This window comes from Caldicellulosiruptor naganoensis, from assembly GCF_026914285.1.
Taxonomy (GTDB): domain Bacteria; phylum Bacillota; class Thermoanaerobacteria; order Caldicellulosiruptorales; family Caldicellulosiruptoraceae; genus Caldicellulosiruptor; species Caldicellulosiruptor naganoensis.
The window spans coordinates 808,871-924,213 of the sequence record NZ_CP113864.1 but is presented as its reverse complement, the minus strand read 5'-3'; the positions used below and the strand labels follow the sequence as shown (position 1 = coordinate 924,213).

The 115,343-nt window shown below is 36.2% G+C and carries 75 protein-coding genes, 1 tRNA gene, 9 pseudogenes and 3 riboswitches (2 of these 88 running past the window's edge); of the genes and pseudogenes, 9 read left to right on the top strand and 76 right to left on the bottom strand.

Annotated elements, in window-relative coordinates; all coding sequences use genetic code 11:
• The 31 genes and pseudogenes from OTJ99_RS04280 to OTJ99_RS04125 form a co-directional block, all read right to left on the bottom strand.
• Positions 1-1,194: the 5' end (the start) of a glycoside hydrolase family 48 protein gene (locus tag OTJ99_RS04280; protein WP_045165093.1), read on the bottom strand. 4,431 nt of this gene lie to the left of the window's left edge; 1,194 of the gene's 5,625 nt are visible here — the first part of the coding sequence; the start codon lies at positions 1,192-1,194; the stop codon falls past the left edge of the window.
• A gap of 273 nt (positions 1,195-1,467) precedes the next feature.
• The gene (locus OTJ99_RS04275) at positions 1,468-2,490 is read right to left on the bottom strand and encodes a peptidylprolyl isomerase (protein WP_045165094.1); all 1,023 of its coding nucleotides are present in this window, start codon (positions 2,488-2,490) and stop codon (positions 1,468-1,470) included.
• Positions 2,491-2,561: 71 nt separating this feature from the next.
• The gene (locus tag OTJ99_RS04270) at positions 2,562-4,016 is read right to left on the bottom strand and encodes a WG repeat-containing protein (protein ID WP_235374632.1); all 1,455 of its coding nucleotides are present in this window, start codon (positions 4,014-4,016) and stop codon (positions 2,562-2,564) included.
• Positions 4,017-4,150: 134 nt separating this feature from the next.
• A complete protein-coding gene (locus OTJ99_RS04265; RefSeq protein WP_045165096.1) occupies positions 4,151-5,611 on the bottom strand; it encodes a hypothetical protein in 1,461 nt (486 codons plus the stop codon).
• A 28-nt stretch (positions 5,612-5,639) separates the two neighbouring features.
• Positions 5,640-7,340 (bottom strand): glycosyltransferase family 39 protein, encoded by a 1,701-nt coding sequence (locus OTJ99_RS04260; protein WP_045165097.1) that lies wholly within the window; start codon positions 7,338-7,340, stop codon positions 5,640-5,642.
• A gap of 421 nt (positions 7,341-7,761) precedes the next feature.
• Positions 7,762-11,835 carry a glycoside hydrolase family 9 protein gene (locus OTJ99_RS04255; RefSeq protein WP_083943508.1) on the bottom strand — a complete coding sequence of 1,358 codons (4,074 nt, stop codon included), beginning with the start codon at positions 11,833-11,835 and terminating at the stop codon, positions 7,762-7,764.
• Between the two features lie 248 nt (positions 11,836-12,083).
• Positions 12,084-16,808 carry an endo-1,4-beta-xylanase gene (locus tag OTJ99_RS04250; RefSeq protein WP_045165098.1) on the bottom strand — a complete coding sequence of 1,575 codons (4,725 nt, stop codon included), beginning with the start codon at positions 16,806-16,808 and terminating at the stop codon, positions 12,084-12,086.
• A 178-nt stretch (positions 16,809-16,986) separates the two neighbouring features.
• Complete coding sequence (locus OTJ99_RS04245; RefSeq protein ID WP_083943509.1) at positions 16,987-22,143, bottom strand: glycoside hydrolase family 48 protein; 5,157 nt, start codon at positions 22,141-22,143, stop codon at positions 16,987-16,989.
• A gap of 618 nt (positions 22,144-22,761) precedes the next feature.
• A complete protein-coding gene (locus OTJ99_RS04240; RefSeq protein WP_045165560.1) occupies positions 22,762-26,577 on the bottom strand; it encodes a glycoside hydrolase family 44 protein in 3,816 nt (1,271 codons plus the stop codon).
• Between the two features lie 154 nt (positions 26,578-26,731).
• Positions 26,732-31,981: a glycoside hydrolase family 48 protein gene (locus OTJ99_RS04235; RefSeq protein WP_045165099.1), complete on the bottom strand. Its 5,250-nt coding sequence runs from the start codon at positions 31,979-31,981 to the stop codon at positions 26,732-26,734.
• Between the two features lie 608 nt (positions 31,982-32,589).
• Positions 32,590-32,679: riboswitch (cyclic di-GMP riboswitch) on the bottom strand.
• A gap of 1,042 nt (positions 32,680-33,721) precedes the next feature.
• Positions 33,722-34,645: an NHL repeat-containing protein gene (locus OTJ99_RS04230; RefSeq protein WP_045165100.1), complete on the bottom strand. Its 924-nt coding sequence runs from the start codon at positions 34,643-34,645 to the stop codon at positions 33,722-33,724.
• Positions 34,646-35,912: 1,267 nt separating this feature from the next.
• Positions 35,913-37,626: pseudogene (locus OTJ99_RS13130) on the bottom strand (tapirin); the annotation flags it as partial.
• A 55-nt stretch (positions 37,627-37,681) separates the two neighbouring features.
• Positions 37,682-38,448, bottom strand: a pseudogene (gene istB, locus OTJ99_RS04215) (IS21-like element ISCbe3 family helper ATPase IstB).
• 20 nt (positions 38,449-38,468) lie between these two features.
• Positions 38,469-39,672 (bottom strand): annotated as a pseudogene (istA, locus tag OTJ99_RS04210) (IS21-like element ISCbe3 family transposase).
• A gap of 104 nt (positions 39,673-39,776) precedes the next feature.
• Positions 39,777-40,016, bottom strand: a pseudogene (locus OTJ99_RS04205) (taperin); the annotation flags it as partial.
• Between the two features lie 205 nt (positions 40,017-40,221).
• A riboswitch (cyclic di-GMP riboswitch) is annotated at positions 40,222-40,311 on the bottom strand.
• A 212-nt stretch (positions 40,312-40,523) separates the two neighbouring features.
• Positions 40,524-42,452 (bottom strand): tapirin, encoded by a 1,929-nt coding sequence (locus OTJ99_RS04200; protein ID WP_045165102.1) that lies wholly within the window; start codon positions 42,450-42,452, stop codon positions 40,524-40,526.
• Between the two features lie 7 nt (positions 42,453-42,459).
• Complete coding sequence (locus tag OTJ99_RS04195; RefSeq protein WP_045165103.1) at positions 42,460-43,308, bottom strand: type II secretion system protein; 849 nt, start codon at positions 43,306-43,308, stop codon at positions 42,460-42,462.
• An 11-nt stretch (positions 43,309-43,319) separates the two neighbouring features.
• Positions 43,320-43,964 (bottom strand): type II secretion system protein GspM, encoded by a 645-nt coding sequence (gene gspM, locus OTJ99_RS04190; RefSeq protein ID WP_045165104.1) that lies wholly within the window; start codon positions 43,962-43,964, stop codon positions 43,320-43,322.
• A 51-nt stretch (positions 43,965-44,015) separates the two neighbouring features.
• On the bottom strand, positions 44,016-44,549 hold the full coding sequence (locus OTJ99_RS04185) for a PilN domain-containing protein (RefSeq protein ID WP_045165561.1): 534 nt from the start codon (positions 44,547-44,549) through the stop codon (positions 44,016-44,018).
• Between the two features lie 45 nt (positions 44,550-44,594).
• Positions 44,595-45,557 (bottom strand): type IV pilus biogenesis protein PilM, encoded by a 963-nt coding sequence (gene pilM, locus OTJ99_RS04180; protein ID WP_045165105.1) that lies wholly within the window; start codon positions 45,555-45,557, stop codon positions 44,595-44,597.
• Between the two features lie 58 nt (positions 45,558-45,615).
• Positions 45,616-46,188 (bottom strand): prepilin-type N-terminal cleavage/methylation domain-containing protein, encoded by a 573-nt coding sequence (locus OTJ99_RS04175; RefSeq protein ID WP_045165106.1) that lies wholly within the window; start codon positions 46,186-46,188, stop codon positions 45,616-45,618.
• Positions 46,185-46,739, bottom strand: coding sequence for a prepilin-type N-terminal cleavage/methylation domain-containing protein (locus OTJ99_RS04170; protein ID WP_045165107.1), 555 nt, complete (start codon positions 46,737-46,739; stop codon positions 46,185-46,187). Before OTJ99_RS04170 ends, OTJ99_RS04175 begins: the two co-directional genes overlap by 4 nt.
• Positions 46,729-47,019 carry a late competence development ComFB family protein gene (locus tag OTJ99_RS04165; RefSeq protein WP_045165108.1) on the bottom strand — a complete coding sequence of 97 codons (291 nt, stop codon included), beginning with the start codon at positions 47,017-47,019 and terminating at the stop codon, positions 46,729-46,731. The genes OTJ99_RS04170 and OTJ99_RS04165 overlap by 11 nt, the downstream gene beginning before the upstream one ends.
• A gap of 7 nt (positions 47,020-47,026) precedes the next feature.
• Complete coding sequence (locus tag OTJ99_RS04160; RefSeq protein ID WP_045165109.1) at positions 47,027-47,803, bottom strand: prepilin peptidase; 777 nt, start codon at positions 47,801-47,803, stop codon at positions 47,027-47,029.
• A 46-nt stretch (positions 47,804-47,849) separates the two neighbouring features.
• Positions 47,850-48,287 carry a prepilin-type N-terminal cleavage/methylation domain-containing protein gene (locus tag OTJ99_RS04155; protein WP_045165110.1) on the bottom strand — a complete coding sequence of 146 codons (438 nt, stop codon included), beginning with the start codon at positions 48,285-48,287 and terminating at the stop codon, positions 47,850-47,852.
• 33 nt (positions 48,288-48,320) lie between these two features.
• Entirely contained in the window at positions 48,321-48,737 is a 417-nt protein-coding gene (locus OTJ99_RS04150) for a type II secretion system protein (protein ID WP_045165111.1), read from the bottom strand.
• 39 nt (positions 48,738-48,776) lie between these two features.
• Positions 48,777-49,988 carry a type II secretion system F family protein gene (locus tag OTJ99_RS04145; protein WP_045165112.1) on the bottom strand — a complete coding sequence of 404 codons (1,212 nt, stop codon included), beginning with the start codon at positions 49,986-49,988 and terminating at the stop codon, positions 48,777-48,779.
• A gap of 70 nt (positions 49,989-50,058) precedes the next feature.
• Positions 50,059-51,114 (bottom strand): type IV pilus twitching motility protein PilT, encoded by a 1,056-nt coding sequence (locus OTJ99_RS04140; RefSeq protein ID WP_045165113.1) that lies wholly within the window; start codon positions 51,112-51,114, stop codon positions 50,059-50,061.
• 53 nt (positions 51,115-51,167) lie between these two features.
• Positions 51,168-52,880, bottom strand: coding sequence for a GspE/PulE family protein (locus OTJ99_RS04135; protein WP_083943510.1), 1,713 nt, complete (start codon positions 52,878-52,880; stop codon positions 51,168-51,170).
• Between the two features lie 27 nt (positions 52,881-52,907).
• Positions 52,908-56,099, bottom strand: coding sequence for a response regulator (locus OTJ99_RS04130; RefSeq protein WP_045165115.1), 3,192 nt, complete (start codon positions 56,097-56,099; stop codon positions 52,908-52,910).
• A gap of 39 nt (positions 56,100-56,138) precedes the next feature.
• A complete protein-coding gene (locus OTJ99_RS04125) occupies positions 56,139-56,342 on the bottom strand; it encodes a DUF2273 domain-containing protein (RefSeq protein ID WP_045165116.1) in 204 nt (67 codons plus the stop codon).
• Between the two features lie 724 nt (positions 56,343-57,066).
• Here OTJ99_RS04125 and OTJ99_RS04120 point away from each other — a divergent pair.
• Both OTJ99_RS04120 and OTJ99_RS12465 read left to right on the top strand, forming a co-directional pair.
• On the top strand, positions 57,067-58,020 hold the full coding sequence (locus OTJ99_RS04120) for a glycosyltransferase family 2 protein (protein WP_045165117.1): 954 nt from the start codon (positions 57,067-57,069) through the stop codon (positions 58,018-58,020).
• A pseudogene (locus OTJ99_RS12465) lies at positions 58,007-58,435 on the top strand (GtrA family protein). Before OTJ99_RS04120 ends, OTJ99_RS12465 begins: the two are co-directional and overlap by 14 nt.
• A gap of 374 nt (positions 58,436-58,809) precedes the next feature.
• Here OTJ99_RS12465 and aroE read toward each other — a convergent pair.
• The gene (gene aroE, locus OTJ99_RS04110) at positions 58,810-59,649 is read right to left on the bottom strand and encodes a shikimate dehydrogenase (protein ID WP_045165118.1); all 840 of its coding nucleotides are present in this window, start codon (positions 59,647-59,649) and stop codon (positions 58,810-58,812) included.
• A complete protein-coding gene (locus OTJ99_RS04105; protein WP_045165119.1) occupies positions 59,646-60,155 on the bottom strand; it encodes a YqeG family HAD IIIA-type phosphatase in 510 nt (169 codons plus the stop codon). Before OTJ99_RS04105 ends, aroE begins: the two co-directional genes overlap by 4 nt.
• Positions 60,156-60,317: 162 nt before the next feature.
• Here OTJ99_RS04105 and OTJ99_RS04100 point away from each other — a divergent pair, with 162 nt between their 5' ends.
• Positions 60,318-61,259, top strand: a complete 942-nt coding sequence (locus OTJ99_RS04100) for a hypothetical protein (RefSeq protein ID WP_045165120.1) — start codon at positions 60,318-60,320, stop codon at positions 61,257-61,259.
• A gap of 52 nt (positions 61,260-61,311) precedes the next feature.
• Here OTJ99_RS04100 and OTJ99_RS04095 read toward each other — a convergent pair whose 3' ends face one another.
• The 18 genes from OTJ99_RS04095 to pdxS all read right to left on the bottom strand — a co-directional run bounded on the left by OTJ99_RS04095 (position 61,312) and on the right by pdxS (position 74,764).
• Positions 61,312-62,268: a C40 family peptidase gene (locus OTJ99_RS04095; protein ID WP_045165121.1), complete on the bottom strand. Its 957-nt coding sequence runs from the start codon at positions 62,266-62,268 to the stop codon at positions 61,312-61,314.
• A 5-nt stretch (positions 62,269-62,273) separates the two neighbouring features.
• Positions 62,274-62,437, bottom strand: a riboswitch (cyclic di-AMP (ydaO/yuaA leader).
• A gap of 90 nt (positions 62,438-62,527) precedes the next feature.
• Positions 62,528-63,169 (bottom strand): lactate utilization protein, encoded by a 642-nt coding sequence (locus OTJ99_RS04090; protein ID WP_045165122.1) that lies wholly within the window; start codon positions 63,167-63,169, stop codon positions 62,528-62,530.
• Positions 63,170-63,174: 5 nt separating this feature from the next.
• Positions 63,175-64,413, bottom strand: coding sequence for an ABC transporter ATP-binding protein (locus OTJ99_RS04085; RefSeq protein ID WP_045165123.1), 1,239 nt, complete (start codon positions 64,411-64,413; stop codon positions 63,175-63,177).
• A 5-nt stretch (positions 64,414-64,418) separates the two neighbouring features.
• On the bottom strand, positions 64,419-65,429 hold the full coding sequence (locus OTJ99_RS04080; protein WP_045165124.1) for a FecCD family ABC transporter permease: 1,011 nt from the start codon (positions 65,427-65,429) through the stop codon (positions 64,419-64,421).
• Positions 65,430-65,458: 29 nt separating this feature from the next.
• Entirely contained in the window at positions 65,459-66,403 is a 945-nt protein-coding gene (locus OTJ99_RS04075) for an ABC transporter substrate-binding protein (protein WP_235374636.1), read from the bottom strand.
• 48 nt (positions 66,404-66,451) lie between these two features.
• Positions 66,452-66,772: a glycine cleavage system protein H gene (locus OTJ99_RS04070; protein WP_045165125.1), complete on the bottom strand. Its 321-nt coding sequence runs from the start codon at positions 66,770-66,772 to the stop codon at positions 66,452-66,454.
• Positions 66,773-66,786: 14 nt separating this feature from the next.
• On the bottom strand, positions 66,787-67,290 hold the full coding sequence (locus OTJ99_RS04065; protein WP_045165126.1) for a TlpA family protein disulfide reductase: 504 nt from the start codon (positions 67,288-67,290) through the stop codon (positions 66,787-66,789).
• A 27-nt stretch (positions 67,291-67,317) separates the two neighbouring features.
• Positions 67,318-67,965, bottom strand: a complete 648-nt coding sequence (locus OTJ99_RS04060; protein WP_045165127.1) for a cytochrome c biogenesis CcdA family protein — start codon at positions 67,963-67,965, stop codon at positions 67,318-67,320.
• Between the two features lie 17 nt (positions 67,966-67,982).
• Positions 67,983-68,630, bottom strand: a complete 648-nt coding sequence (locus OTJ99_RS04055) for a coiled-coil domain-containing protein (protein ID WP_045165128.1) — start codon at positions 68,628-68,630, stop codon at positions 67,983-67,985.
• On the bottom strand, positions 68,591-68,989 hold the full coding sequence (locus OTJ99_RS04050; RefSeq protein ID WP_235374709.1) for a type II toxin-antitoxin system PemK/MazF family toxin: 399 nt from the start codon (positions 68,987-68,989) through the stop codon (positions 68,591-68,593). The genes OTJ99_RS04055 and OTJ99_RS04050 overlap by 40 nt, the downstream gene beginning before the upstream one ends.
• A gap of 1 nt (position 68,990) precedes the next feature.
• Entirely contained in the window at positions 68,991-69,311 is a 321-nt protein-coding gene (locus OTJ99_RS04045) for a hypothetical protein (protein ID WP_045165130.1), read from the bottom strand.
• Between the two features lie 110 nt (positions 69,312-69,421).
• Positions 69,422-70,585: an alanine racemase gene (gene alr / locus OTJ99_RS04040; protein ID WP_045165131.1), complete on the bottom strand. Its 1,164-nt coding sequence runs from the start codon at positions 70,583-70,585 to the stop codon at positions 69,422-69,424.
• A 118-nt stretch (positions 70,586-70,703) separates the two neighbouring features.
• Positions 70,704-70,826, bottom strand: a complete 123-nt coding sequence (locus OTJ99_RS04035; RefSeq protein WP_269015422.1) for a hypothetical protein — start codon at positions 70,824-70,826, stop codon at positions 70,704-70,706.
• On the bottom strand, positions 70,807-71,139 hold the full coding sequence (locus OTJ99_RS04030; protein ID WP_235374637.1) for a hypothetical protein: 333 nt from the start codon (positions 71,137-71,139) through the stop codon (positions 70,807-70,809). Before OTJ99_RS04030 ends, OTJ99_RS04035 begins: the two co-directional genes overlap by 20 nt.
• Positions 71,129-72,664, bottom strand: coding sequence for a bifunctional ADP-dependent NAD(P)H-hydrate dehydratase/NAD(P)H-hydrate epimerase (locus tag OTJ99_RS04025; RefSeq protein ID WP_045165132.1), 1,536 nt, complete (start codon positions 72,662-72,664; stop codon positions 71,129-71,131). The genes OTJ99_RS04030 and OTJ99_RS04025 overlap by 11 nt, the downstream gene beginning before the upstream one ends.
• A 6-nt stretch (positions 72,665-72,670) precedes the next feature.
• Positions 72,671-73,042, bottom strand: coding sequence for a holo-ACP synthase (gene acpS / locus OTJ99_RS04020; protein ID WP_045165133.1), 372 nt, complete (start codon positions 73,040-73,042; stop codon positions 72,671-72,673).
• Positions 73,043-73,297: 255 nt separating this feature from the next.
• A complete protein-coding gene (pdxT, locus tag OTJ99_RS04015) occupies positions 73,298-73,864 on the bottom strand; it encodes a pyridoxal 5'-phosphate synthase glutaminase subunit PdxT (protein ID WP_045165134.1) in 567 nt (188 codons plus the stop codon).
• A 3-nt stretch (positions 73,865-73,867) separates the two neighbouring features.
• Positions 73,868-74,764: a pyridoxal 5'-phosphate synthase lyase subunit PdxS gene (gene pdxS / locus OTJ99_RS04010; protein ID WP_045165135.1), complete on the bottom strand. Its 897-nt coding sequence runs from the start codon at positions 74,762-74,764 to the stop codon at positions 73,868-73,870.
• 91 nt (positions 74,765-74,855) lie between these two features.
• Between pdxS and OTJ99_RS04005 the strand changes: the two genes are divergently transcribed.
• Positions 74,856-76,247, top strand: a complete 1,392-nt coding sequence (locus tag OTJ99_RS04005; RefSeq protein ID WP_045165136.1) for an aminotransferase-like domain-containing protein — start codon at positions 74,856-74,858, stop codon at positions 76,245-76,247.
• Between the two features lie 3 nt (positions 76,248-76,250).
• Positions 76,251-77,378 (top strand): M20 family metallopeptidase, encoded by a 1,128-nt coding sequence (locus OTJ99_RS04000; protein WP_045165137.1) that lies wholly within the window; start codon positions 76,251-76,253, stop codon positions 77,376-77,378.
• Here the strand turns inward: OTJ99_RS04000 and OTJ99_RS03995 are convergent.
• The 6 genes and pseudogenes from OTJ99_RS03995 to OTJ99_RS03970 all read right to left on the bottom strand — a co-directional run bounded on the left by OTJ99_RS03995 (position 77,364) and on the right by OTJ99_RS03970 (position 83,708).
• Positions 77,364-77,954: a type 2 periplasmic-binding domain-containing protein gene (locus OTJ99_RS03995; RefSeq protein ID WP_045165138.1), complete on the bottom strand. Its 591-nt coding sequence runs from the start codon at positions 77,952-77,954 to the stop codon at positions 77,364-77,366. The genes OTJ99_RS04000 and OTJ99_RS03995 overlap by 15 nt on opposite strands.
• A gap of 123 nt (positions 77,955-78,077) precedes the next feature.
• Positions 78,078-79,685, bottom strand: a pseudogene (locus tag OTJ99_RS03990) (peptide ABC transporter substrate-binding protein).
• Positions 79,686-79,740: 55 nt separating this feature from the next.
• Positions 79,741-80,709 (bottom strand): annotated as a pseudogene (locus OTJ99_RS03985) (ABC transporter ATP-binding protein).
• A gap of 23 nt (positions 80,710-80,732) precedes the next feature.
• On the bottom strand, positions 80,733-81,749 hold the full coding sequence (locus OTJ99_RS03980) for an ABC transporter ATP-binding protein (protein WP_045165139.1): 1,017 nt from the start codon (positions 81,747-81,749) through the stop codon (positions 80,733-80,735).
• A gap of 37 nt (positions 81,750-81,786) precedes the next feature.
• A complete protein-coding gene (locus OTJ99_RS03975) occupies positions 81,787-82,764 on the bottom strand; it encodes an ABC transporter permease (protein ID WP_045165140.1) in 978 nt (325 codons plus the stop codon).
• Between the two features lie 22 nt (positions 82,765-82,786).
• Positions 82,787-83,708, bottom strand: a pseudogene (locus OTJ99_RS03970) (ABC transporter permease).
• Between the two features lie 413 nt (positions 83,709-84,121).
• Between OTJ99_RS03970 and OTJ99_RS03965 the strand changes: the two are divergent.
• Together OTJ99_RS03965 and rpsT are read left to right on the top strand one after the other, a co-directional pair.
• Entirely contained in the window at positions 84,122-85,066 is a 945-nt protein-coding gene (locus OTJ99_RS03965; RefSeq protein WP_045165563.1) for an L-lactate dehydrogenase, read from the top strand.
• A gap of 149 nt (positions 85,067-85,215) precedes the next feature.
• Positions 85,216-85,515, top strand: a complete 300-nt coding sequence (gene rpsT / locus OTJ99_RS03960; protein WP_045165141.1) for a 30S ribosomal protein S20 — start codon at positions 85,216-85,218, stop codon at positions 85,513-85,515.
• A 58-nt stretch (positions 85,516-85,573) separates the two neighbouring features.
• On the opposite strand, the gene holA is transcribed toward rpsT, so the two are convergent.
• The 4 genes from holA to OTJ99_RS03940 all read right to left on the bottom strand — a co-directional run bounded on the left by holA (position 85,574) and on the right by OTJ99_RS03940 (position 91,155).
• Positions 85,574-86,578 (bottom strand): DNA polymerase III subunit delta, encoded by a 1,005-nt coding sequence (gene holA / locus OTJ99_RS03955; RefSeq protein WP_045165142.1) that lies wholly within the window; start codon positions 86,576-86,578, stop codon positions 85,574-85,576.
• Between the two features lie 6 nt (positions 86,579-86,584).
• A complete protein-coding gene (locus OTJ99_RS03950) occupies positions 86,585-88,837 on the bottom strand; it encodes a DNA internalization-related competence protein ComEC/Rec2 (RefSeq protein ID WP_045165143.1) in 2,253 nt (750 codons plus the stop codon).
• Positions 88,834-89,673: a PHP domain-containing protein gene (locus OTJ99_RS03945; RefSeq protein WP_045165564.1), complete on the bottom strand. Its 840-nt coding sequence runs from the start codon at positions 89,671-89,673 to the stop codon at positions 88,834-88,836. Before OTJ99_RS03945 ends, OTJ99_RS03950 begins: the two co-directional genes overlap by 4 nt.
• Positions 89,674-89,772: 99 nt before the next feature.
• The gene (locus OTJ99_RS03940; RefSeq protein ID WP_045165144.1) at positions 89,773-91,155 is read right to left on the bottom strand and encodes an NAD(P)/FAD-dependent oxidoreductase; all 1,383 of its coding nucleotides are present in this window, start codon (positions 91,153-91,155) and stop codon (positions 89,773-89,775) included.
• A 178-nt stretch (positions 91,156-91,333) separates the two neighbouring features.
• Between OTJ99_RS03940 and OTJ99_RS03935 the strand changes: the two genes are divergently transcribed.
• Entirely contained in the window at positions 91,334-92,365 is a 1,032-nt protein-coding gene (locus OTJ99_RS03935; RefSeq protein ID WP_045165145.1) for a hypothetical protein, read from the top strand.
• Positions 92,366-92,570: 205 nt separating this feature from the next.
• On the opposite strand, the gene OTJ99_RS03930 is transcribed toward OTJ99_RS03935, so the two are convergent.
• The 3 genes from OTJ99_RS03930 to OTJ99_RS03920 all read right to left on the bottom strand — a co-directional run bounded on the left by OTJ99_RS03930 (position 92,571) and on the right by OTJ99_RS03920 (position 96,753).
• The gene (locus OTJ99_RS03930) at positions 92,571-93,314 is read right to left on the bottom strand and encodes a TIGR03915 family putative DNA repair protein (RefSeq protein ID WP_045165146.1); all 744 of its coding nucleotides are present in this window, start codon (positions 93,312-93,314) and stop codon (positions 92,571-92,573) included.
• A 1-nt stretch (position 93,315) separates the two neighbouring features.
• Positions 93,316-94,563 (bottom strand): putative DNA modification/repair radical SAM protein, encoded by a 1,248-nt coding sequence (locus tag OTJ99_RS03925; RefSeq protein WP_045165147.1) that lies wholly within the window; start codon positions 94,561-94,563, stop codon positions 93,316-93,318.
• A gap of 159 nt (positions 94,564-94,722) precedes the next feature.
• A complete protein-coding gene (locus OTJ99_RS03920) occupies positions 94,723-96,753 on the bottom strand; it encodes a beta-galactosidase (RefSeq protein ID WP_045165148.1) in 2,031 nt (676 codons plus the stop codon).
• Positions 96,754-97,007: 254 nt separating this feature from the next.
• On the opposite strand from OTJ99_RS03920, the gene OTJ99_RS03915 reads away from it, so the two are divergent.
• Positions 97,008-97,083 (top strand) — tRNA-Arg (locus tag OTJ99_RS03915).
• Between the two features lie 380 nt (positions 97,084-97,463).
• Here OTJ99_RS03915 and OTJ99_RS03910 read toward each other — a convergent pair.
• The 12 genes and pseudogenes from OTJ99_RS03910 to OTJ99_RS03855 all read right to left on the bottom strand — a co-directional run.
• A pseudogene (locus OTJ99_RS03910) lies at positions 97,464-97,610 on the bottom strand (Uma2 family endonuclease); the annotation flags it as partial.
• 76 nt (positions 97,611-97,686) lie between these two features.
• A complete protein-coding gene (locus tag OTJ99_RS03905; RefSeq protein ID WP_045165150.1) occupies positions 97,687-100,152 on the bottom strand; it encodes an MBL fold metallo-hydrolase in 2,466 nt (821 codons plus the stop codon).
• Positions 100,153-100,319: 167 nt separating this feature from the next.
• Positions 100,320-101,069, bottom strand: a complete 750-nt coding sequence (locus OTJ99_RS03900) for a DMT family transporter (RefSeq protein WP_235374638.1) — start codon at positions 101,067-101,069, stop codon at positions 100,320-100,322.
• A 115-nt stretch (positions 101,070-101,184) separates the two neighbouring features.
• On the bottom strand, positions 101,185-101,967 hold the full coding sequence (locus OTJ99_RS03895; RefSeq protein ID WP_083943513.1) for an amino acid ABC transporter ATP-binding protein: 783 nt from the start codon (positions 101,965-101,967) through the stop codon (positions 101,185-101,187).
• On the bottom strand, positions 101,954-102,616 hold the full coding sequence (locus tag OTJ99_RS03890; RefSeq protein ID WP_045165151.1) for an amino acid ABC transporter permease: 663 nt from the start codon (positions 102,614-102,616) through the stop codon (positions 101,954-101,956). Before OTJ99_RS03890 ends, OTJ99_RS03895 begins: the two co-directional genes overlap by 14 nt.
• A 16-nt stretch (positions 102,617-102,632) precedes the next feature.
• On the bottom strand, positions 102,633-103,436 hold the full coding sequence (locus tag OTJ99_RS03885) for an ABC transporter substrate-binding protein (RefSeq protein ID WP_045165152.1): 804 nt from the start codon (positions 103,434-103,436) through the stop codon (positions 102,633-102,635).
• Between the two features lie 98 nt (positions 103,437-103,534).
• The gene (locus OTJ99_RS03880; RefSeq protein WP_083943514.1) at positions 103,535-104,362 is read right to left on the bottom strand and encodes an S-layer homology domain-containing protein; all 828 of its coding nucleotides are present in this window, start codon (positions 104,360-104,362) and stop codon (positions 103,535-103,537) included.
• A 16-nt stretch (positions 104,363-104,378) separates the two neighbouring features.
• Positions 104,379-107,999 carry a fibronectin type III domain-containing protein gene (locus OTJ99_RS03875; RefSeq protein ID WP_045165153.1) on the bottom strand — a complete coding sequence of 1,207 codons (3,621 nt, stop codon included), beginning with the start codon at positions 107,997-107,999 and terminating at the stop codon, positions 104,379-104,381.
• Between the two features lie 22 nt (positions 108,000-108,021).
• Positions 108,022-111,843 carry a fibronectin type III domain-containing protein gene (locus tag OTJ99_RS03870; RefSeq protein ID WP_235374639.1) on the bottom strand — a complete coding sequence of 1,274 codons (3,822 nt, stop codon included), beginning with the start codon at positions 111,841-111,843 and terminating at the stop codon, positions 108,022-108,024.
• Positions 111,844-111,926: 83 nt separating this feature from the next.
• Complete coding sequence (wecB, locus tag OTJ99_RS03865; RefSeq protein WP_045165154.1) at positions 111,927-113,084, bottom strand: non-hydrolyzing UDP-N-acetylglucosamine 2-epimerase; 1,158 nt, start codon at positions 113,082-113,084, stop codon at positions 111,927-111,929.
• 70 nt (positions 113,085-113,154) lie between these two features.
• Positions 113,155-114,006 (bottom strand): radical SAM protein, encoded by an 852-nt coding sequence (locus OTJ99_RS03860; protein WP_045165155.1) that lies wholly within the window; start codon positions 114,004-114,006, stop codon positions 113,155-113,157.
• A gap of 26 nt (positions 114,007-114,032) precedes the next feature.
• On the bottom strand, positions 114,033-115,343 hold the 3' portion of the coding sequence (locus OTJ99_RS03855) for a coproporphyrinogen III oxidase (RefSeq protein WP_083943515.1). 144 nt of this gene lie beyond the right edge of the window; only the last 1,311 of its 1,455 coding nucleotides appear in the window; the start codon falls outside the window, past its right edge; its stop codon occupies positions 114,033-114,035.

The window sequence follows — 115,343 nt, the reverse complement described above, 5'->3', positions numbered from 1 at the left end:
AATTGGATTCGTAATACCAAAATTCAACCATGGAGCTGCAGAAATATCCATAGTGTAGTGAAGCGTTCTGTTAGGATATCCAGCCCATTCCCATATACACTTCCATGTTTCACCACCATCTGTACTACGCCAAATATAAGTATCGGGCCACCATGAACTCAAAGCTGCTACCATTACCACCTTTGGATTTTGAGCGTCAACAGCTAATCCTCCATATCCAAAATAAGTATCTTTTGCTGGCATTGGACTTATGTTTTTCCATTCGCCAGTTTTAGTATTATATCTCCATACTTCTCCATAGTCACCGTTGTAAGGGCCCTGAGTATTGCTATATGTTATATACAGCATCCCATCTGAACTTAACTTTGCACGTTGTGGAAGTAAACCTGTAGGTTGTCCTGGCAGTGCCTCCCATGTTTGCCCACCATCTTTTGTATAGTATATGCTTGTATTTTTATCGGCTACCCCTACATAAATCACTTTGCTTCCTTCTCCGGGTTTACCGCTCGTTGGATCAAATACAACCCATACTACACCTGTGATATGATTCAAATAATCATAAGGGCAATTCGGGTCTTCAACATATGTTCCTGGGTTCGGGAAGTTCTCTACTTTTTTCCATGTTACGCCATAATCTGTACTTTTCCATAGTCCATTTCCTTCGCGTGTACCTAAATATAAGATACTATTGTTATTCGGATCAATAGCTAATCTCTCTCCCATATTTCGACCAGGCATATTACCGCCCAATTTGAATGGTAAAGGAGTACGTTCAAATGTATTACCTTTATCTTTTGAACGTAAAAGGACCCCATTCATATTTGTCCAACTATTAGTGTAAGTACCAGCAGCAATGTAGAGTCGATTTGGATCAACAGGATCTGTTGCTATACTTTCTACGCCTAATAAATTCCACTCATCAAAACTAACCCAATTCATAAGCTGTGTCCACGTATTGCCACCATCTGTACTTCTGTAAGCACCGCCAATATCTGTTCTTACATAAACTAAGTTTTTTTCTTTAGGATTAAAAACTATTCCCGTAATAAAACCGCCGCCACCTTCAATTTTTACATTTTTCCAAATGTATTTTTGAGTGGTGACTATACTCTCTGCCTTCACTGGAAAAGTTAAGCTATACATCACTGTACATAAAAAGATAATTGCAATAAATAACGCTATACCCCTTCGCATCTTAATCCCCCTCCTTTCAATTATGGATTTAATAGTCTGAGTTGGGTAATTGAAAATTATACTTTATCTTTAGTTTCTATCCCCTCACTTCTGTCTTTCGTATTGTATTAAATTTTTTACACGCTTCCTACCATATATTATTTTATATTTTTAAGGCAAATTAATTCTATCATTATTTTGCAAATAATTATTACAATATTGCTCTTTTTTATATTAACAATTGTTGCATTTTTTCTAAACTTCTATGCAAGTAGAATCAATTTAAATTTTTGTTTAAAGATCTTTTATTCTATCCTTATAAACATTGATTTTAGATGATTTTTTTAAATTTTCAATGTATAACCTAAAAACTTCGTCTTTCTTTTGTTTCATCAACTTTGATTGAATTTCTTCCTTCACTTCATCAAGAGGCATATATTTTTCATCAAGTACTTTTACTATATGATAACCTTTAACTGTCTTTATTACATTACTGATTTGTCCAACAGCTAATTTAAACACCTCTTCTTCAAAAACACTACCATACTCTGCTTCTTTTTCGCCTTTTCTAAAGTAATCAATTATTCCTTTTGTTATACTTGCACTATCATCCTCTGAGTACTTTTTGACCAATTTTTCAAAATTCTCTCCTTTTTTTAATTCAGACACTATTTTATTTGCAATTTCTCTTTTTCGAGCATCCTCCTCTTCATTCTCCACCTTTAGAAAAATGTCCATGATTTTTCTCTTTTTAAACTGATTCTTATTGGTATTATAGTAATTAACTATCTCTGAGTCACTAACAGTTGTTTTGCTTGTAATAGAACTATATAACTTATTAATGATTCTAGTTTTATACAGATCTCTATAAAAATGATTTTCATCAGAACCTATTTTTCGGAGATATTGGTTAAAATAACCTCTCATTTCCTCATTTGCCTTAAGCTCTTGAATATATTTTTTTATTTCTTCTTCTTCTTGCTTTGTGAGATTAATATTTCTTCTCCTAGCTTCTTGTAGGCACAACAATTCTTCTGTTAAAATCGTGAACAATTCATCTTTCAATAACTCTCTATATGTTTTTCCGTTAAACACCTGATCCAAGATGTCTGTACGTGATGAAAATTGAATTGCATTCTCTTTCAGGGTATTAAACCTTATTTTGTACTCTCTTTTGGTAACTTGTTCTCCATTTACCTCTAACACTACCTTATGATCATCAATTATCCTCGCAATTTTACCCTTTAAAATAAACAACGACAAGATGATTGAAATAAGCAATATACCCATTACCAAAAATAGATTCTTTTTATTCATAATAAACCTCCTCAATTTAAAATTTTTGCTTACTCATTTTTTGTGGGTTAATCATTATAACTATTTCATAATTATTTTTTTAGAATAATAACTTTCATGCCTTTCTTTGTAGTATATGCCCAAATATTGTTATTAACTCTCATCACAGAGAACGTTTTGAATCTGTAGAAATATTTTTTATTATTCTTAATTACTATGAGAAACCAAGTATCATTTTGTCTAGCAAATATATAGTTCCTTGTATGAAGTGTAATTTGATCAAATTTCGGTTTCAGCAGTATTTTGCCTGTCTTTAGCATCACGCCCCATTTGCCATTTTTTAGAAATGCTACGTACCCATCTTTTACTTCGCCTATTAAATCATAGTTCAGTGGTGTTAAAGTTTCCCCGTTCATTTTCGCTAACCCCCACTTTCCATTGAGATAAACTACAATTATGTCTTTGTCTGCTATCCAGATAGAATCATACTTTGGCTTAATAACAAACTTCCCATTTTCTGCAATCAACCCCCACTTGCCTTTAACCTTGACTGCCGCGAAACCATTGTTAAATACTGTTATATCATGCGCTTTTATATCTACTGTCTTTCGTGAATCAAGATTTACTAAGGTTATGACTCCATTATTTTGTTTTATTGAAATCATTTTGTTTGAAGAAACAACTACTGAATCCCTTTGAAAAGTTTTAGATAATATTTTACCGTCAGAAAACATAATGTACAACTTTTTATCTTTTTTAAGCTCTAGCCAGCCTTCATTGTGGACCCATATTTCATCATAAATCGTCGGAAAAACTTCTGATAACGTTTCAAGATTTAAAATGCCCCACTTATTGTTTCTCATAACAGGTAACATTTTCCCAATGTTTAATGAAAAGTTGCTATAGTTTTCTTTACTTTCCTTTTTGTTTTTGATCGATATTACTTTGTAACTATCTTTTTCTTTAGCAACAATGACACCCTTGTAATTCAAAATTTGTATCTCTTTGTATTTAAACGGTATAATTTGATTTCCTTTTTCATCAATAATTCCCCATTTATTATACTTTTTAGTTTGAATCATTTTGCTTGGATGTATAATTATGTCTTGATACTGAGGTTTTAAAGTATATTTGCCTGACTTATCTATAATTCCCCACCTGTTGTTCACACACACAGCTGCAAGCTGGTTTGTGAATGCAGTTACATTGTCAAATTGGGGTTTTATCTTAACTTTTCCATAGATATCAATAAAGCCCCATTTATTTTTAAGCTTAACTGGAATCATTCCTTCACTTTCTAATAGTATCCTTTCATATGTAGGCTTTACTATTATTTTTCCCTTTGTATCCATTATCCCCCATTTACCATTCTTTTCAAACATAACCAATTTATTATTGAGATATGCTACATTTTGATAATTTTCATCTGAGATTGTGAAAAAATGTTTGGCAATATTTTTTCTGATTACAATTGTTGTTGTGCTATATATTGTTGTTATCAATAAGGACAAAATTAATATGATTATAAAACTTTTTACAATAGGCAACCTCAAAAGTTCTTTGAACTGAATTTTCGTTTGCTGTTTTTTTTGCTTGTCTTTTTGTCTTTTGTTTCTCTTTTTACTCTTCATTTTTGCCACCCTCCTAAAGTCTCTTCTTTTATTTTCGAATATTCATGCTGTCATACTTTTGCATTATTTTTGTGCTTTAATAGGCTGTTAGTAATAATATAAAGTGATGCAAAAAGAATGACAATATTCGCTATTGCCACTATAAAGTTCGAAAGATCTCTTTGAACAAAATAAATGTTTGACAGAGATAGATCCAAAACCTTCGATATATTCAGAAAGGTTAGCAAGGAAATAATCATTGATATCCTTAACCATCTTATGTCATTAATCAGTACATATACCATTAGACAAAATAACCATGCAAATATTGAATATCTTTCATGCATACCTGTCATAAGGTTATAAGAAAGTAATCCAACTATAAAACCACCTTGCAGGAGATACCTCAGTTGGATTAAATGATCACTTGGTTTTTCCAACCTAACACCAATCTGCGCCAAAACCAAAATGTAGGCAATTGCTAAAACAATCATATTTATGCAATTGTACATACCTCCTGTTTTGACCCAATTTAAGCCTCCAGCGTAATAGATATTAAATGCATTTACTGTGTAATAAGGATATTCTCCTGCTATTTTTATAAAGAACTTTGGAAGCCATAAAATTTCCTTATGAGGCATGAAAAGAAAATACAATCCGCCGCTTACAATGCTAAAAGAAATTATTTGTTTTATTATGTCCACTGTTCTATTTCTAAGCCAAAGATTGTATACCCAGTATAGTGCTATTAGCGGAAAATATAAGATAAATTGAGGTTTTGTGAACAATAAATAGGCTGCTAAACATCCAGCTAAAATATGGGCATTGTAAACTAAGCTAACAAATAGCATAACCAACAACATGGATACAAAGCTGTCACTCTGTCCCCACAGTGATGAGAGCAAAATTAGTGCGGGATTAAACAAAATTATTGTACTTTCCTCACGAGTTGGTCGACTTCCACACTTTTGCTTAAGGCCTAACACCATTACTCCAATGGCAATGTCAGCTAAGATGTTCGGTAATTTAATAAGTAGGTCCTCTGAAATGGTACTGTGGACTATCGAAGCAATGTTTTTAAATAATGCTAAGATGATTAAATATCCTGGCAGGTAGTCAATAAAAATGTTCTTCTCGTAAATGTTGAACATATCTGTTGAAGCAATGTTCATCCATGCCTTGAAACAGTTTACATCTATCGGATGTCCCGATATTGCACCACCTAAAGCCAATCTTACAAAAAATGCGGTGAATAGCATCCATATGAATTCTATTCTTGAAATCTGCGATTTGTTGTTGCAAAAGTTTAAATAGTAGCTGTAAAAAATAATTCCAATTATTGTTATAATACTCACTATTATTCTATTCGGCTGCCTGCTTTTAAACATCACTTCACCGAAATTAGCCATCCACCAGCCTAACGGCAATATTGTAATTAGTATACTGTATGTTATTATTGCTACAACTTTTTTATTTGCAACGTCAAGCTTGATTACTGCTTCATACTTTCTATTTGACATCTTGTTTTTCATTCTCCCCTTCTCTATTTACACAACTTTGTTAGAATATCCAACTCTTCATTATCTTTAGCATATTAATGTATTTTGCTGACACAGTCAAACCGCTCACAGCAGGATAGTATATGATAAGCATAATCAGAGCTAAACTACTTACTGTCATTGCGACTTTTTCTTTTAATCCTTGCTTTAGACTTAGATTATCAATTGCCATAGCTATCGCTATGTAAAGCCAAGGTAATGCAAGGTAATAATGATATATGAACTTGATTCTACCTATGAACATCCATGGAACAATTGAAGACATATAGCTTGCAATTACTATAAAAGAACTCAAATTGTTTTTGGGATTTTTCAGAGCCACTATCAATAAATATGCCAGCGCTAACAACCCCAGACCCCACATAACTGGATTCCCTAAATATGCAATAGTCGAACGTAAATTACTTGGCAACGAATTGTCATAATAAGCCCATAGTGGTTTCGTTGCCAATAACCATTGATACCACTCAGAAGAAAATGGATGCGTTGCCACTAACGTCGAATGGTATTTCCAAATATGGTTTTGCAACATTACAAAATCACTTATGACTGCCCCTGGTAAATTATGATATGGGTATTTTATTGTTATTGGCAGGTATGTAAGATAATAAGGTATTAAAAAAGCTATGATGGATAATAATCCATTCTTGATCGCCTTTATAACCCAATTTTTGTCATTACTTTTTATAAGATTATACACTCTATATGCGAATGAAATTGTCAAAATAGGTATAATTGAATACAAAGCATTCCATTTACATGCAAATGCTAATCCTCCAGTTGAAAATGACAAAAAGTACGCTAAATTCGTTTTGGATAATTTTTCTTTCCTTTTTAGTATACTACTTATGTACGACATTCCAAAAATTGAACATAAAAGAATAAAAAATAAACTGAATGTATCGAGGTTCGCTGTTCTCGACAAGCTATTATGCAAAAAGTCACTCGCCATCAATATTATAACTGCTATTCCGCACCAAAATGAGGGTTTGTGTAGCTTAGTGAATAAAATTAGTATAAGAACCAATGCAATTGAACCAAAAATTAAATTAACAATTCTCCATCCAAATGGGTTCACTCCCCATATTGCCATTCCAACTGATATTAACCATTTACCTAAGGGTGGATGAACTAAGTCATAAGGTGGCAGCCCTTTTAACAGTTCGTAGGCTGTTCTTGCATGATATATCTCATCAAAATAAGAACTGTAACGGTAACTTACTATACTTTTCATTTTGGTTTGCTCATCAACTAAATTATAAGGATTTCCTGAATAGTTGAAGCCTTTTAAAATACCAATTGCTGCGTTTGAAAAATCTATAAACTGTTTGTCATCTTTTTTTGCTGCAATTTCTCTAATCTCAAGACCATTTCCATGTGTCACGATAAGCACTTTGTCAACGACGTTATTAACTGATATTACCTTACCTTGAAAAAAGGCTGATTGGACAGATTGTTGGAATATTACAGAGTTATCGTTCAAAAATTGTATATCAACTTTCCCATCTCCGTAACCAAAATAGATAAAGAAGTCCTTTATAAACATCTTGGGTGAAATTCTCACTTCAATTGTACTGCCCTCTTCTTTGGATGCCCAATATGTCGTTGGTATTTCTCTTGAGCCAATAGAAATAACCTGGAGAATAAAGTATCCGGTGGCAATCAGAATTGAGAGTAATAATAATACATTTTTGTTTTTCATTAATTTTTCACTCCTTTGCTTTTACTGTATATGTTGACAGTCAAACACTGCTTAGAAATTTTTTTAATTGTTTTTTTTATTGTTTTAGCAATTAAAAAAGCATAACATTGGTTGCACAGAGTTCTTATGATGACTTTCTAATAATTATACACTTAGCACTCTGCAATGCAACATTTTTAACAATCGATAATGCATAGAACTTTTATGGGATGGGTATTCTGGACAAATACGAATATAAAAGCATTCTATTCAGTTGTGGTTAAGTTAATGGTTCAAATTTTTGATGTTTTTTTGCATAATGTGTGTTTCATAAAATCAACAGGGCAGGCGTATAGAAAACCCACCCTGTCATTTGACTAATAATTCATACATTAGTGCCTATTGAACTATCATACCTTTCAAATAATTTTCGCACTTCACTTTATTTAGTACCAATCGCATTAGTTTTATACCATTGTCCCCATGGAGTTGGATTATTGGGGTCCCAATTGTTTACCATGTCCAAGTACCCTACATAGCTTGAATTGCCACACCAAGACCAGCTAAAAAGTCCTATCTTGTATTGTTTTGCATACCTGACAATAGCTTCCTCGTCAGGATCACCATCTGTATGCTGATGCCCAAACTCCCCAATAACTAATGGCAGCCCTTTCTCCACAAATGACTTGATATATTCTTCTACCTTGCTTGCTGTATTGTATACACCGTACATATGAATCGAAAATACCAAATTGCGCAGCGGATCTGCTTCCATTATGCTCTGAGCATTGTCTCTCATAGTATTAGACCAATCCTGACCCCAGTTCGGCGCATCCACCATTATCATGTGCTTGAATCCCGCATCCCTCAGCGCTTTTATAGCATTCTTCGTGTCATTAACCCAGTTTTGATAGTTATTGTTCCCATACGGCTCATTACCAATGTTTATAATTACAAAATCTTCGTTACCGTCTAATACACTCTTTATCTCCTTCCAATATTCCACTGCTTGCGCCAATGAACATGCTGCCCCGTCCTCACCATATCCTGTCGTGTCGTGAACTTCTAATACTATAGCTCTGAACCCAAGACTTCTTGATAATGATATAATATTTGCTACTTCACTTGCTGGTATCTTCGTCCATCGGTAACCATTACTTAGCACTACCCTCACAGAGTTCATACCCCATGACCTTATTCCTCGCAATGCCGTCTCCAGTTTATCTCTGTACCAGCAATGTGCGTGATTGGTTCCTATTAATGTGCTAGTATCTATTCTCACTATCCCACTGCTCGGAGTTGGTGTTGGCGTTGGTGTTGGTACTGTTGTCACTGTTGGTGTTGGCGTCGGTGTCGATGTTGGAGTTGGGGTTGCTGTAGGTGCTGGAGTAGGTGTTGGTGTCGCTATTGGTGCTGCAGTCGCTCCCGTCGGCTCCTGACCCCATACCAGCACCCCATCTATATACGCCGTTACCTTCATATTCTCTCCATAACTCGTCATGCTCTGTATCCATGACCAGTCATTCCCCTGATTGTAATTGCTCCAGTCACTCTTGTTAAACCTTATCTGTATCTCTCCCGTGTCTTTACCAGGCTGCAACTGCCCCGCTCCACTCTTAAATCCTATCTCCAAGTAATAGTCCGCTCCACTTACGCTACTGCTCAGCTTCACAAACTTGAATGTTACATTGCTTGCTCCTATCTGTGCCCAATCTGATACCGCACTCTGTGCCTTGTCTCCATCTACCGTGTACCAGTACCTTATCGTTACCCTGCTCAAATCTATGCTACTGCTTCCCGTGTTCACTACCTTCAACCATGGCCTTATCGTGTTTGTCGTGCTGTTTGTCTCCTTGTTAGCATACAGTACCTTTATCTGCCCGCTTGTCGCAGGTGTGCTAACAGGTGTCGGTGTCGGGGTTGCTGTTACTGTCGGTGTCGGTGTTGGTGTCACTGTCGGTGTTGGTGTCGGTGCAACCGTCACTGTCGGTGCAGGTGTCGCTCCACTCGGCTCCTGACCCCATACCAGCACCCCATCTATATACGCCGTTACCTTCATATTCTCTCCATAACTCGTCATGCTCTGTATCCATGACCAGTCATTCCCCTGATTGTAATTGCTCCAGTCACTCTTGTTAAACCTTATCTGTATCTCCCCTGTGTCCTTCCCAGGCTGCAACTGCCCCGCTCCACTCTTAAATCCTATCTCCAAGTAATAGTCCGCTCCACTTACGCTACTGCTCAGCTTCACAAACTTGAATGTTACATTGCTTGCTCCTATCTGTGCCCAATCTGATACCGCACTCTGTGCCTTGTCTCCATCTACCGTGTACCAGTACCTTATCGTTACCCTGCTCAAATCTATGCTACTGCTTCCCGTGTTCACTACCTTCAACCATGGCCTTATCGTGTTTGTCGTGCTGTTTGTCTCCTTGTTAGCATACAGTACCTTTATCTGCCCGCTTGTCGCAGGTGTGCTAACAGGTGTCGGTGTCGGGGTTGCTGTTACTGTCGGTGTCGGTGTTGGTGTCACTGTCGGTGTTGGTGTCGGTGCAACCGTCACTGTCGGTGCAGGTGTTGGTGTTGGCGTTGAACTTGAGGATCCCTCTGGTTCTTGCCCCCATACCAGCACGTTACCTTCATAAGCTGCTATGAATTTATTTTTACTAAGTTCTTTTGTTAATCCTGCATACGATGGGTCATTAGTTGGATCCCATGGAACGCCTTGTGGTACAGAGATCTTAAATTGAGCTTGTTTTTTGTGTTCTACTTCCCCACCTGGATATATTTTTGTTCCTGTAAAATCAACTAATATATAGTAAAGGTTCTTTGACGCATTCCATACGTATGGTCCAGATATTTTTCCACCTTCTGAATAATATGTCTCTACTTTAACAACATCAGGACCATACCCAGCCTTGATTAACTCACTTAGGTCAATAAAATACTTAAAGTTTAGAGTATCTGTGACTCGAGGTGGCCATCCTGTTCTGTTATAAATGTATGAAATTATTTCAGTATAGTTTGCACCCTGTGAATTACCAAACTTGGATTCAACAAAAATTTCATCATTAGTTGGCTTTTCGATAGCCTTGAAATTAGGTATTGGGTCTCCCCCATACATAAGGTACATTTTTGCTAAAGCACCCACAATACCTGCATTGTAGTCACAAGCCACCTCGTTTTGTACATAGTCAGTAATATCATCATTGTAACTATCATCAGGGCCTGGTCCGCCTACTAATGCACCATAAAGTATGTGTCGATGATATTCGGGTATTCGCATACTGTTCGCCCATGAACTATGTGCATTTCTGTGATGTGGATGTTGAGGATAATTTTGTCCAAATCCTACCAAAAAGCTTCTTCCTGTTGAACCTAATGCATAGTTAATCTGACTCTCACCAAATTTTAGATAAGCTGTTCGCTTGTTTTCTGGACATCCCGACCAATCTGCATAAACAAACGCTAAGAAAGCTGCAGTTGTAGCATACCTAAGTGAGCCCCACCCTGTTAGCCATGCAAGACCCTTAGGTGTATATGTTATGTTATATGTCCAATGATCAAGATTTCTTTCAACAGCACCTTTATATATGTCTTTATTAGTAATCTTTGCCAAAAGCAAAATTGCTCCGTATCTTACATCGTCCCAGCACTGTGTCCATGTATTTGTACCACCAGCATATTCTGCCATAAGTGCCTCAGCTTTATCCAAATATGATTTGTCATTTGTCGCAAGATATAACCACACTGCCGCCCAGCCAAGATCATCAATAAAGCCACCTGATGTGTAAAAGCCGGTTGCTGCCGTATACCCTGCATCGCTACGAGTTCTATCAGCAAAATCAAAGAGTTCTATCGCATGCTGCAAATATGTGTCTGCCTTTTGACTGTTTCTTTCACGTATAACGATTGAAGCTGCAGCTAAGGATGCTGCTGTTTCTGCAACAACTGAACTTGCTGGATTATTTAAATCACACTTGTATGCTGGTCGTTTCATTTGCATAACTTCAGCTGGTCCCCAGAAGTTATGATCTTCAATTGGATCACCAACTTGATAGTAGTATACATACTTTGATGGATGGCATTTTACAAAGTAGTCGTTTACCCATTCTATCTGGTTAAGTATATGTTCAAGCTGGCCACTTTTCTCAAATGCTGCTTTATACTCATAAACTGCCCACGAAAGCATTGAAGCACTGTATGACATTGGTAGATTAAACTTTACATGATCGCCTGCATCATGCCAGCCACCAGTAAGATCTAAACCTACATCTTTACCATCATTTAGACCAGAATCTCCTCGCCAGTTGTTACGGATCCATGATGGCAGTTTACCTGACATCTGGAATTCATAAAACATAATCGCTTTTTGAAGAGCTTCACCATAGTTAAAGGTTGTTGCTGCTTTTACATCGCTGTTATTGTATCCTGAAAATAGAAAGAAAATCTGCAATAGAAATACCACAGCAACACACAATGTTATCCTTTTTATTGCTTTTTTTAGTTTAAGCATTTTTAACCCTAACCCCCTTTTTTTGATTGATTTGATAATTAATCTTAATTAATCGCATTGGATGGCATAATTTCGAAACTTATATTTAGTTCCTTCAATAAATGTTTAATAATTACTTAGTTTTTAGCCGTTTTCTATCACCCCCTTCTTCCCTTTAATTCGCTTGCTTAATGACTTTAACTATACAAGTCCCCTACTGACCTTAAATTTTTCTCATATATCCATAAATTCCTATTTAATGTATATTATCATTTTGTAGCTGGAACTGGCTCTGGTTCATTATTGTTGTAATATGTTGTAATATTAATGTTTTTCCCATTTGTACCTAAGGGTCGCTTGTGATCTAATCCAACAAACCTACCTTGACTGTCTTGCCAAAGAGCCGGTTTCAAAAATGAGTACTTTTTCTCATCCCATGTCGTAAAATCGTATCCAACCAATCCTCCAGTGTCACCTGAGTTAGCATTAAAGCACCAAAATGTGTGATGAATATGATTTTCTATGATATAATCTCGTAGATACTTCATCCACTTTTCGTTATCGGCTCCATCCAGATGACCACCCCACTCACCTATCAGAAGAGGCGCAATGTTTTCTTCCATAATGTACGCCCAATTCGGACGCCAACAATCTTGTAGTAAAGACTCTTTTGTGAACCCTGGATAAAACCACGGCTGCTGGTAAACAGATGGCCCGTAATCATGTGGTGAATATACTACTTTATTTTGATATTTACCCAGATTAATAGGATATTTTCTAACACCTCGCAAGTTACCGCCCCACCATGTTGAATAGTAGTCGCTGGAGGATTTTGATGTCCATGTAACGTCGTCCTTTGGATAGGCTTCGATTCCTTCAATTACAATTAGAAGGTTTGGATTTATATTCAGTATACGTTTTGCACATGTTTCAGCTGCATATTTCCAATTATTTATATCTGTTGAATTATCCCATTTCGCAAATGTTGTATCTTGCCATGGCTTTCCATGTGGCTCATTTTTTAAGTCAAAAGCTATAATAGTGTCATCATTTTTATATCTATTTGTAATCCACTCGCACGCCTTATAAAAATCCTCTGGAGTAAATTTTTCATCATACCATACTGGATATATATGTCCCATTGCGTCTGTTTTTATGCTGTGAATATCCAACATAATTTTTAAACCAACTTCTTTACATGTTTGTACTACTATGTCAAATACTTCCAGACTGTTTTTGCCTTCAAGCTCTGGATTTACGTAGTAGTTTATGTTGGGCTTTGGATAAATACCTTGTGACCAGTTCAGAATCAACTCTGCAGAGATTGGTACTCTCAACAAGTTAAAGCCTCTATTTGCTATTTCTGCAAGAGTACTTTTGAGATTACAACTCCAAACACCATCGAATACATTCGTTCCTGTATTGTAACCGAACCAGTTCACGCCTGTTAGCCAAACAGGTCTGCCGTCTTTATCAACAATCTTGTTTCCGCTTACATAGAGCCAGTCATCGTTCGTATCGTCCAAATATGCCGGTGTTGATGTTGGTGCGGGAGTTGGAGCCGGGGTAGCTGTGATTGTTGGAGTTGGCGTGATTGTTGGAGCAGCTGTTGGTGTTGGCGTCGGTGTCGATGTTGGGGTTGGGGTTGCTGTAGGTGCTGGAGTAGGTGTTGGTGTCGCTATTGGTGCTGCAGTCGCTCCCGTCGGCTCCTGACCCCATACCAGCACCCCATCTATATACGCCGTTACCTTCACATTCTCTCCATAACTCGTCATGCTCTGCAACCATGACCAGTCATTCCCCTGATTGTAATTGCTCCAGTCACTCTTGTTAAACCTTATCTGTATCTCTCCCGTGTCTTTACCAGGCTGCAACTGCCCCGCTCCACTCTTAAATCCTATCTCCAAGTAATAGTCCGCTCCATTTACGCTACTGCTCAGCTTCACAAACTTGAATGTTACATTGCTTGCTCCTATCTGTGCCCAATCTGATACCGCACTCTGTGCCTTGTCTCCATCCACCGTGTACCAGTACCTTATCGTTACCCTGCTCAAATCTATGCTACTGCTTCCCGTGTTCACTACCTTCAACCATGGCCTTATCGTGTTTGTCGTGCTGTTTGTCTCCTTGTTAGCATACAGTACCTTTATCTGTCCGCTTGTCGCAGGTGTGCTAACAGGTGTCGGTGTCGGTGTTGGCGTTGGAGTTGGTGTTACTGTCGGTGTCGGTGTTGGTGTCACTGTCGGTGTTGGTGTCGGTGCAACCGTCACTGTCGGTGCAGGTGTCGCTCCACTCGGCTCCTGACCCCATACCAGCACCCCATCTATATACGCCGTTACCTTCATATTCTCTCCATAACTCGTCATGCTCTGTATCCATGACCAGTCATTCCCCTGATTGTAATTGCTCCAGTCACTCTTGTTAAACCTTATCTGTATCTCTCCTGTGTCCTTCCCAGGCTGCAACTGCCCCGCTCCACTCTTAAATCCTATCTCCAAGTAATAGTCCGCTCCACTTACGCTACTGCTCAGCTTCACAAACTTGAATGTTACATTGCTTGCTCCTATCTGTGCCCAATCTGATACCGCACTCTGTGCCTTGTCTCCATCTACCGTGTACCAGTACCTTATCGTTACCCTGCTCAAATCTATGCTGCTGCTTCCCGTGTTCACTACCTTCAACCATGGCCTTATCGTGTTTGTCGTGCTGTTTGTCTCCTTGTTAGCATACAGTACCTTTATCTGTCCGCTTGTCGCAGGTGTGCTAACAGGTGTCGGTGTCGGTGTTGGTGTTGCTGTTACTGTCGGTGTCGGTGTTGGCGTTGGAGTTGGTGTTACTGTTACTGTCGGCGTAGGTGTCACTGTCGGGGTCGGAGTCACGCTTGCAGTTGGCGTTGGGGTTAATGTTGGAAGTTGAATCTCTGGCGGAGTTGGTAAAGTTGTGGTTGTAGGAACTATAGATGGATCTATCAAACTCCAAAAAGCATATTTGGACATATAGTTTTCATCAAATAGCAACGGATAATCTTTCTTTCCGTAGTTTTTGCTTAGCCATGAATAATCATCCTTTAATCCCCAAAACGTAACATTTGTGACTACATTCTTATATTTTTTGAATAAATCAAACAATTCTTTATATCTCTGGGCTTGCTTAATAAGCAACTCTCTTGGAGGGACAGCATAATTAGTGCTTGACCCCCACTGATAAAAACTCATATCAAGCTCTGTAATGTGAATCTCTATGCCAGGTATTGAGCTAAACAACTTTATTGTATTCTCTATCTCACTAATTGACGGCCAATCTAAATTTATGTGACACTGTAAACCCACTCCATGAATTGGAACTCCTTTTTCTTTCAAACTCTTGATCAGGTTGTATATAAACTGTCTCTTTTGGCTATTTTCTGTATTGTAATCGTTGTAAAACAATTTTGCATTAGGATCTGCTTCATGTGCCCATATAAATGCCTTCTCAATATATTCAGGTCCACATATGTTATACCAATTAGATCTTCTGTATCCATCACTTTGACCCTCATCTATAGCTTCATTCACCACATCCCAAGCATAAACCTTGCCTTTGTACCTTCCAACCACATCGTAAATATACTGTTTTAATCTGCTAAGCAATGCGTCTTTACTCAATGTATTTCCATTAGAGTCTTTAAAAAACCAATCGGGTGTCTGCTGATGCCATACAAGTGTATGACCTCTTATTGTCATGTTATTGCTTATCGCAAAATTCACAAATGAATCTGCTTTGCTAAAATTGTACGTATTTTCATTTATTAACAACTCAGAAGGTTTCATTTCATTCTCTGGTGTAATGCTGTTGAAATGTTTTAAAATAAGCTTCTTTTCCATCTCCGAAGCAAGGCTTGTATTTCCAAAAGCAACTCCAATTCTAAAATCATCTCTGTATTTCTCAACTAAGTTAGGTATCTCCCATTCAGGTTCAGCTAACTTAGATGAATCATATATTTTTAATTCATCAACCCAGAATGATAAACTTGCATTTTGAGCTTCTACATACAGTATTAACTCATTTACAGTAACACCTTCTGGAACTGAATAACTTCCACTGAGTTCAACCCAAGTATTATTTGGTACATCCTTGTTATATATCAAGTTTTCATAACTTGTTGTAGAATCAGTTGCAAATCTCCTTTGCATAGTCAATGACATCTTTTGTGTAGAACCGCTGTTCTGATATACCCAAACGCTTATCTTATATACTTTCCCTTGCTTCAAAATAGTGTCAACAGGAATTTGTGCTCCATGCCAATTAGATGTACGCCCACTTACGTACAGACTGTACTTACCAGAATACGCAACTGAACTGTCAGCCTTTATTGTTACACCACTTCCCCTTGCCTGCCATCCCTCAGTTGTACCGCTTTCAAATCCAGTGGAATGTATTACTCCACCTGACAAATAGCTGTTCTCGTCCATTATACGAATACAGTCAACATTGAAATCTATTCTACTTTCCACAATAGTGTGTATCACAATTACCAATTTTTTTACATTATTTAAATTTGGATTCCACCTGCCAACAATCTTTTTCCAATAATTTGGTACCGCTACAACCTCGCCTAATAGAGCATTTTTTACTCCACTTCCATCATCATAAACTGCAGAAATGCCGAAAGCGACTGGTTTTTGATTGTTGTGCTTTACATATCCTGATATCACCCATGTGGTTCCATTTTTAATAATGTTCTTAACATCAACAGCCACACCGCTCCATATTGAATTCCTGTTTGTAACTTTAATACTTTTCTTTCCATTATATGCGTCGTTTTCGTCAATCGTAATATTTGAACCACCGTACGCAAAATATGAAATTGTTTCATTTTCTTCTTCAAAGTCCAATGCATATGTTTCTGCATTTACATTCTCTTGAAATAGGCTAATACCTATTAATATATTAAATAAAAACGTTAGTATTATTAATACCGACGTAATTCTATTAGTTGCCTTTTTCGTTTTCATTAACAACCTAACCCCCTCTCTTAAATTCAACGCTAATAAGACACATAATATTACCTAATTCTTTCTTCTTTGAAATACCATGTCAGTTTATAACTATGAGGAGGAGGTGGTTTTCTATACCACCCCTCCTCATAAGCATATCCATAAATTTTTTTATTCATCTTCTTTTTACAGATTCTTACTGATTGCCGAATAGAATTTCATATGTTGCATTAGCTATTGCTATGTCGCACTGTGCCCAGAACCTGTGATATCTGAACTCCGGTGCCTGCCCTGACTTGTATGCCGCCTCTAACTTCGGCCAATCAGGATCTTGTTTGTACTTGCTCCTTATGTCTATAAACTTAACTCCACTCTTTATTACATCTCCATTCGGCATCTTCCCTGTCCATCCTGCCGGAATGTATACCTCTTGCTCAAAAAATCTCTTGTAGTCCGCTCTCTTCTCTGGCGCTGACAATCCCTTGTCATCCCTGTACAACTTCCACATCCTGTCCAGCAATTCCTTCGCTAAATTCTTCGCTTCCTCATCAAATACCCCATACTTCTTCGTCCCTGCACTGTAATAAAGTAGTGCATTCGCAAGTGATGCCGTTATTCCTAAATCCGTACCATAATCTACTACCTTCACATGCAAGTTCGGATTACCTGTATATGTCCCATTCCATGTGTCTGGCTGCCCACTCCAATCAAGCGTCGATGGTATCGCAAATGTACCATCACTGTTCAACTTCACTACACTCTTTATCCAGCTTACCCACTTCTCAAGCAGTGCACCTGCCTCCTTATCTCCTGTCACATAGTAATACTCCGCTACCCTCTGCATCGACCATGCCTGGAATCCAAACCATGTGTTGCTGCCAGGATCTCGATATACCGGGTTCGGGTCATACGCCATTCCATAAAATGTCGCTGTACCTGCCGGATATTTCTCGTACCTGCCATTCCATGAATTTGTCGCGCCTCCTGCTATCGCTCCCTCCGCTGACTGCAACCACCTGTAAAATTCTATCTGCCTCTTCAAACTCTTCGCCCAGTCACTCGCTCCGTTCGGTGACTTCGGCTTCATATCACTATCATTCGCTAATGCCCATGCAGCCATCGGATTCTGATATCCAAAGTGCACATGGCTGCAACCTATCTTCCATGACCATGCTCCATCCAATGCTCCGCCCCATGCATAATACCATGATAACAGATAATGTGCACTGTCATACCCTGTTCCTCCAGCCGCATTCTTGTCCTGACATCCTAATGGCTTGAAATACTTGTCAAACATCGCATACCTCAAATAGTCACCCATCTTCGCTGCCTTCGCTACATAGCTGCTTATCTCATTAAACTTACCTTGCTCCTTCGCCCATACCTTCGCCCAGTAAGTAGCCTGAATAGCTCTCGCATCCGCATCAGGTGCATTCGTGTATCTCCACTGCTTCGAATAGTTCTGATCCTTAATAAACAGATCTAAAAATCCATTCGGTCCGCCCCACTTGAAGTCCTCCCAGCTCGGATGCGGTACAGTCTCCCATACAGACTCCTCAGGCCCTCTCTGGAACGTGTTGATAAATGATGCACGGCTCACTCCGTCCCCTCTCTTGCCATATCCATACCAGTTGTCTACGTCCATCAACCAGTGCATACCATACATCAATGTGCTACCATATGTGCTCACAAGCTCATTATGCAATGGGTCTTTGCCAACAGGTACATTAAACTCAAGCGGCGATGGATACTTGTCCGGTGTCTCCCACTCACCTGCATACGTCGCTGGCTTGTTAGGATCATATGTCCTCATCGGCTGATCTTCAGCCGACGGTATCATATACTTCTCTAATGTGTCCCATGCCGTCTTAAATTTGCTCCAATCACCTGTTAACTTCCCATACACTGCCTCAAGCCATACATAGTACGAAAATGCTTCACTCGTGGTCAAATGACCATAATCAGGTGCTTCGCATATCAATGTCTCTACCGAATGATATGGTATCCCATCCTGGTTAAAATACCCGTTCGAAGGATCATGTATCTTGTTCCATAACCACATAAACCTCTGCCCATACTCGCCAAGCCCGCTCGGTGTGCTGCTCGGCGTCGGTGTAGGCGCAACTGTCTGCGTCGGGGTCGGCGTCGGTGTTACCGTCGGTGTTGGTGTTGGTGTCGGCGTCGCTGTCGGAGTCGGTGCTGGTGTCGGTGTTGAATAAATTGGAGTTCCCACATTTACAGCATAATTTGTGATCTTAACCGTCGCCTGCCCATAAAATACCTCAGTTCCAACTTCAACGCTAATTATATACTTTGATGGATTCAAACCTCTCTGATTCACCAGCCAATTTACAAAATCCATTATATTGAAATTTGCAGTTGTAGTGCCTGTTGTTCTAACAAATGAGTATACATTCCAGCCAATATTGCCTTCATACACATCCCACGTTGCTCCAGCTATATTAACTGTCGCAACCTTATTCCCCAACGGTCCTGCACCATTCCATCTATTTAGCCATATCATTATCTCATCAGTTGGAGTTGTACTCCAAGTCGGTTGATTCGTATTAGCCAACCAAATATCATATGCAAAATTCATACAGCTATTCTCAACACCTGTTATGCTGTAGCTAACAGTTGTATAGATACCTGTATTTGATGAAACCTGAACAGGCAACCCTGTTCCAACGCCACAACCATCAGTCCAATGCCATCCACATACTATCGACTGATACGCTTTAACATCATAAGGATTAACATTCGGGAAATAAAAGCTCCATCCCATATCCGATTGATAAGTATTCATATCATAAGAATTAAAATATATTTTAGACCACCAACCACTTCCAGCAGAGTTTTTTCCCCATGTATTATTGAACAAGTAGTATTTATTGTTTGCAAAATATATTTTTGCATTTTCAGCTGACGATTCAATATTAGCCGGTGTAGAAGTCGGAGAAGGTGTTGGGGTTGGTGTTGGTGTCACTGTCGGGGTCGGCGTTGGTGTAGGTGTAGGTGTCACTGTCGGTGTTGGTGTCGGTGCAACCGTCACTGTCGGTGCAGGTGTCGCTCCACTCGGCTCCTGACCCCATACCAGCACCCCATCTATATACGCCGTTACCTTCATATTCTCTCCATAACTCGTCATGCTCTGCAACCATGACCAGTCATTCCCCTGATTGTAATTGCTCCAGTCACTCTTGTTAAACCTTATCTGTATCTCTCCTGTGTCTTTACCAGGCTGCAACTGCCCCGCTCCACTCTTAAATCCTATCTCCAAGTAATAGTCCGCTCCACTTACGCTACTGCTCAGCTTCACAAACTTGAATGTTACATTGCTTGCTCCTATCTGTGCCCAGTCTGATATCGCACTCTGTGCCTTGTCTCCATCTACCGTGTACCAGTACCTTATCGTTACCCTGCTCAAATCTATGCTACTGCTTCCCGTGTTCACTACCTTCAACCATGGCCTTATCGTGTTTGTCGTGCTGTTTGTCTCCTTGTTAGCATACAGTACCTTTATCTGTCCGCTTGTCGCAGGTGTGCTAACAGGTGTCGGTGTCGGGGTCGGCGTTGGTGTAGGTGTAGGTGTCACTGTCGGTGTTGGTGTCGGTGCAACCGTCACTGTCGGTGCAGGTGTCGCTCCACTCGGCTCCTGACCCCATACCAGCACCCCATCTATATACGCCGTTACCTTCATATTCTCTCCATAACTCGTCATGCTCTGCAACCATGACCAGTCATTCCCCTGATTGTAATTGCTCCAGTCACTCTTGTTAAACCTTATCTGTATCTCCCCTGTGTCCTTCCCAGGCTGCAACTGCCCCGCTCCACTCTTAAATCCTATCTCCAAGTAATAGTCCGCTCCACTTACGCTACTGCTCAGCTTCACAAACTTGAATGTTACATTGCTTGCTCCTATCTGTGCCCAGTCTGATATCGCACTCTGTGCCTTGTCTCCATCTACCGTGTACCAGTACCTTATCGTTACCCTGCTCAAATCTATGCTACTGCTTCCCGTGTTCACTACCTTCAACCATGGCCTTATCGTGTTTGTCGTGCTGTTTGTCTCCTTGTTAGCATACAGTACCTTTATCTGTCCGCTTGTCGCAGGTGTGCTAACAGGTGTCGGTGTCGGGGTCGGGGTTGCTGTTACTGTTACTGTCGGGGTCGGGGTCGGGGTTGGAGTTACTGTCGGCGTAGGTGTTGTTGTCGGAGATGATGTTGTTACCCCAGAAGCTTCAATTACTGCCCAGTAGGCTGGCTTCGCACTATAATCTTCAAAAAACAACAACGGCCAATCATTCTTACCGTAGAATGATCTTAACCACGAATAATCATCTTTCAATCCCCAAAAAGTAACACTTTTCACTACATTTTTGTATTTTTTCAGCATTGTAAATATCTCTTTGTATTTCTGAGCCTGCTTTTGAAGTAAATCCTGTGGTGGTGTAGAATAATTTTCACTGGAGCCGTAGTTGTATAAGCTCATATCAAGTTCTGTAATGTGAATCTCAATACCTGGTATCGAACTAAATAACTTAATGCTGTTTTCTATTTCGCTAACAGATGGCCAGTTAACATTTATATGACATTGCATGCCAATACCATGAATAGGTATACCTTTGGATTTAAGATTTTTTACCATGTTGTATATAAAATCTCTTTTCTTGGAAATCTCGGTATTGTAGTCATTATAGAATAGCTTTGCGTTCGGGTCTGCTTCATGAGCCCATATAAATGCTTTTTCAATGTACTCAGGACCACAAATTTCATACCATGTCGAACGTCTATAACCATCTGACTGATTCTCATCGATAGCTTCATTGACAACGTCCCATGCATACACTTTCCCTTTATATCTTCCAACAACATCATAAATATATTGCTTTAGTCTTGCTAATAATGCATCTTTGGATAATCTTTGTCCATTACTATCTTTAAAGAACCAATCAGGTGTCTGATTATGCCAAACTAATGTATGACCTCTTATACCTATCTTGTTTGTCCACGCAAAGTCAACAAAAGCATCAGCAGTACTAAATCTGTAACTTAACCCACTACTTGTCAAACCAGCTAATAAGCTTTCCGGCTTCATTTCATTCTCTGCCGTTATACTGTTAAAATGTTTCAATACCATTCGTTTGTCAGTATCATTGCTCAAACATCTTGCAGGTATTGCCACGCCTATCATAAAATCGTTTTTATAACTCTCACATAAACTTGGAATACTCCAGTCCGGCGCAGCTTGAGTTTCCACTGGAAAATAACTCATTGCACCAACCAGAGAAATACTAGCAATAAACGCTATTAATACAACTCGAGAAACAATTCTAAATAGATTTCTTTTCATTTTATCCACTAACCTCCTCTTCTTATTTTTAAATTTTTAATTTTACATTCTGTCGAAAACAAATTGGCGACACTATTTAGTTGTTCAATTTTGACACTTTATGTTACCATTTTTTGAAAGCTTATTTGTAATTACGAAATTCTTAATATGAGCAAAACTTTAAACAAAGGCTCTGGTGCTGCCGAAAGTCTTACATCACATCGAGCAGCGTAAACCTAAATATTTTCCGACTTTTATTTAAACCTCTTTTCTTATGTTAATCTTACATATACCATATGTGGTACATTGACTTTATAGAAATTGTTCATCATTAAAAACTCAGTTAAAGCTTTTTCTTCCACAGTATCTAATTTTAAAAACCTTACTTTGAAGTTATCACTCTTTTTCCCAAATTTTAAAGCTTCACATTTATACTCTCAGTCTATTTAAAATGTCAATACTCATTTAAAATATTTCAACCTCTGTACAAAAATACTATCAACATATTTGACACAATTCTTAAACACAAAGTTACAACATCAATTGCCACTTTGGCATTACACCAGAGCCCTCATAAAAACCAAATTCCCTATGAATTTTTAGCATAATTTCGTATCCTTATTATGCTTACATTGAAATCTAACGTAATACTATGTGATACACCGTTAAATTTGGAACTTCAAGTGTAAATATATTGTTCTCAATATTATCTATATTCCCCATCTTCCTTACAGCAGGGCTGTAACTGTCAAACCCATATATTTCTGCTTTTGTATATTTCGTTGTGCTTGTTATGCTTATTTTGACTTGTAATTTTTGATCATAGTTTCTGTTTATTAGTATAATATGAAGCTCAGAATCATCCTGTCCATTTATTGAGGCATAAACTGGCACATTTTCAACATCACTCGTATTTGCACTTACATTTGTATTGCCATATTTTGAACCTTTTCCATCATAATTAAGATAAATGTTATATGCAGCTGCTGCATAACTACCAGAATCGCCCCATCTTGCCGCAAAGTACACCCCATACTTACCAAATATACCAAGTACATCTGCTAAGGCTATGCCACCAGAAATATGATTTCGCCCGCCATAGTCAAACTCGCTTATAGCCAATTTAGTACCAGGAAAATATTTTTCAATGTCCGCTTTTATGTTTGGTATAATTGGCAGATAATCTGAAAACCACTGGTTTATCCAGCTGTTCTCGCCAGCCGTAATTTGTCCTTTCACTGATGTTTTATATGTCGGGTCCCATAGTGTTCTCGGTGCTTGCATCCTAGCTATAGCAACTTCTTTTGAAGTGTCATTTTCACCATCAAAGCATATGCGAATGTTATTGCCTCGTGCTTCTGGATACCAATGTAAATCAAGCACATCCAATAGTCTTTTGCCAAAACTGTCTGATGCCTTTTTCATCTGTTCAAGATACCAGCTAATAAACCATCTGTGTTCTCCTTTAACCTGATTCCAATCAGGGGCATCCTGTAAACTATAATAACCCATAAACCCATATGATGCATATCCAAAAACTTCAGCTGAAGGATCAAGGGTTTTTATAACTTTTGCAAGTTCAACAGATTTATCAATCAGCTCTTTGCATAATACTTTATTAGGATGTATGCGTGGATGTGTTGATGCCCACAAATCAGGCTCATTATCAAGTATATATCCTTTTATCCCGGTAGGTGAAGAAGCCGTTCCGTATTTGTTGATCAAATAATTTATGAACTCATCCATATAAACAAAGTTATCATTCAAGTCTGGATTTAAAGATAGTGGAGCATCTTTTTTAAATTTCACTTCTGCCCACCTATTAGATGGAGCTGTTTCATTTTCACTAACTGTCCCATAATTATCTTTTGACACATATCCTGCCATTTGCAAAGTTACAGCAGAATAAGCATTGTTTTTAAGGGAATACTCATGAAATTTAGATACCACTGCTGCTGGAACCTTTGCATCTTCACCTGAAATTCCCATACTCCAGCATAAATAGTCATCACTTGAATGATACCAATCATTCCCTGCATTTGAGAAATTGTTTTCCCAATTATATCCTGTTAGTCTATTTCCACCTAATCTTCTTGCTGGGTGCACAACCCCCTCAATATCTTGGTTTGCACCATATATATACGGGCTAATTTGCGTTCTTCCTGCATTTGTATTTATTGTAATTTCAACAACAGATGGAGATGGCGATATTGTCGGTAATGGTGTTACTGTTGGTGTCGGTGTAGGGGTCAGTGTTGGCGTTGGAGTTGGTGTTACTGTTACTGTCGGCGCAGGTGTCACTGTCGGTGTTGGTGTCGGTGCAACCGTCACTGTCGGCGCAGGTGTCGCTCCACTCGGCTCCTGACCCCATACCAGCACCCCATCTATATACGCCGTTACCTTCATATTCTCTCCATAACTCGTCATGCTCTGCAACCATGACCAGTCATTCCCCTGATTGTAATTGCTCCAGTCACTCTTGTTAAACCTTATCTGTATCTCCCCTGTGTCCTTCCCAGGCTGCAACTGCCCCGCTCCACTCTTAAATCCTATCTCCAAGTAATAGTCCGCTCCACTTACGCTACTGCTCAGCTTCACAAACTTGAATGTTACATTGCTTGCCCCTATCTGTGCCCAATCTGATACCGCACTCTGTGCCTTGTCTCCATCTACCGTGTACCAGTACCTTATCGTTACCCTGCTCAAATCTATGCTACTGCTTCCCGTGTTCACTACCTTCAACCATGGCCTTATCGTGTTTGTCGTGCTGTTTGTCTCCTTGTTAGCATACAGTACCTTTATCTGTCCGCTTGTCGCAGGTGTGCTAACAGGTGTCGGTGTCGGGGTCGGGGTTGCTGTTACTGTCGGTGTCGGTGTTGGTGTCGGTGCAACCGTCACTGTCGGTGCAGGTGTCGCTCCACTCGGCTCCTGACCCCATACCAGCACCCCATCTATATACGCCGTTACCTTCATATTCTCTCCATAACTCGTCATGCTCTGCAACCATGACCAGTCATTCCCCTGATTGTAATTGCTCCAGTCACTCTTGTTAAACCTTATCTGTATCTCCCCTGTGTCCTTCCCAGGCTGCAACTGCCCCGCTCCACTCTTAAATCCTATCTCCAAGTAATAGTCCGCTCCATTTACGCTACTGCTCAGCTTCACAAACTTGAATGTTACATTGCTTGCTCCTATCTGTGCCCAATCTGATACCGCACTCTGTGCCTTGTCTCCATCCACCGTGTACCAGTACCTTATCGTTACCCTGCTCAAATCTATCGCACTGCTACCACTATTTACTACCTTCAACCATGGCCTTATCGTGTTTGTCGTGCTGTTTGTCTCCTTGTTAGCATACAGTACCTTTATCTGTCCGCTTGTCGCAGGTGTGCTAACAGGTGTCGGTGTCGGGGTCGGGGTTGCTGTTACTGTTACTGTCGGGGTCGGGGTCGGAGTTACTGTCGGCGTAGGTGTTGGTGTAGAAGATGTACCAATTGCATTGGTTTTATACCATTGTCCCCATGGAGTTGGATTATTGGGGTCCCAATTGTTTACCATGTCCAAGTACCCTACATAGCTTGAATTGCCACACCAAGACCAGCTAAAAAGTCCTATCTTGTATTGTTTTGCATACCTGACAATAGCTTCCTCGTCAGGATCACCATCTGTATGCTGATGCCCAAATTCCCCAATAACCAATGGCAGCCCTTTCTCCACAAATGACTTGATATATTCTTCTACCTTGCTTGCTGTATTGTATACACCGTACATATGAATCGAAAATACCAAATTGCGCAGCGGATCTGCTTCCATTATGCTCTGAGCATTGTCTCTCATAGTATTAGACCAATCCTGACCCCAGTTCGGCGCATCCACCATTATCATGTGCTTGAATCCCGCATCCCTCAGCGCTTTTATAGCATTCTTTGTGTCATTAACCCAGTTTTGATAGTTATTGTTCCCATACGGCTCATTACCAATGTTTATAATTACAAAATCTTCGTTACCGTCTAATACACTCTTTATCTCCTTCCAATATTCCACTGCTTGCGCCAATGAACATGCTGCCCCGTCCTCACCATATCCTGTCGTGTCGTGAACTTCTAATACTATAGCTCTGAACCCAAGACTTCTTGATAATGATATAATATTTGCTACTTCACTTGCTGGTATCTTCGTCCATCGGTAACCATTACTTAGCACTACCCTCACAGAGTTCATACCCCATGACCTTATTCCTCGCAATGCCGTCTCCAGTTTATCTCTGTACCAGCAATGTGCGTGATTGGTTCCTATTAACGTGCTTGTGTCTATCTTCACTACTCCATCATTAGATGTAGCCGCATTAACTTTGGGTAAATTCGTTACATTTGCTATAAACAAAATGTTCAATAAAAAAACAACTGTACATAGTATGCTCAACCATTTCTTTCCTATTTTTGTTTTTACTCTTATCATAAAACCTAACTCCCTCTTTTTTATGCATTTATGCCATTATACTTCTTTATTTTTTGTACTATTTTTTGAACACCTCTATACAGGATTTTAGCGAGGCAGCACACTATACCTATAGATGTGCTACCCCGCTAAATTTTCATTTACCTACTTATTATTGATTGCCGAACAGAATTTCATATGTTGCATTAGCAATTGCTATGTCGCACTGTGCCCAGAACCTGTGATATCTGAACTCCGGTACCTGCCCTGACTTGTATGCCGCCTCTAACTTCGGCCAATCAGGATCTTGTTTGTACTTGCTCCTTATGTCTATAAACTTAACTCCACTCTTTATTACATCTCCATTCGGCATCTTCCCTGTCCATCCTGCCGGAATGTATACCTCTTGCTCAAAAAATCTCTTGTAGTCCGCTCTCTTCTCTGGCGCTGACAATCCCTTGTCATCCCTGTACAACTTCCACATCCTGTCCAGCAATTCCTTCGCTAAATTCTTCGCTTCCTCATCAAATACCCCATACTTCTTCGTCCCTGCACTGTAATAAAGTAGTGCATTCGCAAGTGATGCCGTTATTCCTAAATCCGTACCATAATCTACTACCTTCACATGCAAGTTCGGATTACCTGTATATGTCCCATTCCATGTGTCTGGCTGCCCACTCCAATCAAGCGTCGATGGTATCGCAAATGTACCATCACTGTTCAACTTCACTACACTCTTTATCCAGCTTACCCACTTCTCAAGCAGTGCACCTGCCTCCTTATCTCCTGTCACATAGTAATACTCCGCTACCCTCTGCATCGACCATGCCTGGAATCCAAACCATGTGTTGCTGCCAGGATCTCGATATACCGGGTTCGGGTCATACGCCATTCCATAAAATGTCGCTGTACCTGCCGGATATTTCTCGTACCTGCCATTCCATGAATTTGTCGCGCCTCCTGCTATCGCTCCCTCCGCTGACTGCAACCACCTGTAAAATTCTATCTGCCTCTTCAAACTCTTCGCCCAGTCACTCGCTCCGTTCGGTGACTTCGGCTTCATATCACTATCATTCGCTAATGCCCATGCAGCCATCGGATTCTGATATCCAAAGTGCACATGGCTGCAACCTATCTTCCATGACCATGCTCCATCCAATGCTCCGCCCCATGCATAATACCATGATAACAGATAATGTGCACTGTCATACCCTGTTCCTCCAGCCGCATTCTTGTCCTGACATCCTAATGGCTTGAAATACTTGTCAAACATCGCATACCTCAAATAGTCACCCATCTTCGCTGCCTTCGCTACATAGCTGCTTATCTCATTAAACTTACCTTGCTCCTTCGCCCATACCTTCGCCCAGTAAGTAGCCTGAATAGCTCTCGCATCCGCATCAGGTGCATTCGTGTATCTCCACTGCTTCGAATAGTTCTGATCCTTAATAAACAGATCTAAAAATCCATTCGGTCCGCCCCACTTGAAGTCCTCCCAGCTCGGATGCGGTACAGTCTCCCATACAGACTCCTCAGGCCCTCTCTGGAACGTGTTGATAAATGATGCACGGCTCACTCCGTCCCCTCTCTTGCCATATCCATACCAGTTGTCTACGTCCATCAACCAGTGCATACCATACATCAATGTGCTACCATATGTGCTCACAAGCTCATTATGCAACGGGTCTTTGCCAACAGGTACATTAAACTCAAGCGGCGATGGATACTTGTCCGGTGTCTCCCACTCACCTGCATACGTCGCTGGCTTGTTAGGATCATATGTCCTCATCGGCTGATCTTCCGCTGACGGTATCATATACTTCTCTAATGTGTCCCATGCCGTCTTAAACTTGCTCCAATCACCTGTTAACTTCCCATACACTGCCTCAAGCCATACATAGTACGAAAATGCTTCACTCGTGGTCAAATGACCATAATCAGGTGCTTCGCATATCAATGTCTCTACCGAATGATATGGTATCCCATCCTGGTTAAAATACCCGTTCGCAGGATCATGTATCTTGTTCCATAACCACATAAACCTCTGCCCATATTCGCCAAGCCCGCTCGGTGTGCTGCTCGGCGTCGGTGTAGGCGCAACTGTCTGCGTCGGGGTCGGCGTCGGTGTTACCGTCGGTGTTGGTGTTGGTGTTGGTGTTGGTGTCGGTGTCGGTGTCGGTGTCGGTGCTGGTGTCGGTGTCGGTGTTGGGGTTGCTGTTACTGTCGGTGTCGGTGTTGGGGTCGGTGCAGGTGTCGCTCCACTCGGCTCCTGACCCCATACCAGCACTCCATCTATATACGCCGTTACCTTCATATTCTCTCCATAACTCGTCATGCTCTGCAACCATGACCAGTCATTCCCCTGATTGTAATTGCTCCAGTCACTCTTGTTAAACCTTATCTGTATCTCCCCTGTGTCTTTACCAGGCTGCAACTGCCCCGCTCCGCTCTTAAATCCTATCTCCAAGTAATAGTCCGCTCCACTTACGCTACTGCTCAGCTTCACAAACTTGAATGTTACATTGCTTGCTCCTATCTGTGCCCAATCTGATATCGCACTCTGTGCCTTGTCTCCATCTACCGTGTACCAGTACCTTATCGTTACCCTGCTCAAATCTATGCTACTGCTTCCCGTGTTCACTACCTTCAACCATGGCCTTATCGTGTTTGTCGTGCTGTTTGTCTCCTTGTTAGCATACAGTACCTTTATCTGCCCGCTTGTCGCAGGTGTGCTAACAGGTGTCGGTGTCGGTGTTGGGGTTGCTGTTACTGTCGGTGTCGGTGTTGGGGTCGGTGCAGGTGTCGCTCCACTCGGCTCCTGACCCCATACCAGCACTCCATCTATATACGCCGTTACCTTCATATTCTCTCCATAACTCGTCATGCTCTGCAACCATGACCAGTCATTCCCCTGATTGTAATTGCTCCAGTCACTCTTGTTAAACCTTATCTGTATCTCCCCTGTGTCCTTCCCAGGCTGCAACTGCCCCGCTCCGCTCTTAAATCCTATCTCCAAGTAATAGTCCGCTCCACTTACGCTACTGCTCAGCTTCACAAACTTGAATGTTACATTGCTTGCTCCTATCTGTGCCCAGTCTGATATCGCACTCTGTGCCTTGTCTCCATCTACCGTGTACCAGTACCTTATCGTTACCCTGCTCAAATCTATGCTACTGCTTCCCGTGTTCACTACCTTCAACCATGGCCTTATCGTGTTTGTCGTGCTGTTTGTCTCCTTGTTAGCATACAGTACCTTTATCTGCCCGCTTGTCGCAGGTGTGCTAACAGGTGTCGGTGTCGGTGTTGGGGTTGCTGTTACTGTCGGTGTCGGGGTCGGTGTTGGAGTTGTTGTTACTGTTGGTGTTGGTGTAGGTGTAGGTGTAGGCGTTGGTGTAGGTGTAGGTGTAGGTCTTGATGTTGCTGTTGGTGTTGGGGTTGGTGTAGCAGTTACTGTAGGTGTTGGAGTTGGAGTTGTTCCAGAAGTTCCTGGTTCCTCACCCCATACTTTTACATCTCCATCATAAAGTGGAATATATTTAGTTTTAACAACTGAACCACTTGTAACTCCTTTTATATCCTGGAATGAATAGTCGTTAGAATTATCCCACTGTACATTCTGTGGTGCTGCAATTCTGAATTGAACTTCTTTCTTATATTTGTCTTGACCACCTGGATAAATCAATGTGCCAGTAAAGTCTACTAAAATGTAGTATATATTTTTGCTAGCATCCCATACATAAGGTCCACTTACTTTTGCACCTTGATTATAATTGGTGCTCAAGGTTAATTGATTTGGTGAATATCCTGCTTTAATTAATTCGCTCAGGTCAACAAAATATCTAAATTTAAGCTTATCTGTTGCTCTTGCGGGCCAACCACTCTGGTTATTAACAATCGCCTTAATTTCAATAAAGTTTGTTCCAGAAGCATTTATACCAGCTTCAACAAAGAACTCGTCATTTGTTGGTGTTTCAATGGCTTTGAAGTCAGGTATTGGATTTCCACCATACAATAAGTACATCTTTGCCAATGCACCAACAAATCCTGCGTTGTAATCACATGCTACCTCATTATTCACATAGTTGCTAATGTCATCTGTATAGCTATCATCAGAGCCTGGACCACCAACAAGCGCTCCATATAATGTATGTCTATGATATGAAGGTATACTCTGACTGTCTGCCCATGAGCTATGAGCAGTTCTGTGATGAGGTCTCTTTGGTGGATTTGTGCCAAATCCAACAACAAAGCTTCTTCCAGTTGAGCCTAATGCATAATCAATTTGGCTTTCTCCAAATTTTCTATATGTTTCTTTTTTACCACTTGGACAACCAGACCAATCGCTATAAACAAATGCTATAAACGCTGTAGTTGTTGCATATCTTAAAGAACCCCATTGATCAAGCCATGCTAATCCTTTTGGAGTATACCTAATTCTTTCCCCATTGTAACCTGTTGTCCAATAATCTAAGTGCCTCTCCATAATTTGTTTGTAAGTATCTTTTCCAGTAATTTTCGCTAACAACAATGCCGCACCAATATGAACGTCATCCCAGCAATGAGCCCACTTGTAGTCGATTATATTGCTGCCTGAAATTTTGGGCCAGTTTTGAACATATGATTCTGCCTTTGTTAAATACGTTGAATCATTTGTTGCCAAATACAACCATACCGCTGCCCATGACAGTTCATCATAGAAACCGCTCCATGAATTATAATATCCATTTGCAGCTGTGTAACCCGAATCGCTTTTTGTAACTTCTGCAAACTCGTATAAATCTTTTGCATGCTGCAAGTATGTTGCTGCTTTTGTTGGATTTCTATCCTTTAATACAATTGATGCTGCTGCTAAAGACGCTGCTGTCTCAGCTACTACTGCAGAACCTGGACTACTTTGTGTAACTTTAAATGAAGGCCTTTCCATTTGCATAACCTCAGCAGGACCCCACCATGCATGGTCCTTGCTGCCATCTCCAACCTGGTAGTAATATACATATTTGCTTGGATGGCATTTTACAAAATAGTCATTAACCCATTCGATTTGGTTTAAGATATGTTCCAATTGACCACTCTTGACAAATGCATCTTTGTACTCATACACTGCCCATGACAACATTGTACCAGTGTATGACATTGGAAGGTTAAACTTGACGTGATCACCTGCGTCAAACCAACCACCAGTTAAATCAAGCCCATTGTCTTGACCATCCTTTAATGCTGAATCGCCACGCCAATTGTTGCGTACCCAATTAGGAAGTTTACCAGACATTTGAAATTCGTAAAACATGATAGCTTTTTGTAAAGCTTCACCATAGTTAAACGAACCAGCCCGTGCTTCTTGCCATGGTTTAACCCCATATACCATTCCTAAAATAAATATAAAAGTTACAACCATGGCAATAATTCTTCTGTAACGCTTCATAAACCTCTAACCTCCTTTATTCAGTTTATTGTAATTTTCGATTTTATTATACACCCAAAATATGTGCATGCCAATTGATTTTTTTTGTCTAATTTGTTTGTTTAATTGTCAAAAACGCAATACGCTATTTCTATTTTTCATTCCATATACACACTTTTATTTCTTATACTCTTTTTATTACAAAATTATAACACATATGTTTCTAATATTTTGCATTATTTTGCTCTATGGAGGTCAAAAAAATGCAACAAAATAATTTGATATTAAACGGAATTCATATGGATATGATCGGTTAAGAAAAGATAGTTATATTTTTTTGAATAGCTTTATGATGTGGTAGAAACTTTTTTCAGTAGCTAAACAAAGTTAATATTGGCTGCCTTTGCACGGCAGCCAATATATAAGTATATATAATATTGTAAAGAGGGGGTTAGGGGATAGCTTCTTTCAGCGTTACAGAAGAATCTATATAAATTTTAGATTACTATCTTCTTTATACTTTAACATATACCTATGAACCATTTTTTAATTTCATTCCAAAAATAAAACGGCGTCAAGCCAGACGCCGTTTTAACCTTTTCTCAACCCTCTATTAAGCCCGAGTAGGTTTCGGCAGCCTGGCAACCATAGGAAGTTTTACTCCCGACAGGCCCATGGCTTTGCGCCCCTGCCTTTCGACAGGTTTGCCCTTTCGACCACTCACTTCATATTTAATTTTTTAATTTCTTTATTTCACATTGCAATAATATTGTAACGCTAACACCAATGATTTGTCAACTACTTTTTCATTTTATGACTCGAATAGGTGTAAAGATACTTACCACAGCGAAAGAATGTGCGAAAACACTAAGGAGAAGGTTATAAAAATAATTGAGGCTGCCTCCATCCTGTCATGAATATAATTAAAAAGTATAATCTCCCATTCAAAAGAAACATTCAAAAACTACCAGGACGGGAGGAAAGTTGCCTGTGTATGTTATACCAAATCCATGAACTCAAGAATTTTTGAAAAAGCAAGAGAAGTATTTCGAAAGGTGACAGATTAGAAAATAACAAAAGCATATTTAAAACCTCTAAAAATATTAGGTATATTAAAAACACTCTGTAAGAAAAGCTATATATTGTATTTCTGAGGATAAGTCCAAAAAAACTTTCGTCTTACCTCGAAAATCTCATTATTGAAAAACCAATAAGAGCTTTCATGAGAATATAGGCGCTTATCTTTGTCTATCTTTTAAGAAAATGTAGTATCAAAATAACCAAAAATTCAATAAAATCTATTCTCAAACGAAATGGTGTTCACTAAAAAACATGATTGTGTAAAAGTAGGTCTATGTAATAATCTTAATCTTTATTCTATTTTTTAAGTCAAACTTTGGTGCATAATAATTAAACAATGATAACTTCAAATGATGTATACGAACATATAAAAATATAATTTTGCTTGCAAAGAATAAAGAACAAATATAGCAACAAGCGTTAATATTTGTAGTTAACCTTCTTAATGCCACTAACTGCTTTTAGTTTATGTTTATATTTTTATGTTTTTTGAATATTGTCGCCGTAATTTCAGCAAATGCAAAAAATAAACGGGAGGACACCATATGCAAAGTTTTTTAACTAAAAACTCTGGTCTCCTCCCCTTAATTCAATTTCCTATTTCAGTATTCATAGTAAACAAATCTTCAATATATAATTATTCCTAATCATTTTTGAGAGAAAACCGGTACATGCTTTTCGTTATTTTTTAATCACAATTTTTACTATTCTGCTGTTATACGTATCTGCAACAATAATATTCCCTTCTAAGTCAAAACACACATCAGTCGGATAATTCAAATTGAATTTGTTTTTCTCATTTTTTCCCCAGGTATAAGCTTTTCTTATCTTAGTAGAATATAAAATAACTCGATGGTAATCAGTATCCGTGATAGCGATATTCACACCACTTTGATCTATTGCAATACCTAAGGGGTGATGAAGTTTGAAATAATTGCTTATTTTGTTATATATAGATACAACATTACCTTTTTGGTTTATAACAACAATCCTATTGTTTCCACTATCAGCTACATATAGATTTCCAGCTGGATCCACAGCAATACCGCGAGGGAAATTCAATTTATCTCCTTTTGTATTTAATTTTGTTATTTCAGACACAAATTGTCCTATACTGTTATATTTAACAATTTTATTTAGTGAATAATCACTAACGTATATATAACCTTTACGATCTACAGCAATTCCCATAGGTGTCTGTAATTTACCGCGCTTTACTTTAACCTTTTCCCATGAAGCAAGCCACTTACCATCTGGTGATAACTTTACTAATCTTGAATTTCCGGTATCCGCTACGTATATATTGCCATTCTTATCGCAGGTAACTGCTGCAGGGTACAAAAACTGATTCTTTTGATTACCCTTCATTCCAATTGAAAAAACTTTTTTACCAGTAGGATCAAATTTCACTATCCTGCAATTGTCTGTATCAGCTACAATTATAAACCCCTTAGAATCAACTGCCACGCTGTTTGGCAAACGCAAAACCTCACTTCTACCCTTAGTTGGTATAATTTGGTATACACTTGCAGATACAACAACTGTCGTTAGCAAAATAGCTACGCATACAAATAAAGTCACAGCGACAAAAATGAGTCTCTTCATGTTATATATACCCCCTCTCTCAATATATAATATAATTTAGCCACTTGCAAAAACGCTCAAAATGAGCGTTTCCACACTCTTTTAAAATTATCCAAAAAATTTCCCCTTCTTCTTGCAGGCAGTTAAAATATAAACTCTTTATAAGAATGAGTATAATAAAACACTCAAAAATCAAACCAAAAAGCTCTCTTTCTAAAGACTTTATGAGCTCGTTAAAAATATTAATTTAAACAGTCCTCATTCCCTACTTGGCTACATCAGCAACTTTTTTGACATTCTTAAACTGATTCTCTAATTTTTTTTCGAAGTTTTCTACAGATGCTCTGATAGCCGTTAAGAATTCTCATAAGAGCTTATCCTTTGCGTTTCCTTTGCACAATAAGTACTATACTTGGTTTATTTTGAATATATTTTGCAACTTTCTTCATGATGTATTTTTAATAACTGAAATTCACATTTTACGAATAATTTTATCTCGAACAACTGCATGAGTAAAGCTTACACGTCAAAATATGAATATACTCTCGCAATTGTTGGATAAGCGGAAATAGGTAAAATTTAATGTGACAAAAATAAAGTTTGTATGGTAAAATCTTTAATATAGTTTGAATTTAGTATCAATTAAAGGTCTTCAATTCCTTGAAACTCCTATGAGTAAAGGTAATAATCAATTTCCTTGTATTACTATCTTTTTACAATCAAAACATAGAATTAATAATTCTTCCCAAAAAAATTTCCCACTAACAACCCAATAGTCAAATCCACGTCTGAGTAGCTCAATATTTTATTACTTTTTAGTTCTGACTATCTAAACAAAATTTTTTTAAATTTTTTTTCACATTGTGTTGTATGACTAGCTATATGTACTTAATCAAATTTTTTAAAATTTTGCTACAGTGTCAACAGACTCAAGAAAAAGGATATACTTATTTGTCACAAACAAAATTCAGTATGCCAAAAAATATTGTGTTCATGACTTATAATAATAATACCACAAAGATATAAAATTTAAACACTAAAATGAAATAAAAAGTGGCATTATAAAAATCTGCATGAATTAGGCAGGGGCAAGTGTAATTTTATATGAAGTAATACAAAAGGAAAATCCTTGGTTAAAAACTGATTTAAATACACTCGAAAATAGTCTTTATAAAGTTGGATAAAGCCATGTATAAAAAACTAAAACAACCTGTGTTGGATTATAGTAAATTTTTGATTTTAGATAATTTTCATAAAATAAGATATATCTTATATTAATCCTTTTGTATTATTTAACAATAATATTTCTTCTTACTACCCTATACAAAGTACCGCTTTGAATTGAATCCCTTCGGCTGGACATTGTTACAGGCGGAACATATCCAGTACTATCTGTTACCTGATTCTGAATGAGTGAACTTGGCGAACCATATATTAATTTTACACCATCAAATGGACTCCCGCCTGAACTATTTATGTTAAGAGTATTACCTAACGCAATCAATTGACCATTTAATATTCTCGTTCCCACTGAAACAGTAATGTTATTTCTTGCAAAAACATGTAATTGAAGTGGACTTGGAACTGGTGAAACACTCATAAATCTGTTTTGAACCTCAACTTCAATTTCACCAGCATTACAATTTTCACCAATAACCACAACCTGCGAAGGTGATTTGGAAATATCTGCAGCACTGTCAATTAAGGCTGGTGGAACTGGATCATGGGGTGTTATCGATGATATACTTGTACTATTAGGAAAACTAAAATTTCTTATCTCATTTAAAATTTGTGGCAAGGGCGGATACGGAACTGAGGACACTACATTTATAACCCCACCGGAATTAACAATCCGACTATAGTCAGGCGGCATTCTCGTCACAATGGTTGCGCCATTTTCTATTACTAACGTTGTTGGATTGTTCAAAAACTAAATCGAATCGCAATATACTACTGCACCAGATTTTATTGTAACTGTCCCCTGATCCTGTATTCTTAACGCACCCCTGATTACTCCTATTTTCTTTATTACAACATCTACCGCATTTGCTGTACTACCTTTAACTATGACATTCCCATCGCAGTATAACTCATCAAACTCATATCTACCTCTACCATATAATTCCGCATTTCCCCCGCCCCCCCACGTACGTTATACCCATTTGCAAGTTAATATTTCTATCTCCAACACCCGTTCTTCTCAAATTTGACCTAATATAAGTTACATTGTTCACTTTTACATTGTCTTCGCAAACTTGTGGATTACTGTTCACACCCAGTGATAACTCACCCATTACCACCAAATTATTAATGCCAGTTTGTAAACCGCCGTGTGATTGTATGTCACAGCCTGTATGTACATTCCCGCCTAATATGGTAAAATTAACATTTGCCACAAAACTTCCATTTGTGTATAATGCATAATCAAACAAGTTAAATATTGAGGATGCAGTAGTAGTTGCACTCGATACGCTAATTTCCAGCCCATTAGGCTTGGTTGCAAGTATTTCAACATCTAACCGCAATGTTCTCTTTATCTTTTTAACTGACGAAGTTCCTGCTCTCTTTTTAGATACATCAATGTAAATTGTATATCCATCAGGAAGAGACCCACTTGTCGTACCTGACCATGCATTAACTGTAATATCATCAAGTTCATACCCAGTCAGGCTCTCATAATGTGGCTTTATATACAACTCTACTAAGTCAGATAACTTCTTAAACTCCGGCAGCGACAGAAATTCAACCTTTATGGAAGCATCACTACCCACGTCATTCATAAACTGGCTTACCTCATCCCTTATAATCGCTTTCATACCCTCATACACTTTGTCTTCAGCTACATCTCGACTTATCCTCCCATGTCGCAAATCATCCAATATCTTCCCCGGCTCATAGCTCTCATCCCCCAATAACCATCTCACTCGACCAGGACTTATATCTTTTAGTGTCCCATCTCCCTTGTAATAATAAGCATACGCTATGTTCTTTGCATCCTGTAAATGTCAATATCAAAATGAACAAAAAATCGAAAATAAAAATGTACAAAAAATAAACTTAGTTTTGCTGGTTTTATATTGCTAAAATATGCTGTTTTTGACTGTAATCTGTATGAAGGTCCTTTTATGAAAATCACGTAAGAATGATGGAGTAGCCTATCTAAAATTGCATTTGCTATTGTCGCTCCACCAAATATCTCTCCCCATTCTGAAAATACAACATTAGTTGTTATTATTGTACTGCTCTTCTCATATCTGCTCGATATCAGCTGGAAAAATAAATTTGCTCCATCATTGTCTATTGGCAAATAACCTATCTCATCTATTATTAAAACTTTGTATTTCGAAAAATGCTTAAGTCTGTACTCTAATCTGTTCTCTAACAGTGCTTTTTTTAGCTGAGCTATTAACTCTTGAAAATGTATAAAATATGTTGAATAACCTTCGTTTTGCGCACTCTATTCCTATTGCCGTGGCTAAATGAGTTTTGCCTACCCCTGGTGTCCCTACAAACAGTATATTTTCATTACCCTCTAAAAATCTTAAACTCATCAAATCCATTATCTGCTTTTTGTTTATACTTGGCTGAAATGAAAAATCAAAATCTTCTATACCTTTTATAAATGGGAAATTTGCAACCCTCACACATCCTAATATCGTCCTTTCTTCTTTGGCTTTTATCTCTAAATTGCTAAGTTCATACAATGCATCTGTCATACTCTTTTCTCCGCTTGCCACTAAATCTAAGTATTTGTCAAGATTATTCTTTATGTTGTGAAGACCTAACTCTTCTAAGTTGTTAAGTAGTTTCACATAGTTGTTCATTTTTAGATTTTCTCCTTTCTTTAGTTTTTCAACAGATTATCAAATTTCTTTAAGTTTTCCTCACATATCTTGTTAAGCTCTTCTCTTTGACCAACTCTCATTTGCATTAGCTGTTTGTAATCTTCATCGTGATAATTAATATTTTTTTCATCAATAACATGTATCCTTAACAGGTTTGTGTTATAATAAATATAAATTTTGTTTTCCACCTCCTTTATTTGGACTGTCTTTCCTATGTATTCGGGTGGAACAGAGTATTTACTTCCCTTATAGTAAATCAGCGAGTCCTTTTGGACTTTAACTGACTTGTAGGAATTTAGGTAACTGTCTATTAACCTTTTGTCTGGCAAGGGTTGTAAATACTCTTTTTCTTTTTGAAACTTAAAGAGCAGGTGGAACTTGAGTTGTTTGATTTGGCTGGGTATTTACCTTTGCGTTTATCTCTTTTATTATCCTTACTAAGTCCTCTTCTGTTTCAAATTCACCCTGATATGGCAGTATCCAATCTATGAACTTGTTTGCTGCTTCAACTTTTCCTTTTGTGTACGAATGTCTTGGTTTGCACAGTTTCACTTCAAACCCAAAGTCTTTTGCAAAACTTTTAAATCTTGAATTTACTTTAATTTTCTCACCTGTTATATCAACAACTGCTGCTGTATTGTCAAATAAAATCTCTCTCGGTACTCCGCCTATATCTTTGAATATTCTTATTAGAGTTTCTATTAATTCTTCTTGAGTTTTTGTCCTGTTTATCGCAAAGCAGCAATATCTTGAATAACCTAATTTAAAATCAAAAACATTAATGATAAACTCCTCTCCATTTCTTGAGACAAGCTTTATATTCTCTTTCCAATCAACTTGCGCTTGCTCACCTGGATCTGTCTCAAATCTTGGGTGACCTTTTATTTTCTTCTCTGGCTTTAATCCTTTTTTCTTAACATACTTATTGAAGTTTGAGTATGTTCCAATTGTCTCATCTTTTGATTTTAAATACTCATAAACACCCTTGACTGTAACTCCTTTAATAGCAAGCTTTGATTTTATCTCATCATAGTATTTGTCCAATTTACTTGGTTTATTTCTATTCTTAGGTTTTCCTTCATAACCCTCATAATATTTTTTAACTGTTCTTCTATCCATCCCATATATTCTTGCAAGTTCTGAAAAGTTAGGTTTCATTTTCATCGCCCTTATCATGTTTAAATGTGCTGTTAAGTTCTGCATTTGATATCCCTCCTCACTATGAGAAAGGATATCATATCAATGTACAATTTTGTACATCCTTATATTCCACTTTCAGTACATTTTTATTTTATCATTAACACATCCTCTAACAGTTGATTAAAATAATACAAAAACTCCTCGGCTGCACTTTCAGCTCCATAGCCTGTTGCAGATTTCTGATATATAGATGTGCTCTGGTTCAGCGATGCCAACACAGCCGACATCGCCCCCAGTAAGACTGTGCTTAAAATAGCAATTATTATTATCACAATAATTAAAGCACTTCCATTCAAATTTATTTTGAATACTTTTTTACTAAAGGTCTCCCAATTTGTTCTCAACATTTCACACACTTCCTTAAACTCTTAACTATAGTTAAATACAACGCTAACAATAATTTTCTATTTCCTTTTAACTCTCTCCGTACTTCCCACTTGTTCATTAATTCTTTGCTACTAAAACAACAATGGATATAAAAATAAAAGCATCTGGCGGTCGCCAGATGCCATTTGCCAATAATTAAATATCTCACTCATCTCTTGGCATATTTTCGGCAGCCTGGCAACCATAGGAAGTTTTACTTCCGACAGGCCCATGGCTTTGCGCCCCTGCCTTTCGACAGGTTTGCCCTTTCGATATATGCCTTTACTTTTTTGGCAATCACAATCCTCTGTATATTATTATCTCACAAAACTTAGAGTTTTTCAAGCACATTTTTCAACTCCTGTATTCAAGTGTAATTAAATTTATTAATTTAAAGCTGCAAAGACTACCTCCACAACCATCTGAATGAGCATTACAATTAACCACGCTCGTCATTGTTTTAAATAAACTTATTATCCTCACATCTACTACTTTATAACAATGTTTCGTCTTAAAATGTTATATAAAGTTTTTCTTCCGACTGCATCAGCTTCCGTATATATTGTTTGAGATGGTTGAATACCTGTATTACTCTCAATGTCTTGCTGAATGGGTGGGCTTGGCATTTGATACTTCAACGTTAGTCCTGCATATGGATTTCCCATAGTGTTAATATTGAAAGTATTACCAAGGGAAATAATTGAACCATTCAGAATGGTTAAGCCGCCACCCACAAATGTAATGTTTCCTCTTGAAATTAAATGCAGCTGAAGTGTTGAGAAATCAACAATTGATAATCCCAATCTGTCTGATATCTCTATCCTTGCTTCATTATCGTTAATAAAAGATTCACCATATATTACTATCTGCGGTGGGGCTTGAGATGTATCTGCAGTACTTCCAAGTTGGTTACTGCCTACACTATCAGCTGGCAATGGTGTTGTTAGCAAACCACTGGTATAATCCCGATTTCTTATCTCGTCAATTTCAGCTGGTGGAGAGGGATATGAAAAAGAAGAAGAAAATGAAATTGTCCCTCCATAATTCTGTATGGACATTATCGTTAGCGGATCAGGACTTGTTGCTACATATAATCTGGCTCCACTTTCAAGAATCAAGCGGGAACCATTGCGTACTACCAATGAATTGCAGTAAAGTGCACTGTTATTTTGCAAGGTAACCGTTGCCCCATTAGTAATCTCAAGTCTTCCTGTTATACTTGCTAATCCAGAAATTTTCATATTCACTCCCGCTCCAGCTAAAACGACATTATTATCTGTAAACAATTGATTAAATTCATAACTCCCTGCACCATATAGTTGTATATCTTGAACAACATAAATTATTCTTGCTCGAATATTTGTCAAGCGCGGATATGCTCTGTTTGTTTTTAAGTTTTTTTCTACATAAATTATGTTTCGCACATTTATATTATTGTCTCTACAGCGCGTGTCAGTATCTTGATTTATTACTAAATCACCCTTTGAGATCAAATTGTCAATATCAAATACTGCACCACCGTCAATCGTCATGTCACCGCCTGAATAAACACTGCCATTTTCCACAGTCAGGTTTTTGTTAGTAATAAGAGCACCTTTCGAAAATATTGCATAATCAATCGGTGATGAAGGCACTGTGGTTGGTGAAGGATTCAAGATTATGTTCTGTGAACTTCCACTGTTACCAAGTATTTTAAAGTCTAATCGCAATGTTCTTTTTACTTCTTTATCCGACGAAGTTACAGCTCTTGTTTTGGAAACATCAATGTAAATGGTATAACCGTCAGGTAGAGAACTTCCTGTCGCACCTGACCATGCATTAACTGTAATACCATCAAATTTATATCCAGTCAAACCCTCATAATGGGGTCTTATCCATAACTGCACCAAGTCAGATAACTTCTTAAACTCCATCAACGGTAAAGATTCTACCTTTACAGAAGCATCACTGCCCACATCATTCATAAATCGGCTTACCTCATCCTTTATTATCGCTTCAATACCTTTATACACCTTGTCCTTTGCTACATCTTGAGTTATCCTCCCGTGTCGCAAATCATCCAATATCTTCCCCGGTTCGTAACTTTCGTCTCCCAATAACAATCTTACTCTGCCAGGACTTGTATTTTCCAGTGTCCCATCCGCTTTGTAATAATAATCATATGCTATATCCTTTGCAGCCTCCAATAATTGATTAAAATAATACAAAAACTCCTCTGCTACACTTTCAGCTCCATAGCCTGTTGCAGATTTCTGATATATAGATGTGCTCTGGTTCAGTGATGCCAACACAGCAGACATCGTCCCCAGCAATATTGTGCTCAGAACAGCAATAACTATTATCACCACAATCAAAACAGATCCGTCAACCTTTTTAATAAACATCTTGTCTTTTAAACAACTAATTTTTTCCGGCATCCCCTTTTTACCCCCTCACAATAAATTTGTACTCCCTCACTTTTCTATTCTTTTGTTCGTTCCAAATTTCCATGGTTACCTCAAAAAGCTGATGGTAAAATTTTGAATTGGTGTACGAAATAAATTTCACTGTGGACCTTTGTGTGGTAAAATTACCAGCTGGACTTGCTGTCGGACTTGGTGTAGGAGATGCCGCAGAACCTACTGTAAAGCTTTTAGACCATACTTCTAATAGTTGAGTAGTGTAATTTGATGTTCGAATTCCCCCGTTCATTTCAAAGACACCATCAATATTACAATTTACAGTAGAAGTATTGTCAATAAAGTAAATTTTAAAATTGGGATTATTAACTATTAATGGTATATTATTAAATCTATACTCAGCTCGGTCTATTCCGCTTATTTCCTTATAAACTTCTATATTTACAACTCCACTTAAACTTGGAGGAATAGATAAACTAAGGTCATATTTCACACCACCATAAGTTGCATCGTACACTTTTTGGTATACTGACATTGTATTTGAAGCATCAGCTACAAGTATTAAATCGAAATCACAATCAATCCTTTTTACAGTATATTTTACTTTATATTTGTCATTGCCAAATTCAAGTTCACTACCACTATAGTCTGGTAATGAATATACTACATCCGCAAAATGACTATCATCATTTCCCATATCAGCATACATTTTTTCCATTGCTTTGTTCAAAACCTGTGCAATATCCATATTCTCTTTTGACTTTGAGGTTACCCTTATTGACTGGTTAAATGCAATACCAATTGGAATCAATATTATAGCAAATATAGCAACAGCAACTATAGCCTCTATTAACGAAAAACCCTTTACCTTCATGTGAGCTCACCTTATTTAAATAAATTATTTTTTCCAGTTGGACTGCTCTTAATTGTCTTATTCAAAACAAACTCACGCGCTGGACTTTGCGGGTCGCTAAATCCGTAAAATTTTATCACTGCATTTACCGTTAACTTGTTTTCTGCTTTTGTCATGTTAAGCGAATCAATTGTAAATAAAGGCGCAAAATTCGGTTGTTTATCAAGAATTGTGTGTATTTTTTCATATTCACAATTCCAGGTTTGGCGTGATGATAGATAATATGGATAAAACTGGTCACCCAAATTTTTTGTATTTCCAAGCTCAATTTTCTGGGAAGGCTCAAACATATATGAAGAAGTACTAATCTTCACTGTTTCTAAGAGTCTTTTTAAATCTACAACACAAAACAAAGCATTCTGATTTGGCGGAATAATATCTTTTAGTTTAGCATACTCTTTTTTCGCATTTTCAATTTCTGCCTTGTGTGCGTTATAATTGCTTATTATCATATTCAACCTTGAAAGCTCTGCAGTAAGGGTTTCATACTGTGTTTTTAAATTCTCTAATCTTTGAGACAAGTTACTATATACAAATGAATAAAAAACCACTACAATTATCACTATTAACCCAATAATCAGTAAATTTTTTTCTCTACTGCTCAGTTTATAACCCATTGCTACCTTTCCCCACCTTCATTAAACTGATCTTAAAATTCTTAAAACCTCTTATCTTATATCAGCACTTACATCAGCTTTTTTGATACCTTCCACATCATTTGCACCATTAAATACTACATTTGCAAAGTGTGGATCATTAGATAGGCTGTAAACAAACTGAACTACACTCTCAACATTCTTGCTTGCCACCCTGCAATTAAGTTTGTTATTTTCTATCTGCAGCATCTCAAATGTCAGATTTTTGGGAGTTAGTTTCTCAAGAGTAGTAAGCAATTCCTTTAACTTTCGGTTTTCATTTTTCTTTTGATTAACAAACCCAATTTTTATATCATATGCCTCTTTTATCTTTAAATCTTTCTGTATCTTGTTTACAATTATTCTCTTCGAGTTTATTTCTGTCGTAGTACTGCTGATTTTCATGGAATAGGAAATTATCTGAACAAATATAAATACTGATATTAAAGCACATATTCCAATTACCGACAATAAAGTAATCATCATTACACTGCTTGCTTTTTCATTCCCTACTTTATATTGTTTACTATATGCCTCTAATAAATTTATATCTTTTAGAACCGGCACCACTTCTTGCCTCCTTTGCTCTATAATGTCCATACCTTATATCTTTTAAATTAACCCACTGAAAACTGTTACATAACTAAACATTACACTTTTTTCTTGTGTCCCAATCTTCTTAATAGATTTAAACCCGCTCATAAGTTCTACATCCATATTAATTCTCTTTTTTAAAATATCACTGATATCAATATGTTGACATACCTCTCCTGTTAAATATACTTTTTTAATATCTGTTATCGGTTCTTCTCTCGTTCGTACAAAGTCATAAAACTTGATTATACTTTCAGAAATGAGATCCTCAATATAGCTAAATTCATAATCATAAGATTGTTCTGAATTTTCCTTAAACATCTCTTCCAGCTGAACAAGCGGAAACAGTTTTGTGGCACAGAGCTCGTTATTTGCAACAACTGATGTAGAAACCCCGTTTCGAGTAATATTTGCTATTAGATATGAATTATCATCTGTTTGTTTATTCAGCTTCCTTTCTATTTTGAATAATTTGACAATAGAGTTTGGTTCAATATCAATCTTAGATATTTTTATTCCTGCATTTCTAAAAGCATTTATTATACCTTCGATTAAGAATCTATGTACACCAACAATTAATACCTTTTGCTTTTTAACTTTTCCCTCATTAAATATTCTTAACTGCTTATAATCAAGTACATAATTATCTATGTTAATTGGGAAATATTGTCTTGCCTCATGGCGTATCATATTGTACACTTTGTCATCGGCAACATAAGGCATCTCCAGTTCTCTTATCAAAATGTTAGAAATCCCTGAAAATATTACATTCACATTTTTCTTACCAACCTTATTTTGATTGAAAAAGCTTCTAAGTTCTATCTGCAAAAGTACATCATCAACTTTAATATCTTCTCTAATTATATTATCGTCAAGATTTTTTTCAAAAAATCTATCAATTTCAATGGTCTCGTTGTGATATTTTCCCTCAACCACTCTAATGTAGTTTTTTCCAATCTCAACAACAACTTTTTCGCTCACTATAAATCACCTCTATGATTTATGTAAAATTCACTTATACATATAAGCATTTTGCAGACTAAAAGTTTCTAAAAACATGTTCAACTTTGTACACTCTGGTTATACGGTTAGCTCCACGTTTATTTACTACAACCTCATATTCTATTACTATCTTTAAATCTGAAACATAAACACAATCAAATCTTTCAACAAGACCATTTAAAAAGATGAATACCGCAGGTGACGGAACCGAAGAACCACTTGAAGATGTCAAAAAATCCTTTTCAATGCTAATACTCTTTGAACTTGAATCATATATAAGTTTAATTCTAAAATCAGGTCGTGCAGTTAGTGCTGGCAAATCATTTTGATACACATCCATTATTACTTGTTTAGTTGTACCAACAACCATATAATTAATAGTTGACTGGTCAGACATTGACAGCCATTGTTTTACCTGATCGTTTAATCTTTTTGCTTCACCCTCAATCCTAGCTATGTTAATGTTCTCCTGTGCTACTTTGAAGTTCTGTATAAAAAAAGAATAAATTGCGCCAAGGATTATTGCTACAATTGCAACAACTACTATTAGCTCAACAAGCGTCAAACCTTTTAATTTAAAATTACTTTTTCTTTTCAAATTACATCTCATTTAACTTCAACACTCCCTGGAGGCAACGCTTTAATAATAACTCTTTTCTGATAACCACTTGTTGCCCCTCTTGCTTTTACCACAATTTCTTTATTTGTATTTTGATAATGACTTTCGTTGGCTCGTAGACCAGGAGAACCTGAGAACTTCCATAATGTTCCATTTTTGTCATAATACAAATACGTGGCAACTGGCCCTGCTCCCGTAACAATTATATCAGAATTTAATTCAACAGTTTTGCTTTTTAATTCCTTTAATACTGTTTCTGTTCCACCCACATATTTTATCAGTTGAATCTGTAAATACCTTTCACCTGTTGCTGGATCTGGTATAATGTAATTATTAATTTTAACAAAATATTTGTCATAAACTGCTTCTTTATCTTCGTACTCATACAGCATAGAAATCACATCTGACAACCCATTTGCAACATTTCTAACTTCTGCACGACGAACAGATGATAGATATGCAGGTATCCCAATTGCCAATAATATAGCAATTATAACTATTACAATTATCATTTCACTAAGAGAAAAACCTCTATATTTCATTCTTACAATCCCTTTCTTCATGCCTCATATTATTTTTGACTATATACGCCGCTGCTGCCAGCGCAGCAGTTATATCTACTTCAAATTGAATTTCTAATTCTTTTAATTTCACAAACATCTTACCATCTTCAGTCACACAATACCGAGGTGGAAGTCTATTCAGAGCCAATGCCATTACATCGGCTTTGCATTTTTCGCATTTGCAAACGTCCAATTCATCAATTATTTTCTCATAGTATTTTTGAACAAGTTCTTCCATCAGATTTTTTACAACATACATCAAATACCTACCTCACTATTATTAGCTGATAGTAAAGATCAGCAATCCTTTCACCTGCCACTGTTGACACAAATATGCCAATTGATATGAACGGACCAAACGGAATCTCCCTCTTTTTCTCGTTTCCCTTTAAAATGCTTTGAACAAACTTCAAACCTAAAACATATAAAAACGCTACAAAAAATGCTATGAAATTGCACACAATTGCCTGTCTTACCGAAAACCCTATACCACCTGCCATCAAAAGTAAAACATCCCCTAACCCCATAGCAATGCCCCGGGTAATTAAGTATATAAGCCCTACCAGAAGAGCATTTAAAATTGGTCCAAGCACCACAAACGTCATTGAGGTTTTTGAAACCCCTTTTAAACTCACCTCAAACCCAAACTTTAAAATGGCAAGCAAAAGAATACTTGTTACGCTCATCTCGTAAGTTTTGAAATCTACAACTGAAATGTATAACAGGATACAGCCTATCAAAAATAATAAAAAAGCTGATACACTCAAACCAAACACTTTTACGCTTACTACCGCAAGCAAACAACACAAAGCTTCAACAGCCGGATATAAGGGTGAAATTGGACTTTTGCAATACCTGCACTTCCCTTTCAGGATAATAAAGCTTAAGACAGGGATTAAATCAAACCATCTTATTCTTTTTCCACAATTTGGACAATGACTCGAGGGGAATATAATTGATTCCCCTCGAGGTATTCTGTAGATGCATACATTCAGGAAGCTGCCAATAACCAATCCCAACGTTCCCACTACTGCCTCTAACATCTTTAGTATACTCCTTCAAAATTAAATTAAGAGTACAAAACAATTATTATTTGTAGTTTGGATCTGGAGACGGATAGAGCTCAACAACAGCACCAGCAGAATTTTCAGCACCTATTCTCAATACTTGATTTGTTGCATCATATTGATAATAAAAATCTCCATTTTTCAGCTTTGTCTTTGGAAGTCCACTACCCAAGTAATCTACTATACCGTTACCAGTGTTAATAGGGACAGTATTTTCTATTTTCACCCAGTTAGTTGTACCATTCAACACATTTCCTTCTGAAACCCATTGCTGAATAGCTGTAGCAATATTCTTTGCATTTGCCTTATCAGCCTCAATTTTTGACTTGTTTATCTGTTTTAATACTTGAGGTACCGCAATTGCAATCAAGATTGCAATTATTGCAACAACTATAACCATCTCAATTAATGTAAAACCTTTGTGCTTGCTGTTAACCTGCTTTACAAGCCAAGCCATCATCTTTCAAATCGCCCCCTCTTGTTTTTTAAATTTTTAGTAACCAGGATCAACATTTGGAAAAAGCTCATAAAAGTTTGTTCCATCACCACTATAAACTTTTAGTACAGTATCAAGTTTATAGTAGAAGTAGTAGGAACGCCGGTAAACTGGTTTTGGCAAGCCTCCTGAAATATAATCGCTAAGCTTTAAACTATATGGAGGACTTAAACTTACAACATCTGAGTCAATTTTGTGAAAATTGTTATCAGGTATAAGCACATTTAAACTTACTCCTGTTTCTTCTTTAAAAAGATAGAAGGCATATGCAATATGTCTTGCATTTTGAATGTCAGCTGCTCTTCTTGCCTTATTTATATTTCTTAAAACCTGGGGGACGGCTATAGCAATAATCACACCCAGGATAGCAACCACTACCACCAGCTCAATTAAGGTAAATCCTTTTCTTTTCAATTTAATTTTCCCCGCCTTTTTATACATCTTTGAGTTTTTTTACGCACCAACGCTTCCATACAATTTGAATATCGGCAAGATTATTGATGCCAGCAAGAAACCTACCATGATAGCAAGCAACACAATCATTATAGGTTCAAATATTGATGTTAGCCTTGTTACCTGATTTTCAACTTCATTCTCATAATAATCCGCTGCCTTATTAAGCATATATTCCAAATTACCACTTTCTTCACCAGTTCTTATCATAATTTCAACAAGCCTTGGGAAAATCCCCACATCAGCAATAGGATAGCTCAAACCCTCTCCCTTCTGCACCCTGTCGATAACCTCTTCAAACTTCTTCTCCACAAATACATTTGTCATGACATTTTTTGTTGTCTCAAGAGCTATCACTATACTAACACCTGCTGCTGTCATCGTGCCAAGTGTTCTTGTAAACCTTGTTACAATTTGTCCAAGGATAATCTTACCTATGACTGGAATTTGAAGTTTGAACTTATCTATATAAAATCCACCTTTGTCGGTTTTTCTAATTACCTTGTAAGCTACCACAAATAAAATGCATACTATAATTATTAAAATTAAATTGTTTCTCATAAAATTGGAGCTGGAGATTATGAACCTTGTGGTTGCAGGCAGCTCAACATTAAGCTCGCTAAAAATTCCAACAAAAGTGGGTACAACAAATGTGAGCATTATTATCAATACACCTATTGCAACAAGAATAACAATTGCCGGGTATATCAAGGCATTTATAATTTTCTGGCGTAATTTTAACTCCTTTTCAAAGTGGGTAGCCATCCTATCAAGTGCTTGATCAACAGAACCTGACATCTCACCAGCCTCAATCATGTTTATCAAAATTGGTGGAAAACATTCAGCTTTTTCTGCCAAAGCTCTTGATAACATTGTTCCACTTTGCACTCTTTTATATATATCTTCTAATACTTTCCCCAAATACTTCCCTTTGAACTGCTCAACAATGACATCTAACGCACTTACCATTGGTATACCCGCCATAAGCATTGTTGCAAACTGGCGACAAAACACTGCTAAGTCTTTTATAGCTATCTTTTTTCGCAACTGAACTGAAATATCTTTCTGCCATACTCCTTTTTCTCGCAAGTCTATTATATATAGCTGACGTCTCTTAAGGCTTTCTGCTGCAAGCTCAATTGTATCTGCCAATATTGTCCCCTCAACATTTTTACCACTGCTATCTACTGCTTTGTAAACAAACTCCGGCATACCTCACTACTCTCCTTAACATCCCAAATTTATTTGTCACACCACCAAACCTAAAAAGCATTTGAAAAGCTTATGCACTGAGTAGTCTTTGCATAAAATCAAAATCAGTAGCATAGTTGAACGCATCTTCACGGGTGATAAGACCTCGTTTGTACAAGTCTATGAGTGACTGCTCCATTGTTATCATGCCCTGTCGCTGATGCGTTTGAATAATTGATTGAATCTGATATGTTTTAGCCTCCCTAATGAGGTTTCTTATTGCTGGATTAACTATCATTACCTCTGTCGCAACAACTCTACCTTTACCATCTCGACGGGTCAAAAGTTGCTGAGAAACAACTCCCTGCAAAACTGTTGATAGCTGAATTCTTATCTGCTGCTGTTGATGGGGTGGAAAAACGTCAATGATACGGTCTATTGTCTTTGCCGCTCCAATTGTGTGAAGTGTGGAAAACACCAGGTGTCCTGTTTCAGCAGCTGTTAAAGCTATCGCAATTGTCTCCAAATCCCTCATCTCACCAACCAGGATTACATCAGGATCTTCTCTCAAAGCCGCCCTCAGCGCATCTGCAAAGCTGAGTGTGTCACTACCTATCTCTCTTTGATTGATAATACTCTTGTTGTGTCTATGCAAATACTCTATTGGATCCTCCAAGGTTATTATATGTACATCTCTTTCTTTATTGATTATATCAATCAATGATGCCAGAGTTGTGGATTTTCCTGAACCAGTTGGACCTGTAACTAAAACAAGTCCTTTGTTCAACTTTGTAAATTCCTTCAATACCGGTGGAAGGCCAAGTGTCTCAAATGGTGGTATATTTACTGGAATTATTCTAAAAGCTATAGAATATGAACCTCTTTGTTTATAAACATTTACTCTGAATCTGCTTACGCCTTTTATGCCGTAAGAAAAGTCTATCTCACCTTTCTGCTCAAGAATTTTAAACTGGTTTTCGTTGGTGATCTGTCGCACAAACTCCTCTACCATTTCAGGCGTCAAAATTGAATCGTCTGCCCGTACTAATCTGCCGTGTATTCGATAAATTGGAGGAACACCTGGTGTAATATGTATATCTGATGCCTCCTTGAGAAATGCTTCTTTGAGAATTGAATTAATATCCATAAGTATTTGCTTCCTCCTTCCCCTAATCTCCCCTCTTGTACTTACTCATAATACTATTCAAGTGCATAAGTAATCTTAAGATATTCTTCAACTGATGTAATTCCATTCAAAACTCTCTCTTTGCACGCTTCTCGGAGTGTCTTCATCCCCTCTTTGACAGCAAGTTCCTTTATCTCCTCACTGCTGACATCTTTTTTGTTTATAAGTTTTCTCAACTCTTTTGTCACAATCAGAATTTCATATACACCTGTTCTACCATAATAACCTTTTTTATCACATATATGACATCCTCTCTTTGTGTATAATTTTACACTCTCATCTTGCTTTATGTCAAGAAGAATTTTTTCTTCATCTGATGGCTCATAAGGCTCTTTACAGTATGGACACAGTTTTCTTACCAATCTCTGTGATATTACCCCTACCAACGACGAGCTTATCAAAAAGTTTTCTATCCCCATGTCAACCAACCTTGTAATTGCACTTGCTGCATCATTTGTATGAATGGTTGACAACACTAAATGCCCTGTAATAGCAGCCCTGATTGCCATGTCAGCTGTTTCTCTGTCTCGGATCTCACCAATCATAATTATATCCGGGTCCTGTCGCAAGATTGATCTCAGCGCCGCTGCAAATGTTAGCCCTGCTTTGGTATTGACCTCAACTTGATTAATACCTTCTATAGTACTTTCAACAGGATCCTCAACGGTTATTATGTTGCGCGTTCCAGTGTTAAGTTCGTTTAAAATAGTATAAAGCGTAGTAGACTTACCACTACCGGTGGGACCACAGACCAAGATTATTCCATGTGGCGCAGCAATCAGCTTGTTATATTTCTCTTCGTCCTCTTCAGTCAAGCCAAGCTCAGTTTTGGAACGCACAAATGCACTTTTGTCTATCACACGCACAACAATCTTTTCACCATAAACACATGGTAAAGAGGAGATTCTCATGTCATATATTTTATCCGAAAAAATGTAAGTTGTTCGTCCATCCTGTGGTATCCTCTTTTCTGCAATGTCCATATTACCTACAATCTTAATTCTTGCCACTAGTGATGGCAATATCCCAATATCTAACTTCAAGACATCATACAATACACCATCTATTCTGTATCTGACTTTTATCTCGTTCTCAAACGGTTCAATGTGAATGTCGCTTGCACGCGATGTAATAGCTTGTTCAAAAATGGAATTGACAAGTCTTACAATAGGTCCTTCTGTTCCGTCTTCCAAACCAAGCTGGAATCGAGGCGTAACAGTAGCTCTTTTGGCTTGGCTGTCCTTTTCGCTACTTTCTTTTTGCAACTCTTCAGCTGCTTTTAAAGCTTCTTGCTTACCATAGAACCTTTCGATCGCACGTTTAATATCGGATGCCTTGGCAATTCGTGGCCGTACTCTTCTGCCTGAATAAATCTCAATATCCTCCATAGCAAATATGTTGAGAGGGTCGGCCATTGCCACAATCAGGCTTCCATCTTCGGCAAAACTTACCGGCAAAACGGTATGTCTTCGTGCAATTGACTCAGAAATTGCTTCAACTGCCTTAGGGTCAATTGGATATACATCTAACTTTATGTGAGGTATCCCTAACTGAAATTCTAAAATCTCTATTAGCTCATTTTCTGTTATATAGCCTTTCTCAACCAATATCTCGCCCAATTTTTTATTGGTCTGCTTTTGAATTTTAAGTGCTTCTTCCAGTTGCTGAGGTGTAATTATCTTTGCCTCTACTAAAACATCTCCAATTCTCTTTCTTTCTCTTGGCAAAATAATCTCCCCTCTTTTCCCTTATTTCTATGTTCCTAATTCACTCTCAGCAAAATTGTTTCTTTTCGAGGTTATTTTTATCATTACGTCATTATTGTCAATTTCTGACTCAAACATCATGTTTGGTTTATATAATACGTAAACTTTCCATTCTGTTTGATTTATATCTTGCTCAATTGCAGAATACAAAACGTTATTTGAAGTAAGTTTGAGAGAATTAGAAGTTACAAAAGCTGCGCTTTGTGGAATTATAGCAATTAGCAAACCATTATCTTCAAATTTCAAGATTTGCACTTTATTGCTTTCAACATTTTGTATCTTGATATATTCATCCTCAACCAAGATTTCACAATGTTTCACTTCAAAAATAAGTTTTATAACATTGTTCTCTACTACTACTTGCCAAAATGCATAAGCATGCTCTATGGACAAAATAAGTACTCTTTCGCTGCTTATATAATCTATACTTTTAACAACTTTCCTTGATTTGGTACTCCACACAATATCTTTTTCTTTAGTTAATACCTCTCCTAACAAGACATTAAGTTTTCCATCTTTTTTTTCAACCTTCTGTGGTTTAATTCCTCCTCTGTTGAAATGCAACTCAACATGCACCAGCTCTTCGTTAACTTCTTTAACTTCAACCTTTTCAAGAACAGGGCATTTTTCAACTGTCAAAAATATTTTATCTTCTTTCTTTTCTACAGAGTATCTGACTTGGTCAGCAGTATCAATCAACAGTTTATAACCATTTTCCTGAGCTACCTGATATCTTTTGACAACCTTGCTTTGCAAATATTTGATCCCTTTTTCAATGTAAATATCCCTTCTTCTTATTTTTACGATTAACATATTATTTTCATCGTCTTTTATAACATCCGCATCATCGTAATCTATCCGGGACAGTTCAAATACTACCATATCGTCTCCAATAACTGGATTAACTGTTACAACTTGTGCTTCAAACTCAACAATTATGTTTGAATTCTCTAATCTTACATTAAAGTCTTCCACTTTGCTATAAATGTTTATTATCACATCTTCCTCTTGCTCATAGAACTCTACCCGTTCAATACAGCCTTCTCTAAATTCAACTACTGGTTGCTCAATATTACATAAAGAAGCAGTTAAAACTTTAATAGTAACAGCACCCTTTTCTTTGTCTCTTTCTGCTAAATACTTTATTTCTCCCTCACCCTTGAGAGTTAAAGATGCTTTTGGACCATTTTCTTCATATTCAAATGCTTTGATTTTATTCAACTTTCTATATGGTATTATAAATAGGTTTGTTGACGTCCTATCTTTTGACAGTGCAACCTCGATTTTACTCTTATTTTTAAGAACAATTGTTCCGCTATATCCCTTTCCCACTCTTTCTATTTCAATAGAACTGAACGCTTCAAATTGCTCACTGTTTAAAATAGGATCTTTCAATAAATTTACATATTTGTTATTGACATGAAACTCAATCGTGTTTTGAATTTGGTTATGGTTAATTTCAATCTCCTCAGGAAGTATATTTTGAAATACAATGCATTCCTGGAACAAATTGTAGAGCACAAAAGCTTTGTTAGGTTTTATTGAAATAAACGTTCTGCCTTTTTCTTTTACAACCGAAATCCTTTTTACTGGTGAGCAGATGACAAGATACGACTGGCCTTTTTCCCTATCTTCAACTATTTTAAGACTTTCAAGATACTCCTCTTCGAATTCAAAGTTTCTCTCAAGCAACGTTTTGGCCACAATATAACCATGCAAATAGGCATATGCAACCCCGTTCTCGGTATCATGCTCCAATACTACAGGCACAGTACTTGAGTTTGTTACAAGTTCTATTAGTGTTTCCTCGTCAGAATGATGTATTAAGATATCTTTCAAAATATTTACTTCCACAAATTTTATTCCAACCGATGTTCTTCCTTCAATAATTTCATGTCTTGCTTCTTTGTATAAAATAACTTTTACATCATATCCCTTTTCACTCTTTTCTACTATATATCTGTCTACTATAAAATCCTCTACTTTAGTTTCTCCCTCATTAAATATTATGTCACTGGTAGAAATCCTGATGGTGTATTCTTTCTCGGAGATAGCATCAACTTGAATACTGGAAGGCACCACATTATCTATCATTATGAATTTATTATTTTTATTGTATGAAATAACTCCTTTGCTTCTTCTGAGAACTATTGATATCTTCCCTTCTCTTTCACGAATATCAAACTTTTTAGCTTTTGTTAGGACCATAATATATACATTTCCATTTATTTCTTTTACTTCTACTTTCTCAACAAGACTATTCTCAAATGTATACTCATGTTTGACATTTGATGCTACAAAGCACCCCTCGATAGTAACTATTACTCCATTCCCTAATTTCATTCTCCCCACATTGTAAGCTATTTCTTTGTTTGTACAAATTGAAAGGATATCTTCTCCACCTTTCTGCTCAAATTCAATATTAGTCACAATACCAATATCTATCTCCTCACCTTTGTCTTCGTCGTAAGAAACACTTGTAGCACTTCCTTCTTTTTCATCCTCAAGAAACTCATCTGACACACCCATCTTTGTCTCTATCAAATCTGAAACTTTTTCGCTGATTTCTTGCTGAATATTTGTTTCATTTCTTTTTTCTGAGAGATCTTGGGTCAATTCTGGAACATCTGAAATTTCAGTTGTATCAACTTTACTTTTACCTCCCTCACCTTCAACTTTTACGAATTCATCAATTCTAGCAACTTTCTCGTTTTTGCTTTCATCTTCCACACCAGGTGTTTCAATTGTCGCTTGACTTAATTCTTTCTGACCTATACTTTCCTCGTTTGTCATATTTCTTTCAATCTGAGACAATGCTTGAATATTTTTTTCTACTTTTTTCAGAACCTCTTCAACTTTTTCCCGGGAAAACGGTTTGGTGATATAATTTGTTGCTCCAACTTTCATCGCCTCTTTTACAACCTCATGATTACTAATTGCTGTAATCATTACAACCTGCGTAGAGGATGAAACTTCTTTTATTTTTTTTAAGAGCTCTAATCCACTCATATCCGGCAAAGTAATATCTAAAGTCACCACATCAGGTCTGTATTCCTTAACCATTCTTAAAGCTTCATTTCCGCTTGAAGCCTCTCCCACTACTTCTTCTCCTAATTCTTGTAATATTCCCCTTAAAACCTTTCGTATAAAAACAGCATCATCCACAATTAAGATTTTCACTCTGATACACCTACCCCTTTATTTGAACTTTCGTTTATTTCAATTCTTATCTTTCAGAAATTCTCTTATTTTATCATACGTTATAAACTTTTTACCTAATATTATTCCAACAATGACAACTACTGTTATAAGTATAGCTTTGACAATTCCAACCTCTAAAATAAATAGAATCAAAATAAGAGCTAAAGCTCCGCCTACCAACATTCCCACATTTTCTTTTATAAATTTTTCTAATTTATTCAATCACCCATACCCCCTCGAATATTTTTCATATATTTTTGTGAACCTTTTGCAAATAAATTTACACATTTTCTTATTTTTTATTATACTACGCTTAAATTAATTGTGCAATTAAAAAATTTTTGAATAGCGCTAAACGTTGTTAGTTACTTTTTTATTGAAAACTGCCTCTATCTAAGAAACCACAACACCATAGAGATTCTAAAGTTTTACAGAAGTTGACAATTCTTTCCATTACTTTTTTTATAGTATTTAACTATATTATCTATTACAATTATTAGTTTAATTACTTCAACTACTGAGCGAATTTCCTGTTATGTTAAAATACATATAAATAGTACCAGAAAGGAATTAAGTATTATTCGCTCTAACAATGCTGTCAAATCTTTAACCTATAATTTACTTTATGAAATTTTCATTTTCATTCTGTTACTAAGAAAGAAAATTTTTTAATGTCTAACATCCGGAAGTGGTATTGATACTTTTAATTACTTGGTTACGTGGAAGTAGTCTGCTGAGTTTTTATTTTTTTATTGCCAAAAATGTTGAGAAATTCCTGCATTATTCTTGCAGAAGATAAAGTATTAATGATTATTCCGAATAATTGGTTATTTCTGAAATTTTATATCCATTAAACAGAATAGTTTTCTTTCAATAATTATAAGTTGAAGTTCCGAAAAAGGTGAGATATAATTTAATAAAAATTCACGAAGAAAGGATTTATACCATGCTACCAAAAGTATACTTCGTAATCCCATGTTATAACGAAGAAGAAATGCTTCCTTATACAATTGAGAAGATGCTGCAAAAGTTTGACGATCTTTTGAAAAAGGGACTAATATCCGAAAACAGCAGAATTATCTTTGTGGATGATGGGAGTAAAGACAAAACTTGGCAGCTAATAAAAGAGGCAACAAAAGACATAAGGTTTGTTGGTGTAAAACTTTCGAGAAACTGTGGCCATCAAAATGCTTTGATGGCTGGAATGAGCTATGCTCTGAAGTTTTGTGACTGTGTAATTACATTGGATGCTGATTTGCAGGATGATATAAACGTAATTGACGAGTTTATCAAAAAGTTTGAAGAAGGGTATGATGTTGTGTATGGTGTTCGAAGCAGCAGAAAAACTGATACATTTTTCAAGAGGTTTACAGCACAGAGTTTTTATAAGCTGATGCGGGCATTTGGAGTTGAAATTGTGTATAACCATGCAGATTACAGGCTTTTGAGTAAAAAAGCCTTGGAGTTTTTGATGCAGTTTGAAGAGAGAAATTTGTTTTTGAGAGGAATAATTCCCCTGATTGGGCTCAAATCAACAATTGTGTATTATGAAAGACAAGAAAGGATTGCAGGTAAGACAAAATATCCTCTCAAAAAGATGCTTTCTTTTGCCTTTGAAGGAATAACCTCATTTTCTGTAAAGCCAATAAAATATATAACTTTTGCAGGCTTTTTGATGTTTTTACTCAGCATTGCAATTTTGATATATGCAATAGTTCAGAAGATAAGAGGACAAGCCATTGCAGGTTGGACCTCTTTAACCATTTCAATTTGGTTTATAAGCGGGCTTCAGCTTGTTGCACTGGGATTGATTGGTGAGTACATAGGGAAGATTTATAAAGAGGTAAAGAGACGACCGCTATATCTTATTGAGGAGATAGCAAAAGATGAACATGAGTAATGTATCCCTCAAAAGAAAGTTTATTTTAAAAATTCATTCAAAGGTCAATCAATTACTTGAACTTGTCAAATTTTCAATTGTAGGGGTTATAAACACAACAATTGATTTTGCAGTCTTTTTTGTTTGTTACTCTATTTTGCATTTTAATTCTTCTTTCAGTCAGGTTTTTGGCTACACGGCTGGTATGGTCAACAGTTTTTTGATGAACAAAAAGTGAACATTTGAAGATAGCACAAAAGGACGTATAATAATACTAAAGGTAGTAAAGTTTGCCTTTACAAATATTATCTCATTGCTACTCTCAATTGTAATGATAAAACTTTCAAGGCTATATCTGGCAAACTCAATTTTAATTGCAAAAATACTTGCAACTTTATGTGCTCAAGGGGTAAACTATATTTTATATAAGTTCTAGGTGTTTACTAAAATGGATACAAATAATGAGAGTATTTAAAAAAACATGTAAAAAGATTTTTGAGTACATTGTTGCTTTATTGCTGGTATTTCTCTTTTTGTTATCCTATTACTATAGATTTTGCTCTAACAAGAAAAAGTTTTAGGATATAGTTCCCGAAAGTCTTAATATTCTGTGTTTTCGGGGGATGTAATAGCTTGTTGAACAAATGATTTTCCATTAATATAAAGGTTATTGCAAATTGTATTAGCATATTTGGGAGAAATTTGAGACTTATCGTTTTTTTGTTACATACCTCTCTTAAATGAGCAACTTACCTCCAATCTACATGCCTCTTGTATGTCTTAATACCCTATAGCCTTATATTTTCCAAGCTATATTTTTTTCTCGCACTCCTTTAGGATTTCAAGTAAAAAACTTTGAGAAAGATTTACTATATCAAACCAAATCTTTTCAGCTTCAACTGCCTGGTACACAAGCATCTTAAGACCATTTTCAGTCTTTGACCCTTTCTTTTCGGCTTCTTCCAAAAAAGTGGTCTTAGGAGGATTGTATATCATATCATATACAAAAACTGGTATGCCAGCCACATAGTTTTCAAACTCAAAAGGACTGCTTTCAATATTCGGAAACATTCCCACAGATGTTGTGTTAATAATTATATCGTATTTAAACTCATATCTTCTTAGCCATTCTACTGGAAGGATTTTTAAAATGTCTTGAAAAACCTCTTTTAAGCTTTCTGCCTTTTCATATGTTCTGTTTGCAACAAAGACCTCTTTCACACCCATCCTGTAAAGTCCATAGATGCAAGCTTTTGCTGCACCACCAGCACCTAAGATTAAAATCCTTTTGTCTTTTATATCAATTCCTACTTCTTCTAAACTCCTTTTAAAACCTAACCAGTCAGTGTTATAAGCAACAAGCTTTTCACCTTCTTTTTTTACGGTGTTGGCAGCCTGAATTATTCTGACATCTTCAGAAACCTCATCGCAAAACTCCAAAATATCCTCTTTATAGGGAATTGTTATGTTAAATCCGACAACATCGCCATCTTTTTTAACCATTTCAACAAACTCTTTTAGCTTTTCAAAATCAGGTAATTCAACATTTGAGTAAACTGCATCAATACCAAAGTTAGATAAGATTTTATTGTGAATAAGAGGAGAGATAGAGTGTTTTAAGCTCTTTCCAATAAGATAGAGTTTCTTCATTTGTCATCATCCTTCATATAGTATTTTAATATCCCCTTTTCAAATATTCTGTTTATTCGTGTTACAAAAAACTCCCTTTCTTTAAGCGGTCTTACTAAAATCACAAAAAGTTTTAGCCTTTTTGCACCTATTACATCTGTAAAAAACTGGTCACCAATCACAGCTGTTTGATGGTTTTTCTTTCCTTCATGAAGAATGTAAGATGCTTTTAAAAAACCAGATTTTAAAGGTTTTTTAGCATTGTACACACTCGGGAGCCCTAAAATATTTTCAATCTTTTTTACTCTTTCTTTTTGATTGTTTGACACAAGGCATATTCTAAACCCCAGTTCCTGTGCCTTTTTTATCCAAGAAAATACTTCACTTTTTACCTCAAGCTCGCCCCAAGGTACTAAAGTATTGTCAATGTCAATGATAAGATAATTAATGCCTCTTGACTTCAATTTCTTTAGGTCAATTTCAAATATGCTATTACAGATAATATCGGGTTTAAAGCGCTTTAGCATTTTACGTTCTATCTCCCCTTAAAAACTTTTCTGGCTAAAAAGATGATAAAGTACAATTTTTTTAAAAGTAGATTTGAGTAAATCTTTTCTGTAGAGTATAATTAAATTATATTCTAATGTTGGAATTTTTTCAAAAACAATTTACAAGGGGGAAATTAAAAAATGGTTGAGGTCAAAAAAGTAGAATTTAAAGGGTGGGAAAACTGCTTTTTGATTTCAAATGAGAAAGTTGAAGCTATTGTCACAACAGATGTCGGCCCAAGAATAATTTATTTTGGTTTTAAGGGTGGTAAAAATGTATTTTGCATTGTTGAAGACCAAGCTGGTAAAAAAGGCGGAGATGAATGGAGAATTTATGGCGGCACAAGGCTTTGGCACAGCCCAGAGGCAATGCCACGATCATACTACCCCGATAATACACCTATTGAATATGAAATTCTGCCTGATGGAATTGTACTAATTCAGCCAACCGAAGAGTGGACAAAGCTTCAAAAGATAGTTGAATTTAAGCTTGACAAAAGTTTGCCAAAAGCATATGTTACATACAAGATAAAGAACAACGGCCTTTTTGATGTAAAAGTTGCTGCATGGGCACTTTCTGTAATGAGACCTGGCGGAGTTGAAATTATGCCAATTCCAAAGATCGATGCTGGACTTCTGCCAAGCTACCCGCTTGTCATTTGGCCATATACAAAACTCAATGATCACAGAGTTGTGTGGGGTGAAGATTTTATTATTTTAAAGCAAGATCCAAACTGCAAGCCTGCTTTTAAAATTGGATATCCAAACTTAGATGGTTGGGCTTGTTATCTGAACGAAGGCGACTTGTTCATAAAATATTACAATCACATAGAAGGTGCTGAGTATCCAGACTTTGGGTCTTCGTACGAAACATATACAACAGATTTTATGCTTGAGATGGAAACCTTAAGTCCACTTTACAATTTATCTCCGAATAGTGAGATTGTGCACAAAGAAGAGTGGGAGCTTTACAAGATATCTGGAGATATTTCATCTGAAGATGATGTGAAAAGATTTATTCTGCCTGTTGTGAAAAAGGACGCAAATAAAAGCAGGAAAAGATTAGATACTATTAATGTATAGTTGCACTTAAAAAGGGGCTTTCCTTTCTTGCAGGGAAACCCCTTTGTTTTTTTTACCTTATTACTCTTTTTGCCATCATGAATGATGTACCATACTTTGAGGTAAGGTTTGAGATTGTTACACATCTTCTTGCACTTGATGCATGAATATACTGTCCGTTACCAATATAAATTCCTACATGGTTTATATAGTTCCTTCCACCGTCTGTGTCAAAAAATACCAAATCCCCAGGTTTTAACTCGCTCGGTGAAATTCTCACACCGTTTGATGCTGCCATGTCAGCTGCCGTTCTTTCTAACCTTATTCCAAAGTTTCTAAACACATACTGTACAAATCCTGAACAGTCAAAGCCTGTCGAAGGAGACGACCCCCCATAGCGATAACGTACACCTAAAAAGTTTTTGGCAAATTCAAGTATTCTGTCAGCTAATGTGCCGTTGTAAGCTACCTCATTTTCTCTGTCATACCCACCACGTGAAGACATTTTTGTAGAAGAAGTACTCGACATTTTTAAAAGGTAATATGCCATATATCCAACTACGCCATCTGCTGTTTTTACTTTTATCCACCCGTTTTGTTCTCTTGACAAAATGTATACTTTACTACCTTTCGATAGAGTCTTAAGTATCTTTGAGGATGTTGACTTATCACTTCTGACTCTTGCATTGTCTTTTAAAACTGTTGCTGTTGGCATCTGAGCAACCGTTTGTTTTGATGTCGCAGAACTTTTTACTACATTTGACACCTTAGCATCTTTCGTGAGTTTTATGTAATCAGCTTTAACGTATCCAACAATACCATCATACGAAATCTTGACCCATCCACCAGAAGATGTTAGAACCTGTGCCTTAAAGCCTTTTGGAAAAACTCCTAATATCTTTGCAGAAGTTGAAGGAGCACTTCGAATGTTAACCGTAGTTGTTGCTTCTGCTGTCTTTGCAAAACCTTTGATACTCCATGTTATAAACAACAAAAACACCAAAACTCCAATTAAAGCTTTTGTGTTCATTAAAATACTCCCTTCTTTTTGGGCTTACGGGATTAGCTGACGGGTTCGGGACAAGAAGGACATCCCTACGGCAGCCAAAGCTTGCCGATTCACCCCACTATAAAGCTGGTTCTCCCGCTGCATGGGGCAAATTTTACAAATCACCCCATGCATTCAGCCACTATTATTAATTATTTTGATGTTACTATTTTATTATAATTTTGGTATTACGTCAACCTTTTTTTACGAAATTGTTACACAAATGTTTCTATAGTATTACTTAGAATCCCAAATCCTCTTTTACAACTATAACCTTTATACGCCCTTTTACCGGGTGTCTTCTTGTGACCACAATGTGGCTACATATGCAATCGCTGCTCAGGCAGTCATGGCACTTGCCTGAAGAACTGCAAGGTGTGTTCTTTGAGAGTCTTTTTGCATTCATAGGTGATGCAATGTTTCTCACCCTGTTTATACCCTCTTGTTCGTTCAAAACAAGCTTATTTATCCCCACAATTACTATCACATTTTTTGGTCCAAACATCAAAGCTGCAAGTCTGTTACCATTGCCATCAATATTGATGAGTTTACCATCAAGTGTTATGGCGTTTACTGACATTAGATAGTAATCTGCCCAAAACGATTTTCTGTAAATCTCTCCTATATCTTCAGCACTCAAACCCTCTTTGTACCTGTCTAAAAAGTTAAACTTCCCATTTCTCAAAAAATCAATTACCCCACACTCAAAAAGCGTCATTGAACCTCCACACGAAACCACTGAGCCCTCTTTTATTATCTTTTCAAGCAAAGATACAACATCTTCCTTCCTCTCTACAATAAAACATTCAAAGTTTCTCGCCTCTAGATTTTTCTTTAAAGTTTCAAGATTTATATCAATCCACCACTTTTTGTTTGGATTCATTTACATTACCTCCCTAAAATTTTAGCGTTTTCTTTTTGAAGTAGAGATTTTAACTCTTTTAGGCTATTTACAACCACAGCTTTTTCCTTGAGATTATTATAAAGATTTGTGGCAATACCACCGGTAAAATCACGCTTTGAAATATCCTCTTTTTCTATAATAAACAGTTTTTTTGCAAACCGTAGCGCTTCAAGATTTTTTATATTCTGAATTCCAAATGGAATATTACAAAGAATACAGAAGTCTGCTTTCTTTATAAACTCAACATTTTCAATATACTCTTCTTCTCCAATTGGCATAAACGGTTTTGTAAAAATGGTGTAAATTGATAGAGCTTGAGCGGTCTCATAGTCAGTGTCGTTTGTAGCAAGAACACCTGTTGTAACTTTAAACCCCATTTCAACTAAAATCTTATAAAGCTCCTGTCCCGCACCACCACCTGCTACAACATGCACATGAATACCATTTTCGTCTTCTTTTTGAATAAGTTCTATGTCATATATTCCAAAAGGATTTTTATATACGATGGCATCTACATTGTACACCTTTTTTATATTCTCTGGATTTATCACATCCTGTGGTCTTCCAAAATCTACAATCTTGCCATGTTTCATCAAAAATACAATATTGCAAAACTTCGCTGCAAGCTTTATATTGTGAAGTGCCATTATAGCAATCTTGCCTGTTTTTACTTCATTTTTTACAATATCTAAAATCCTTTCTTGATGTGTAATGTCAAGGTTTGAATTAGGTTCATCTAAAAGCAAAATCCTGCTCTCTTGCGCAAGCACCCTTGCAAATGAAGTTCTCTGCCTCTCACCACCTGAAATCTGCAGAATACTTGATTGCTTCTTGCTCGTGAGATTTACCATATCTATCTTTTCTTCAGCAATCTTCTTGCTCTCTTTGTCATTTAAAAATCTACTTTTTTCATGAGGGTATCTTCCCATCATTACAACATCAAATACCGTAAAAGGAAAGTTTGAAAATATATTCTGGGGCATGTAAGAAATTATCCTTGCTCGCTGCAGATCAGAAAGCAAAAAAATATCTGTTTGATTATAATAAACCTTCCCCTCGAAAACTTTAGCAACCCCAGCCAAAGCCTTGATAAATGTACTCTTTCCGCTGCCGTTAGGTCCAATTATCCCATATACTTTTCCTTCTTCAAATTCTATTTTATCTTCAACTTCAACTATCGGCTTTGCATATCCACACTTAAGGTTTTCGATATAAAGAGGCATAGTTTTTAGATTGTCACCTCATTTTCGCGCTTTTTTAAAAGGTACAAAAAGTATGGTGCACCAACAATTGAGGTTATAATCCCAACCTTTACCTCGATTGGTGAAAACAATACCCTTGCAATTGTGTCGCACACTGTCAAAAAAATCCCACCGCCCAGAATTGAGGCAGGAATGAGTTTTCTATAATCACTTCCTACAATAAGCCTTAAAATATGTGGTGTTACCAGCCCCACAAATGAAATCGCACCTGATACTGAAACTGCAATTCCTGTTAAAAGAGAAACTAAAATTAAAAGCCGTTTTTTGAGTCTCTCAGGGTTAACACCAATTGTATAGCTTTCTTCTTCTCCCAATATTAGAATGTTTATCCTCTTTGCAAAAATAAGTGAACACAGTATCAAAAGAGCAAGAGGTACAAAACTTATCTTTACATGTGTCCAGCTGCGGCTATCAAGCCCACCTAGCATCCAAAATATATATTCGCTCACCTGATACTGATTGATGTTTGAAAGGATAAGTGAATTTATTGAAGAAATAAAAGTAGATACAGCAATACCAATTAAAATTAAATTCAAGATTGGGGTTCTGCCATTTTTTGTTGCAAGCCTGTATACCAAAAAAGAAACTAAAAGAGCCCCTACAAATGAAAAAGCAGGCAAATAAAATATGTTTACTGTATTTAGTGAAAGGGCTATACATGAAATTGCCCCCAAGCTCGCACCGCTTGATGTTCCAATTATTCCTGGGTCTGCCATAGGGTTTCTGTAAAGTCCTTGCACAAGTGCTCCTGCAACAGACAAGCTCATGCCCACAATCATAGCAATTATTATCCTGGGAAGTCTAATCTGGCCTATGATTGTCAAATCCATCTCGTTGACCCCAGCTACTTTAAAACCAATGAGTGAAAAAAGTGCCTTTAAAACACGAAGGGGAGGGATAAATACACTTCCCACCCCTATTGATATCACAAATACTATTAAAAGTATTACGCACAGTACTACAAAAACCTTTTTCAATACTTACCACCACTTCAAAATCTTTCGTATTATTTAAACAGATATGGATAAGCAGCCTTTGCTAAGTCGTAAACACCTTCTACAATGTAATGCGAAACTGTCTGAATGTGCCTGTCGTCAAGTATAATTACTGCATTGTTTTTAACAGCTTTCAAGTTTTTGAAAGCAGGGTCTTTTTTGAATTTCTCTACATATTGCTGAGAAGTTTCCTTAGGATTATATGAAACTGATGGAATGACAATTATGTCTGGGTCCCACTCTAAAATCTGTTCTTTTGTAATTGTTGGCCAGCCTTTCAAACCTGCAACAGCAGCTATGTTTATAACTCCTGCATATTTTGCTATTTCATGTTGGGTAGTATTTTTGCCATATGTAGAGTTAAAGTAATATGTGTAGAAAAGAACATATTTTTTCTTTCTGAGATATTTTACCTTTTTCTGAACAGCATTTATTTTGTCATTCATGTATTTTATAAGAGCCTGCCCCTTTTGAATTTCACCTGTTAGTTTCGAAAGATTGATAATCTCCTGCTTTATATTCGCAAACGAATTTGGATTTAAGCTCACATATATAGGACACCTTAAACCTTTCTTTAAAAGGTCATATTTAGCCTTGTCAATGTAATAGGGCACTATTACAAGGTCAGGCTTTGCAGCAATTATCTTTTCAATGTCATTGCTTGAATATCTACCTTTCACATTTTTAGCCAAGTTCACAACGTTTGAATTGTTCTTATCATCTGCAAATATAGAAAGACCTATAATTCTGCTTGGTGAAACCATGTTCAAAAGAATTTCATCTGTCTGAAGCGCCAACGAAAGAATTCTTTGAGGTTTTTGTTTTACTGTAATGCTATTACCTTTTCCATCTTTTACTGTAACCGGAAAGTCCGCAGCATGTGAATAAAGTGGTATTAGACTTATCGCAAGTGCAATCAATACAACAATAGCAACAATTCTTCTACCCATTCTCATCAGTATTCCCAACCCCTTTATCTGTAAATATTCACTTGTACCATTATATCACACAAGTTGCTCTATGTCTATACTAATTATTTCTGTCTCCTCTGGAAATAAATTTAATATAGTAGGATCATAACACAACTTACAATTAGCACGTCTTATAAAGCCGCTAATAGGAGATTTTAATGTATATGTTTTATAAATTGTCTCAATCTTTGCAAATTCTTCACCCTGCTGAAGATAACCATTAGTTTTTAAAAATTCAAATATGACAATATCTCCAAGTTCTCTTTCAAGACTTTTGGTAATACCTATTGATGCTAACGACCCATTTATTTCAACCCATAAATCCCCGTACAAAAGTCTTTCATTGTAAAGCATCTTTTTCAGTCCCTCTATTTTTGTTTTATAAATCTCTCAAGTTCATCGTATGTCATCATACCAACCTTTTTTGCTACTACTCTGCCATTTTCATCCAATAAAAATGTTGTAGGTATCCCATCTATGCCAAAACTTGAAGCAATTTTACCATCTTTATCTAAAAGCACAATGTAACTTATTCCCATTGATTTTAAAAACTCTTCAACTGTCTTTTTGTCCTCTTGAATATTCACTCCAATTAAAACTATGTCTTTATTATTTTGATGAAACCTTTCAAAATCAGGAATCTCAGCTTTGCATGGTGGACACCAAGTAGCAAAAAAGTTTAAAATCACCTTTTTGCCCCTAAAATTTGAAATTGAATACTCTTTACCATCAACAGATTCAAGCGTAAAATCAACAGCGCCCTCAACTTTTATTTGCGACTTTGTTCGTGGTATAAATTGATAAATTAAAAGACCAATAAGTAGTGCTGCAACTATTATAAAGATAACACTTTTTGTCCTTTGATTCAACATAAAATTTCACCTCTGATTCAAATTTTATCACCTCAGGATATTTATCTTGTCGAAAAAGACAAGGGCTCCAAAAACTATCATCAGGACTCCTGTTAAATACTCTACTGTTTTGACATGTCTGTTCATGAAATTAAAAAAGCCTTTTAGCCTTTCTGTAAAAAGAGAAGCTAATAAAAATGGCAAGGCAAAACCAATAGAATAAAATACTAAAAGCATCACCCCTTTTACAAAAGTCTTTTGCACAGCAGCCAAACTTAAAATTGATGCCAAAATTGGTCCTACACAAGGCGTCCAGCTGATACTCAAAAGCATCCCTAAAATCAGAGGAGTTCTTTCTTTTTGATCGTTACCATTACCTCCTATAGGTATAAAAAACCTTTTGAAAAAATCTGGTGACAAGTCAAGCATCACCAGACCCATCAAAATTAAGATTATTGCTGCTATCTTTGTAATTGCCCATTTATACTGGGAAAATAGAGTTCCAAACAGCGCTGCCACACTTCCAAGCGCAACAAATACTATGCTAAATCCCAGTACAAATAAAAATCCACTTTTTATTTTGCCTCTTCTTTGTGAAAAGATATAAAGAATGTAAATGGGCACAAGTGGAAGAATACAAGGTGAGAAAAAAGACAAAAAACCTGCCACCACTGCTGAAATTACACTTATTTTCATTCTCTCATACTCTCCTGCTATTTTATTTTATACCCACCATTTACTATTACCCATACATCATTTACAGCCTTAAATCCTCTCCCGTCACCTTTTACCACCAATAATAAATGATTTGCAGGAAGCTGTACACCATTTCCAATATCCTTTGCAGCTGTCAAATCAATTATAGATGTTCCTTTGGGAACTATTGATATCGCTTTTCCTACCCTTACAATAAACTCTGTCGATGCGTCAAATACAATAACCTTGCCTTTTGGCAACTTTATTACCTCATACCCTTTTGTAGAAGTAAAACCACTTTTTGATTGACCTTGGGCCTGATTTTGCCCTTTTATCTTCGTCTCCAAATCAGAAACTTGTTTTTTTAGTTTCTCCAGTTCTAAAGTTAAAGTAGAAAGCTGTTTTTGAAGCTGGGCAACCTCAGCATTGTTCGATGTGGTGTTGCTTACTTTGTTAATTTTTGTATTTAATTCATTTATCCTCGAATTTATGTAACTCTCTAACTGGTCAATTTGCTTTTTGAAAAATCCATATGTTATGAGTGCGTCCTTGTCAATTGACTGGTTAGATGCAAAAATTACTCCACTGCCTATTGCCAGCAATACAATAGCTACTATTGTTAGATTTAAGCCTTTTTTATACCAGCGCCTTCTTTCTTTTTCCAATCGTATCCCTCCGTTGTCCATTCTATCAGCCCAAGACTAATCAATATAGCCCTATTTACCTTTTCCATAACCTCATCAGAAAGCTTGCCAACCTTGTTTTTAAGTCTTACTTTATCAATTGTTCTTATCTGTTCAAGCAAAATAACAGAGTCCTTGGTAAGTCCAAACTCACCTGCATGGATTTCAACATGGGTGGGAAACTTTGCTTTGCTAATCTGTGAAGTTATTGCAGCAACAATTACTGTTGGACTGTATTTATTCCCAATATCATTCTGAATCACTAGCACAGGTCTTATGCCACCCTGCTCAGACCCAACATGCGGAGCAAGGTCGGCATAAAATATGTCTCCTCTTTTAATTTCAAACGTCTGATTTTGGTTTTGATTTTGTTGCAGCACTTTCTTCACTCTCCGCTATCCTACTTTCTTCAAATTTATAAAAATCATGGTATAAGTCTTCATATATTATATTCTCATACTTGACAAGCCCCTCAAAGTCAAGAGCTAACCATTCATTTGCAATTGTCCTGTTTAAATCTGCATATTTTTTATAACAACTTTTAAGATCTCTTTCAATTCTTCGCATCCTTCTTCTTTGTGCAAATGGTCTCAAAAAGCCATTTTCATACAAATCCATACTGCTATATTGCAAAAGATATTTCATAATTCGTATCTGCAGCATCTAATTTCCCCCTTACAGAACAAAATATACAAGAAACAATCAAAGCGGAATAGCGGATGAGCTTATTACCATTATAAATTCTTTAAGTAGTTTAAATCAATGTAAATTTTTTATAAGATGTAGTTTAATATTTTGACAACTCGCCCATCCTTGATATAAACGCGTGGAATTCTTTTGCTTACAGAACATATCACTTCATAGTTTATAGTGCCAATTTGCGATGCCAAATCATCTGCTGTAATTTCTTTTTCCCCTTGTCTTCCTATGATTACAACCTCATCACCAATCTTGACATCTTTTATGTGAGTTACATCCACCATGCATTGGTCCATACATATATTCCCTACAACCTTCGCATACTCTCCATTGATAAGAACATACCTCTTCTCACTTCCAACTCTCGTAAAACCATCAGCATAACCAATGGGTATTGTAGCAATCTTACTTTTGCATGGTGTTATATATCTTCTGTTATAACTTATAGGATATCCTTTGGGTACCTCCTTGACATTGATTACTTTCGCTTTGATAGACATAACAGGTTTTAAATCAATTTCTTTTTTCACAGCCTCACTTGGATAAAGCCCATAAAGTACAAGCCCAAGCCTTACTATATCAAGTTGATACTGGGGGAAACGGATTGCCGCAGCACTGTTTGCAATATGCTTATATTTAAAGTATACCCCATTTTTATTTAGTTCTTTCACAAAGTTTTCAAATTTTAAAAATTGATCGGATGTAAAATCATCAGACTGCGGGTCATCTGCTGAAGAAAAATGAGAAAATATACCCTCAAGCTCAATATTCGAAAGATTTGCTATCTTTATTACGGTAGCTATGCTCTCTTCATTGCACAAAAAACCAATCCTTCCCATACCAGTATCAACTTTGATATGTACCCTTGCTTTTTTCCCTACCTTTTTTGCAGCCTCATTTAAATAATACGCTTGCTCAAATGTATAGACTGTTTGACTAATGTCATTTTCAACAACCTGATCAGATAGGTCAAAAGGAGTAAATCCTAATATCAAAATTGGAACATCAAAGTTGTAATGCCTCAGCTGCAGTGCCTCATCAATTATTGCAACAGCAAGCATGTTAATACCATTTCTAACTAAAACCCTTGATACCTCAATTGCTCCATGCCCGTACGCATCAGCTTTGACAACAGCCATAATCTGGGTATTAGGCAAAATCTTTCTTTTGATGTTATTGATGTTGTAAATAAGGTTATCAAGGTTTATCTCTGCCCATACACGGCTGTACAAATACAACTTTCTTTCATCCCTTTCTGAACTTTTTATATTCCGTCAGGTAGATTGTCTTTATAAATCTTTCATCTTGATAGATTACAGCTATCTTTTTTAGCTTTCAATTCTCAAAATAGTAGTGCTAATATCTGATATCATCTTTTAACTCAAGTGTTATTATGGTAGATTCGGCTTGTTTCACTATAGAGTACTTTTCGCTATTTATAAGCTTATCAATATAGTATTCAAAAAATATCTTCTGCAATGTTTTTTAACTCTCTCCCCTCTAATATAATTTTACCATCTTCCTTGGTTATCTTTATTTTTCTTTCGTCCTTTTGAAATTCTGCTTTTACCTTTCCATTTACTCTTTGTTCAGAAAAATAGTATTTTGATACCAATTTATTGGAAACTATCTCTACAGATCCTTTTGCAATGTAATCTGGATAGATTTTAAGTGTGCCTTGAGTGCTGCCGCTTTTACAAGAGGCAAGTAAAACCATGATCAGTATTGCAATCACAATAAAAGAAAGTATCTTTGATTCTAACATTTTCTCTATTTTTATATCAATCCTCAATTACTCTCCTGAAAGCAATATCAAGGTTTTCAATTATCTCTGAAGGCAAAATAGTTTGCACTGTTTTTCTTTCAAGCAAGATATCAGCAGAGAGTGAATGCAAATAAACAGCAAGTTTGGCTGCATCTAAGGCGTCATACCCTTGAGAGAGCATTGCTGAAACTATTCCAGTCAGAACATCTCCGCTTCCACCTTTTGCCATACCAGGATTACCAAGGACATTAATAAAAACTTTGTGACTATCTGTAATTATAGTTCTTGCACTTTTTAAAATGCACACACAATCAAACCTTTTTGAAATTTCAAGAGCTGCATCAATGGGATTTTTAGCCACATCATCCACATCACATCCAAGTATTCTTGATGCTTCTTTGTAATGTGGTGTCAATATTTTGCATGCCTCATATTCACGTAAAAGAGAATGCAGCTCTTCACTTTTTGCCAAAACATTCAAACCATCTGCATCTATTACAATAGGTATTTGAAAGTTTTTCAAAATATGAATCAATATCTTTTCAGTCTCCTCTGATTGGGTAAGACCACATCCAAATGCAATGACATCAAGCTTTTGCAAAAACTCCTCTTTCTTTTTGAACCCTTCAAAAGTTACTATACCATCTTTACTTTCAACTGGCATCAAGATTATCTCCGGATATCTAAAATTATGCGTAACTACATTCTCAGCTGGTGAGAATAAAAAACATAGCCCACATCCACTTTTAACACAAGCATTTGCACAAAGAATGGAAGCACCCGGGAAGAATTTTGACCCTGCTACAACCCCAACTTTTCCATAGTCACCTTTGTGTGTATCAGGATAGCGATAGAGCTTTTCAAGATTCAGTTCTTCCTTAGTCAAAACTTTAGTATTTACATTCTCTGCTAAAACCTTAGGAATACCAATGTCTTTTACAATTAGCTTACCACAAAGATGCGTCCCCGGATAAAGGATATTTCCAACTTTAGGATACATGAAGGTAATTGTTTTGTTTGCTTTTACCGCAACGCCTTTTATCTTACCTGTGTCAGAACAAACACCACTTGGAATATCGATAGAATAAACATAGGCTTTCGATGAGTTTATGTACTCAATTACCTGCTTGTACAGCCCCTCAACATCTCTTGTAAGACCTATCCCGAATATCCCATCAACCACAATGTCAAATTTCTTTTGATAAAGGCTTGTTATTACTTCTTCATTTAGCTTTTGAATGTCAGCCCCTAAGTTTTTTAATACTTGTAAGAAAACTTTTGAAGATGGTGTTACTTCTTCACCGAATATAAATATATGAACATCTTTTGACTCTTCTAATAGATAGCGCGCAGTGACAAAACCATCGCCGCCATTGTTCCCTTTACCACAAAAAATGGCAATCTTCTTGTCTTTCAAGCATCCAAAATCCTTTTTGATTTCTTCAAATACACAAAACCCAGCGTTCTCCATCAAAACAACTTCAGGAATTCCAATTTCAGCTGTTGCTTTTTTATCAATCTCTTTCATTTGCTGAGAAGTTAGAACATACATCTTTTCTCACTCCTCTTTTTCAGCAACTGCACATGCAACAGCTACCAGCCTTTGATGAGAGATACTAAGGACAATGTTTTTGATCTTTAAATTCTCACAAATTTCTTTTGCCTTGTTATAAAGTATTACCCTTGGACAGCCGTTTTTATCTTTTTGTATTTCAATGTCTTTAAATCCAAACACCACTCCTGTTGAAAGTGCTTTTGCAACAGCCTCTTTTGCCGCAAAATACCCTGCTATTGTCTGGATATTGTAGTTTTTCGAACTTATATATTCAAGTTCCCTCTGAGTAAATACTCTTTTCAAAAATTTGTCAAATCTTTTCATACTCTTAAATCTTTCAACCTCAACAATATCAACCCCTACATTGAATATCATCTTTGAAATTATTCCCCTTTTTTTGTTAAAAAATTACTCAAATTTTATTTGAAAAACTACAAAAAATAAAAGTGGGAGGGGACAAAACATGAGTTTTATTACCTGTTCGTATCCATGTAAATATCAAAAGGATGGATACTGCCTAAAAACCCATATTTGCCCACCATCAAAATATAACGCGAGTTTTTGCTTATTTTTTGAGCCAGAAGAAAATTTCAAAGAAAAAAAAGAAAAAGAAAGAAAACAACTTTAAGTTTATTTTACCACATTCTCAATAAAGAAAGAATGCCAATAATTTTGAGAAGTGAGCTCAGGATGAAATGTTGTTGCAAGAATCTTCCCTTGCAACACAGCAATAGGAGTGTCAAGCTGCGCTAAAACTTCAACATTTGAGCCAACCTCAACTATCTTTGGGGCCCTTATAAAAACACATTCAGTTGTTTTATTTAACCTTGGCACAAAAACCTCTTTTTTGAAGCTGTCAAGCTGACTGCCATAAGCATTTCTTTCAATTACTATGTCAAGCAATGGCAAAACACCACTGCCCTGGTTTTTTATACTCTTTGACAAAAGAATTGCACCTGCACAGGTTCCCCACATTGGTAGACCCTGTTTTGCCAGCTCTAAAATTTTATCCTTCATCCCAGTTTCTATCAAAAACTTTCCTATTGTTGTGCTCTCTCCACCTGGTAAAATCAAACCATCTACTCCATCTAAATCTTCGTTTTTCTTTACTAAAACCGGCACACATCCTTGTTCCTCAACTTTTTTTACATGCTCTATAACTCCACCTTGAAATGCCAAAACTCCAATTCTCTTCAACGTTTAATTCCCCCTAAACTGCAAAAGTTGGTCGGCCGACAAGCCCCTTAAATCAATTCCTTCCATTTCCTCACCAAGATCATACGAAATTTCAGCCAAGATCTTTGGATCATTGTAGTAAGTTGTTGCCATGACAATTGCCCTTGCTCTTTTTTCGGGGTTTTTTGACTTAAATATTCCAGAGCCAACAAACACACCATCTGCTCCAAGCTGCATCATAAGCGCTGCATCAGCTGGTGTTGCAATTCCACCTGCTGCAAAGTTCACAACAGGAAGTCTTTTTAGCTCAGCAGTTTTCTTCAAAAGTTCATATGATACACCTAATTCCTTTGCATATGCGTAAAGCTCATCTTCATTTAAAGATGCTGCATAAGCAATCTGTTTGTTAATCCTTCTCAAGTGCCTTACTGCTTCAACAACATTTCCTGTGCCGGCTTCACCTTTTGTTCTTATCATAGAAGCACCTTCTTGGATTCTTCTGAGTGCCTCTCCTAAATCCCTTGCACCACAGACAAAAGCAGCTTTAAACTTCCATTTGTCAATATGATGCTCCTCATCAGCAGGTGTTAAGACTTCACTCTCATCTATATAGTCAATACCCAAAGCTTCTAAAATCTGTGCCTCAACAAAATGACCAATTCGCACCTTTGCCATAACAGGAATTGAAACAGCCTTCTTAATCTCTAAAATGATTTTCGGATCTGCCATGCGCGCAACCTTGCCCTCACGCCTTAGGTCAGCTGGAACCTTCTGAAGTGCCATCACAGCCACAGCACCTGCTTTTTCGGCAATCTCTGCCTCTTTTGGCGATGTTACATCCATAATAACACCGCCTTTTAGCATCTGCGCAAGGTTTTTATTCAGTTCATATCTTTCATTTACATTCACAACTTCGCTCATAAAGTTGCACCTCCGTATCGATATAATTTATTGAACCCTTTTGTCCATTTTATTATAATTAAAATAAACTCTGTGTAAAGGCAGGATAGCCATGTGTGTATCAATACAGTTTGATAAAAGTTCAAAAAAGCCTCTTTATGTTCAGCTCTATGAAGCTATTAAAGAAAAGATTTTATCCGGTGAGTATAGCTATATGAAAAAGCTTCCGCCAGTTAGGAAACTTTGCAAGGAATTAAAAGTCAATCTTTCCACTGTTACAAAGGCTTTAAATCAACTTCAGATTGAAGGATATATTAAAGCAGTTCCTGGAAGTGGATATTATGTTGTGTACAACGAATATCAAGATAAAGTGATATTTGAAGAAGAAATACTACTGTCCTCCTCAGTTGAAACTATAAACCTTGCATCCTCAAAACTGCCATATAGTTTATATCCTATTGAAGAGTTTAAATCATCTATAAATGCTGCCATTGACAGCTTTGGTCCACAGATTTTTGACTATGTTGAACCTTTTAAAAATCCTTTAAAGGAATATTTGGTTGAAGACTACTTAAAAAAATTTAAAATTTATACCAACTCTTCAAATGTAATAATTGTCTCTGGTGCTCAGCAAGGAATAGAAATAGTGGCAAAAAGTTTCCTAAAACCAGGCGATACAATATTTATGGAAAACCCTTCGTATTTGGGGGCATATCATATTTTCAATAATATGCACCTAAATATCATTGGAATCGACATAGACCAAATGGACCAAATTGAAGACTATGTTAAAAAATTTTCTCCGAAAGCCCTTTATATAATTCCATTTTCTCAAAACCCAACCGGCATTTCGTATACTGAGGAATACAAAAAATATTTGTGTGAGATTGCTGAAAAATACAACTTTTATATCATTGAAGACGATTTTTTGAGTGATATAGCAACAGAAGAAGAGAGTTTTCCTATAAAAGCTTATGATAAACAAGACAGGGTTTTCTATATAAAAAGCTTTTCAACAATTACTATGCCAGCCTTAAGAATTGGTTTTGTGGTGGCACCCCTGGAGTTTTCCGATGAGGTTGCATATTTTAAATCTACAGCAGATATCTCAACATCGCTGTTTATTCAAGTATGTTTTGCGTACTTTTTGAAAAATCATTTTGACTTGTATATTCAAAAACTAAAATCATATATCCAAGAAAAGAGGAAACTGTTTCTAGATTTGATTAAAGAATATAACCTCTCAAAAAGGCTATTTACACAAAATCCAAAAGGTATTTTTGTATCATTCTTACTGCCACCAAAAACCTCTTCAGCATATATTTACAACAAGCTAAAAGCTGAAAAGGTACTGATACAGCCTCATACATGTTTTTATCATAAACCAAATTCTATCAACTTTTTCAGAGTTAGCTTCTTAGATTGCAACAGCCTCGAACTTAAAACTGGAATTGAAAAGATAAGAGATGTTCTAAACTCAATCCTACAAAAGGAAGGTGAATAACCCATGGAATTGCGACCAAATAGCATTAGAGAAGCAATTGAGAAGAATCTAAAAGTTGCTGAAAATATTCAAAAAGAGCTGCATAACTCGCCTGAGCTTTCATTTGAAGAATATAAAACACAAGAATTTATAAGAAAAAAATTAACTGAATGGGGAATAGAAAACTATCCAGTTGCAAAAACAGGAGTAATTGGAGTCATTAATAACTCAGATGAATGTATTGCCATCAGAGCTGATATGGACGCAATACTTGTTGATGGAAAACCCAAGCATGCTTGTGGCCATGATTTTCATATGGCAATTGTACTTGGAGTTGCAAAAACATTAGTTGACATTGGATATAAAAAATGTGTGAAATTTATTTTTCAACCTGCAGAAGAAGGTCCTGGTGGTGCTAAAAAAGTCATTGAAGAAGGAGGGCTTAAAAATCCAGACGTAAAAAAAATGATAGGGTTTCATGTGTGGCCAAACCTTGATGTTGGAAAAATTGAGATCTCAAACAGTGCTATCATGGCAAGTGTGGACGATTTTGAAATAGAGTTTATTGGAAAAGGTGGACATGCCGCAATGCCAGAGCTTACTAAAAATCCAATCTACCCAGCAATAGACTTTATACAAAGTGCGAACAACTTCTTCTGTGCATACTCTAAAAAGACATCTCCTTTTCACGTATCATTTTCGTCTATTTGCAGTGGGGAGACTTACAATGTCATTGCAAATACATGCAAGATAAAAGGTACTGTGAGGACATTTGATAGTGAGGTTCAAAAATTTATATACGAAAGCATACAACATCTGGCAAAGTTTTCGGCTCAAAAATATAATTGTCAAGTTAATGTTAATTATTACTTTCAATATCCACCTTTGATTAACAATCCTCAGATTGCTGAAGAGTTTTCAAATATAGCAAAAAGGCTGCTTGACAGTGAAAATGTTAAAGAGGCACAAATTAGTTTTACAGCTGAAGACTTTGCATTTTACTGCCAAGAAGTTCCCTCACTTTATTTTAGGCTTGGAATAAGAGAAAATAGCAAAGGAGAAAATCCTTTGCACTCACCTTTTTTTGATGCATCAGAAAAGTGTATTTTCTACGGAATATACCTTATTGTTAATTATTTACTTACTACTTAAAAGAGCAAGCAGTACCTTTTGTGCACGTGAAAACTTATTGCTCCTTACATAGATAGCAATGTATTTGTTTTTTGTATCAAATCCATATTTTTTAAGTATTTCAACGTTGTCTGCCTTAATGCCATATAAATCCTTTGTGGATTTGTCTTTTTCCTTAACGTAACATGTATCATCAATAAATTTATTTAGTTTGTTTTTGCTTACAAAAGACCTCAAGGAATAGAATGCTCCATTTTGAGCATAATTTGTAAAGAGTTTTTTATCAAGGATATAAATATCACCTTCACCAGCTGCAAGCATCACCATGAGTTTTTGCATAAATGCAAATTCTTGTTCAGATTTAGGAGTATCTCCTGTGTAGAGAATCTGGTCAATATAGATTTTATCGCCTGACTTTTTTTCAAGCTCAGATATCAATTTTTGTGCATTATCATCGCCTATGAAATTGCCAACAAGAACAATTCTTACTTTTTTGTTAATATCATCTGAACTGCTGGAACAGCCTTGCAGTAAAAGCATCAAAAAGCTTATAAGAATAAGTAAACTCAGAGTTTTCTTAAGATTTATTTTAAGCATTCAAAATATCACCTGCCTTACTCGATTTTGAAAACGTAAAATACCAATCTTTTTAAAAGCAAAAGGGGAAGAGCTATCTCAATTTATAACAGCTCTTCCCTTAATATTTTACTTCACTTTTTTTTACTTTACAATCTTTGCGTACATGAAGTAGTTAAATCCAAGTGGAAAGATGTAGTAATTCTTTACATAGTCTCTCAGAAGCTGTCCTTTTACATAGAAGTAGATTGGAATAATAGCATACTCCTGCATCAAAATCTTCTCTGCTTGCATCATGTATTGCATTCTCAGTTTTCTGTCTGCTGTCTTCTTTGCTTTATCAATAAGTTCATCATACTTCTTGTTGCTCCAGTTGGTATTGTTGTTATCACTGTATGATGTAAATAGGTCTAAGAAAGTCATTGGGTCAACATAGTCACCAAGCCATCCATCTCTTGCAACCATGTAATCTTTCTTATGTCTTCTCTCTTGCAATACCTTCCATTCCATGTTGGAAAGTTTTACTTTTATTCCTAGCTTCTGCCACATGTTTTGAATAGCCTCTGCAATCTTCTTGTGCCCTTCACTTGTATTGTAGATAATTTCAATTTCTGGGAAGCCTTTGCCGTTTGGATAGCCAGCTTCAGCCAATAATTTCTTTGCCTTCGCTAAATCAGCTCTAACTGGCAAGTAATGACCGCTTTCTACTCTAAAGTCTTTTGAAATACCCTTGATACCATATGGTACAAATCCTGTTGCTGGCTTTTGTCCAAGTTTCCCTATATTTTCTACGATATATGTTCTATCAATTGCAAGTGAAAGTGCAGCTCTTACTCTCCAGTCATTAAACGGTTTTAGTTTGCAGTTGACATCATAGTAATATGTGCCAAGAAGTGGCCAAATCTTTAGCTTTTTCTGTTTAATTAATCTTGGAATCTCTTCTGTTGGAACAGACTCTGCTCCGTCAACCTGTCCTGCTTCGTATGCTAAGAGGTTTGCTTTATCGTCTTCTGAAAGCTTGTATACTATTTTTTCAAGTGTGATTGATTTTGCATCCCAATAGTTAGGATTCTTCTTAAATTCAATATATGAGTTGTGAACCCACCTTGTCATTATAAATGGACCATTGCCTATATACGTTTTTGGGTCAGTTGCTCATTTGTCACCATACTTTTCAACTATATCTTTTCTTACAGGGAAGTATGTTGGGAAGTTTGTCAGGTCTAAGAAATATGGTGTTGGTGCTTCTAATCTTACTTGCAATGTTCTTGCATTTAGAGCTTTTACACCAACATCAGATGCTTTTGCCTTTCCTTCATTAAATTTACGACCGTTTTTGATGTAGTAAAGCTGATAAGCATACTCTGAAGCTGTTTTTGGATCTAAAGCTCTTTTCCATGCATACTCAAAATCATATGCTGTAACAGGTTTGCCATCTGACCACTTTGCATTTTTTCTTATATAGAAAGTGTAAGTAAGACCATCTTTTGAAACCGTCCATTTCTCAGCCATACCAGGTACAGTTTCACCTTTCGCATTAACCCTTGTCAAACCTTCGAATACATTAATGATAATGTTTGCAGCATCAGCAGCAGTATTTAAAGCAGGGTCAATAGTTTTTGGCTCAGCACCGTTGATGTAGGTAAAAACCTGTTTTGAAGCTGCCTCTGTTGACTTGTAATTAGAGTTAATAAACAGACCTGTTACCAAAAACATCACCAAAATAAACGCAGCAATAAGACGCTTTCTCATAAACACTCTCCTCCTTTTTGTAAAAATTTTTTATTTATCTTTACGCAGCTTGCCTCTACTTTCTATCCATCAGATGGCAAGCTATGTAATGACCAGCCCCAACATCTTTTAGTTGTGGCTCTTCTTCCTTGCACCTGTCAAATGCATATTTACACCTTGTTCTAAATCTGCATCCACTTGGCGGATTTAGCGGGCTTGGAACATCGCCCTCTAATATAATCCTTGTTCGTTCTCTGGAAATTTTTGGGTCAGGAATAGGTATTGCAGAAAGCAGTGCTTGTGTATATGGGTGCAAAGGCTTATCATAAAGTTCATTGCTCTCTGCAAGTTCCACCAGTTTTCCTAAATACATTACTCCAACTCTATTGCTTATATGCTTTACCATTGAAAGATCATGTGCAAAGAACAAATATGTCAGCCCAAGCTGTTGTTGCAGGTCTTCAAGCATATTTACAATCTGAGCCTAAATGGAAACGTCAAGTGCTGATATTGGCTCATCACAGATTATAAACTCAGGCTCAACAGCAAGCGCCCTCGCAATCCCTATTCTTTGCCTCTGCCCACCAGAAAATTCATGAGGGTATCTGTTTGCATGTTCGCTATTTAGCCCAACAAGCCTCAATAACTCTTGGACTCTCTCTTTTTTCTCATTGCCCTTTGCAATGTTGTGAATTTCAAGTGGTTCACCTATAATATCACCTACAGTCATTCTTGGGTTTAAAGACGCATAAGGGTCTTGGAAAATCATCTGCATGTGTTTTCTATAAGGTAGCATGTCCTTTTTTTTGTTATGTCTTTGCCTTTGAATATAATCTGACCACTTGTGGGTTCATAAAGCCTTAGTATTGTCCTTCCAGTTGTAGACTTTCCGCATCCACTTTCACCAACAAGACCAAGCGTCTCGCCTTTTTTTATAAAAAGGCTAACATCGTCTACCGCTTTGATATAAGCCTTTTTGCCAAATCCACTTTTTTACAGGGAAATATTTTTTGAGGTTCTTTATTTCAATCAGGATTTCTTCCAAATTTTTTCACCTGCCTCTTTTCTCTACTCGTTTGCTGCCTTTGCCCTGCTAAGTAGCTCTTGGGGAGCATATTCATGATTTAGCCAGCACCTTGCCTGATGACCATCGCCTACTTCAAAAAATGGTGGTCGTATCTCTAAGCACACCTTCATTGCATAATCACACCGTGGTGCAAAAGGACATCCTTTTGGCGGCTTTAGTAGGTCTGGTGGCTGACCTTCAATAGGAACAAGCCTTTTCTTGAGTCCTAAGTGCATCTTTGGCACAGACCTCAAAAGTCCCCATGTGTAAGGGTGTTTTGGATTGTAGAATATATCATCAACACTTCCCTCTTCCACAACTATTCCACCATACATAACAATAACTTTTTGACATATATCAGCAACAACTCCAAGGTCATGTGTAATAAGTATGATTGACATTTTTAGCTGCTGCTGAAGTTTTTTAAGAAGGTCTAATATTTGCGCCTGTATCGTAACATCCAGCGCAGTTGTTGGCTCATCCGCAATCAAAAGCTTTGGATTGCAAGACAGTGCCATTGCAATCATTACCCTTTGGCGCATACCACCCGAAAACTCATGAGAGTACTGAGAAAGTCTTCTTTCAGGGCTGGGTATTCCAACCAGCCTTAACATCTCAACCGCTCTTTTTTTAGCCTGAGCAGTTGAAACTTTGTTGTGAATCTTTATCGCCTCAATCAGCTGATTTCCTATTGTAAAAACAGGATTCAAAGAGGTCATTGGGTCTTGGAATATCATACTGATTTTATTCCCTCTTATATCCCTCATCTCTTTTTCAGACAGCTTTAAAAGGTCCTTTCCTTCAAATATAATCTGACCATCTACAATTTTTCCTGGTGGCGCAATAAGTCTCATTATAGACATTGATGTTACACTCTTGCCACTTCCAGATTCACCTACAATGCCTACCGTCTGTCCTTTATATACATCAAACGAAACATCGTTTACTGCTTTGACTTCACCCACATGGGTAAAAAACGAGGTTTTCAAGTTTTTAACTTCAAGCAGCTTATTGGCCAACTTCTTTCACCTCAAATTCTATTAGTTATGAAGATAATTACTTCCTCATTCTTGGATCAAGTGCATCTCTAAGTCCATCTCCAAACAGGTTAAATGCCAATATTATCAAACACAATAAAAGGGATGGGAAAAATAGTCTGTAAGGGTAATATATAAACCCATTTATTCCATCGGATGCAAGAGAACCAAGCGATGGAACAGGTGCATCAACACCAAGCCCTATAAAGCTCAAGAAAGATTCTGTAAAAATAGCGCTTGGAATCTGCGGTGTAGCTGTAACAATGATTGACCCCATGGCATTTGGAATAAGGTGCCTGAGCAAAATTTTCTGGCCACTTGCACCAATTGTCTTTGCAGCTGTCACATACTCTTGCTGTTTTAAACTCAAAATTTCACCACGAACAATTCTCGCCATTGATATCCAATATGTTAATCCCAAGGCGATATAGATACAAACAAGTGGTGCTCCTACTGTTTGAAGTCCGCTTAAAAAGGCATATTTATCAAACAGCTTTTCTAACGCAGGCTTTAGTGACACTGAAAGAAGAATTACGTAAATCATCAAGGGCACGCTGTATAAAATATCAACTATTCTCATCATTATGTTGTCAACTTTTCCACCTATATATCCGGAAATTCCCCTATACAATACACCAATTACAATGTTTATTATTGTTGCAACAATACCAATAGACAGGGAAATTCTCATACCATATAGACATCTTACAAAAAGGTCTCTTCCTAATTCATCAGTTCCAAACAAGTGCTTAAGCGATGGCCCTAACGCCTCATGTCCACGAAGCTGCTCATCATACCTATATGGCATAACCATTGGCCCAACTATTGCAAGGACTATAAAAAATACTATTGCCCACATAGAAGCCATTGCAACCTTGTTAGCTTTGAGCCTTCTCCACGCATCTTGCCAATAGCTCATGCTTGGACGGACTATAGTTTCATACTGTTTTTCTTCTTTTGAGACTGGTACAAAAAGATCTCTCGATATATTCTCCATTATCTTCTTTGCCCCCTTAAAGTCAATCCTCAAGTTTGATACGTGGGTCTATAAATACATAGATGATAATCCACAATGAGATTCATAAGTATCAAAAAGGCTGCATAGAATATTGTCGTTCCCATTACAAGTGAGTAGTCTCTGTTTGAGATACTATCAACATAAAACCTTCCCATACCCGGGATTGAGAAAATCTTTTCAACCACAAAACTACCTGTTAGAACTCCTGCAATCAGCGGCCCTAAATATGTTACAACAGGTATCAAAGAATTTTTCAATGCATGCTTGTATATAAATACGAAGTTAGAAAGTCCTTTTGCTCTCGCAGTCCTTATATAGTCTTGGGACAAACTTTCAAGCATACTGCTTCGAATAAGCCTTGCAATAAAAGATATCGGATACGCTGCCAAAGTTATTACCGGCAGAATGTAACTTCTTGGCTCATCTAAACCCATTATAGGGACAAGCTGAAGTTTTATACCAAAGATATACATCAAAATTATTGCAAGAACAAAGCTAGGTATTGTTATAAATATTGTAGCTAAGACCATCGAGAGATTATCCTGCCATTTTCCTTGGTTGACAGCCGACCAAATTCCCAAAGGAATTCCAACCAATAAACTCACAATTATTGCAATAATACCAACTTTTGCAGTAACAGGGAAAGTTTCTGCGATAATCTCATTCACTGTTCGTCCTTGATTTCTCATTGAAATTCCCACATCACCATGCAAAAGACTTTTTAGATATTTTACATACTGAACCCAAATAGGCTGATTGAGCCCATATTTTTCATTCAGGTTCTTTAGAATCTGCTCGGGCAGAGTCTTTTCACCTGTAAAAGGCCCACCAGGTATCATTCTCATAAGGAAAAAGGTTACAGTTATAATTACAAATAAAGATATAACTGACCACAGTAGTCTTTTTAATATGTATCTTGCCACCTTTTCTCTTTCCTTTAGAATTATTTATTGTAGATAAGACATGTACATTTATGCAATTGTTTGAATATTTATAAATTATTCATCTCAAAATTTACTGTTGATAATTATCGCACTAACTTTTTGCATAATCAACACATGTAACGCCATTGAATTGTCTGAATTTATTAAAAAAATTTTCAATCGTTTGAATTGTATGCATGTATCTGTTTATACTTATTAGATCACTTTCCTATTTTTTCATTATTCCATCCTTTAAAAATGAAGGATAAAAACAAATGGTATTCAAATGGAAATCGAAAACCATTTTATATTTATTCTGTTCTGCATGTTAAAAAATTTTTATCTCAGTTTAAACGTTGTGTTCAAAGGGTAAAATTAAGGTAGAAAGTTAAATGAAGCAGGAGGAATACGTTGTGAGAAAACCTGGTAAAATTGTTATTATTGGTACTGGTTTTGTGGGTTCATCAACTGCTTTTGCGATAATGGACGCTGGACTTGCAACAGAGCTTGTGTTGATTGATGCCAACAGGGCAAAAGCTGAAGGAGAAGCAATGGATTTAAACCATGGGATATCATTTGTAAAGCCTGTAAAAATATGGGCAGGAGATTACGAAGATTGTAAAGATGCAGATATAATAATAATTACAGCTGGGGCAAATCAAAAACCAGGTGAGACAAGGCTTGATCTTACATACAAAAACGCACAGATTACAAAGTCTATAGTTGAAAATATAATCAAATACACAACTGACGCTATATTACTTATGGTAACCAACCCTGTTGATGTTTTGACATACGTAATGTATAAGGTCTCGGGTCTGCCCAAAAACCAAATATTGGGTTCCGGGACAGTTTTGGATTCGTCAAGGTTTAGATACCTTTTGGCACAGCATTGTCAGGTTGATGTGAGAAACGTCCATGCATACATCTTGGGTGAACATGGAGACAGTGAAATTGCAGCATGGAGTCTCACAAACATTGGTGGTGTGAATTTTATGCAAGAATGTCTCTTGTGCGGCAAAAACTGCTCACCTGAGGTCAAAGAGGAGATATTTAACAAGGTAAAAAATGCAGCATATGAGATAATTGAAAGAAAAGGAGCAACTTATTATGCAATTGCTTTAGCAGTAAGACGAATTGTTGAAGCAATCATAAGAGATGAAAATTCAATTTTACCTGTATCCTCAATAATTGACGATATTTATGGAATAAATGACGTAGCTTTGTCACTTCCTGCTATTGTTAATAAAAGTGGAGTTGTAAAGGTTTTTGACGTACCCTTGACAGACGAAGAAAAAGAAAAACTGAAAAACTCTGCACAGGTTATCAAAAATGTAATAAATTCTCTTGCTATTTAGTCTGATTTTGGATATAAATTTGTAATGGCTGGTAAGGCAAAGATCCTTACCTTTTGTTTTTAAACCTATGGCAACACATCTGTTGCAATTTTATTTTTATCGTGGTAAAATAGCAATTAGTCTTAATTTTTGAGTGGAGGTGAAAAGTTTTGGCAAATACAAAATCTGCTAAAAAGAAGATAAAGGTTATAAGACGCAGAACTCTTGAGAATAAAATTCAAAAGATGAAGATGAAAAAGGCTATTAAAGAGGTAAAGAAAGCGCTTTTGGCAGGTGACATCGAAAAGGCAAGACAGCTTTATTCACAAGCTGCAAAGTTAATTGACCAGACAGCTGCAAAAGGTGTTATACACAAGAACAATGCATCTCGAAAGAAATCTCGACTTATGAAACTCATCAACAAGTACGCTGCTTTGTCCGCACCACAACCAGAAAAGAAAGCTCAATAAAGAAAAAGGGCTGTCCAGCTACTCTGTTGTGGATAGCCTTTTTATATTTTCTACCTCTTTATCTGACAATCTGATACAAAAGCATCTCAAGTGCTGTCTCATCGTCAATCTGTCCTCTTTTTATCATGTATTCATATTCAATTGTTCTTTGAATAATATTTTTAATTTTGTCTATGGTAAAAGCTTCAGATTGTTTTTTGTACTTGTCAACAAAAAACTCAAGTATTCCAAGCTGTTTTGCAATCTCTTTTTTGCTTTTATCCTGCATCTCTTTCATCATACCCAGAATTTTGAAGTGGCGGAGAATAAGAGCAAAAATTTTGCTACTGCTTGTTTTAAGTTGATATAATTCTTTTAAATATCTAAAACCACTTTCTACATCTTTTGTAGCAAAAGCATCAAGCATTTGGAAGATATGGTCCTGCGGATTGTCTGTCAAGGTCTTCAAAATATCATCATGTGTAACCTTGCTCCTTTTTCCAAGGTATGAAATGAGCACTTGAAGGTAGTTGTATATAAGCATCATGTCCTTGTTGTAGTGCAGGATAATTTCCTGTGCCGTGTTATCTGAAATGGCCTTGCCTTCTTTTGCCATGATGTTTTGAACCCATTTTATCAAATCTGGCATTGACGGTGTTGTAAACTCAGCAGAGAATGCTATTGATTTTAAGCTGTTAAACAGTTTGTTTTCTTTTGCCTCATACTCTTTAAAGATTATATACACGCTATCAATCCTGAGGTCCTTTAGTTTCTCAATTACTGCAGAGAGGTTTAAATGTGTATTAGTTGTGTAGTATTTGAAAAAGTTTTTGAATATAAGCACTCGGGGTTGTAAATCAAACGACATGGAAATCATTTCGTTTATTATGTCCTCATAACGAGCCTCTTCGCCATCGAACTTCACAATGTTGTTCGTGTTCCCATTTACAATTGCCCTGCTTATTCTTTTTGCGTATTCATCAATTAAAAATATCTCTTGTCCATAAAACAGGTAAATCTTTTTGAACTCCTTCTTTAGAAGCTGTGAGTTTAACTCTTTTATTATCTCTTTTGACTTGTCCACCTTTTCTCACCTCATATAAGGATTTATTAAAACCCTATGTTTGGTCTTCACTATTTTGACTGTGCCGTTCAAATCTGTTCTAAATACCTTTATTCCTCGCTTTTTAAGCCTTTGCAAGACATCATCTGATGGATGTCCAAACATGTTGTTCTTACCAACAGATATCACAGCAACCTTTGGCTTAACACTTTCTAAAAACTCATCAGATGTTGCAGTGCTGCTACCATGATGACCCACTTTTAATACAGTTGCCCGCAAGTTATATCTTTTGATGTATTCCTTTTCTGACTCATATGAAGCATCTCCTGTAAAAAGCATGCTAAAGTCTCCTAAAACAATCTTTGTCAGCACAGACGAATTTGAGTCCTGTTCAATTGGTGGAAAGAAAAAGACTTTTAAGTCTTTGTAAGAAAGGCCTTTTAATTTATCTACTAAAATTACACATTTATCCCTTAATTTATCAAGATTCTCACTATAAACCTCTCTTGATGTCACAATTACATGCACTTTTATCTCATTTAAAAGATAGTCAAAATCACCTATATGGTCGTTATGTTTGTGTGTAAGGACCAAGACATCAATCTTTGATACATTGCTTTTCAAGATATATGGCAAAACTACACGTTTGAGAGAGCTAAAATCCTCATTGGTCGGCCCTGTATCAATTAGCATTGAAAATCCTTTGTATGTTATAAGGCTGCTATCTCCTTGCCCCACATCAATTACGCTGATACTCAGTCTATTGTAGTTTATAACTATCTGTAAAATAAATATTAGCACAAGAATTGAAATAGTTGAATACATTAAAAGTTTTATAGACTTTGGAATAACTTTTTTATAGAGCAGGAGCAAAATTAGTATGTAATAGGCAATGACTAACTTTTCATCCCAAAATGCAATCTTTATATATGAAAATCTTATATGCGAAAGCCGAGAAACCCAAATTAAAACTTTGACAATTACTAATAGCACCCACTTCAGTACAATGAGGTCTATTCTAAATAGCAAAAGCATGTAATACACAAGTCCTATTGGTACCAACGCTCCTGCTAAAGGCACTGCAATAAGGTTTGTCAAAAAGGAAACCAATGAAACTTCGCAAAAGTAATAAGCTAAAAGTGGCAAAATCAAAACTTGAGCTGAAATGGAAACTGCACAAAGTAAAGAGATACTTTTTGGAATTTTTAGGCTTACCAAATACTCATAAATCATTTTGTAAAATAATGCAATAGAAAGCACACTCAAAAAAGAAAGTTGAAATCCTATGTCAAAAAGGTAAAGAGGATTTACCAGAAGCATCAAAAGTGCCGAGATGCTCAAACTGTTTATTGTATCCGGATTTCTATAGATTATCCTACCAAGATAATATATTGTTGCCATGATAGAAGCTCTTACAACTGAGGCAGAAAGGCCTGTTATGATTGCAAATATGACTATAACGCCAATTATTATGAGATTTACTCCTCTTCCATACACCTTTAAAACTCTTCTGAATATAATTTCAATAGCCGCACAAAGCACTCCTACATTACCACCTGAAACAGCAAGAAGATGTGCAAGCCCACTTCTTTGGAAATCTTTGTACATATCATCAGGAATTGTAGATTTATTGCCAAGGATTAAGCCTTTTAAAAGAGCCGATATTTCTTCATCAAAAGAATTACTTATAAGGCAATTCAATTTACTTGAAAACATGTTAAGATAAGTTAGAATATGATTGGATTTAGAAACAACATACAACTTTTTAGCATAGAGAGTATACAATGCACCTTTTCCTTTTAAGTACTCTCCATAATCAAATCCAAACTCATTTGTTTTTCCTTTCGGTATCTTTAATTTACCATATACTTTTACAATTTGTCCATAATATAGCGTTTTATCTGAATCAGTCGTAACTCTTATTTTTACATATCTTTTATTCACTTTTGTCTTTAAATAAAAAGAAATCTTCTCTTTATCAACTTCTGGGAAAGAAGAAACTTTGCCCAAAACAACTACTTCCTTGCCATCCAATAATTCATCTGGCTCAAAAATGTTAAAGATATAAAATGTCTTGATAGAAGCAAAGGCAAAAAAGACTATTGCCAATAAAAGAAGTATTGTGTCAACTTTCTTGCTTAAAAAATAAAAATTCAAGGCAAAAAAAGAAATTGAGGCAATACTCACAATTAAGAACAACAAACCCAAATTAGATAAATTTCTCCCAAGTACAATGCCAGTGATTAGAAAAACAGTTAAAACCAAAGCACTTCTCTTCATCTTTGTGCTACCTTTCTCTCTAATTCTTCTAAAATCTCTTTTCCTATATTCAAATTACCCCTGCCATTTCCTATCTCAATGTCAGGCTTGTTATCACCATGAAAATCGCTACCACCGCTGATTAAAAAGTCAAGTTTTTTAGCAATCTCTAGAAGTTGTCTTGTCTCTTTGTCGGTGTGGTCTGAATGATAAACCTCAATTCCATCCAAGCCATATTCTTTCAACTCTTCAAATACATTTTCTGGTCCTTCTTCAAGGTACAAATACTTGTGTGGATGTGCCAATATTGCAAGTCCACCTGCTCTTTTTATAGCCTCAATTGCCTCATAGGGTTTTAGCTTCTCTTTCTTGACATAGGCAGGCCTGCCAAAGCCCAATAAATTTTCAAACACAGCCTTTGTGTTTTCAAAATATCCTTTTCGAACAAGTACCCGGGCAATATGAGGTCTTCCTATCACCTCACCTGAGGCAACCTTCTCAACATCCTCCATTGAAATGTCATATCCCATTTTTCTAAGTTTTTCTATTATTTTTGGGTTTCTTTCTTTTCTGAATCCCTCAAGCATTTTTAATTTCTCTTGCAATGAGGTATTGTCAACATCTATAAAAAGTCCTAATATGTGCATCTCAATCTCAAAATCTGCGCTAATTTCAACCCCGCTAATAACCTTCATTCCAATCTCCTGTCCTTTTTTCAAAGCCATCTTTACACCATCTGTTGTGTCATGGTCAGTAATTGCAATGGCAAAAAGACCTTTCCCTTTTGCAAGCACAACCACATCCTCTGGTGAATATGTGCCATCTGAAAAGGTTGTATGAATGTGCAAATCTATCAAAGCATCTTCACCTCTTTTCTGAAATATTATATCCCAAATGCAAAAACCAAAAATGGTGGCCTTTTTTTCAGACCACCCTTCTGTTCTTAACACAACTATTTAAAGCTTTGCTGCAATATCTCTTGCAATCAAAACACCATTTACACTTGCTTGCATAAGCCCCCTTGTAATTCCCGCACCATCGCCTCCAAAATAAAGGTTCTGGATTGTAGTACATTCAAAGTTTTGCTTTACTTTTACCTCATTTGAATAAAACTTTACTTCAACGCCATAAAGTAGTGTATCAAACGACGCAACACCCTGGACAACATAATCTAAAGCCTCTATCATCTCTTTTATATCAAGCATTATTCTGTAAGGCAAAACAAGGCTCAAATCACCTGCAACTGCATCTTGCAAGGTAGGAACCACAGAGTTTCTCTTGATTCTCTCCTCATTAGACCTTCTTCCTCTTATAAAGTCACCATACCGCTGGACAAGAACTTTGCCACCAGAGAGCATATTTGCAAGTTCTGCAATGTACTTTCCATATTTTATACTGTCTTTGAACGGATCTGTAAAGTGCTTCGAGACAAGCAATGCAAAGTTTGTATTGTCGCTTTTGATGTTCTTATAGCTGTGGCCGTTTACAACTGCCAAGTTGTCATAGTGCTCAACTGCAACATATCCGCCTGGGTTCATACAAAATGTCCTTACCTTGTCGTCAAAAGTTTTTGTGTAATAAATAAATTTGCTTTCATACAAGTGCTCAGTAATGCCTTTCCAAATGTGATTAGGCGTCTCAACTCTAACACCTACGTCAACTCTATTGTTATCACACGGAATATTGTATTTTTCTATTATCTTAGAAAGCCAGCTTGCACCCTCACGACCAACGCATACAACTACATTTTTCCCAAAGTAGCTTTTTTCATCCTCTGCTATTACACCTATAACCTTGTTATTTTCAACTATTAAGTCTTTGACAGGAGTTTTAAATTTTATCTCCACATTGTTGTTTAAAAGAAAATCCTGAAGTCTTTTATATATCTTTTTTGCCTCTTCAGTACCCAAATGCCTTATAGGGCTTTCAACAAGCATGAGGTTTGCAACAGTTGCCTTCCTCTTAATCTCTTCAATGACTTGACTATTTGTGCCATAAACCTTTTTATCAGCCCCATTTTCAAGGTAGATATTGTCTACGTATTTGATTAGCTCATATGCTTTGCTCTTACCAACATATTCTTGAATTCTTCCTCCTACGTTCGGAGAAAGTGAAAGTTTACCATCAGAAAAAGCCCCAGCACCCGAAAAGCCTGTTGTTATATTGCAAGGTTTGCAATTTGCACATACATTTGTAATTCTTTTTGGACACTCACGCGACTCAATGTCTCTTCCTTTTTCAAACATAATTATCTTTGTATCTTTGTTTTGTTTTATCAACTCATATGCAGTAAATATACCACATGGACCTGCTCCTACAATGATTATATCGTATTTCATTTAACTTTCACCCTTTTATAATATTTAAATTTTCATTTGAAATATTACAATAAAATATGCTATTTGTCTATTTAAAATTTACACACTTTTTTAACATATAAGAAAAGAAAAATCTATATGTATAGGGTATTATATGTATTAGAGAAAAGAAAAATTTAGCAAGGAGGTTCAATCACCTATGAAAAGAAAAATTGTTGCCTTTTTAGTTGTCCTGATGTTTGGACTGTCAATAATACTGCCAGTTTTTGCTGATCAAAATACTTCATCATCAATTAGTACAAATAGCCAAACTGTTGCAAGTGCAACATACGACACAACAGCAAATGCAACTTATCAGACCACAGTGAATATCACATATGAGAAAACCACTTACGAACAAACGTATAATCCTGTTTCAAGCTCAACTGGTTCATCAACATCGTCAACCACTTATAACTCTACTTATTCTACAACTCCACAAGAGGTCATTCCACCAATTAGCAATGACAATATAAGCCTTAAAGAAGCTAAAAAGCTAACAAAAGAACAGAAAAAGAATATCATTAGTTTAATTCTCAAAATTAATCAGTTAAAAGCTACATTCAATAAAATCAACGCAGAAGTTAATCACTTGCGCGCAAGGATTAACAGTTATATCGTAGCTGCTCAAAAATATGATAAAAAGTTCTTTGACAGAGAATTACAAAGAATAATCAACGAGACAAACAAAATAATTTCCCAAATTCAAAGAAATATAAAAAGCAAGAAATTTTCACCCTCTCAAATCGACGAGTATCAGAAACAGCTTACTCAGAAATTAAACGAACTTAAAGTGTACCAAGAAACTTATAAGAACGAAAAGGAAACAACTGTTAACCAAGCAGTCTACCAAATCAAATTGTTAGTTGACCAAATTCAACCAGTTGTAAAGGATAAAGTATATCAGATTGAACAGATAAATGTACAAATAAAGGTAAAAACAAAGGAATATGAACAAGCTAAAAAGGAAAATAACTACAACAAGATGGTAACAGCACTAAATAGCTTAATAACTCTTTATCAGCAAAAGGTTGATAAAATAACTGAGGTTAAGAATTTGTATGTTGATATTTTAAAGAAAATCGAAGGTACAATTAAGGCCTCTTTCAAAATAAAACCACCTGTACCACCTATTTTTAATAAAAATATTCAAAGAGAGTTAAATAAAGAAAAGAGAAAGAACGGATATTAAATAAGAACCAGAACATTCAGGAAGGAAAGAATAGAGAAAAAGAGAATGAAAAAGTAAAAAATAAGAATGCGAATAAAGGAAATGGAAAGAAAAAACGAGATTAATACTTACAATATAAAAACTGCTCTCCCATAAATAAAATAAAGGAGATGGGTGTAGTACAAAAAGATTAGGTGTATACCACCATGCCTAACAAGGTATACACCTAATTTTTTTCTATCAAATACTTCCAATATTTCTTTGGCATATTTTGCCGTTGTAATTTTAAATTCTTTCTTTCTTCAATTGCCATGGTCTTAAAATAAAGTTTCCACAGCTTTTGATACAAATTCTCATTATCTGAAAAGCTTGCATTTAAATTCATTCCATTGAGAAACTTTATCATTCTGGTATCATAAATCGAAAGTTTGCTCCTTTTTTTGTCATGTATGATCCATTTAAAACTCTTCAATCTTTCTCTAAAAAAGTAAGAAATAGGAACCAAGATATCATTTGTGGGTTCAAATTGAGCATAAAGTACTCCACCCTTTATTTCATTAAACCTCATAAGTCCCATATACTTTCCTATTTCTCTGCTTACATTCTTTGATGCCTTTTCAACAAAATTGACAACATCATCATGGTAAAGGTATTTAACTTTTTTGCCATGCTTTAAAACAAGCTTTATATACTTATAGATATACGTTTCTTTGTTTTGACTTTCAGATAGAAAACAATAATATATCTTTTTAAAAATCATCTTATCAGAAACATTTATTACTTTTTGCCTAAGTTCCTGACTTCTATTTTTATCCAAAGTTACATAAATTGGTTTATCAAAAAACATGGGTTGATATTTATCTTTTTCTACAATGACAACTTCATCTTCATTAATATGTGTGGATAAAATCTCATCTATACATGTCAAAAGCCCGTCAAATGTTCCATCATACAAAAAAACATTGTACATTCTAAATCTCCCCAGTTATCACTGATGTGAAAATCTCTTTATCAAAAAAGGAAAGCTGCTGCATTCTTTGCTGAGCCGCTGCTTTTTCTGTCAGTTGCAATTTTATTTTTTCTGGCTGAAGGTCAATCAAATGTCTTTCATAAGTCTTACCATTGCAGGTTATGAAAAACTTTGCCCTTTTTAAGACAACCCCTATCTTTTTCAAGTCATCAAAGTCAAGAGAATGAAATACTCTGTTTTTGATAATCCTTCTCGCACTTTTTATCCCTATTCCCGGCACTCTTATTAGCTCTTCATAGCTTGCTTTGTTTACCTCAACAGGAAACTTATCAAGGTGTCTGAGTGCCCACATTACTTTTGGGTCAACTTCAAGGTCAAGGTTTTCATCTTTTTCAAAAAGCTCCTCAGCAGTAAAATTGTAGACCCTAATTAGCCAGTCTGCCTGATATAGTCTATGTTCTCTTAAAAGAGGCGGTTTTTCCACTTTTAAAATCCTTGGATCATCATTCACAGGTGTATAGGCAGAATAGTAAACTCTCTTGAGCTTAAATTTTTTGTAAAGATGCTGGCTGAGTGTAATAATCTTTCGATCACTATCTTCTGTTGCACCTATTATCATCTGAGTGCTTTGACCTGCTGAGACAAAATTTCTTTCTTCTTCACCTACTCTTGTTATAAACTCCATTGGTTTTAAAATGCTCTCTTTTGTTTTGTTTGGACAAAGAAGCTTCAGGCTCTTTTCAGACGGAAGTTCAATATTGACACTCATTCTATCTGCTAAAAAGCCTGTTTTCCTAATCAAATCGAGTGATGCATATGGGATTGCTTTTACGTGAATATATCCATTGAACTGATACTTGTGTCGCAAAAGATATACCGTTTTGTACAACATCTCCATTGTCCAGTCAGGAGAGTTTTTGATAGCAGAACTTAGAAAAAGCCCTTCAATGTAATTTCTTTTGTAAAAATTCATGGTAAGCTCAGCAACTTCATGAGGAGTAAAGGTTGCTCTTTTTATATCATTGCTCTTTCTATTGATACAATAGGCACAGTCAAAGATGCATTCGTTTGTAAAGAGAATCTTCAAAAGAGATATACACCTGCCATCATCTGTCCAGCTGTGGCAAATACCCGCTGTAAAAGTTGAACCAATACCATAATTTACTTCTCGTTTGCTACCACTGGATGCACAAGAAACATCATACTTTGCTGCTGCACCCAGTATCTGAAGTTTTTCAAGGATATCCATTTCAATCACTTCTTTGTTTATTCTTTGACTTTATAACTATATAATAACCGAATATATATTCTATTTCAATAGTTAAGGTCACATCAAAAAAAAACTGGGACCCTTCAAAAAACAATTTGAAGAGCCCCATATAATTAGCGAATTGCGGTAAAAAATGCTTTATTTTCTTAATATCATGACCTCTTTTGCACTCAGCATTACTCTGCCGCTTAAGTTTTTTTGTGTTATCAGTTCATAGAATTCTTGTGGCAAATCAATACATACATCGTAATTATTGAAATTTAAAAGGAAAATATACTCTTTTCCATCCTTTGTTCGTTTTGTAACCTCAACACCTTCTGGTACAGGCAAAATTGGTTTTACACCAGCTATATCAGCGTAATACTTAATAAGTCCTTCTATAAACCTCTGCTCAGGTCTTGTACCTATATACACTGCCTTTCCATTTCTATAAGTATTTTCAACAACGCAAGGCATTCCTTTGTAATAATCTTGCTCATAATATGCAAGTGCTTTTGCACCTTCTAAGTGAATGACATCACATATAAAGTCACACTCATACCTGCCATCAAGTATTCCAAGCGGTTTTTCAAGAATGATTGCGTTTTTCATATCCGGAAAGAGTGCATCAATCTCCTCAATCCAGATTCCCAAAAGCTTTCTGAACCAGCCAGGATATCCTCCAAGAATTACCCTGTCGTTCTCATCAACAAGACCTGAGAGGAAGGTGGTAATAAATATTCCTCCATTTTTCACGTACTCTTCTATATTCTTTGCAGTATTACTATCAAGCAAATACAAAAGTGGTGCAACAACAAGTTTATACCTTGATAAATCTTCAGTTGGGTCAATAACATCTACGTTTGTTTTGAGTTTATACAAAGCCTTGTAATATGAATCAATGTGCTCTAAATACGAAATGTCGTTTCTAAATCCCATACTCTCTTCAAGTGCCCACCAGTTTTCCCAGTCAAATAAAAGTGCTACCTCGCTCTTGTTTACTGATTCTAAAATCTCATCTAAGCGCAAAAGCTCATCGCCAATCTGTTTTAGCTCTTTGCTAACTCTTGTATTCAAGTGCCCGGCATGAGGTACCATTGCAGAGTGGAATTTTTCACACGACCCAACCGACTGTCTCCACTGGAAATACAACACAGAATCCGCACCATGAGCTATCGCATGATAGCTCAAAAGTCTTATCATTCCAGGGCGTTTTGCTGAATTATACCACTGCCAATTTGTCTGGCTTGGTGTCTGTTCCATTAATATGAAAGACTGGTCTCTTTTGAGCCCCCGCATAAGGTCATGCTTGAAAGCTATAGAATGTGGAGAGTCTTTGATAGAAGGATAATTGTCCCAAGAAACTACGTCCATATACTGTGCCCATTTATGGTAATCGAGTGGTTTAAATGTGCCCATAAGGTTTGTTGTAACAGGCACATCTGGCATGTATTTTTTGATAATCTCAACTTCCATCTTATAAAGATTTAGCAAACTATCAGACATAAACCTCTTATAATCAAGTGAAAGCCCTTGGAATGAGCTTTTTTGTCTGCCTGGCATATATTCATACTCTTCATTAAGATATGATGGAACTTCAATCTCATCCCAATCATAAAATGTATGACCCCAAAATGCAGTATTCCAGCGCTTGTTCAGCTCATCTAAGGTTTTATACTTTTGTTTTAACCACTCTCGAAAAGCCTTTGCACAAGTATCACAATAGCAATATGGTCCGTATTCGTTGCTGATATGCCACATTATAACTGCCGGATGGTCTTTGTATCTCTTTGCCATCTCCTCAACAATTCTTTTTGCAGCCTCTTGGAAGTTTTTGCTGTTAGGACAGTAGTTTTGCCTTGCCCCATGCTTTCTTTTTCGTCCATAGATATCAACAGGCAGCACATCAGGGTATTTTTTTGACAGCCACGCAGGTTGAGATGCTGTTGGTGTTGCTAAGATGACATGAATACCATTTGAATAGAGCTTATCAATTATTCTGTCAAGCCATTCAAACGTAAACTTGTCCTCACTTGGTTGAAGCTGAGCCCATGAAAATATTGGCATTGACACTGCATTTACATTGTAATACTTCATAAACTCAATATCTTGTTCCCAAACATCTTCTGTCCACTGGTCAGGATTATAATCTCCGCCATAAAGGAATTTTTTTAATTTGATTTTAGACACAGAATTTTATCCTCCTTTTTAGTAATTATTTAGCTCAAAAGCTAATAACACTTAAAAATGTCATTTAAATTTTTCAACCTGCTAATTTTTATTTTTTCATCAGAGTTTATCTATATTATATCAACCCGGTTGATAGCTGTTAAGATATTTTAGAGCATTGAATTTTAAGATTGATATAAGGGATTTTAAGAAGTACAAGAAAGAGTTGCAATTTTGCACATTTGATTTTATAATTTAAATGAAAATATGAAGATGCGCCCGTAGCTCAGAGGATAGAGCGTAGGACTTCGAATCCTGTGGTCGGGGGTTCGAGTCCCCCCGGGCGTGCCAAGTGGGATGTATCAAGGATTGAAGGTGGTAGCAAAAGTTGGAAATTGGGATTAAAAAGCACCAAGTCCTGCAGTCAATTTTACAAGCAAAATAGGGTGCAGGATTTTAAGAAGGTGGCAGGATTTAAATTCACAAGCTGCGACCACCAAACGCAATTTAAATTTTGCGTGAGGTGGTTTTTTATGCCCAGAAAAAGCATTGTTAAGCCGGATTGGCAAGAAGCATTGCAGCAATTTTTATTTTTCAAGCGAGCCGAAAGTAGAAATTAATTAATGCTTAGAGACTATGAATACCATGTAACACACTTTTTTCACCTTAATACAGATTGTTTTATTGTAATTATATATAGACCAAAACATTTTGGCCATAGGGATTGATTATACTGTTATCAACTCTGCTATAATTTCTTGATGTACCCTTGAAGGTGCAAGGCTCATATCATAAATAAGACCATCAATAAGCTCTACTCTCGTATCTTCAGGAAATCCAAGATAGTCAGCATAGGTGTAAAGCTTTGTGGTTATCAGTTTACATCTAAATCACCTTCTTACAAACAAGTTACTTTTATACTCATCTGTTTTCTCTTTTTGTTAAACTGATTAGTCAAATTTTTAAATAAAAGCCTGTCCTATCAAAGAACTCATTCATGATTTCATTTATAATACTACTATCAATCTCCTCTGCCAATTTTACTCTAACTTCCCTTGTTGTAGGATAAATACTTGGATTTTTCACCAAATCGATGTTATACCGAGTTAAAATATCTTTCAAAATATTTACCATTTCGACCTGGTTTATTGTCTGTGAAATCCTTATCTCCCAGCCGGTTTTTTGCGAAAGTTCATTGAGCTTATCTTTGTACTTTTCGGCAACAAAGGGTGTTACAAATGATAGTTCAATGTATTTTCCACCCTCTTTTATGCTCTTTTTGTAAACCTTGTCTTTTTCATTTTCAAAATACAGGTCTATCAGAAGCAAAGCCTTGTTCTGCTCCATCCTGTCTTTATTTTGAAGTCTTGCTGTACAATCCTCTTTATTTTCAATGTCAAATATAAGCTCAATGCCTGTCTCATCAAAAAATTTAGAGGACATATCCTTCATCGAATCAAACTCTTTGTTTGGTTTTACTACAATTGCGTTTATCACAGGATTGTATGAAAACTTTAAAAGCTTAACACCTTCATCTTCTAATAACTTTTGTAGATATTTTTGAGCATATGTTAGATTTACATTTGGATTTACCTCTACCTTCCACAGGGTCTTTTCCTCAAACTCTTTTATTTTATCTTCAAGCCTATTTGCTATGTGTGGAAAGTTAAAATAAAAAGTCACAACAACATTTTCGATATCCATTCCAACCTTGTAAAGTCCAAAATCTTTAAACATTTCAAAAGCAAGCTCTCTCATCTTGTTTTGTTCCATAGGCTTTGGCTTCAGCTTGTCTTCAACTTCAGTTCTTGACAAAATCCTAAAAAGATAAGGTTTTCGTGGATTTTGCTCAAAATATGGGGAAGATTTTAAAAGTTCAAATACCCTATTTACCTCATCTCTTTCTAAAAACTGTTTCCCATTCCAAATCAGAACTGCATGCTCTGCTGTAATATGGTTTGCTTCTTGTTTATTCTCAAGAAGATATTCCCACAGACTTTTGATATTTTCTTCATTCAGAGGTTCAATGTTACTTAACTTTTTGACATTAAAAAATGAAAGCTGTCTTCTTGGTTTTTCAATTGAAATTGTATTTATCTCACCATTTTGCGGAATCAAAACAGCAGCCTCTATCTCTTTTATTGCCATATCTGAAATTTGTGAAATTGCCTCCTCACTTCCATGAGCAAAAACCACAGTTTTCGGTTTTAGCATTGCTAAAAATCCCAAAATACTGTCCCTGTCTGCATGTGCAGAAAGGCCATACTTTTCAACCTTGCACTTTACTTCATATTCCTTGCCATTTAGTTCAATCTTTCTCTCACCCTCTGGAAGCTCAGTCAGCTCAAGGAGCTTTCTTCCCGGTGACTCTTCGTCTTGATACCCTGTAATTGCAATCAGCGCATTTTGATTTTCTACTAATTTCTCTGCATAGAATACAGAAGGACCGCCAGTTAACATTCCCGAGCTTGAAATAATAACACAAGGGTCTGATGAGGACATAATCTCCTCTCTCTGTTTTTTGTCAGTAATTACATTGATGTTTTCTGATAAAAATATCTCTTCACCTTTCAATACTTTTTTGTAATATCTTGAAGACAAAAAGGTTGGATTGTTTTTATAAACTCTTATGACTTCTCTTACCATTCCATCAATGAATATATTGAACTCTACCTTTTTCTTTTTCATGTAATTTCTTAAAATCAAAATTATCTCCTGAGCCCTTCCAATTGCAAATGCAGGAATTAATACTTTGCCACCTTTTGAAATAAACTCATATATACTGTTAAACAATCTTTCTTCCTCATAGCTTCTGTTTGTGTGAAGCCTGTCACCATAAGTTGACTCACAAATTACAACATCTGGTCTTATTTTAGGAATTGATGCTTTGTCGACAGTAAGCTGCTTGTCAGTTGAAAAATCTCCAGTGTATAGAATGCTTCCTTCTTGAGTTTGTATAAAAATCATCGAAGCACCAAGGATATGTCCTGCAGGGAAAAAAGTAACCTTTATCCCTTCTAAAGGCTCAAATGTATAATTAAACCCGTATGTGATTGTTCTATCAAGCAAATCTTCAACATTCTTTTCTGCATAGATAGGAATCTCATCTTCTTTTGAGTCCATAATCTTTAAGCTGTCGTACAAAAGTACTTTTACCAAATCTTTTGTTGGCTGATTAGTATAGAAGAATATATGAGGATACTCTCTTGCAATAAGCGGAAGACTCCCTATGTGGTCAAGATGAGCATGTGAAATAAGACAGATATCAGCTCCACCAAGCTCTCGAAGAAGCTGCAAGTTTGGGAGCTTGTCTTCTTTCATTCTTATGCCAGAGTCAATCAAGATGTTCTTACCACCAGTTTTAATTAAAACACAAGATGCTCCAATCTCTTTAGCACCACCTAAGAAAACTATCTCCATTTTTTCAGCTCAACTCCATATCCAGATTTTTATTAAAGCTTAGCTCTGCTATGATCATACCAATCAAGATTAAACCACATCCTATGTAAGAAATCAAAGGCAAAATTTCAGTTGTGTGAGTGACTGTAGAAGGAATTATTGCAGAAAATATCGCACCAAACACAGGCTCAGCAGAAAATATCAAAGCTGTGTGAGTTGGTGTTGTGTATTTTTGAACAAAAACCTGTGCTGTAAAAGCAAAGAGCCGTTCCAAAAATGCCTGTGATTAAGATTGTAAGTATTGAATTTAATGTAAGCTTGATACTAAAAGGATTTACTCCAAAGACCAAAGAAAATATAATATACAAAACAGCAGCGCTCATGAGCCGAAATATTGCAATGTTGATTGTACTCACATTTTCTTTTGATGTAAAGATGTCAATGAATATAATCTGAAAGACAAATCCAAAGTCTGCAAGCAAGGTAAGGAAATCTCCAAAGTTAAAATGTGAGATTTTAGCTCCATTTAAAAGGAAGAGCCCTACAAAAGCAAAAATTACACCAACTATGACATTTACTCTGGGAATCTTTTTTTCAATTATACCTGCAAAAATAGGCACCAAAACAACTGTCAAACCTGTTATAAATGCTGATTTTGAAGCGTATGTATACTTCAAACCCACAACCTGCAGAGCCATTCCTAAGAAAAGAAAAAACCCTATTATGCTCCCATAAACTATCTCTTTTGGCTTTAAGTTTTTAAGATTTCTCCAGAATATTGTTGTGACAACAAGCCATGCTAATAAAAACCTTATTGCCAAAAATGTCAAAGGATGAAGCTGGGAGATTGTATTCTTCATAAGCACAAATGAACTTCCCCACACCATTGTGACAAAAAGAAGTATTCCATCCGCCAAAATTCTTTTTCTTGTGCTCAATTTAAACTATCTTCCTTTCATTTATAATTATATACATAAACTTAAAGGGCTGCCAATATTGCTTTTAGACAGCCCTTTAAAAATCCAGCTAAACAGCTTATTTTCTTTAAACTGTTCACAATATCTTTTGCAAAAACTGTCTTGTTCTCTCTTCTTTCGGGTTTGTAAAAATCTCATCTGGTAGCCCTTCTTCGATTATCTTCCCTTTGTCCATGAACACAACTCTGTCAGCAACCTCTTTAGCAAACCCCATCTCGTGAGTTACAACAAGCATTGTCATTCCTTCATTGGCAAGCTCTTTCATGACATTTAAAACCTCTCCGACAAGTTCTGGGTCAAGCGCTGATGTCGGCTCATCAAACAGCATCACTTTTGGCTTCATAGCAAGAGCTCTTGCAATTGCAACCCTTTGTTGCTGCCCACCAGAAAGCTGGGCAGGGTATGAGTTTGCCTTGTCTTTTAGTCCCACCTTCTCAAGAAGCTCAAGCCCAATTTCTATTGCTTCTTCTTTTTTCATTTTATTGACAACAATCGGACCAATTATGACATTCTCAAGTGCTGTCATGTGAGGGAAAAGGTTAAATCTCTGAAACACCATCCCTATCTGTGAACAAAACTTTGCTATCTCCTTTGGGCTGTGCTTTTTGTGTTTTTCATGAAGCCTTTTGTCTTCAATCACAAACCCATCAATCTCGATGTACCCTGAGTTAATCCTCTCTAAGTGATTAAGACACCTCAAAAAAGTGCTCTTGCCTGAACCAGAAGGTCCTATAATTACTACAACCTCTCCTCTGTCAACTTCCAATGATACCTTGTCCAATATGAGGTTGTGTCCAAAGTATTTGACAATGTCCTTTGCTATTATCATCTTCTTTTTTGTCATCTCACTGTCCTTCATATTTCCCCAGCCTCTTTTCGAGCCAATTAAATATTGTCGAAAAAACTGTGGTAAGCGCTAAATAGATAATAAGCGCAGCAATATAAATCTCTGCATCCCTTCCTGTTTGAGATGCTTTTAGCTGTGCTGCACGCATTAGTTCAACCATTCCTATTGTTGACACAAGGGATGAGTCTTTCAATAGCGCAATAAATTCATTGCCAATAGGTGGTATAAGTCTTTTGTATGTCTGTGGAATAATCACAAACCTCATTGTTTGAAGGTATGTCATCCCCAGTGCTTTTGCTGCCTCATACTGACCTCTGTCAATAGACAAGATGGCAGCTCTTATTATCTCTGCTGTGTATGCTCCAGAGTTAATAATAAGAGCAATTGCTCCTGCTAAAAACGCTGGTAGTGTAAGTGCGGGAATAATTTTGGGAAGACCATAGTAAATAAAGAATATCTGCAAAAGTAGTGGCGTTCCTCTAAAAAGCCAAACATAAAAGCTGCCTATCAAGTTCAAAACTTTTAGCTTTGAAATCCTAAACAAAGCTGCAATCAAGCCAAAAATAAGACCAATGGTTACTGCAATTGCAGTAAGCTCAATTGTAACAACACTTGCTTTTAAAAGTACAGGAAAGTATTTTATTATGACATTTTCAGCCAACTTATGCCACCTCTATTTACTTGGTAATATCTTCGCCAAACCATTTCTTCGATATCTTTGCGATTGTTCCATCTTCTTTGAGCTGGTTCAAAATCTTCTGAATCTCTTCATAAAGGTCTTTATCTTCTTTTCTGAGTGCAATCCCAATTGGCTCTTTTTCAAGTTGAGCAGGTGCTATATCAAACTTTTCAGGATTTTGTTTTTTGTAGTAATATGCAACAACACTATCAATCACAACAGCCTTTATTCTACCAATGTCCAAATCATTAAAAGCATCGGTTATCCTTTCGTATCTTGTCACATCTCTGTCATAGTTTATAAACTTCATCTTTTGAACAGCATTATCACCTGTCGTGTTGGCCTGAACACCTATCTTTATACCTTTTAAGTCTTCAAAAGTCTTAATAGAATTATCACCTTTTTTAACAGCAATAACCTGACGGATGTATAGGTATGGACCAGCCAAATTAAATGCTTTCTTTCTCTCTTCTGTGATGCTAAAACATGAAATTATGGCATCAAACTTTTTGGACTTCAAAGCACTTTGAATTCCACTCCAGTCAACTGCAACAATTTTGAGCTTTGCTCCAAGTCTTTTTGCAATCTCATTTGCAAGGTCAACATCAAAGCCAACTGTGTTGTTGTTGTCATCTGTGAACTCCATTGGTGGGAATGTATTGTCCATACCAACCACAAACTCTTTATTCTTTTTTATCTTTTGTAATGTAGAAAGGTTCTGGTCTTTTGAACCGCAACCACTCAAAAATGTAGCTATGAATACTAAAACAAGCACCATACCAATTAGTCTTTTATGCTTCATTTTCATACTCCTTTCATTGAGTGAATTTAAAAACATACGTTTTAATTATACATCCATTTTTATTTTTATCAATACTCTGTTTAAATTTCATATTGTGTTCATCTTAATACAGCTTTGCTCAAAATATACGCAATCCACTCACGTGTTGCAAACGCATTTAATTTTAACGACTTTACCTCCTTTTCACTCAAAAGGTTATTATCAACAAAGGCATTTATATATTCGTTTGCCCAAGACTTGTAATCTTTTTTTGAAATAGCTTTTAACTTCAAATATCTACTAATAACAGTAATTGCCTGCTCATAGGTAACTCCATCTTGGGGTTTAAAATACAAAACTCCATTTTTTCCTTTAATGCCAGCAATTACTCCCATCTTAGCCAATGTCTCAATTTCATTTTTCGCCCAGCAGTTTTTTATATCTGCAAAAGAGTACTTGGTAATATTCTTTTCTACTTTTATATCAAATACATTGACAATAAGTTTTGCAAACTCTTGACGTGTGACACTCTTTTTAGGTTTGAATGTTCCATCCTTGTAACCATCAATTTTCCCAATACTTGCAAGGTATAAAATGGAATCTTTATAGGGGGAATCTTTAACATCATTAAACAAAGGAGAACCATCTGAGTTTACTAATATTACTCTTATGGGCATAAGAAACATGCTTTGTGGTATGAGTACTGTATTTGTTTCAGAACTAAAAGTTTTTTTATCTGAAAAAAATATGCTTACCTGACTATCTGAATCCCTCGTAAATCCTTTTACATAATAAGTTTTGTTACTTTTAGAGTAAAGGATAACCTTAGTATAATTTGTTCCATTGTAATAGTACTCCACCTTACACCACACATCAGCTGCAAAAGCTGAAGCTGTAGAAAATAAGAAAAAAGCAAATAGAAGTATAGCAAAAACTCTCTTTTTCAACCTTAAAACAACCTCCTCAATCTAGAGATATCCTTTGAGTAATGTGATAAAATACAGCCAAAATGTATTCTCTTGTTGCAGTCTCTTTGGGATTAAATGTTGCATAGTCAAATAGCCATCCCATTTTATAAGCTTTCTTTACCGAATCAATATACATATTATCCACTCCAAGTTTTTTCCATGTTACATCACTGATATCAATCTCATCGCCTGTGTAAATCTCATAAAATTTAATTAGCATATCAACAGCAGCTTCTTTTGTAAGATAGGAATTGTCATCAATACTGCTAATAATACCTGCTCTATATGCTTTTTCTGCATATTCCTTTATAACTTCAAATCTATAAAGTCTTTTCTTCTCTGCGAAGTAAACCAAATATGAAGCAAGTTCTAATTTGCCCACAGGACTTTTTATACCTATGGTAGCACTTGAATCATCACAAGGTATGCTCTGGAATAAATAGTATAACTTTGTTGCATAGCTACTTTGGATAATGTCGTTGTAAAAAATCTTTCGTGTAATAACAACTGCTTGCGGAGATTCTAGTACAAAAGAAATATCCCTTTTATCACTTGAAACTTTGTAATCAGTTGCTATCTTCCAGTTCATATTTAAAATGTCAAATTCGTAAGGTATAAACGAGGACCATGGCTCCTTATTTTTAAGAGTAAAACTTATCGGTAAGTTAAAACTGCTAATACCAATTTGCTGGGTTGATGTCAACGCTAAAAACTTAATGTCATAAATTTCTGAAATAGCATTTGGAATATTGAACTTCTCACTACTTTTTTCAAAAGAAAGCTGTATATATAGATTACTTGGTGAAAAATTAGAAATTGAAAGCTTTTTTAGCTCATCCACATAAAGACTACTAAAATCGAACACTGCACTTGCTCCATCTAAAATAACCTGGCAGTTTTTATTCAACCTTATCAAAGCACCTAAAACGTCATATCTTATCTTTAATACAAACCGAATAATATTACTATTTGTCCTCTTTGTAAAATCAACAACAACAGTTTTTGCATCCAAAGAAGTATTTACGTACTTATAGGTAATCTCAATAGACATTGTTCTGTTTGAGATATCTTCAGTTATCACCATAGGAACCGTTGTATCTTCAATAAGTTCAAATACACCTGTATATTCGCTTACATCCTTTTTTGTAACAAATGATATAATTTCAGTTGCCAAAGACAGCTGTCCGTCTGAACCAATTGCAAAAAGTCTCGCATAGTAACGTGTGTTTGGCTTGAGCTTTTCAACTTTGTACTCCGTCACGTCTACATCAGTTGTGTACTTTTGGGAATTCGTAAAAGCAATGTTGTCTGCAATCTCAATCATATATTTTCTTCCCAGCTCTGAAATCTCCCATACAAATACTACATAGTCCTTTCCATAATCTTTTATTCCAAAGGCAACCGGCGTCTTTGGTGGAGGAATTTTTTGTGTCTTTCCAAATACTGGACTACAATAATCTGAATAAATTTTTTGATTGTCCTTTACAATATAAGACCTTACCCTGAAGTAGTACAATGTATCTGGCTTTAAATCTTTAGCTGTAAAATAACAAATACCAGCTTGATAGTCAATCTCTTTTATAGAAGGCTTGAAAGAGTCAGAAATTGTCCTCCAGCCACTTGCATTTTTTATGTCTTCTGAGATTTGAATTTCAAAATAAACATTCTCTACATACTGCCAAGAAAGAGTAACGCTGTTATAGGTTGTGGAAACTACGCTTAAGTTTTCCACTATTGGTGGCCTCGATGGAAGAGGAAGTTCATATTTTGGAAAGGTTGTTGCCATAACTACATTTGAAGGCAGGGAATAGTATTTTATCCCATCTATTTCTCTAATTGCCCTTACGAACAACACATACCGCGTATCAGGACTTAGATTACCAAGCCTAAAAGTTGCCTTTCCATTTGAGTCAATCTGAGGTTTTGAAAGAATAACCTTTTGTAAACTTGTTGGGTCAAAACTTTCTGGATTTCCAAGGTCCATACCATCCTGATAGACTGCAAAGTTCACTTCATATGATATGCTCTGGTCAACCACAGGTGGTTGTGTGCCTGCAATGTAAATAGGCGTCCAAGAAAGTGTTACACTGTCATACGTAGAGTATACAACTGAAAGTGATGTTGGGGTTGTAGGTGGGGTAATATCACCAGAGAGTGTATAGGAGATTGTTACAGCTGGTGCTGACTCTTTGTAAATGTAATTACCAGATTCATAGTCAAAAAATCTCTTTTTTACTACCACTTTCAAGATATAGACAGTATTCTTCTCAAGGCCGGTAATATCCAATTTATAGTATCCGGTGGGGATGTTGTTAGTATCTTTTTCAATATCCCTTTCTGTCATCTGGTAGTTGGACAGATACAAAGCAAAATCTGAGTTTGTATCAAGATATCTTTTGTAATAAAAGTCATACACCACTTCTTTATCAGAAGGTATCTTAAACCGCAGAGTTATAGTATCTTGAGTTTTTGGATAAGCTGTCAGGTCCTCTGCTGCTGGTGGAGCATAAGGTAGTGTGTATGGATGTACATACAAATCAGGAGACCTTATTGAAACTTTGCGCCCAAATGCATCAATTACATCCACTTGAATCCTGAAAAATACATCATCGGTTATATTTACCATTGCAAAAAACTCATTTGTTGAAACAGTTCCAATTAAGGTGGGAACTTGGTCCTTACTACCTTTGTATATCTCATAATCATTTCCCTCAGCAATGCTAACCTTTGCCCACCTGAGCCAAACTACATTGTCTGCAATTCGTTGTGCCTCGGCCTGAATATAGGTTGCAGCCTCACCAATTACCTTTGAATTCGGAGGAGTATAAGTTTGAGGATCTCTCCAAATTATCTCAGAAGGTAAATTCCTCGGCAAAACCTTTACATAGTAAAGACTGCTTGGTGCAAGATTTGATGCTGTGTATTTTAATTTCCTGTTTGGGAGAATGTCCACTCTTCCCCCTGGTTTTTGGCTTTGCAAAAGTGTAATCCTTTCACCGTCAATCTGGTATTTAGTAGGTGTTGTAAAGCTTATGTCTTTTGAGACATATATATCATAGTCAATTCTTTCTCCTGCATAGTAAACATCATCCCAAACAATGTCAATTGAAGTTTCAGAAGAAGTTGCTGCCTCCACAAATATAGGAGTGAGAAAAACTATTGTGTTAGAATAAGGAGAATAGTACACAACATTTCCTGTCCGCTGCTGAAGCACCTTAACTGCTCTCAACTTTGCATAAAAGATTGTACCACTTGGTATCTTTTGTCCGTTTGGAAGTCCTTGAACTTTATAAACATAACTTTGTGCATCTGTCTGCGTGAGATTTGGATCAGCGTTCTTGTAAATTGTATAACCATAATTAAACTTGTTTGGATCATCTCCTAAATACAACTCAAAGTAGTCAAAATCAGAGTATGAATATTGCCATGAAAAATATATTGTAATTGTACCATCATCTCCAACTTCTATCCTTGGCAAATTATTTTGCCTTTCAATTGTAAGCTGTGATGGTGCAGGAAGGACAACCGTTTGTGCAACTGCTGAAATAGGCATCAAAGTTAAAATAAATGAAATCAATAAAAAGAAAGAAAATATCTCTTTTAGAAAAGATCTCATCCTCTGATCACCCAATCTTTCTTTAGTAATTTAAAAGTTTTTCTAAGTTGACAATATAATGAACAAACTCATCTACAAGTATATAATCAGTTGGATTTAAATCAGTGTCAATAACTCCAATTGACATCATCGCTAAGATATATTTTTTATACCTACCATCTGGATTGAAATTGGTTGATTTAGTAACTAGAATGCTATCTACTAACATATTCTTTTTTGTCTCATACAGCCTTGCAAGAAGATAAATTGCTTCTTGGCGTGTAAGATTTCCATTTTTAATATTTTCAAGCTGAGTTGAAAATACTTTTTTCAAAAGCTCATTTGCATATTCTTGAGTTAAAGTCTTCGAAAAATTGACATACAAATCACTAAGACCATATTTGTAAGCAAGATAAACTATATCGTCTTTGTATTTACTGCTTGTATAATTTGATGAGATTGAAGCTTTCAGAATACCATACGAACCCGTTTTGGTAACATTAAACACAATCTTATTTGCTATTTTGTCTATATTGAATTTGTCTACAAAAGCATTATCCGAAAAGCTGTACACAACCCGTTTTTCATTTGGAAGTACAATTAATTGATTATAAACAATTACAATACTTACCGGCTTTGCAAGGTTAGAAATAAGAACTTCATCGTTGTAATAGTACTTAGCACCCAGTTTAAAGTTCACAACGTCTGAATCTAATTCATACCCTGATGGCACAGAAATACCCGAAACTCTGCTAACCTCTGCAAAAAGCAATATATTTCCTTTTTCAATGTTATGCCTCTTAGAAAGAACTTCTATTTCGGGGACATTTAAAGCCCCAGCTGGCACTTTTATAGTTACATTCCTGTATTTTATAACAAGACTTTTCTGCATCCTTTCAAGCTTATCAGCTACTTTATAGGAAAACTGAACCTGACCTTTTGCACTGCTATAGGTCGCCCTTGTAAAGTCAATCACAAATTCACTACTACTTGACCTTTCTATCTCATCAAGAGCATTTTGGTCAATAAGATAAAGAAAATACTTATCAGAGCTGTTTTCTATAACCATAATGGGCTGTTTCTGGTTTTGAATTTCTCTTATTCTGCTTTCTTCTTGTTCTTTTATTTTCCTTTGTTGCTCTTCAAAATCACTCTGATTAAAAAGTGTTCTTGCTAAGACTTCTGCAAACAATGATACTTTCCCTGTAGGAATATGAATACTTCTCACTCTTATATGATAAAGTGTATTAGATTTTAGATTTCCGATGTAATACCTAAACAGCGCTGTCTTTGAGTCAATTATAGAAAAAGGAGAAATGTTGCCAGAGTAAACCATAGTGAATACCGTATCCGTCTCTGCCTTTACAAATACCTGATACCCATAAGCTTGATTGCCTTGCCATTGTATAGTCAGTCCATGTCCACTTGGATCTCGTAAAAAAATAACTAAGTTTTCAGGTTTTTCAATAGGTGATGTTGTAACTGCTATACTTCCCCAGAAAGATTCCATGCCATTCTCTATTGCCTTGATTGAGAAGTAATACAGGGTATTGGGAGCAAGGTTTGTGAAAGTACAAGGTGATGTAACATCTATATAAACTCTTGCCCCGACTGAGGCATTCTGAGAGTATACATCATATACCACTTGCTGAACTACAAAACTACCCGACTGGTTCTGCGAATAAATCTCAACCTTTTGCTTCAAAGTATTGGTAAAATACTTTATAGTCTCATCTAAGCTCAAACTAATATCTTCTAAGGGTTTAAACGTTTGTAGGATTACATATGATTGATTCTGTTTTGTATTCCATCTCAGCTTAACAGAGGTCTGGGTCAAAGCTCCATTTTCTGGAGCTATCATAAAGTTTTTAGGAATTTCAGGTCTTGAAATTGTAGGAGGAACTGGTTCTGGTTTTGTTGCAACAACATATGCCTTGCTGAAGCCTGAAAAATAGCTTTTATCAAGAAGTACAACCTTTACTTTAAATCTGATATAGTAAACAGTATTTGGTTCAAGACCAGATACCTCAATTTTGTTCTGACCTTTTAATTCCTCGCTTGAAATCTCAAAAGAAAATAGTATCTTGTTTTCATCCCATGTATATTTGCATACATATACATGATAATATACAGACTCCTCTACACTTTGATAGTTCAGCCCGACACTATTTCTCACATAGTCATATACATTAGCACGCACATCCTCCAAAAACTTATCCTGATATGTATAGATTGTAATCTTATTTTTATCAACTTCTATCTTAGTTATAAAATTATCATCAATTGGTGGGACAACTAAGGTTGGTATTGGTTTTGTTGTTCCTACAAATACCAGGGAAAAATCCGATTTTTTTGGACTGTTTAGGTCAGAAAGATTGATTATTCTTACTTTGAAATAGTAAACTGTGTTCGGTTTAAGATTTTTAACACGATAACTATACCTTTTCCCATCTTGAGAAATTTCAAAATTGTTTGAAACAAACCCATCTATATTGGGATTGTAGTTTTCAGATATGTACACCAGTTTATACACTGTAGGATTATTATCTGCATCCAATACGTCATTGTACTGGGTTGAGTACCAAATCTGGTACCTGTAATACACATCATCAGAAACAGGCTTGTCAAATGATACTTTAATTTCTGTCTGGGAGACTGTTTCAGCTTGACAGTTTCTTGGTGTTGGCGGAATGTCACCGAGCTCTGTCACTGAAACCTTAATTAAAGCAGATGGAATTTTAGTCCCGTCTGCAAAAACTGCCTCAACTCTAATGTAATAATACTTTGTTGTCATAGAAAGACCAGGTATATAGGCTTCATTTTGATTATAGGAAGTTGTTGCAAAGATGTTCTGAGGAGGCAGGCTATCTCGCGGCAGTTCGTTCGCATTTGTTGCATAGTATGCCTGATACTTTATCTCATCTTGTTTATAATTTCCAGGGTCAACTCCTTTCCACTGCACTCTCACCAAAGCCAAAATCTTACCATCTTTTTCAATTTCGCCTATTTTAGCGGCACTTACTTGCATCAAAGTGGGGCAGGATATGTTGCTAAGTGGTTTGTATATAACACTGGTGTTGTCCATTTTGGGGTTCATGATGATGTAATAAATCGTTCCCGGATAAAGCTCAGGGGTATCTATTCCATCATATTTGTCATAAACTGTCATACTCACTATTCCTTTGTCTTCTGAAGCAAATTGTTTCTTGCCATCCCTTACAAGCTCAACTGGAATAGTTAGATTTCCACTTTTTAAGTATTTATATATTTCATTCGTATTGCTGTCTATAAAATACTGATTGGCATCAGCACCTGTTTGACTTTTTCCAACAAACACATTATATCCTCTAAATCCTATATCGTTCTGGTAATCAAGAGATATATTTATTTTGTGAAAACTTATAATAAGCTTTGGCTTATCTCCTCCAAAGCCAAGTGGAATATCCTCCTCTTTTGCAGGATCTGGCTCTGGCTCAGCATATAGCTTAAACTCTGTAATGACATAAATGGACTGCGTAGTTATTACCTCACCACTTTCATCTTTTGCAGACACTGTTATTTTGTAAAGCGTTGCCGCTTTAAGATTTGTTATATCACAATATGTATTGGTTGTTGCAGTTGAAAAATCTATTTGACTATTTGAATAAGCAGCTTCAACTGTATAATAAGCAGCCTCTTCAACAGCATTCCATTTTACTGATATAGAATTTTTAGTTATTTTATAAACACCATTGACATCTCGCACAACAGTCAAGCCTAATGAAGAGCCCAAGGTTTGAGAATAACCTTGTAAATTAAAATGCGGTATCAAAATTCCCACAATACACAAAATAGCAACAAGTTTTTTCACTATCCTGTACAACATTAATAATCCCACCTTGAAAATAATTCTTAAATAACTTTTTTCACACTTATTTAATCGGTCTTTTTAAGATTTATGTAAAGATACTAAACGTACATATCACTTCCTTTAAACTCTTCTGGTCTTTCATTTTTGTAGCCAAAATAGTATAAAAGTGCGTCCTTTATTCTCTTTGAAGCAAATCCATCTCCATAAGGATTTACCGCATGAGCCATTTTAGAGTACTCTTCATTGTCACTCAAAAGCTTTCTCAATATCTCCACTATCTTCTCTTTATCAGTTCCTGCAACCTTGACAGTGTTCGCCAAAACTGCCTCAGGACGTTCTGTTGTATCTCTCAAAACAACAACAGGCTTGCCCAAAGAAGGTGCCTCTTCCTGAAGACCGCCAGAGTCTGTCATAACCAAGTAGCTTTTTGCCATAAGATTGTGCATATCGTCAACATCAATAGGATTTATCAAAATAATTCGTGGATGATTTTTCAAAATCCTCTCTGCAACATCCTTAACGTTAGGGTTTAAATGTACAGGGTACACAAAAAGAATGTCATCAAATTCATTTGCTAAACTCAGCACTGCTTCAAATATGTTCTCATGTGGTTTTCCAAAATTTTCTCGCCGGTGAGCAGTGAGTGTTATTATCCTTTTTGTATAGTCAACTTCATTTAAAATTGGTTCTCTGAATTTATAATCTTTCTTTATAGTGTATTTTAAGGTGTCAATCACTGTGTTTCCTGTGACAAAAATGTCTTCTTCATTAATTCCTTCTTTTAATAAATTCAGTTTTGCCCTTTTTGTGGGTGCAAAGTGAATATCACAAAGAGCTGCTGTGAGTTTTCTGTTCATTTCCTCTGGAAAAGGTGAGAATTTATTGAAAGTGCGCAGCCCTGCCTCAACATGTCCAACTTTTGTCTTAAAATAAAAGGCAGATAAAGCTGATGCAAAGGTTGTAGTTGTATCACCATGCACCAAAACAATGTCTGGCTTTTCTTTTTTTAAAACCTCTTCAAATTTTAATATAACATCAGCTGTTACAGAATAAAGACTTTGGTTGTGTTTCATAATGTTCAAATCATAGTCCGGCTTTATATCAAATATTTCCAAAACCTGGTCAAGCATCTGCCTGTGCTGAGCTGTTACACACACACGAACTTCAAAGTTTGCATCACTTTGAAGCTCTTTTACCAAAGGTGCCATCTTGATTGCCTCAGGTCTTGTACCAAATACTATTAAAGTTTTTATCATGGTTTTGTTGCCATCCTTTCTTTTGTATTTAATAATACTCTGCAAATCAAACGTGAAGAATGCTTAATTCTTAGCTTTGAATATACCCGTAATCAAGGCCGTTTTCTAAAACAAAGTCAACAACCTTTTGATACTCTCTTTTTGTAAGCCTTCTTGAAATCTCTTTGTATTCCCCCGCTCTGTAAGCCGGATAATATTGGCTCATAAGACTTAAAAGTACTTTCCCTTTCAGGTTATCTCTTATCCAGCTAAGCACCTTTATTGAATCGTCCGTGTGCATCGGTAGAACTAAGTGGCGAATTATGATACCTTTTTTCATTATACCATTTTCTATCTTTACATCTCCAACAAGTTCATACATCTTTAAGATTGACTTTGTGGCATATTCAAAGTACAAAGGAGCATTTGAATATTTTATTGCTATCCAATCATCAAAATGTTTTAGGTCAGGCAAAAAAATATCCACATACCCTCTTAAAAGCTCTATCGTCTCTGGTTTTTCATAGGCTGATGTGTTGTAAACAACAGGAATATTGAGCCCTTTTCTTTTTGCAATTTCAAGCGCATCAATTATATAAGGAACATAGATTGTGGGTGTGACAAGATTTATATTGTGAGCACCCTTTGCCTGAAGGTTTAAAAATATCATTGCAAGCTTTTCAACGTCTATATACATGCCAAACCTTTTTTGGCTAATCTCATAGTTTTGGCAAAACACACAGCCCATATTACACCCTGAGAAAAACACAGTGCCAGAACCGTTTTTGCCTGAAATACATGGTTCTTCTCCAAAATGCAAAAACGCATCTGAGAGCTTAATCCCATTTGCAATTTTACAAAACCCCATCTCACCTTTGAGTCTGTTTACCCTGCACTCCCGAGGACAAATTGTGCAACTTTCAAGAAGTTGTTGGTAACGCAAAAAAACTTGCCCTCCCCAAAGACTTTTTAAATATTTAAAATTCGCGAGATGTAAAGTTGTATATCAGCAGGATTGAATACTCTTTCAATCCTGTCATTTTCAAATATGAATTTCGAAACAGCTTTTGCACCGCAAGCATATATGTTGTGCTTTTCTTGCATTATCATGACATTGTAAAGCCCTTCAAAACCTCTTTTTGAATATCCAACATTTTCAAAATTGCCTATCATGTTCTTTTGTCTGTACATATAATAAGGAATATATCCTTCTTCGCTCAAGATGGATTTTGTCCAATCAAGAAGATTGTTCACTGTGCCTTCGTCCATGAACCAATAGTCCTGCCACTTGAACCTCAAAACACTAGCTCTCTTTATTGAGAGCGTATGAACGGTAATTGAAGCAGGGTTTAGACTTAGCACATCATAAATTGTCTTTTGAAAGTCCTCTTCCTTTTCGTTCGGAAGACCTAAAATCACGTCGCTGTTTATGTTCTCAAACCCATATTCTCTTGCAAGCTCAAATGCCCTTTTAATATCCTCAAATGAGTGATTTCTACCTATTATTTGAAGTGTTCTGTCATTTGATGTCTGAGGATTTATACAAAGCCTCATATTAAAATCCTTTTTGTAAAGTGCTAAAAGTTCTAAAAGACTCTCGTTTATAGTGTCTGGTCTTCCCGCCTCAAATGTAATCTCACGAATATCTTCTTTATTCAAATTGGCAAGTAAACTTTCAAAAATCCTCTTTACATTCCCAACACCTAAAACAGCCGGGCTTCCTCCGCCAAAGTAGATAGCAACTATCTTATTTTCATTTTTCTCAATCAGTTTATATGTCCTCTCAAGCTCTGTCAAAAGCGCTTGAGTGTATAGGTCTAAAAGTGACTCTATCTTTTTGTTGAGTTCATGACAAGAAAATGAACAATACAAACATTTAGTTGGACAGATGGGTATTCCAATGTACAAACACGCAGCAAAAGAGTCAACCCTCTTTAAAACCTCAATTTCATTTTTAGCAACCTCAAGAAGAAGAAGGCTTTTCTTTTTAGATATATAGTATTCTCTTTGCAAATACTTAGAAGCTTCTTCAACTGGCATATTAGCTTTTACAAGTGGATATGCAATTTTAGTTGGTCTTATCCCCGTTAAAATACCCCACGGAAGTTCTTTATTAGTTAAAGCTTTTAAAATGTCATAAAGATTTTTCCCAAATATTCTCTTTGATTCATGTTCATCTTCTGTGAGCAAAAAGTTTCTTGCTGCAAGTTCTTTACCAGGCTCTTGTGCTTTTATAGTAACATTAAAGCCTTCAAACTGCGCCTTAAAATGAATATCCCC

Excerpts from the sequence above, each read along its gene's own strand:
- OTJ99_RS04230 (WP_045165100.1), bottom strand. The coding sequence starts at position 34,645 with ATGAAGAGACTCATTTTTGTCGCTGTGACTTTATTTGTATGCGTAGCT.
- OTJ99_RS03885 (WP_045165152.1), bottom strand. The coding sequence starts at position 103,436 with ATGAAGCATAAAAGACTAATTGGTATGGTGCTTGTTTTAGTATTCATA.
- OTJ99_RS03940 (WP_045165144.1), bottom strand. The coding sequence starts at position 91,155 with ATGAAATACGATATAATCATTGTAGGAGCAGGTCCATGTGGTATATTT.
- OTJ99_RS04140 (WP_045165113.1), bottom strand. The coding sequence starts at position 51,114 with ATGGATATTAATTCAATTCTCAAAGAAGCATTTCTCAAGGAGGCATCA.
- OTJ99_RS04260 (WP_045165097.1), bottom strand. The coding sequence starts at position 7,340 with ATGAAAAACAAAAATGTATTATTATTACTCTCAATTCTGATTGCCACC.
- OTJ99_RS04165 (WP_045165108.1), bottom strand. The coding sequence starts at position 47,019 with ATGTATGTTGTAAAAAATCTGATGGAAGAACTTGTTCAAAAATACTAT.
- OTJ99_RS04090 (WP_045165122.1), bottom strand. The coding sequence starts at position 63,169 with ATGAATCCAAACAAAAAGTGGTGGATTGATATAAATCTTGAAACTTTA.
- OTJ99_RS04100 (WP_045165120.1), top strand. The coding sequence starts at position 60,318 with ATGGTTGAGGTCAAAAAAGTAGAATTTAAAGGGTGGGAAAACTGCTTT.
- OTJ99_RS04155 (WP_045165110.1), bottom strand. The coding sequence starts at position 48,287 with ATGATGGCTTGGCTTGTAAAGCAGGTTAACAGCAAGCACAAAGGTTTT.
- OTJ99_RS04070 (WP_045165125.1), bottom strand. The coding sequence starts at position 66,772 with ATGCTTTACAATGAAAGACTTTTGTACGGGGATTTATGGGTTGAAATA.
- OTJ99_RS04025 (WP_045165132.1), bottom strand. The coding sequence starts at position 72,664 with ATGTATGTTCTAACTTCTCAGCAAATGAAAGAGATTGATAAAAAAGCA.
- OTJ99_RS04275 (WP_045165094.1), bottom strand. The coding sequence starts at position 2,490 with ATGAATAAAAAGAATCTATTTTTGGTAATGGGTATATTGCTTATTTCA.
- OTJ99_RS04195 (WP_045165103.1), bottom strand. The coding sequence starts at position 43,308 with ATGAAGGTAAAGGGTTTTTCGTTAATAGAGGCTATAGTTGCTGTTGCT.
- OTJ99_RS03975 (WP_045165140.1), bottom strand. The coding sequence starts at position 82,764 with ATGGAGAATATATCGAGAGATCTTTTTGTACCAGTCTCAAAAGAAGAA.
- OTJ99_RS04095 (WP_045165121.1), bottom strand. The coding sequence starts at position 62,268 with ATGAACACAAAAGCTTTAATTGGAGTTTTGGTGTTTTTGTTGTTTATA.
- OTJ99_RS04120 (WP_045165117.1), top strand. The coding sequence starts at position 57,067 with ATGCTACCAAAAGTATACTTCGTAATCCCATGTTATAACGAAGAAGAA.
- OTJ99_RS03870 (WP_235374639.1), bottom strand. The coding sequence starts at position 111,843 with ATGTTGTACAGGATAGTGAAAAAACTTGTTGCTATTTTGTGTATTGTG.
- OTJ99_RS03895 (WP_083943513.1), bottom strand. The coding sequence starts at position 101,967 with ATGAAGGACAGTGAGATGACAAAAAAGAAGATGATAATAGCAAAGGAC.
- OTJ99_RS03995 (WP_045165138.1), bottom strand. The coding sequence starts at position 77,954 with ATGCTTAAAATAAATCTTAAGAAAACTCTGAGTTTACTTATTCTTATA.
- OTJ99_RS04045 (WP_045165130.1), bottom strand. The coding sequence starts at position 69,311 with ATGCTGCAGATACGAATTATGAAATATCTTTTGCAATATAGCAGTATG.
- OTJ99_RS04200 (WP_045165102.1), bottom strand. The coding sequence starts at position 42,452 with ATGCCGGAAAAAATTAGTTGTTTAAAAGACAAGATGTTTATTAAAAAG.
- OTJ99_RS04145 (WP_045165112.1), bottom strand. The coding sequence starts at position 49,988 with ATGCCGGAGTTTGTTTACAAAGCAGTAGATAGCAGTGGTAAAAATGTT.
- OTJ99_RS04085 (WP_045165123.1), bottom strand. The coding sequence starts at position 64,413 with ATGCCTCTTTATATCGAAAACCTTAAGTGTGGATATGCAAAGCCGATA.
- OTJ99_RS04175 (WP_045165106.1), bottom strand. The coding sequence starts at position 46,188 with ATGAGATGTAATTTGAAAAGAAAAAGTAATTTTAAATTAAAAGGTTTG.
- OTJ99_RS03925 (WP_045165147.1), bottom strand. The coding sequence starts at position 94,563 with ATGGATATCCTTGAAAAACTTCAGATACTGGGTGCAGCAGCAAAGTAT.
- pdxS (WP_045165135.1), bottom strand. The coding sequence starts at position 74,764 with ATGAGCGAAGTTGTGAATGTAAATGAAAGATATGAACTGAATAAAAAC.
- OTJ99_RS03935 (WP_045165145.1), top strand. The coding sequence starts at position 91,334 with ATGAAAAGAAAAATTGTTGCCTTTTTAGTTGTCCTGATGTTTGGACTG.
- OTJ99_RS03905 (WP_045165150.1), bottom strand. The coding sequence starts at position 100,152 with ATGGAGATAGTTTTCTTAGGTGGTGCTAAAGAGATTGGAGCATCTTGT.
- wecB (WP_045165154.1), bottom strand. The coding sequence starts at position 113,084 with ATGATAAAAACTTTAATAGTATTTGGTACAAGACCTGAGGCAATCAAG.
- OTJ99_RS04075 (WP_235374636.1), bottom strand. The coding sequence starts at position 66,403 with ATGAGAATGGGTAGAAGAATTGTTGCTATTGTTGTATTGATTGCACTT.
- OTJ99_RS04105 (WP_045165119.1), bottom strand. The coding sequence starts at position 60,155 with ATGCTAAAGCGCTTTAAACCCGATATTATCTGTAATAGCATATTTGAA.
- OTJ99_RS03930 (WP_045165146.1), bottom strand. The coding sequence starts at position 93,314 with ATGTACAATGTTTTTTTGTATGATGGAACATTTGACGGGCTTTTGACA.
- OTJ99_RS03875 (WP_045165153.1), bottom strand. The coding sequence starts at position 107,999 with ATGAGATCTTTTCTAAAAGAGATATTTTCTTTCTTTTTATTGATTTCA.
- OTJ99_RS04235 (WP_045165099.1), bottom strand. The coding sequence starts at position 31,981 with ATGAAGCGTTACAGAAGAATTATTGCCATGGTTGTAACTTTTATATTT.
- OTJ99_RS04250 (WP_045165098.1), bottom strand. The coding sequence starts at position 16,808 with ATGAAAACGAAAAAGGCAACTAATAGAATTACGTCGGTATTAATAATA.
- aroE (WP_045165118.1), bottom strand. The coding sequence starts at position 59,649 with ATGAAGAAACTCTATCTTATTGGAAAGAGCTTAAAACACTCTATCTCT.
- OTJ99_RS04000 (WP_045165137.1), top strand. The coding sequence starts at position 76,251 with ATGGAATTGCGACCAAATAGCATTAGAGAAGCAATTGAGAAGAATCTA.
- OTJ99_RS04170 (WP_045165107.1), bottom strand. The coding sequence starts at position 46,739 with ATGAAATATAGAGGTTTTTCTCTTAGTGAAATGATAATTGTAATAGTT.
- OTJ99_RS04160 (WP_045165109.1), bottom strand. The coding sequence starts at position 47,803 with ATGTTAGAGGCAGTAGTGGGAACGTTGGGATTGGTTATTGGCAGCTTC.
- OTJ99_RS04005 (WP_045165136.1), top strand. The coding sequence starts at position 74,856 with ATGTGTGTATCAATACAGTTTGATAAAAGTTCAAAAAAGCCTCTTTAT.
- OTJ99_RS04245 (WP_083943509.1), bottom strand. The coding sequence starts at position 22,143 with ATGAAAAGAAATCTATTTAGAATTGTTTCTCGAGTTGTATTAATAGCG.
- OTJ99_RS04060 (WP_045165127.1), bottom strand. The coding sequence starts at position 67,965 with ATGAAAATAAGTGTAATTTCAGCAGTGGTGGCAGGTTTTTTGTCTTTT.
- OTJ99_RS03950 (WP_045165143.1), bottom strand. The coding sequence starts at position 88,837 with ATGAAGAGAAGTGCTTTGGTTTTAACTGTTTTTCTAATCACTGGCATT.
- acpS (WP_045165133.1), bottom strand. The coding sequence starts at position 73,042 with ATGATATTCAATGTAGGGGTTGATATTGTTGAGGTTGAAAGATTTAAG.
- OTJ99_RS04265 (WP_045165096.1), bottom strand. The coding sequence starts at position 5,611 with ATGAAAAACAAGATGTCAAATAGAAAGTATGAAGCAGTAATCAAGCTT.
- gspM (WP_045165104.1), bottom strand. The coding sequence starts at position 43,964 with ATGGGTTATAAACTGAGCAGTAGAGAAAAAAATTTACTGATTATTGGG.
- OTJ99_RS04065 (WP_045165126.1), bottom strand. The coding sequence starts at position 67,290 with ATGTTGAATCAAAGGACAAAAAGTGTTATCTTTATAATAGTTGCAGCA.
- OTJ99_RS04255 (WP_083943508.1), bottom strand. The coding sequence starts at position 11,835 with ATGCTTAAACTAAAAAAAGCAATAAAAAGGATAACATTGTGTGTTGCT.